The organism is Pseudomonas sp. TKO26 (assembly GCF_003225665.1).
GTDB lineage: Bacteria > Pseudomonadota > Gammaproteobacteria > Pseudomonadales > Pseudomonadaceae > Aquipseudomonas > Aquipseudomonas saponiphila.
On record NZ_QKLN01000004.1, the window covers coordinates 1 to 112,644 of the forward strand.

Here is a 112,644-nt window from a genome sequence, read left to right on the forward strand (position 1 = left end):
TTTTGCTCAACCAATCTGGCGTCGATTTTTTTAGTTTAAGACAGAAGAGGGCATCCAAGCTCTAGAGCGGTAAAGAGGGCTCGGGGATGTGTAAAAGAGACAGGCCTTGCTGCTGTACAGCCTGGCCCTGCGGCGCATGGCCCGCCCCAGCGCGTAGCCCGCTGCCGCAGCCGCCCCGGCGATTTGCCCGACGCGCGCCGTTCGCCCGCCTGGGTCAGCGGCGTCGGGCTTCGGGCCAGCAGGCCACCAGCACCAGCAGCAGCGCCGCCAGCAGGTAGGGCAGGCGCGGTTCCAGCCCGTAGATCAGGGTCCCGGCCAGGGGCCCGACCACCACCCCCAGGCCCTGGGCCGCGCCGACGGAACCGGCGGTGGCGCCTTGCTCGGCGGCGTCCACCGCGGTGCTGGCCAGGGCGGCGAACGAGGGGAAGATCCAGCCCATGCCCGCCGCCGCAACGAAGAACCCCAGCCACAGCACCCAGGCCTGGGCCGCGACAATGCTCGTGGCAAAGCCCAGGGCCGCCACCAGGGCACCGACGCGGATCATCCGCAGCGGCGGCCACTCCAGCTGGCGCACCAACAGTTGCGAGGCGATCAGCGCCACTCCGACCAGGGTCAGGGCGATGCCGGCGGTCTGCGCCGCGCGCGCCGGGTCCATGCCCAGGCGATCGAGGGCGAAGAAGCCGACGGTGATCTGTGCCATGGCCACGCACAGCATGGCGATGAACGCCACCAGCAGCGGTCGGCGCAGGCGCGGGTCGCTCAGGCGCACCGATTTCGGCGGCTGCTTGAGGTGCAGCTCCTGGCGCGGCAGCCGGGCCTTGAGCAAGGCGAAGCCCAGCAGCGGCAGCACGGCCAGAACATAGAACGGCAGGCTCAGGCTGTGGCGCGCCAGCAGCGCGGCAATCGCCGGGCCCAGCACCAGGCCGCAGGCGTTGGCCGCTCCCAGGGAGGCCATGGCCCGGGCCCGATGCTCGGGTTCGATGTTGTCGGCGATCAGCGCGTAGCCGCCCACCGGGATCGCTGCATAGAACACCCCGACCAGGCCCCGTCCCAGCAGCAGCCCGGCAAACGCCAGCAGTGCCGAGGGCAGGGCGTGCAGCGCCAGGTCGATAAACAGGCTCAGGGCAATAAAGGCCAGGGTGAAGCCGCCAGTGCCCAGCAGCAGGATGCGCCGCCGGCCGAGGCGGTCGCTGGCCCGGCCCCAGGGCCGGGCCAGGAGCATCCAGATCACCCCGGAAACGGTCACCGCCATGCCCGCCTGCCAGGTGGCCAGGCCGAGAACCCGTGCGATGGGACCGATCAGCGAGACAAAGGCCATCATCGCCATGGTGCAGGTCAGGTTGGCCAGCAGTAGCGGACGCAGGTCGAAGGCCGCTGCGGCCTGGGGCGTTTGCAGGGTGTCGATGGGCAGGTGTTGAGGGTTGGTCATGGTTTATCCCAGGGCTGAGTGAAAGGGCAGGCGGCCGTCGACCAGCACCAGCGGTCGACCGCGCACCTGTTCCAGGCGGCCGTCGACGCCATAGACGTCGCGCAGCAGCGCTTGGTTGATCACCTCCAGGGCCGGGCCGGCGGCGGCCACGGCGCCGTTGTGCAGGACCACCACCTGCTGGCTGAAACCCAGGGCCAGGTTGATGTCGTGCACCACCACCAGGGTGATCAACTGGCGCTCGCGGGTGGCGCGGGTGATGGCGTCCACCACCTGGCACTGGTGGTACAGGTCCAGGGCGCTGGTGGGTTCGTCCAGCAGCAGCACCCGAGGCTGGCGCACCAGGGCCTGGGCCAGTCCCACCAACTGGCGCTGGCCGCCGGACAGGGCGTCGATCGGGCGGTCGGCCAGGGCGCTCAGGTCCAGGTCGTGGAGCACCTGCTCCACCCCGTGCAGCACCGCGGCGCTGGGCCGGCCAGGGGCAAAACCACGGCCGCGCTGCCCGGCCATGGCGGCGCTGAGCACCGCTTCGAAGGCGCACAGGCGGGTGCGTTCCGGCAGGCTCTGGGGCAGGTAGACGATGTGCTGTGCCCGTTCCACCTGGGGCAGGCGGTTCAGGTCGACGCCATCGAGCAGCACCTGCCCGGTGGTGTTCTGCAACCCGGCGATGCCCCGCAGCAGGGTCGACTTGCCCGCCGCGTTGGGGCCGATCAGCGCGGTCACGCTGCCGCAGGCCAGGCTCGGCAGGGCGACGTCACACAGCACCTGGCGATTGCCGTAATGCATGTTCAGGCCGAGCGTGCACAGCCCGGACGCGGAAGCGGCGGTATGACTCACAGGACACCTCGGCGGTTGCGCATGACGATGGCCATGAAAAAGGGAATGCCCACCAGGGCCGTGACGATACCCACCGGCACCAGCACCCCGGGAATCAGCGTCTTGCTGGCGATCGAGGCCATGGACAGGATCAGCCCGCCGCTGAGCACGCTGGCCGGCAGGAACAGCCGGTGGTCCTCGCCCACCAGCAGCCGGGCGATGTGCGGGGCGATCAGGCCGATAAAGCCGATGGTGCCGACAAAGGACACCGCCAGCGCCGACAGCAGGCTGATGCGCAGCAGCGCCAGCAGGCGCAGGCGGCCGACGTCGATGCCGAAGCTGCGGGCCCGTTCCTCGCCCAGGGTCAGGGCGGTCAGGGCCCAGCTCTGGCGCAGGGAAAACGGCAGGCACAGCGCCAGGGCCAGGGCCAGCAGCGCGAGTTTTTCCCAGGAGGCCCGGGCCAGGCTGCCCAGGGTCCAGAACACCAGTTGCTGCAGGCTGTCCTGGGTGGCGACGAACTGCAGCAGGGCCACCAGGGCATTGAAGGCGAACACCAGGGCAATGCCGAACAGCACCAGGCTCTCGACGCCGAAGCCGCGCCAGCGCGCCAGCAGGTACAGCAAGGCCACCGAGGCCAGGGCGAAGAGAAAGGCGTTGGCCGAGATCAGGTACTGCGCCGGCACCCCGGGCAGGCCCAGGCCGAGGACAATCGCCAGGGCCGCACCGAAGGCTGCGGCGGCGGACACGCCGAGGGTGAAGGGGCTGGCCAGCGGGTTGTCGAGCACGGTCTGCATCTCGGCGCCGGCCAGGGCCAGGGCGGCGCCCACCAGCACCGCCATCAGCGCGTAGGGCAGGCGCACGTTCCACACGATCACCGCCTCGACCCGGGGCATCGAGCCCGGGTCCCAGAGCACCTGCAGCAGGCGCGAAAGGCTCAGGCCCGAAGGCCCGGTGGTGATGTCCAGGGCCAGGGACAGGAGCAAGGCCAGGGCCAGGGCGGACAATAGCAGCACCCGGCGACCATGGCGTTTGCGGTAATGCCCGCTGGCGATGCGCTCCTGCACCTCGGTGGCGGCCCGGGTCATGGTTGCAGGCTCGTGGCGAACACGCCGCTGGCGGGAATCGGCATGAAGCGTTGGTACAGCTCGCGGCGGGTCTGGTCTGGGTCCAGGTCCTTGAACAGCTGCGGGTGCAGCCACTTGGCCAGGGCCTGGACCGCGACCAGGTGCTCCGGCGAGTCATAGAAGATGTGCCACAGGCCATGCACGTTGCCCTGGCGCACCGCCCGCAGCTCGTTCAGCGGCGGGCGCTGGGCGGCCTGGCGCAGGCTGTCCCGCGCCTGTTGCAGGGTGGCGGAATAACCCAGGGTCACGCCACCCTGGCCGGCGGCGAAGACCCCGGTGGCGACGTACACATCCGGATCGCTGGAGAGGATGTATTCGACGTTGAGCACGCCAATGGGCCCGGGAATGCGCCCGTCGGCGATGTTGCGTCCGCCGGCCAGCTTGATCATCTCGGCGAAGTTGCCGGTGCCCGGCGAGCCGCAGCAATCCTGCAGCCCGGCGAGCATGTCGATGAAGATCTTCGGCTGCTGGACCTTGCCGGCCCTGGCCAGGGTGTCGCTGACCCGGGCCAGGGACTGCTGGTAGAAGGCGATGAAGGCCTCGGCCTGCTGCTCGCGGCCCAGGGCCTGGCCCAGCAGGCGCATGCTGGGCACGGTGTTGCTCAGGGGATGGTCGCTGAAGTCGACGAAAATCACCGCCACCCCGGCGGCTTCCAACTGCTTCACCGCTTCGCTGTCGGGACTGGGCCCATGGCCGCCGCTCAGGGCCATGATCGCCAGGTCCGGGTGCACCGCCAGGGCCTTTTCGACGCTGAAGGTCTCGGCGGACGTGCCGCCCACCAGCGGCACCTGGTCGGCCTGGGGGAAGACCTTGCGATAGGCCTCGTAGCCCTGCACGTCGAGGCCGCGAAAGTCCCCCTGCCAACCGGCGAGACGGGCGAAGGGGTTCTGGCCTTCGAGCAGCGACAGGGAATAGATCATCCGCCCTTCACCCAGGAGGATGTGCTCGACCTTCTCCGGCACCTGGACCTGGCGCCCGGCCAGATCGGTGAGGGTCGCGGCGCTGGCGGTGGCGGCCCACAGCAGGCCGAGCAGCAGCCCGTGGCGGGCGCGGCGCAAGAAATCACGGTGTGTCATGTCAGGTTTCCTTGAACGATTGGACGGCCCGGCGGGCGACGCGCTTGCGCCACCACAGCAGCAGGCCGGTGATGTACAGCAGGGGTAACGCAAGACCGCAGGCAAACCCCAGCCAGGTGCCGGGAGCCCCCAGCAGCAGGTGCCCGTGGGCGGCGGAGAACAGCGGCTTGAGCGCCATCGGCTGGGCACCGGGCCAGGTGAACAGCTCGGGACGCGCCAGCCAGGCACCGCTGCCGGCAATCAGCAGCAGCGGCAGGCACAGCCAGGCGGCGACCAGGTTGTGCCACTCGCGCAGGCGCCGGGTGCCCTGGCTGCCGGGGCGCAGGCTGGCGGCTTTCCACCAACTGCGCCGGCCCGGCCACCACAGGTACAGGCCGCTGCCCAGGGAGCCCAGCAGCACCAGGCCACACAGCAGCACCAGGGTCGAGCCCGACGCCTGGGGCAACAGCAGGCTGCGGTGCAGCGCCACCAGCCTGGCCAGCCACAGGTCTTCGAAGACGAAGAAGCCCCGGGGCTCGCCGGTGTAGGGATCGATCATGGCGATGCCGGTGCCGGGGCGTTCCTTGAGGGCACCGAAGACGATCACGTTGTCCGATTCGAGAAAGCCCTGGCGCGGCGGCGCCGCGCCGAAGACCTTCTGCAACTGCGGGTAGGCGCTGCTGGCGGCGCTGATCCAGGCACTCTGCTCAAGGAGGGCGCCGTGTGCGCCAGGGGCCAGTTGCAGCATCGACGCTCCGACTTCCCAGCGCAGGATCGGTCCCTTGAGCTCCAGCAGCGAGCCACTGAGCCCCAGCAGTGCCAGCAACAGGCCCAGGCTAAGGGCCAGCCAGCGATGCAGCCCGAGCCAGATGTCACGCAGGCGCGGCATGGCGGCTTACCAGCGATAGCGCAGGCTGGCGATGACGCTGCGGTCATAGCCGGCGCTGCAGCTGGTCAGCGAGCAGCCTTCGTAATAGCGCTTGTCGGTGAGGTTGGTGGCGTTCACCGCCAGGCGCAGGCCCTTGGCCGCCGGGATCAGCTGGTCGAAGTCGTAGTGCACCGCCGCATCCAGCAGGGTGTAGGAGGGCACGCTGACGGTGTTGGCGGCGTCGGCCTCGGTGGCGCCGATGTAGCGCACCCCGGCGCCGAAGCCCAGGCCGCGCAAAGGGCCTTCGGGCAGGGTGTAGTCGGCCCACAGCGAAGCCATTTTTTCCGGGGTGTCGGTGGGGCGTTTACCTTTTTCCAGCGGGTTGTTGCTCTTGCTCACCTCGGCGTCGTTGTAGGTCAGCGTTGCCAGCAGGTCCAGGCCCCGGGCCAGGCTGGCCTTGCCTTCCAGTTCGATGCCGCGCACGTTCACCTCGCCGGTCTGCAGGGTGTTCAGGCGGTTGGCGGGGTCGGTGGTCTTGACGTTTTCCTGGGTCAGGTCGAACAGCGACAGGGTGATGTAGCTGTCGATCCCCGGTGGCTGGTACTTGACCCCCACTTCCGACTGCTTGGCGCTGGTGGGCTTGTACGGCGTGCCGTAGAAGTTGGTGCCCAGCACCGGGTCGAACGAGGTGGAGTAGCTGATGTAGGGCGCCAGGCCGTTGTCCGCCAGGTACACCAGGCCGGTGCGGTAGGTGAACTTCTGGTCTTTCTGCTTGCTCCCGGTCTGTTCCAGGCGATTGTCGGTACGGGCGCTGGAGCGGTCCTGGCGGCCGCCGACGGTGAGCACCCAGTGCTCGTCGAAGGTGAATTGCTGCTGGGCGTAGACCCCGACCTGATCGGCGCGCTGCACGGTGTTGGTGAATGGCGTGCTGGGGTCGAACACGCCGCCATGCACCGGGTGGTAGATGTCGATGGGCGAGGCGCTGCCACCGCGCAGGTAGTAGTCCTCGCGGGTGCGCCGGTAGTCGATCCCCAAAAGCGACAGCATCTGCGTGCTGCCCAGGTTCCAGCGGGCCTGGGCGTTGTTGTCCAGGGAGTAGGTGTCGCCGACGATGCGAAAGCGATAGGCGTCGCGCTTCAGGGTGCGCAGGTCCGACTCCAGGGACCTGCCGCTGGCGGTATTGGTCAGCAGGTTGACGTGGCCGTAGCGAGCGCTGGAATTGAGGCTCCAGACGTCATTCAGGCGCTGCTCCAGCAGGTAGCCGAGGGAGTACTGGGTGCGGTCGTTGTCCAGCCCCGGCTCATCGAGGAAGACGTTGTGCTTGACCTTGCCATTGGGGTTGCCGAGCAGGGTGCCGCGGGCCGGCAGGAACACCCTGGGGGCGCCGAACGCATCCTGGGTGTAGTCGGCCAGCAGGGTCAGGCGGGGGTCGTCGTTGGGCTTCCAGGGGAAGGAGGGCGCGAAGTACTGCTTGTCGTCCTTGATGTGCTCGAACTGGGTGCCGCTGTCGCGCTCCAGCCCCACCAGGCGGTAGAGGAACTGCCCCTCGTCGTCCAACGGGCCGCTGAAGTCGAACTGACCCTGGGCCCGGTCGAAGCTGCCGCCCTGGATCTGCACTTCGTGGAAGGGCTGCTCCAGCGGGCGCTTGCTGATCTGGTTGACCACGCCGCCCGGCGAGTTCTGGCCGAACAGCACCGAGGCCGGGCCCTTGAGCACGTCGATGCGCTCCAGCCCATAGGCTTCGACCTTGGGCCAGGCCTGGGCGGTGTTGCCCTTGAGGCCATCACGGAGCATGCCGGTGGTGACGTCGAAACCGCGGATCGAAATCGTGTCGAAACGCTGGCTGGCGGCGGTGGTGTTGGCCTGGACCCCGGCGGTGTAGCGCAGCGCCTCGTTCACCGACTGCACCTGCTGGGCATCCATCTGATCGCGGGTGACCACGGAAATCGCCTGGGGAATTTCACTCAGCGCGGCGTCGGTCTTGGTCCCGCTGAGGCTGCGCCTGGCCACGTAGCCGCTTTGCTGGCCGGTGGGGGAGTCGATCTGGGTGGCGCTGATCACGCTGGTGTCCAGGGTCAGGCTGTGGTCCTGGTCGGCCTCGCCATCGGCGGCCAGCACCGCGCCGGCCTGGGTCAGCGACAGGCCCAGGGCCAGGCCATGGATCAGGCACGCCAGCGGGCTGCGGCGCAGCGCCGGACGCAAGACCGGACCTGCGGCCGGCCAACCTTGGGTGTTTTGGTGCGCAACGCGGCTACCCATGCTTCACTCCGTGATGGGGATTAAATGAGAATGCAAACGTATCTCATTTGTGCGCCTGGGTTACCGGCTAAAACTTTGGCTTGAGCGACCATTTCTTTCGTTTGCCGCACCGCGCGGGCAGGGCGTCCGGGCACCGGGCGCGCGGCTCGACAGCGCCAGGCTGGGGCGTTGTTCAAGGCTCCAGGCATTCCAGGCAACGGCAACTTCAGCGCAAGGACTTGGGCGACACCCCGAAGCGCTTGCGAAAGGCGGTGGAGAAGTGCGCCGGGCTGTAGCCGACCCGATAGGCCGCGCTGGAGACGTTGGTTTCGCCGCTGGCCAGCAGACGGTACGCCTCGCTCAGGCGCTGTTCCTGCAGGTAGGCATAGACGCTGGTGCCGAACACCTGGCGAAAACCGGCGGTGAGCTTGCGCGGATTCAAGCCCACCTGGCGCGACAGCTCGGACAGCGACGGCGAGGCCTGCAACGAACCCAGCAACAGGTCCCGGGCGGCATGGATGCGTTCGATGTCCGCCGCGCTGCCGGGGCTGTCCTGCAGCGGCCGCGACTCGGCATGGGCGAGGATCCCCTCGACTCCCAGGGCGGTGAGTTCCAGGGCCTTGCCTCCCAGGTAAAAGGAGCGGGTCGGGCCTTGCAGCGGGCAGGTGAGGATCTGCTGGGCCAGGGCCAGCAGCGGCTTGCTGGCCGGCTGGCAGAACAGCATCGGCCCGCCGCCGAGCGGGTCCAGCAGGCGCTCGGGCTCAAGGCCCGCCTGGCGGATCGCCGGGAAGTCCAGCTGCACCGTGGTGTAGCGCACCGGCACGCCGCGGGCGAACAGGTGGTCGCCGCAGTGTTCGCCCTGGTTGGCCACCGCGCACAGGGTCGGGCCGCGAATCTCCACTTCCGGCTGGCCTTCGACCCGGCAGTTGAGCTGGCCGCTGAGCACCAGGATGATTTTCAGGCCCTGCCAGAGCGGCTCCTGCATCCACATCTGGCTGTCCATCAGCACCGTGCCGGTGGACAGGGTGATTTCCGGCACCACGGCCGCCGTGCCGGGGTGCTGCGGATTGGGCAAGTGCAGGGTGAAATCCCTTTGGACAGGCTGCGGCGCAGCGTGGGGGCTGAGCATGGCGAACTCCCTGTAGACCGGAAAAGAGGCCATACGCTATCAGGAAAATCCTTTTATGTAATTAAGAATGATTATCCTTTAGCTTTTGTGCCCCGTACTGCCGGGACTTGGTACGCAATCAAAAGAAAAAGCCGCGCAAACGAATGTCCTGGCGATTGCCGGGCCCCGGAAATTACCGGTTAATAATCACTCTCATTTGCAAGCACGGCCCCTCACCATGGACGACCCCGCCATCCGCCGCCCCGCAGGAGCGCCGCCCGGCCCGCATTTTCCGCCGCGCTGACGGCTCATCTTCCCCTCATTCCAGGGGCCTGAGATTTCAGGTCCGGGGCGGCCTTTTGCCGAAAAAAACTCAGGAGACAGCATGTCCACGTTCGACGATTCGCAAGATTGCCCCGCTTGGCCCGAGGCCTTCGCCCAGGCTTACCGCGAGGCCGGTTACTGGCGCGATGAAACCTTTGGCGACCTGCTGCGAGGCGCGGCCCGGACCTTCAGCGAGCGCGAGGCGCTGACCGATGGCCCGCAGCGCCTGAGCTATCGACAACTGGACCTGCGAGTCGACCAACTGGCCGCCGGCCTGTACCGGCTGGGGCTGCGGGCCGGCGACAACGTGGTGCTGCAACTGCCCAACAGCACGGCCTTCGTCGAAGTCTGCTTTGCCCTGTATCGCCTGGGCGTGCGGCCGATCTTCGCGCTGCCGGCCCACCGGCATCTGGAAATCGGCCGTTTCTGCGAGTTCGCCCAGGCCCGCGCCTACTTCTGCGCCGACCGCGACGGCGGCTTCGACTTTCGCGCCATGGCCCGCGAGCTCAAGGCGGGCAACCCGCAACTGGAATGGGTGCTGGTGGCCGGCGAGGCCGAGGAATTCACCGCCCTGCACAGCCTGTATGACGCCAGCGCCGCGCGCGCTTTCCCGGCCCCCAGTGCCGACGCGGTGGCCTGCTTCCAGCTCTCCGGCGGTTCCACCGGGATTCCCAAACTGATCCCGCGCCGGCACCACGAATACCTCTACAACCTGCGGGCCAGCGCCGAGCGCTGCGGCTTGTCCGAGGCCAGCGTGTACCTGGTGGCGCTGCCCATGGCGCACAACTTTCCCATGTGCTGCCCGGGCTTCATCGGCACCTTGGCGGTGGGCGGGCGGGTGGTGCTCAGCCCCTCGCCGAGCCCGCAAGTCTGCTTCGAGCTGATCGAGCGCGAAGCCGTGACCCACACCGCGCTGGTGCCGCCCCTGGCCCTGGTCTGGCTGGAGGCAGCCCAGGCTCGCGGGCACGGGCTGGCGTCATTGCAACAGCTGCAAGTGGGCGGGGCCAAGCTCAGCTTCGAAGCGGCACGGCGCGTCGAGCCGGTGCTGGGTTGCCGCTTGCAGCAGGTGTTCGGCATGGCCGAAGGGCTGATCTGCTACACCGACCCTGAGGACCCGCCGCAGCGGGTGCTGCACACCCAGGGCCGGCCGCTGTCGCCGGCGGACGAAATCCGCGTGGTGGACGAGCACGAGCAGCCGGTGCCGGTGGGGCAGGTGGGGCAGTTGCTGACCCGTGGCCCCTACACCATTCGCGGTTATTACCGTTACCCCGAGCACAACGCCCAGGCCTTCACCGCCGACGGCTTCTACCGCACCGGCGACCGGGTGCAGCTCACCGCCGACGGCTACCTGATGGTGGAAGGGCGGGACAAGGACCTGATCAACCGCGGCGGTGAAAAGATCGCCGCCGAAGAAGTGGAGAACCTGCTGCTCAGCCACCCGGCGGTGGCCGACGTGGCCCTGGTGGCGATGCCCGATGCTTTCCTTGGCGAGCGCACCTGCGCCTTCGTCATCCCCCGTGGCGCCGCGCCCCGGGCCCCGCAACTGCTGCGCCATCTGCGGGCCCAGGGGCTGGCGGCGTTCAAACTGCCGGACCGCTTCGAATTCATCCCGGCGTTTCCCCAGACCGGGGTCGGCAAGGTCAGCCGCAAGCACCTGCGCGAGGCGATCCAGGCCCTGTACTTCGGCAACCGGGCCCAGGCCCTGGAGGCCACCGATGGCCGTGGTTGAACACCCAGGATTGACCGCACTGCTGCGCCCGGTGCGCGGGCGCCTGCTGGCGGCGATGCTGCTGCAGGTGCTGGCGGCGCTGGTGGGCCTGCTGCCGCTGATCGCCGTGGCCGAACTGGCGCCGCTGCTGCTGGCCGGCCAGATGGACCTTGAGCGCGCGGGCTTCTGGCTGCTGGCCGGGGCCGGGGCGCTGCTCCTGCGCCTGCTGGGGCTGGCGGCGGGGTTGCAGATCACCCATCTGGCCGACAGTGATCTGCAGCGCCATTTGCGCCAGCGCATTGCCGCCCATCTGGCGCGGGTGCCCCTGGCCTGGCTGGAGGGCCAGCGGCACACCGCCGAGCGGGTGCTGCTGGAGGACGTCGGCGCCCTGCATCAACTGGTGGCGCACCTGCCCAACAATCTGGTGGCGGCCCTGGTGGTGCCCCTGGCCAGCCTGATCTACCTGCTGACGGTGAGCCTGCCCATGACCCTGGTGGTGCTGGCGCCGCCGTTGATCGCGCTGTGGCGCCTGCGGGTGATGGGCACCCCGGCCTATCGCGCCGAGCGCCAGCGCCTGGGCGGCGCCATGGGCGCGCTGTCGACGGCGACCCTGAACTTCGTGCAGAGCATTGCCATGGTCAAGTCCTTTGGCCGGGTGCAGCGGGTCCAGGACGAGTTCTTCAAGGCGGTGGAGGATTTCGCCGCGTTCTTCTCCAGCTGGGTCGAGCGCTGGGCGGGCCTGGGCGCCAGTGTCGAGGTGCTGCTCTCGCCGCTGCTGGTGCTGGCCCTGGTACTGCTGGCTGGAGTGCCGCTGGTGGCCGTCGGGGTCTTGCAGCCGCTGCAGTTGCTGCCGTTTGCCTTGCTGGGGCCGGCCCTGGCGGCGCCGGTGGCGGCCCTGGGGCATGGCGCCGATTCCCTGGTCCAGGGCCGGGCGGCGGCGCAGCGCATCAGTGCGCTGTTGGGCACGCCGCTGCTGGCGCAGCCGGTCTGCTCGCGGGAGCCCGACGGGGCAGTGGTGAACTTCGAAAGCGTGGACTTCAGCTACCCCGACGGCAGCCAGGTGTTGCACGGCATCGATCTGTGCCTGCAGCCAGGCACCCTGACCGCCCTGGTGGGGGATTCCGGGGCCGGCAAATCGACCCTGGCCACCTTGCTCGCGCGCTTTGCCGATGTCAGCGCCGGGGCGATCCGCATCGGCGGTGTCGACCTGCGGGAGATGGACAGCGCGACCCTGTATCGCCAGGTGGCCTTTGTCTTCCAGGAGGTGCGCCTGCTGCGCGCCAGCGTCCTCGACAACCTGCGCCTGAGCCGGCCCGGAGCCAGTCTGGCGGAGGTCGAAGCCGCGGCCCGGGCGGCGCAGATCCACGATCGCATCTGCGCCTTGCCCCAGGGCTATCACAGCCAGTTGGAGGAGGGGCTGGCGCTCTCCGGCGGTGAAATCCAGCGCCTGGGCATCGCCCGGGCCATGCTCAGCCGCGCGCCGATCCTGGTGCTCGACGAGGCCACCGCCGCCAGCGATCCGCAATCTGAGGCGGCGATCCAGCAGGCCCTGTCGCGCCTGGCCCAGGGGCGCACGGTGCTGGTGGTCGCCCACCGCCTGAGCAGCATTCAGGACGCCGAGCAGATTGCCGTGCTGCAGGGCGGGCGCCTGGTGGAGTGCGGCCAGCATCAGGCCCTGCTGGAGCGGCAGGGGGTGTATGCCGGGCTCTGGGCCGCGGAGCAGTTGGACGCCGCCGCGCTGAACGGGAGTCGCCCATGATCGCCGCGCTGTTACGCAGCCTGCAGCCGCAAGAAGCCGCGCTGTTGCGTCGGGCCTTGCTGGCCATGGCCGCCAGTGCCCTGGCCCAGGGCCTGGCCCTGGGGTTATTGCCCATGGCGCTGGCCAGCGCCCTGGAGGCCGCCACGGCGCGGACGCCCTGGCTCTGGGCCGCAGCCTTTGGCGGATTCGCCGGGCTCTGCCTGTGGCTGCGCCGCCGGGCGCAACTGGCGGGCTACCGGGCCGGAGCCGCGGCGGCGCGTTCGTTGAACCTGCGCATCGGCCGGCATCTGGCGTGCCTGCCCCTGGAGTGGTTTGTCGAGCGCCGCGGCGCCGAGCTCAACCGCCTGGTGACCCATACCGTGGCGCAGATCATGAGCGCACCGGCGCACTTGCTGCAGCCCATGGCCAATGCCTTGCTGACGCCCCTGGCCCTGCTTGTGGCGCTGTTGTGCTACGACCTGTCCATGGCCCTGGCGGCCCTGGCCTGCCTGCCCTTGCTGGTGCTGTTCTATCACTGGGGCGTGCGCTGGGGCGGGCAGGCCGAGCAGCACAGCGAAGCGGCGGCCGGCGAAGCCGCGGCGCGGGTCCTGGAATACCTGCGCCAGCAGCCGCTGTTGCGGGCCAGCGGGCGCAACGGCGAAGGTTTCAGCCTGCTCGGCGCGGCGTTGCAGCAACAGCGCCAGGCCCAGCGCCGGGCGCACTGGCGAACCTTTCCGGCGGCCCTGGGGCTGGTGCTGGCGCTTCAGGCCGGCTACACCGGGGTGCTGTTGTGCGGGCTCTACGCGGTGCTCGGCGGCAGCCTCGGCGCCGTGCAATACCTGGCCCTGGCGGTGCTTGCCACCTGCCTGGTGGAGCCCATGGGCGCCCTGGTCAACCTGGGCACCAGCCTGCGCCAGACCCGCCATGGCCTGGACAGTCTGCGCCAGTTGCTGGACCTGGCGCCGCTGCCGGAACCGGCCTCGCCCCAGGTGCCGGCTGATCGGCGCCTGGAGGTTCGCCAGCTGGGCCTGGAGCGCCAGGGGCGGGCGATCCTGCAAGACATCAGCTTCACGCTGGAGCCGGGTTCGCTGAACCTGCTGGTGGGGCCATCCGGTTCCGGCAAGTCGAGCCTGCTGCGGTTGCTGGCGCGTTTTTGCGATGTCAGCCACGGCGCCATCCTGCTGGGCGCTGTCGATCTGCGTCAGCTGTCGGCCAGTCAGCGTGATCGGGACATCGCCCTGATGTTCCAGGACTGCCCGCCGCTGGCTGCCAGCCTGCTGGACAACCTGCGCCTGGGCCGCCCCGAGGCCAGCGAAGCGCAACTGCTGGAGGCGGCCCGCGCCACCGGCCTCGACCGGCTGGCCCAGCGCCTGCCCCAAGGCTGGCAGACCCGGGTCGGCGAGGGCGGGGTGAGCCTTTCCGGCGGCGAACGCCAGTGCCTGGCCCTGGCCCGGGTCATGCTCAAGGACGCCACGCTGATCCTGCTGGATGAGCCCACCGCCGCCCTGGACGCCATCAGCGAGGCCCGGGTCAACCAGAGCCTGCGGCAGCTGGCGCGCAAGCACACGGTGCTGCTGGCGACCCACAAACCGACCCTGGCTCCGTGCGCCGGGCAGATCCTGGTACTGGACCAGGGCCGTCTGGCCCAGCACGGCAGCCATAGCCAACTGATGGCGGCTCCGGGCCGTTATCGCCAGTTGTTTCACGAGCGCGAGGCGATCAATCGCTGGCGCTTGCGCACACCTTCTTCCGTACCCCAAAGGACCGTCCACCATGACTGATAACCCAGCACTGGCACGCGCCCATCCAGCGCCCGCCGGCCTGAGTCATTCACCCCAAGGACTCTGCGCAGGCATCGCCCGCTTGCTCGGCTACGAGCCCGGCGACCTTGAAGCGGATGCGTCGCTGATCGAGCAGGGCCTCGACTCGGTGAGCATCATGCGCCTGCCGGCACTGCTGGCCAGCGAAGGCGTGACCCTGAGCTTCGCCGAGCTGATCCAGCAGCCGACCCTGGCCGCCTGGTGGGCGCTGATCGAGGCCCGCCGCGGCCTCGCGGCACCGCGCCTGCAGGCCGTGGCCAGTGCTCCCGCCAGCGGCGATTTTGCCCTGACCCCGCTGCAACAGGCCTACTGGTTCGGCCGCGAGCCGGGCCTGCCCCTGGGCGGCGTCGGCTGCCACCTGTACCAGGAACTGGATGGCCACGGCCTGGAGCCACAGCGCCTGGAGCAAGCATTGCAGCGCCTGTGCCAGCGCCATCCGATGCTGCGCGCCTGTTTCATCAGCGACAGCTGCCAACGCATCCTGCCCCAGAGCCCCTGGCCCGGGCTGACCGTGCACGACCTGCGCCAGGCGTCCTGCGTCGGCGCCGCCGAGGCCCTGGAGCAGATCCGTGAAAGCCTCTCGCACCGACGCCTGGACGTCGCTCGCGGGCAGGTGTTCGACGTGCAACTGAGCCTGCTGCCCGAAGGCCGCAGCCGCCTGCACCTGAATATCGATCTGCTGGTGGCCGACGTGCTCAGCATCGGCATCCTGCTGCGCGATCTGGCGCTGATCCACGCCGGCCAGGAGCACAGCCTGCCGGCCCTGGAATGGAACTTCGCCGACTACCTGCGGGCCGAGCAGGCGCTGCGCGCGCCGCAGTTGGCGGCGGCCCGGGACTATTGGCTGGAGCGCCTGGAGGATCTGCCGGACGGCCCGCAGTTGCCCCTGGCCCAGGAGCCGCAGCAGCTCGGCACGCCGCGTTTTCGCCGGCTGGCGATGCGCCTCAACCATGAGCAGTTGCAGGCCCTGGAACGGCGTGCCCGGCAACATGGCCTGACCCTGGCCAGCGTGCTCGCCTGCGCCTATGCCCAGGTGCTGGGGCGCTGGAGCGCCAGCCAGCACTTCCTGCTCAACGTGCCGCTGTTCGACCGCCAGGAACTGCACCCCTGCGTGCCCCATCTGCTGGCGGATTTCTCCAACCTGGTGCTGCTGGAAGTCGACCTGCGCCAGTCCGCGCCCTTCAGCCAGCAGGCCCTGGCGTTGCAGGCCCAGTTGCACCGCGACATCGCCCACAGCGCCTGGCCCGGGGTCGAGGTGCTGCGCGAACGGGCGCGGCTGCGCCAGGGCGGCGGCCAGGGCGCGCCAGTGGTGTTCGCCTGCAACCTGGGCCCGGCCTTTGTCGACGCCACCTGCCGCGAGCAATTGGGTGAACCCGGCTGGGCCCTGTCACAGACGCCCCAGGTCTGGCTCGACCACCAGAGCTACCCGCTGGCCGATGGCTTGCTGCTGAACTGGGACGCGGTGCAGGGGCTGTTCCCCGAAGGCCTGCTGGAGCAGATGTTCGACGCCTACCGTGCCTTGCTGTTGTGGCTGTGCGCCAACGACTGGCAGCAGCCGGCGCCCTTGCCACTGCCGGCGGCGCAGCAGCAACGGCGCCAGCAGGTCAATGCCACTGCACACGCCACGCCCGCGCAGTGCCTGCACCAGGGGTTTTTCCGACAGGCGCGCCAGCACCCCGAGGCGCTGGCGCTGGTCGACGACCAGGGCCGCCTGGGCTACGCCGAGCTGGCGCGGCAGGCCCTGCAACTGGCCGGGGCGCTGGTGCAGTGGGGCGTGCAGCCCGGTGACGCGGTGGCGATCACCTTGCCCAAGGGCCGCGAACAGGTGATCGCGGTGCTGGGGATTCTCGCCGCCGGGGCGGTCTATGTGCCGGTGGGCATCGAGCAGCCGCCGGCACGCCGCGACATGATCTATCAGCGCGCCGGCGCGCTTGTGGTGATCACCGATCAGGCCCACCGCGAGGGCGGCATCTGGCTGGCCGAGCTGCGGGTGGTGACCCTGGCCCAGGCGCTTGTCGCACCAGCGCTGGAGCAGCCCCGGCAGGTAGCGGCGGATGCCCTGGCCTATGTGATCTTCACCTCGGGCACCACCGGCGAGCCCAAGGGCGTCGAGCTGTCTCATCAGGCGGCGATGAACACCGTCGCCGCGATCAACCGCCGTTACCAGGTCAGCGCCGAGGACCGGGTGCTGGGGCTCTCGGCCCTGGATTTCGACCTGTCGGTGTACGACCTGTTCGGCCCGTTGAGTGTTGGCGGCGCCCTGGTTCTGCCGGCGGACAACCTGCGCAAGGAGCCCCGGGAATGGCTGCGGCTGATCCGCGAACAGCAAGTGAGCCTGTGGAACTCGGTGCCGGCGCTGCTGGAGATGCTGACCCTGCAAGTGCGCGATGGCGGCGGGCTCGGGGCACTGCGCCTGGCCATGGTGTCCGGCGACTGGGTCGGCCTCGACCTGCCGCGGCGCCTGGAACAGGCGGCGGGGCGCCGCGTGCCGTTCGTGGCCCTGGGTGGCGCCACCGAGGCGGCGATCTGGTCCAACTATCAGGAGGTGGCGGCGGTGCCCGCCCATTGGCGCTCGATCCCCTACGGCCGGCCCCTGGACAACCAGTGCTTCCGGGTGGTGGACAGCCAGGGCCGGGACTGCCCGGACTGGGTGCCCGGCGAGCTGTGGATCGGCGGCGCCGGGGTGGCCGCCGGTTATCGCGGCCTGCCGACCCTCAGCGCCCAGCGCTTTGTCGAGCATGACGGCGGGCGCTGGTACCGCACCGGCGACCAGGGCCGCTACTGGGCCGACGGCAGCCTGGAGTTTCTCGGGCGCCTGGACCATCAGGTCAAGGTCCGCGGCTTTCGCATCGAGCTGGCGGAAATCGACCTGGCCCTGGAGCGCCATCCGGCCATCGACCGCGCGCTGAGCCTGGTACTGCCCGGCAGCGAACCGCAGCTGGCGGCGGTACTGCTGGCCCGGGAGCCGCTGCCCGAATCCCAGGCCCTGCGCCAGTGGCTGGGGCAATGGCTGCCCGAGCACATGCTTCCGGACACTTGGCTGAGCCTGTCGGCGCTGCCTCTGAGCGCCAACGGCAAGGTCGATCGCGCGGCGCTGTCGTGGCTGCTGCAGGAGCAGCGCCGGGGCATCCAGCCGCACCGCGCCGAAGCGCCCCAAGGGGCGTGGGAAGAGGCCGTGGCCGCGCTGTGGCAGGAGTTGCTGCACGTGCCCCAGGTCGGTCGCCACCAGGGCTTTTTTGCCCTGGGCGGCAACAGCCTGCTGGCGGCCCGCCTGATCGAACGCATCGCCCGGCAGTTCCAGCTGGAACTGTCGCTCAAGGATTTTTTCAACGCGGCCACCGTGGCCCTGCAGGGGCAGTTGCTCGCCTCGCGCCAGGCACAGCGGCCCGTCACTCAGAACGCAATGGTGGAGGGCGTGTTATGACGCTGCAGCAACTGCAACAGGATCTGCAACAACTGGGCGTGGAGCTCTGGGAAGAACAGGGCCGCCTGCGTTATCGGGCCCCGGCCGGGGTCATGGACGAGGCACGCCTGCAACGGCTGCGCGAGCATAAGGAAGGGTTGCTGCAACAGCTGCAGGCGGCGCAGTTGCCGACCCTGGAGGCCGATCATTCGGCCCGTGAAGAACCCTTTCCGCTGACCGACGTGCAGGCCGCCTACCTGCTGGGCCGCCCCGGTGCCTTCAGCTATGGCGGCGTGGCTTGCCACGGCTACCTGGAGTTCGCCCAGCACGACCTCGACCCGCGGCGCCTGGAGCAGGCCTGGAACCAGTTGATCGCCCGCCACGAGATGCTGCGGGCGGTAGTGCTGGAAGAGGGCTACCAGCGCATCCTGCCCCAGGTGCCGCATTACGCCATCGCCTGCCACGACCTGCGCGAGGACGACGGCAGCGCCTTGCAGGCCCTGCGCGAACGCATGGAACTGCGCCGCGCCACGCCGCAGCAATGGCCGCTGATCGAGCTGTGCGTGAGCCAGGGCCGCGACACCTCGCGCCTGCACCTGTCGGTGGACCTGCTGGTGTGCGACTACCAGAGCGTGCGCATGCTGCTGGCCGAACTGCAGCAGCTGTACCGTGGCGAGCCCTTGCCGGCACCGGCGCAGATCAGCTTTCGCGACTATGTGCTGGGGGAGCGGCGGCTGCGTGAGCAAGCGCGCTACCAGCGCGACCGCGACTACTGGTGGGCGCGGGTCGACAGCCTGCCGGGAGCGCCGGAACTGCCCACGCTGGGCGCGCCCAGCGGGCCGCGCTTTCTGCGCCGGGCCATGAGCCTGCAGGCCCGCGACTGCAACGCCCTGCGCCTGAACGCGGCGGCGGCCGGGGTCGGGGTGTCGGCGGCGATCCTTTCGGCCTACGCCGAAACCCTCGGGCGCTGGAGCCGGCGCGGGCATTTCTGCCTGAGCCTGACCCTGCTCAATCGCCTGTCGCTGCACCCCCAGGTGGACCGCCTGGTGGGCGACTTCAGCTCGGTGGAGCTGCTGGAAGTGCAGACCCTGCAAGGCGGCAGCTTCGGCCAGCGCAGCCAGCAGTTGCAGGAGCGTCTGTGGCAGGACATGGACCATCGCCTGTGTTCGGGCATCGAAGTGCTGCGCGAGCTGGCGCGGCGCAAGGGCCAGGAGGCGGCGCTGATGCCCTATGCCTTCACCAGCACCCTGGGCGCAGGTGGCGAGAGCGGCGGCGGGGCCTTCATGCCCGGTGCCGAGCTGGTGTTCGGCATCAGCCAGACGCCCCAGGTGCTGATCGATTGCCAGGTCAGCGAGCGGGACGACGGCCTGGCGATCAATTGGGACATCCGCGAAGGGGTGTTCAGCGACACCCTGCTGGATGCGCTGTTCGACACCTTCGAACGCTTGCTCAAGCGCCTGGCCCGGGAGCCCTCGGCCTGGACCCTGGACGACTGCCTGGAGCTGCCGGCGGCGCAGCGCCTGCAACGCGAGCTGGTGAACCAGAGCGCCGCGCCGTTGCCCGACGGGCTGCTGCACGAGCCGTTCTGGCGCCAGGCGGCCGCGGCGCCGCAGCGGGTGGCGCTGATCCAGGGCGCCGCGCAGATCAGCTACGGCGAACTGGCCGGGCGCGCCGAAGCCGTGGCCGAGGCCCTGCTCGATGCCGGCTGCCAGCCCGGGGAGCGGGTTGCGGTGTGCATGCACAAGGGCCTGGAACAGGTGATCGCGGTGCTTGGCATTTTGCGTGCCGGGGCCGCCTACCTGCCGCTGGACACCAACCAGCCCGAGGCCCGGCGCCAGCTGATTCTGGACAACGCCGAGGTCGGCCGGGTGCTCAGCCAGTCCTGGTTGAGCGATGAGCTGTGCTGGCCGGCGCGGGTGACCCAGGTGATCCAGGTCGACCAGGGCCCGCGGCTGCCGCAGCGGCCCGTGCCCACCGTGGCCATCGCCCCGCAGCAACTGGCCTACGTGATCTACACCTCCGGCTCCACCGGGGTGCCCAAGGGGGTGATGATCAGCCATCAGGCGGCGCTCAATACCGTGGTCGACATCAACCAGCGCTTTGCCATCGACGCCGAGGACCGGGTGCTGGCCCTGGCCAGCCTGGGCTTCGACCTGTCGGTGTACGACATCTTCGGCCTGCTGGCGGTGGGCGGCGCCCTGGTGCTGCCGGACCCGCAACGCCGCGCCGACCCTTCGCACTGGGCCGAGTGCGCCCGGGAGCACGGGGTGACCCTGTGGAACTCGGTGCCGGCGCAGTTGCAGATGCTCACCCATTACCTGCAGGCGCTGCCGTCCATGGCCCCGGCGACCCTGCGGCTGGCGTTGCTGTCGGGGGACTGGATCCCCCTGAACCTGCCGGCGGAAACCGCCCAGTTGCTGCCTCGGCTGCGCCTGATCAGCCTGGGGGGCGCCACCGAGGCGGCGATCTGGTCGATCCATTACCCGATCAACCAGGTCGACCCGCAGTGGCGCAGCATTCCCTACGGCCGGCCGCTGGCCAACCAGCGCTTCATGATCCTCGACGAGCAGGGCCGCGACCGCCCGCAAGGGGTGGCCGGCGAGCTGTACATCGCCGGCAGCGGCCTGGCCCTGGGCTACCTGGGGGATGCCGAAAAAACCGCCGAGCGCTTTGTCGAGCACCCGCGCAGCGGCGAGCGCCTGTACCGCACCGGCGACCTGGGGCGCTACCTGGAAGACGGCCTGATCGAGTTCCTCGGCCGCGAGGATTTCCAGGTCAAGGTGCGCGGCCATCGCATTGAACTGGCGGAAGTGGAAAGCGCCTTGCTCAGCCATCCTCACGTGGAATCGGCGGTGGTGGTGGCCGCGGGCGAGGGCGCCTTCGACCGGCGCCTGCAAGCCTGCCTGACGGCCAGCCTGCGGGACATGCCGCTGGCCTGGCCGGAGCCGTTGCTGGCGCGGACCCGGGCGGCGGCCCAGGCGGTGCGTGGCGACTTGAGCGATGCCCTGGTCACTGAAATGTCGGCCTGCGTCGAGCGCGCCGCGCTGCTGTCCATGGGCCTGGCCCTGCAGCGTCCGGGGCTGTTCGAGGCCCCGGGGCAGAGCCATGCCCTGGAAGAGATTGTCGCGGTCTGTGAGGTGGCGCCACGCAATCAGCGCCTGATCCGTCGCTGGCTGCAAGCCCTGGCCCGGGAGGGCCTGGTGCACCGGGACCTGCACACCGGGCGCTATTCGGACCTGCAGGTGGCGGCCGAAGAATACCGCCAGCAATGGCAGCGCATCGAGGCCCTGGAGCCGTCCGTGGGCTGGGGCGCCGAGGTCCTGCGCTACCTGCGCGAAAGCCAGGAGCAATTGCCGGCACTGATGAGCGACCGGCTCGACCCGCTGCACCTGCTGTTCCCCGAAGGCCGGACCGACACCGCCGAGGGCGCCTACCGCAAGAACCTGATCAGCCAGTACCTGAACCAGGCGGTGTGCGCCGCGGTGCAGGAGATCGTGCGCCAGCAGCCGGCGGGCCGGCGCCTGCGCCTGCTGGAGATCGGCGCCGGGGTCGGCGGCACCAGCGCCGACCTGATCCCGGCGCTGGACGGCCTGGCGGTGGACTACCAGTTCACCGACCTGTCGCAGTTCTTCCTGAATGAGGCGCGGGAGCATTTCGCCGCCTACCCCTGGGTCAGCTACGGCCTGTTCGACCTCAACCAGGACCACTGGGCCCAGGGCGTGGCCGCCAACTCCCTGGATGTGATCCTCTGCGCCAACGTGCTGCACAACTCGCGGCACGCCGGCCGGGTGCTGGCGCGGCTGCGGCAGATGCTGGCCCCGGGCGGCTGGCTGATCTTCATCGAGGCCACCCGTGACACCTACCAGATCATGGCGTCCATGGAGTTCAAGGAAGGCCTGAGCGCTTTCGAGGATTTTCGCGCCGAGCAGGACACCACCTTCATCCGTCGCGAGCAGTGGCAGCAGTTGCTGCTGGAGGCCGGGGGCGAGCGCCCGCTGTGCCTGCCCGAGGCCGACGACGCCATGTCGCAGATCGGCCAGCACCTGTTCATCACCCGCTTCAAGAGCCAGCGCCAGACCCTGGAGCCTGAGCAGTTGCGGGCCCACCTGGCCCAGCGCCTGCCGGACTACATGATCCCGGCGGACTGGCTGGTGCTTGACGAAATGCCCCTGAGCGCCAACGGCAAGGTCGATCGCCAGGCCCTGGCGCGGATCGGCGTGGCCGGCCCCGAGCAGCAGGTGAGCAGCGGGGCGGCGCCGCTGGACGCGCTGGAACGCAGCATCGCCGAGGTCTGGCAGAGCCTGTTGCGGGTGCCGGTGGTGGGCCGTGACCAGGGCTTCTTCGAGCTGGGCGGCGACTCGCTGCTGGTGGCGCAGGTGGTGGGGCGTTTGCGGGAGGTCTTGCCCCAGGCCCGGCCATTGCCCTGGAGCGACCTGCTGCGCCAGCTGATCAACCAGCCGACGGTGGCGGCCCTGGCCGACTACCTGCGCGGCCAGGGCGTGGCAGGCGATTCGCCGCTGGTGCGCATCAGCGACAAGGCCCAGGGCCCGACGCAGATCTTCGTCCACGACGGCAGTGGCACCCTGGCGCCGTACCGCGCCTTGTTCGCCGCCCTGGGAGAGGACGTGCCGGTGGAAGGGCTGGTGCTCAACGATGTAGCGGGCTATCTGGCCCTGGAACCGGCCACGGCGATTCGCCAGCTGGCCGAGCGCTATGCCGACACCCTGCAGGCCGAAGGCCGGCGTCAGGTGAACATCGTCGGCTATTGCCTGGGTGGACTGCTGGCCACGGAGCTGGCGGCGTGCCTGGCGGCGCGTTCGATCCAGGTGCTGCAACTGAGCGTGATCAGCAGCTACCGGGTGCCGTTCATGATCGAGGACGACCTGTTGGCCGAGTACGTGTTCGCCCGGGTGATGCAGGCCGACCCGCTGGCCCTGGGTTACCCCGAGGATGAACAGGCCATGGAGCGCAGCATCGCCCGGGTGCTGGCGCAGACCCCGGGGCGGGTGCCCCAGGGTTCGCTGCTGGCCCTGAGCGAGGATGCCCAGTGCGCCCCGGCCCTGGCCTGCCTGCGGCGCCTGGCACAGAAGACCCCGGAGCAGCGCCTGCAGGCGATTGCCGAGGCCATGCGCCACGCCGGCTCGCCGCTGAGCGACCTGCACTGGCTGGGCGAGCAGTTGCAGGTGCTGCGCCACAGTCTGGCGGCGGTGGCCCTGCACGAGGCCACGCCGTACCCGGGCGACCTGCTGTTCATTCGTCAGAGCGGCGAGGTGCAGGTGCTGCCCGGCATGCACCGCGACATGAGCGCCTATTGGCAGGCCCTGTGCCTGGGTGAACTGCGGGTGGTGGATGTGCCCGGGGATCATTTCAGCTGCATGCAGCAGCCCCAGGTGCAAGCCGTGGCCCAGGCTTTCGCGGCGGCTTCCGAGGTGGCGGCATGAAGGGGGCGGTGATTGGCCTGATCGGGGCCTATGGCAGCGTCGGCCGGCAAGTGGCGCAACTGCTGGCACCCAGGGTCGCCTTGCGCCTGGGTGGCCGCGACCGGCAACAGGCCGAGCTGTTGAACCGGCAGATGGGCGCGCGCGCCGAGGTGCGCGCCCTCGACCTGTGGGACGCGCAGAGCCTGGCGGATTTCTGCGCCGGTTGTGCGCTGGTGATCAACTGCGCCGGGCCCAGCTACCGGATCCTCGATCGGGTGGCCCGGGCCGCGTTGGCCGCGGGTGCCGATTACCTGGATGTGGGCGGCGACGATCCCGTGCATGAGCGGTTGTCGGGGCAGTTGCCGGCGGGGCGCCGGGTGCTGCTGTCGGCGGGCATGCTGCCGGGGCTGTCGGGGCTGTTTCCGCGGTTGCTGGCGCAGTCTTTCCAGCGGGTCGATGCCATGCGCTGCTATGCCGGTGGGCTGGGGCGCTTGTCGGCCACCGCCGCCGAGGACTTTCTGCTGAGCCTGGGCAATGGCTTCGGCCAGGCCCAGTGCGCCTTTAGCCAAGGGCAGCGGGTGCGCAGCAGTGCCAGTACCCCGCAGTACCTGGAGCGGCCCTGGCTGCCGGTGAGCGGAGTGCCGGCCCATGCCTACTTGAGCAGCGAGCAGCTGCGACTGTTCAGCGACCTGCAGGTAGGTCACGGGCAGGGGTTCAACCTGTTCGAGGGCGGGCAACTGGCGGCGGCCTTGCAGCGGATCCAGGGCCTGGCGCCAGAGGCGCGGGACGCGGCGCAGAACGTTGCCGCGCTGGTCCAGGCCAGCGCCCTGGATGTGGCCGGGCGCCAGCCCTATCAGCTGCTGGCGGTGGAGATCGACGGTGTGCGGGACGGGCGCGAGCAGCATGCCTGCGCCTGGCTGCGGGCGGCGGACGGTTCGCGCCTGACCGGCAGCGTCGCGGCGTTCTGCGCCCTGCACTGGGCGCAATTGCCCGAGGGGCTGCATTACGCCGCTCAGGTGCTGGATGCGGCCGCCTGCCTGCAACAGCTGCAGCGCTGGCTGCCGGAGACTCGGGTGCAGTTGCCCGACTTCACCGGCGTGGCCCTGGCCGAAGCAGAGGAGGGCGTGTTGTGAGAAAGGCTCCCAGTGCCTGGCTGCGGCGTTATCCGCAGCCACAACCGCCGCGTTGCCGGCTGGTGTGCCTGCCCCATGCCGGGGGCAGCGCGAGCTTCTTCAATGACTGGCGCAACCTGTTGCCGACGGATATCGAGCTGATCGCCGTGCAGTACCCGGGGCGCGAGGAGCGCCTGAGCGAAACCTGGCCCGGCAGCCTGGAGTGGATGGCCGGCAACATCACCCGGGCCCTGTCGGACCTGGTGGAGCGGCCGCTGGTGCTGTTCGGCCACAGCCTGGGCGCGGCCCTGGCCTACGAGGTGGCCGCGCGCCTGCAGCAGCAGGGTTCGGCGCCGCAGCGGCTGATCGTGTCCGCGCACCCGGCGCCCCATCGCCAGCGCCACGGCGAGCTGCACCTGGGCTCGGACGAGGCGTTGCTGGCGGATGTGCGGCGTCTGTCGGACGGTGCGCCGTCACTGCTGGACGACCCGACCCTGCGCGAGCTGTACCTGCCGGCCTTGCGCAACGACTACCGGCTGATCGAGTGCTATCGCGGCACTGTCGGTCGCGCCCTGGACCTGCCCCTGAGCGTGTGCCTGGGGAGTCAGGACAGCGAAGTCGACGCGGACGAAGCCTATGCCTGGGCCGAGGTCAGTGCCCAGGTCACGGACTTTCAGACGTTTCCCGGCGGGCACTTCTACCTGCGCCAGCAGCAGGCCGAAGTGCTGCGGCACCTGACCCGGCTGCTGGCTGGCCTCGGCGAGCAGCCGTGGCAGTGCTGGCCTTCGACCCCATGAATCTTTCTTTGGTAGACCTTTACATGAAGACCCCCGAGCAGTGCAGCGGCCTGGACGATGTCCGCTGCGGTATCGATGCCATGGACCGGCAGATCATCCAGGCCCTCGGCCAGCGCCTGGCCTACGTCAAGGCGGCGGCCCAGTTCAAGCCGACCGAGGACAGCATCGCCGCCCCGGAGCGGGTCGCGGCGATGCTCCCGCAACGCCGGCAATGGGCCGAACAGGCGGGCCTGGACCCGATGTTCGTGGTGCCGCTGTTTGCCCAGATCATTCACTGGAATATTGCCCAGCAAGTGCGCCACTGGCGCCTGCAGCACGGGCTTGAGCAGGGAGCCGGCGATGAATGAGTCGTGCCTGTCCGGGTTGACCCGGGCCCTGCAGCAAGGTCAAGCCCGGGCCCGGCGGGAGGGCCGGGCGGTGCTGGTGGTGTTCAGCCTGGCCGCTGAACGCCTGCAGCCGCTGCGACTGTTCGCCGCCAACCGCCAGGTGTTCGGCCAGAGCCTGTTCTGGTCCAGTGACCAGGGCGCCCTGGCCCTGGCGGGGTTCGGCTGCACCGAGGAAATCAGCCCGCCGTCGGCGGAGCGCTTTGGCGCCAGCACCCGGGCCTGGCGTCAATTGCTGGAGCGAGCCCATCAAGTGGGGCCGCGCCAGGCCTACCTGTGTGGCGGGTTCGCCTTTGACCCCCAGGTGCCACGCAGCGCCCAGTGGCAGTCGTTTGCCAGCACCTCCCTGGTGCTGCCGCGCCTTCTGCTGCTGTGCGAAGGCGAGCAGCAGCACTGGCTGTTCAGCCTGTGGGTCGAGCCCGGCGCCGATGTCGCCCAGTGCGCCGCGGCCCTGGAGGCGGAATGGAGCCTGCTGCTGGCGCGCTATCAGCACGCCCCGGCTGCGCAGCTGCCGACCGGGATCGAGGCCGAGGCCGATCCCCAGGCCGCCGAACGCTGGCAGGACTGCGTGGCCCAGGCGATTGGACGAATCCAGGGTGGCGAACTGAGCAAAGTGGTGCTGGCCCGGGAAGTCTGTCTGCAGGCGAGCCGCAGCATTCCCTGCGGCCCGTTGCTGGAAAACCTCGGCGCGGCCTATCCCCAGGCCTTCCTGTTCGCCTTCAGCCGTGGCGACAGCTGCTTTCTGGGTGCCAGCCCCGAGCGCCTGGTACGGGTGGCCCGGGGCACCTTGAGCACCGTGGCCCTGGCTGGCACTTGCGCCCGCGGCCTGCATGAACAGCAGGACGCCGAACTGGGCCAGGCCCTGCTGGACAGCGCCAAGGATCGCCACGAACACGCCCTGGTGGTGCAGACCCTGCGTGAATCCCTGCAACCCTACTGCGCCATGCTGGAGATTGCGCCGCAGCCGCAGCTGCATCGCCTGGCTCACGTCCAGCACCTGCTGACCCCGGTGCTGGGGCGCCTGCGGCCCCAGGTCGAGCTGTTGCAAGTGGTGGACGCCCTGCACCCGACCCCGGCGGTGGGCGGCCTGCCGCGAGGCGTGGCCCTGGGTTATATCCGCGAGCATGAGCAACTGGACCGTGGCTGGTACGCCGCGCCAGTGGGCTGGCTGAACGCCGAGGGCGATGGCGAGTTTGCCGTGGCCTTGCGCTCGGCGTTGATTCGCGGCAACCGCGCGCACCTGTTTGCTGGCTGCGGCATCGTTGGTGAGTCGGACCCGCAGAGCGAGTACCAGGAAACCTGCCTGAAGCTGCGCACCATTGGCGAGGCCCTGCGCCCAGCAGCGGCCAGCACCTACGAGAAGCGCGGCCTCTCCCTGTAGCCGGCTTTGCGGGCCGCTTCGCTGGCAAGCCAGCTCCTACGTGGAAGGTGGGGTGTTTTGTTGTAGGAGCCGGCTTGCCGGCGAAGGCGATTTTGTGGGCTGCTTCGCTGGCAAGCCAGCTCCTACGCGGGAGGTGGGTGTTTTGCTGTGGGGGCTGGCTTGTCGGCGGAGGTGGTGGTCGGGCCGGCGATGTGCTGGCCGGGCTTGGCCCGCAGCAGGGCGTGGATGGCCTGGCCGTAGTCCTTACCCGCCAGGCTCATGCTGTTGTTGTGGGTGCCGCCGGGCACCAGCAGCAGTTTTTTCGGCTCCAGCGCGGCCTTGAACAGTTCCTTGCTCAGGCGCGGTGGTACGTAGTCGTCTTTCAGGCCATGCACCACCAGCAGCGGCATGCCGATGTCGCGGATCTTGTCGACGGAGTCGAACTTCTGCGACAGCACCCAGCGCACCGGCAGCGAGGTCTTGGTCACCGCCTGGGCGGCATCGGCCAGGGTGGTGAAGGTGGATTCGACGATCAGTCCGCGGGCGGCAATCGGTGCGTTGTCGCGGGCGGCCGTGCGTCCCAGTTCGGCGGCCAGGTCGATGGCCACCGCACCGCCAAGGGAATGGCCGTAGATCAGGCGCTTGCCAGCGTCGGGCTGCAGCAGCTTGAGCCGCTCCCAGGCGATGCGCGCGTCTTCATACACGCTGCTTTCCGAGGGCAGGTCGCCGTGGCTCTGGCCGAACCCCCGGTAGTCGATGGCCAGCACCGAGTAGCCCAGGGCGTGCAGTTGCTCGATGCGAAACAGCTGGCCGGTGAGGTTCCAGCGCACTCCGTGCAGGTAGAGGATCGCCGGGGCGTCGGCGCGCGTGGCCGGCCACCACCAGGCGTGGATGTTCTGCCCGGCCTTGAAGCTTTGCGGCTTGAGTTCCAGTTCCTGCACCGTGCCGGGCAGGCCGCGATACCAGCCGGCGGTGCCGGGCTCGATGCGAAACACCAGCTGGCGTTCCTGGTGTTGGAGCACCGCGCAGCTCACCGGCAGGCCGACGATCAGCGCGGCCAGGCACAGCAGGGGAAACCAGCGACGGCGCAGGCGCTGGAACAGGCTTGGGGACATGGAGGGCTTCACCGCAGGACAAACGATAGGGCGTTTTAACAGATGTCCCGGCAAGGCTGTAGCCCTTTCGGCGCTGCGGCCGGCGCAATGGGTTAGCCAATATTTCGCCGGCCAGGGCGCAGGAAGTGATTGAAACAGGCGGTTGATCGGCTATATGGTTGCACGCTACAACTAAAACGATCCGTGCCGAGGTGCTGCGCCATGCCTGTCGAATCCTCCGAGCTCATCCAGCAACTGCGCCAGGCCTCGCGGCAGATGGTCCGCGAGCTGGGCTTCATGCAGGCCACCCTGGCCGCCACCGACTACCCGCCCTCGGCGGTGCACGCCCTGCTGGAGATTGGCCAGGGCCATGCCGTGACCGGCGGTGATCTGGTGACGCTGCTGGGGCTGGAGAAATCCAGCGTCAGCCGGCTGGTGCGCAAGCTGGTAGAGGCGGGCGAGATCAGCGGACAGGCCGACGCCCGGGATGCCCGCTCCAAGCGCCTGCAACTCAGCGCCCAGGGACGCCGGACCCTGGCCGGCATCGAGCGTTTCGCCCAGGCCCAGGTGGCTGCGGCCCTGGGGCACCTGAGCGCGGACCAGCAGCGTCGTGCCTCGACGGGCATCGCCGACTACGCCCGAGCATTACGTGCGGCGCGCCTGGGCGAGGTGCCCGAGGCGCCCGAGGGCTGGTCCATCGCTCGCGGCTACCGGCCCGGGGTGATTGGCCGCATTGCCGAAATGCATGCCCGTTACTACGCGGACCTGGCAGGTTTCGGCCAGCCGTTCGAGAGCCTGGTGGCGCGGGACATGGCCGAGTTGATGGGACGTTTGCACAACCCGCGCAACGAGGTCTGGGTGGCGTTGCGGGGCGAGCGGGTCGTCGGGTCCATCGCCATTGATGGGGAAGGCGAGGGCGACGAGGCGATCCTGCGTTGCTTCATCCTCGACGCTGCCGCGCGCGGCCAAGGGCTGGGCCGGCGGTTGCTGGTGGAGGCCCTGGCGTTCTGCGACCAGTGGGGCTTTGCCGCCACCCGCTTGTGGACCTTCAAGGGCCTGGACGCGGCGCGGGCATTGTATGAGGAGCAGGGGTTTGTGCTGGTGCAGGAGCAGGTGGGCGAGCAGTGGGGCGCGGCGGTGACCGAGCAGTGTTTTGTGCGAGCCAGGCGGGCGGAACGCGACACAATCCGCTGAGCGCTGTAGCCGCTGCTGAGCCCGCGAAACTGCGCAAAGGTCCGCAGGGCCTTGCTTGGCGGTTTCGAGTCGAGCCTGTGGCGCCACTGAAAGCCTGCGCAGCCGTTTGCAGTCGTTCGCAGCCTTCGGCAGCGGCTACAGATCGCCGGCATTGGTGGTAGGGTTAGCCCCCCGAAGATTACCGATCTGTGGAGACACCCCCCATGCAAGCCATCAAGCTCAGCCTGCCGGCATCCCTGGACAACTTGAAAACCGTGGAACTGGCCGATCCCGGGCAACCCGGTGCCGGGCAGATCCGCGTGCGCCTGCATGCCTGTTCGCTGAACTTCCACGATTACGCCGTGGTCACCGGCGCGTTGCCCACCGCCGATGGGCGGATTCCCATGGCCGACGGCGCCGGGGTGGTGGAAGCAGTGGGCGAGGGCGTCAGCGAGTTCAAGGTCGGCGACGCGGTGGTGTCCTGTTTCTTCCCCCATTGGCACGACGGCGGTCCGGCGATTGCCGATTTCAGCACCACCCCGGGCGATGGCGTCGACGGTTACGCCCGTGAAGTGGTGATCCAGCCCAGCCACTGGTTCACCCATGCGCCCAAGGGCTACAGCCATGCCGAAGCCGCGACTCTGACCACCGCCGGCCTGACCGCCTGGCGCGCGCTGGTGGTGGATGGCGCGCTCAAGGCCGGGGAAACCGTGCTGGTGCTGGGCACCGGCGGGGTGTCGATCTTCGCCCTGCAACTGGCCAAGGCCATGGGCGCGACGGTGATTGCCACCTCGTCCTCGGACGCCAAGCTGGCCAGGGTGCGCGAACTGGGGGCCGACCACACCATCAACTACCGCACCCAGCCTGAATGGGGCAACGAGGTGCTCAAGCTCACCGGCGGTCGCGGCGTCGATCACGTGGTGGAAGTCGGCGGCCCGGGCACCTTGCCGCAGTCCATCACCGCTTGCCGTATCGGCGGGCATATCGCCCTGATCGGCGTGCTCACCGGTTGGGCCGGGCCGGTGCCGACGGCGGCGCTGATGGCCAAGCAACAGCGCCTGCAGGGCTTGATCGTCGGCAGTCGCCAGCAGCAGATCGACATGGTCCGCGGCCTGGAAGCCACCGGCATCAAGCCGGTGATCGACAGCACCTTCCCCCTGGCGGATATCGCCAAGGCCTTCGCCCACGAAGCCTCGGGCGCGCACCTGGGGAAAATCTGCCTGACGTTCTGAGGCGCCGTTCGCGGCAACGCCCGGGTGGCTGCGGACGTTGCCGCAGCCACCGATAGCGCTTGTTACCCGGGGCAACCGCTGTGCCCCGTTTTGACTCACGGCCTGCGCGTTTTCGTAGCAGCCTGGCGGTTACCCCGGTCCCGGCATTTCCCTGCTGATCGCGCACTCTTTCAGCAAATCAATCACTTGAGTTCGCTTGCGCCAAGCTGGCACGCATTCTGCTTTTTTGTATCTATGGATAATTGGATACAAAAATACAAAAGGTGCCTTTATGCAGTTCGCTCCCGCTTACGTTGAACGCCAACCGCTGACCGCCGAGGAGGAGGCCTACAACTTTCTCCTGGAGGCGATCTGCGGCGGCCGCTACCGCAAGGGCGAGCGCCTGATCGCCGAGGACATCGCCAGCGAGATCGGCATGAGCCGCATGCCGGTGCGCGAAGCTTTCCGCCGCCTTGATGCCCAGGGCCTGGTGACATTGCGGCCCAACCGCGGGGCGGTGGTCAGCGGCCTGGACATCGAAGAGCTGCATGAAGTGTTCGAGATGCGCAGCGCCCTCGAAGGCCTGGCGGTACGGGTCGCCGTGGGGCGTATCGGCGAGCGCCAGCTGGCCGCCCTGGAACGGCTGCTGGACGAGATGGACGACTACCGTGACGAGAGCGCCGAGTGGGTCGGCCGCCATCGGGCCTTCCATGAATACCTGTGCAGCCTCAGCGGCCGGCCCCGGCTGATGAAGCAGATTTCGGCTCTCTATTCACTGGTGGAAGCGCCCATGCGCCTGTGGCTGCAACACGGCGAAAACCCCCTCAGTGCCCGCCAGGAGCACGCGGTGATTCTCGACGCGATTCGCGCCGGCGATGCCGGGCGTGCCGAAGCGGTGGTGCGCGAGCACATCGAGGGCACGGTGCCGGCGCTGATCCGGTTTCTGCAAACCGAACAATAGAAGCGGGCCCGAGCCCGCCTTTGTGTTGACTTTGAATCCTGCCCCCGTTGTTCAACGAAGTGGAGTGTCTGGTCATGCATAAACACCGCGCCTTGCTGGTGGCCGTATCCCTGGGACTCTGTGCACAGTGGGCCGCCGCCGCGCCCCAGGTGCCGGAGCGTCTGCAACAGGTCGACAAGCTGACCTATTGCTCGGGGATGGATTCACCGCCCCTGGTGTCGTTCGACGAAACCCAGAAGCCCCGTGGATTGACCGTCGACCTGGGCCTGGAAATCGCCCGCCGCCTGGGCAACAAAGAGGTGCAGTGGCGGGGGGTTCCGGTTTCCGGGGTGCTGCCGGCGCTGCTGGGCAAGCAGTGCGACATGATCGTCGGCCAGCTGTTCGACAAGCCCGAACGGCGCGAAGTGATCGACATCGTCAACTACATGCATTCCAGCCAGTCGGTGGTGGTGCCCAAGGGCAACCCCATGGGGATCAAGAGTCTGGATGACTTGTCCGGGCACAAGGTCGCGGTGCTCAACGGCTCGACCATCAGGACCCTGCTCGACGCCCACAACGCCAGCCTCGCCCAGGCCGGCAAGGCGCCGATGAAGCTGGTGGTCTACAACAGCGACACCGATGCCTTCCAGGCCTTGCGCATCCATCAGGTGGACGCCTATGGCACCACCGTGGAAACCGCCGGCTACTACGCCGCCATGGCCCCGGACCTGTTTCAGGAAGGGGTGCCGGCCTTCAGCCGGATCCTCACCGGCCTGGGCATTCGCAAGGACGATGCGCCGTTGAGCGCCGCGGTGCAGCAGATCATCAGCGACATGCGCGGCGACGGCAGCTATGCCCGGTTGTTGAGCAAGTGGCATGTCAGCAGCGACACCCTGGACTGAGGCAGCGCCGCGATGAATTTCAATTGGGATGTGTTCTGGCAGTACCTGCTGCAACCCAGCGGGGTGTACCTCACCGGGCTCTGGCTGACCTGCGTGATCAGTGTCCTGGCCATGGCCATGGGCTGTGCCCTGGGGCTGGCGGCGGCGTTGCTGCGCCTGTCGCGCAACCCCTTGCTGCAGCTGCCGGTGCGTTTCTACGTGTGGCTGATGCGCGGCACGCCGTTGCTGGTGCAGATCGTCTTTCTCTACACCGCCCTGGCGGCCGGCGGGATCTTCCGCTTCGAGGATGTGCAACTGTTCGGCCTGGTGGTGCCTGGCAATATCCAGGCGGCGATCATCGCCCTGGGCCTCAATGAGGGCGCCTACATGGCGGAGATCATCCGCGCCGGGATCGGCGCCGTGGACAAGGGCCAGTACGAGGCCGGGCGCTGCCTGGGCATGACCTTCGCCAAACTGATGCGGCGCATCGTCCTGCCCCAGGCGTTCCGGGTGATCGTTCCGCCCCTGGGCAACGAGTTCAACGTGATGCTCAAGAACACCACCCTGGTCAGCGTGATCGGTGTGCAGGAACTGCTGCTGAGCACGCAGATGGTGACCTCGGCGACCTTCCGGGTGTTCGAGCTGTACCTGGTGGTGGCCCTGTATTTCCTGCTGCTGACCACCCTGTGGGGCTTGTTCCAGCGCTGTCTGGAAAAGCGCTTCGGCCAGAGTGACCGACCCGCGCCGCCAGCCGCCGGCAGCCGGATGTTCGGGCGCCACACCTTCAAATTGCTGCGGGGACGTTGAACATGGCGCACCAGAGTGAAGAACTGATCATCGAGGCCCGGGACCTGCACAAGTCGTTCGGCGCCCTGCAGATCCTCAAGGGCATTTCCCTGTCGGTACGACGCGGCGAAGTGGTGGTGCTGATCGGCGCCTCGGGCTCGGGCAAGACCACCTTGATCCGCTGCATCAACCTGCTGGAGGAGATCCAGTCCGGGCAAATCCGGGTCAATGGCCGGGCCATGGGGTATCGCCAGCGCGCCGACGGCAGCCTGGTGCGCGACTCCGAGCGCAACATCGCCCGCCAGCGCCGGGACATCGGCATGGTGTTCCAGCGTTTCAACCTGTTTCCTCACATGACCGCCCTGGACAACATCATCGAAGCGCCGATCCAGGTCCTCGGCGTGCCCCGGGCCGAGGCGGTGGAACAGGCCCGGGCCTTGCTCGCCCGGGTGGGACTGGCGGACAAGGCCGGCCACTACCCGTCGATGCTGTCTGGCGGCCAGCAGCAGCGGGTGGCCATCGCCCGGGCCCTGGCGATGAAACCCCAGGCCATGCTGTTCGACGAGCCCACCAGCGCCCTGGATCCGGAAACCGTGGGCGAGGTGCTGCAGGTCATGAAGCAGTTGGCCGAGGAGGGCATGACCATGGTGGTGGTCACCCACGAGATGGGCTTTGCCCGCGAGGTGGCCGATCGGGTGGTGGTGCTCGATCAGGGCGAGCTGATCGAGCAGGGACCGCCGGAGCAGATCTTCAGCCGCCCCAGCCATCCACGGACCCAGGCCTTTCTCAGCCGCGTGCTGTGATTCTTTTGCCGACTCAACCTTTGCACGAGCCTTTGCCATGCTGAATTTTTCTGCTCACCAATACCCCTATGCCTCACAACGCCAGAGCGTGTTTGCCCGTCGCGGCATGGTCGCCGCGTCCCAGCCCCTGGCCGCCGAGGCCGGGATCGAGATCATGCGCCACGGTGGCAATGCCATCGACGCCGCCATCGCCAGCGCCGCGCTGTTGACCGTGGTCGAGCCCACCGGCTGCGGCCTGGGGGGCGATGCCTTTGCCCTGGTCTGGACCGGGGGCCAGCTGCATGGCCTGAGCGCCAACGGCCAGGCCCCGGCGGCCTTGAGCATCGAGGCGGTGCGGGCCGCCGGGCACCCGCAGATGCCGCTCTATGGCTGGACCCCGGTCACCGTGCCGGGCTGCCCGTCGGCCTGGGCCGAGCTGTCCCGGCGCTTCGGCAAGCTGCCCTTTGCCCAGTTGCTGCAACCGGCCATCGAACTGGCCCGGGACGGTTTTCCCCTGTCGCCGGTGGTCGCCCGGCAATGGCAGATCGCCCTGGAGGAGTTCTCTCCCCACCGCGACCCGGTATTGCAGCCCTGGTTCGACACCTTCCTGATCGACGGCCGCGCACCCCGCGCCGGGGAAATCTTTCGCAACCCGGCTCAGGCGCGCACCCTGCAGGAGCTGGCGGCCAGTGGTTGCGAAAGCTTCTATCGCGGTGAACTGGCCCAGCGCCTGGACGCCCATTCCCGGGCCACCGGCGGCTACCTGCGGGCCAGCGACCTTGCGGATTATCGGGCGCAGTGGGTGCAGCCGATCAAGGTCGATTACCGCGGCTATCAGGTCTGGGAAATTCCCCCCAGTGGCCAGGGACTGGTGGCGCTGATGGCGCTGAAGATCCTCGAAGGCTTCAACTTCGATCACCGCGACAGCCAACTGACCTGGCACCGCCAACTGGAGGCGATGAAGCTGGCCTACAGCGACGGCCTGCACTACATCACCGACCCGGCGCACATGCGCGTGGCGGTGGCGGACCTGCTCAGCGACGGCTACAGCTGCCGCCGCCGTGGCCAGATCGGCGAACAGGCGCAGCCGCCCAAGCCCGGCGACCCCCATGCCAGCGGCACCGTGTACCTGGCCACGGCGGATGCCGAGGGCAACATGGTGTCGTTCATCCAGAGCAACTATCACGGCTTCGGCTCCGGGGTAGTACTGCCGGACAGCGGCATCGCCCTGCAGAACCGTGGTCAGGAGTTCAGCCTCGACCCGGCCCACGCCAACTGCCTGGCGCCGGGCAAGAAGACCTTCCACACCATCATTCCGGGCTTTCTCAGCCAGGGCGCTGTGCCCCTCGGGCCGTTCGGCGTGATGGGCGGCTACATGCAGCCCCAGGGCCATGTGCAGATGGTCATGAACCTGGTGGACTTCGGTCTCAACCCGCAAGCCGCGCTGGATGCGCCGCGCTGGCAATGGCTGGGGGACATGCGCGTGGGCATCGAGCAGGGCGCTTCCGGCGATCTGGCCAACGCCCTGTCCCGGCGCGGGCATCAGGTGCAGATCGCCCACGACTCACTCAATTACGGACGTGGCCAGATCATCCTGCGCGACCCGGTCAGCGGGGTGCTCTGTGGCGGCACCGAACCGCGGGCGGATTCGCATATTGCGCTGTGGTAGCCGGCTGTGGCGTTCGTGCTGTCAGCAGGCCGCGCGGCGTTCCCCTGAGCAGGACAAGTGCGCCGCTGGGGCATGAGCGGGGCCGGGCACGCTACGGCAAAGGCAACAAAAGAGGGTGTGCCGGTGCGTGATATTAAATAGAATGAGTCTCATTTGATTTAACGTTCCGCACCGGGTGCCCTTGCCATGAATGATGCCGTACTGCCAACGGAGCACACCCTCGACAACCTGTACCGCGACCACCGCAGCTGGCTCGAAAGCTGGCTGCGGCGGCGCCTGGGCAACGCCTGGGATGCCGCCGACCTGAGCCAGGATACGTTCTTGCGCGTGCTCGGCAGCGCCCAGCCCCTGGCCCAGTTGCAGGAGCCGAGGGCCTACCTGCTGACCGTGGGCAAACGCCTGCTGATCAACTTCCATCAGCGCCGCAGCCTGGAACAGGCCTACCTCAACGCCCTGGCGACCCTGCCCGAGGCTTGTGTGCCTTCACCCGAACAGCGCTGGATAGTGCTGGAAACCCTGCAAGCGCTGGACGAGCTGCTCGACGGCCTGCCGCACCCGGTGCGCCGGGCGTTTCTCTGGAGCCAGCTGGAGGGCCTGGGTTACCGCGAGATTGCCGAGCGCCTGCGGGTGAGCGAGCGCACGGTCAAGCGCTACATGGCCCAAGCCTACGAACATTGCCTGCTGGTGGAGCTGTGAGCCCGGTCACCGGCAGCGATCCGCGTCAGGTCGCCCGCGCCGCCGCCCAGTGGCTGGCGTTGCTGGAATCGGGCGGCGCCAGCGAGGGGGATCATGTGCGCCTGCAACAGTGGCGCGAGCGCTGTGCCAGTCACGAACAGGCCTGGCAGAAAGCCCAGATGCTGCGTCAACGTTTCGCCGAGTTGCCCCCGGCCCTGGCCCTGGCCAGCCTCGATCGTCCGCCATTGGCACGCCGGGCGTTACTCAAGCGTGGCCTGGGCGTGGCGCTGCTGGTGCCGAGCGCCTGGTGGCTGAGCCGGCAACTGCCCCTGGAGGTGTGGCGCGCCGACTTGCACACCGCCACCGGCGAGCGCAAACAGCTGCCCCTGGCCGACGGCAGCTCCTTGCAACTCAATACCGCCAGCGCGGTGGATGTAGACTTGGCCGCACGCCGCTTGACCCTGGTGCAGGGCGAGATCGCGCTCAAGGTTCCCGGCAGCGAGGCGCTGACCCTGTACACCCATTTCGGCCAGGTGCGGGTCAGCCAGAGCGAAATCTGCGTGCGCCAGGAGCGCGTTGCTTGCCAGGTGTCGGTGCTCAGCGGCGCGGTGCAGGTGCTGCCCTTGCAGGGGCCGGCCCTGACCTTGCACGCCGGGCAGCAGGTCAGCCTGCAGGCCTCCGGGGCCGGGCCGGCGCAGGCCTTCGACAGCTCGATTGCGGGCTGGCGCGAAGGGGTGTTGACCGCCGAGGACCAGCCGCTGGGGGACTTCTTGCGAGAGTTGAGCCGCTATCGCAACGGCGTACTGCGCTGGGAGCCGGCGTTGGAAGGGTTGCGGGTCACCGGCAGTTTTCGTCTCGAGGACACTGACCGGGTCCTGGCCCTGCTGGCCGCCAGCCTGCCGCTGGAGGTCCAGGCGCGAACGCGTTTCTGGGTCACGCTGCGCCCGCGTAAAAAATCGGCGTGAGGGCTGTCCCCTTTTTTCGAGGTGCCTGTCATTGCAGGTAAGTGAACAAAAAAGAGAGCCCTTGCAATGCCCCTCGTCAGCCCCCGATCTGTGTCCCCGTTGTTGCGTTTGAGTCTGTTGCTGAGTCTGAGCGCCAGCCCGTTGCTGGTCCCCGCGAGCTGGGCCGAGGAGGTCGGTCGCCGCAGCTACCAGGTGCCGGCCGGCAGCCTGGGCGCGGTACTGACCCGCTTTGCCGGGTTGTCCGGGGTCAGCCTGTCGGTGGACCCGGGCCTGGTCAGTGGGCGCACCAGCGCCGGGCTTTCCGGTGAATTCGCGGTGCAGGAGGGCTTTGCCCGGCTGCTGCAAGGGACGGGTTTGCAGTTGCAGGCGGTGGGCGAGCAGGCCTATACCCTGGCGCCGGTCCCCGAGGCCGGTCGCCTGGAACTGCCCAGCACCTCGATTTTCGGCAGCAGCCTGGCCAGCAGCGGCGAGCCTTATGCCGGTGGCCAGGTGGATCGCAAGGGCGGTCAGGGCCTGCTGGGCGACCGCGACTTCATGGACACCCCGTTCAACCTCACGTCCTACACCGCCCAGGCCCTGAAAAACCAGCAGGCGCGGACCCTCGGCGATGCCGTGGCCAGCGACCCCTCGGTGCGGACCACCAACCCGGCCAGCGGGCGTTTCGAGCAGTTCTCGGTGCGTGGCTTCAGCCTGTTCAACAGTGATGTGTCCTATGGCGGCCTGTACGGAATCCTGCCGACCTACGCCATCGACATGGAAATGGTCGGGCGCCTGGACGTGCTCAAGGGGCCGGGCATGCTGCTGGGCGGCATTCCACCCCGGGGCAGCGTGGGCGGCGGCATCAACGTCGAGCCCAAGCGCGCCGAGGACACTCCCCTGACCGAGTTCACCGCCAACTACGCGTCCGCCGGGCAGACCGGGGGCGCGGTGGACATTGGCCGGCGCTTTGGCGAGGGCAATCGGTTCGGCCTGCGTTTCAATGGCGTGCGCCAGTCGGGCGATACCGAGTGGGATCAGCAGCAGCTCAAGCGCGAGACCGGAGTGATCGGCCTCGACCTGCGCGAGGAGAGGCTGCGCCTGTCCCTGGACCTGGGGCACCAGGAGCGCCAGGCCGACGCGCCGATCGAACGGGTCGAGGTGGCGGCCACGGCGAAAATCCCCAAGGCCGAGGACATCCGGCACAACATCGCCCAGTCCTGGACCTACGCCCATTCCAAGGACAGCTTCGGCGCGCTGCGCGGCGAATACGACCTCAGCGACTCGCTGATGCTGTACACCGCCCTGGGGGCACGCAAAGGCAATTACGACTTTTTGCGCCATGCCGTGCAGGTGACCAACAGCCAGGGTGACTTCACCGTGACCCCGCGCACCTTTCGCCGTGATGAAGACGTCAAGACCGCAGTTATCGGCCTGCGCAGCGGCTTCCACACCGGGCCGGTCGGGCACACCGTGAACCTCAGCTTGAACCGCTTCAACATGGATTTCGACAACGCCGGCGAGCGCTACGCGCGCGGTGTCAGCAACCTCTACCGTCCCGTGGCGCTGCCGTTGCCGGGGCGCCCCAACCGCATCGACACCAGCACCCACACGGAAAACCGTTTCACCAGCCTGGCCCTGGCCGACACCCTGAGCTTTGCCGAAGACCAGGTGCAGCTGACCCTGGGCGCCCGCTTGCAGCGGGTCCAGGTCAGCACCTGGAGCGATGGCGTGCGCGAAGAGCCGGTGAATGACGAGAAGGCCTTGTCCCCGGCCCTGGGCCTGGTGGTCAAGGTCACCGATCAGCTGTCGCTGTACAGCAACTACATGGAAGGCCTGAGCCAGGGCGGAACCGCACCCAGCACCGCCACCAATGCCAACCAGGTGTTCGCGCCGTATCGCAGCAAACAGCTGGAAGTCGGCGCCAAGTACGACCTGGGCAGTGTGGGCCTGAGCGCCAGCCTGTTTCGCATCCAGCAGCCGTCTTATGTCTACGACGAGAACAACAACTACAAGCCCGATGGCCAGTTGCGCAATCAGGGCTTGGAGTTGAACGTGTTCGGCGAGCCTCACAACGGCGTGCGTCTGTTGGGCGGGCTGATGCTGCTCGACAGCGTGCAGACCGAAACCGGCAAGGGCCTGTACGACGGCAATCGCGGCACCGGCGCGCCGGTGGTCAACGCCAACCTGGGCGCCGAGTGGGACATCGACAGCCTGCGCGGCCTGACCCTGACCGCTCGGGCGATCCACACCAGCTCGCAGTACCTGGACCCGGCCAACCAGCAGAAGATCCCCGGTTGGGAGCGCTACGACCTGGGCGCGCGCTATGCCTTTGCCGTGGCCGACAAGCCGATCACCCTGCGCGCCAGTGTCGAGAACGTGCTCAACACCGCCTATTGGGCCTCGGCCGCCACCTCGTCCGACAGTGCGGCGGGCCTGACCTTGTCGACCCCGCGCACCTGGCTGGTGTCGGCCACCGTGGGGTTCTAGGGCGGTCCTCGAACAAGGCCGGGCCGCTGTGGAATCTGCTCGCTGCGGCTACCGGCAATCTGCCCGATAACCGCCGGGTACCAGGTTCAATGCGCCGGCTTGAGCTCGGCCGTGGCGTTGGCGCGGGCGATGACGGTGAGAATCGACAGGGCCGCGATGACCAGCCCCGGGGAGGTGGCCAGCAGGACCCCGGCGGTGCCGGCGCCGGCAGCGAGGATCTGCCCGGCGGCCAGGGGCCCGGCCACCGAGCCCAGGCGGCCGATGGCCACGGCAGCACCGACGCCGGTGGCGCGCACCGCGGTCGGGTAGGAGGGCGGAGCCAGCGCATAGAGCACCAGTTGCGCGGCCATTACGAACAGCCCGGCGGCAAACCCGGCCATGGCCATGGGTGCAATGCCCACCGACAGCCCGACCCCGGCCAGCGCCGCCAGCAACCCGGCGTAGACGAACAGCACCACCTTGAGGCCGTTGCAGCGGTCCAGCAGCAGGCCGCCGAGCAGCGAGCCAAGAGCGCCGCCAATGTTGAACAGCATCTGCACCAGGCCCGCCTGGGGTTTGCTGAAGCCCTGTTCGAGCAGCAGCGACGGCAGCCAGTTGAGCAGCATGTACATCACGGTCAGGGTGAAGAAGTAGCTCAGCCACAAGGCCAGGGTGGTGCGCGCGCGCCCCTCGCCGAACAGCGCCTGGGCGGTGGAGGCGCGGCTGCCGACGCTTGCGGTGTGTTGACGAAAGGCGCTGGATTCCGGCAGCAGCCAGGCCATCAGCGGCACCACCAGCAGCGGCGCCAGGCCGCCGATGATGAAGGTGGTCTGCCAGTGTTCGCTGGAGAACATCGCCACCACCGCCGCCAGCGCGCCACCCAGGGGCACGCCGCAATACATGACGCTGATCGCCGTGCCCCGGCGCTGTTCGCTCACCGCTTCAGCGCACAGGGCGATCAGGTTGGGCAGCGCCGCGCCCAGGCCCAGGCCGGTCATGAAGCGCACCAGCAGCAGGCTCGAATAACTTTCGACGTAGGCCGTGCACAGCGAGAACAGGCCGAACAGCAGCACCGCGCCGACCAGGATCTTCTTGCGTCCGATACGGTCGGCGACCCAGCCGCCGAAGAACGCCCCGGGCAGCAGGCCGATGATCCCGGCGCTGAACACCCAGCCCATCATCTTCGGGTCCAGGGCAAAACTCTGGCGCAACCCGGCGGCGGCGGTGCCGGCCGCCTGCAGGTCGAAGCCCTCGATCAACGCGACGATAAAGCACAAAGCAATGGTCAGCGTCGAACGACGCGATGGACTGTCCATGGGCAAACCTCATTGTTGTTTTTGTTGTGGTGGCCAGCCGCACGCTGGCGCTGAATGCGCCGGCGCTGCTGGCTGGTGATTAAGATAACAAAGCTAACTAAAAAATGAATAGAGCCTTGATTTTTGCCGATAAATGCAAATAAGTTCATTTAAAACAGATAGTTAAACCATCAATCAGGATTCTACGTAAAAATAGATAATATTATTAATGTTCGATTATCGGTCATTTGCGGTTGACGTAAGGCTTGGGCTGTTTCCATTCTCTGCTCGCGACGTTGGCTGCCAGGCCCGCGTTCGACACCTAAAACAACAACAAAAAATGGACATCGGACATGCCAAACCTCCCCACCAACGCCGTTGCGTCGGCGTCAGCTTCCTGTGTGCCCAGTCTGCATCGGAGGCTGCTCCTGGCCTCGCTGGGCCTGAGCCTGTTGCCTGCTCCACTCTGGGCGGCGGGTTTTATCGACGACAGTCACGGCACCCTGACCCTGCGCAATTACTACCTGGATCGCGACTACAAGGACGATGGGGCGAAGACCGCCGCGCGGGAATGGGCCCAGGGTTTCATCATGAACGTGGAGTCGGGGTTCACCGAGGGCACTGTCGGCTTTGGCCTGGATGTGCGCGGGCTGCTGGGGGTCAAGCTCGATTCCTCGCCGGACCGCAGCGGCACCGAACTGCTGCCGGTTTCTGCCCGCGACAAGCGCGCCGCCGATGAATACTCGCGGCTGGCGCCCACCGCCAAACTGCGCTTTGCCCAGACCACGGTGAAGACCGGCGATGTCTCGATCTTCCTGCCGTTCGCCTTTGCCAGCCCGTCGCGCCTGTTGCCGCAGACCTTTCGCGGCACCACCCTGAGTTCCAAGGACATCGACGGCCTGACCCTCAACACCGGCTATATCGATCGCATCAACAAGCGCGACTCCACCGACTACCAGGCCATGACCATTGCCTCGCCCAACCGGCGTTTCAATGCCACGGCCAGCACCTCGCACCTGGCCTACCTGGGGGGCGATTACCAGGTCAACAAGGACTTGAGCCTGCGCGCCTATCACGCCGAAGTGGCTGATCTTTACCAGCAAGACACCTTGGCCCTGCTGCATAACCTGCCCCTGGGCGATGGCGTGCTGAGCAGCGACCTGCGCAGTTTTTTCAGTCGTGAAGACGGCAGTGCCAAGGCCGGCCGGGTCGACAACCGCAACCTCTCGGCGCTGCTGGGCTACAAGTTCGGCGGGCACCGGCTGAGCCTTGGCTACATGCATTCCAGCGGCGCCACGGCCACGCCCTACATCTCCGGCACCGAGTTGATGGGCATGAGCGAGCTGACCATGAGTTCGGACTTTCTCAATGCCAAGGAGCGCACCTGGCAAGCCATCTACGACTATGACTTTGCCGCCTCCGGCCTGCCCGGGCTCAAGGGGCGGCTGCGTTACGTGCGCGGCGACAACATCGAGCTGGCGGCCTTCAATGCCCAGGACCGCAAGGAGCGCGAGTTTCAGATGGAGTTGGGCTACGTGCTGCAGAGTGGCCCGCTGAAGAACCTCGGGCTGGTGGCGCGCAAGTCGATCTACCGCAATGACTTCCCGGCGGGCGCGGCGTTTCGCGATGAAAACCAGACCCGCTTCCTGGTGCTCTACACCTTGCCGATCTGGTAAGCCTGGCTGCCTCAGCGTGCCGGCCCGGTGCCGGCACCTTGGCTTCAGTCCTGATACACCTTCTTCAGCAGGCGCAGCAGCTCTTCGCGCTCCTCGGCGCTCAAGGCCGAGGTGGCGTCGACGTCGCTTTGCGCGGCGATCTGCTTGAGCTCCTTGAGCAGGGTTTCGCCGGTCTTGCTCAGGAAGATCCCGTAAGAGCGCTTGTCCGGCTTGCAGCGCACCCGCACCGCCAGCGCGCGGCTTTCCAGTTTATTGAGCAGGGGCACCACTTGCGGCGGCTCGATGGCCAGGGCGCGAGCCAGGTCGGCCTGCATCAGCCCCGGGTTGCTGTCGATGATCGCCAGGGCCGAGAACTGCGCGGGGCGCAGGTCGTGGGTCGAGAGCCGGCCGATCAGGTTCTGGAACAGCTTGAGCTGGGCGCGACGCATGGCGTAGCCAATCAGTTCGTCGAGTGCCGAATCCAGCGGCGCCTGGACCTCGGCGTTGGCGGGTGGGGCCTCGCGCGGGTCGGCGAGGGGAGCGGGCTTGGCCATGACGAAAACATCCTGGGTCGGTTAACAAGGCTATCCAGTTTGCCGAGATCGGCCGCTGATGGCTACGTTTGCCTGTGTTGGCAGGCGTTGTTGAAGGAATTTTCCAGGGCTGAGGAAATGGTTAATAAAATTAATAGTTAATTGACATAACTAATTTTGCGGTTTAATTTCGATCCATCTTCAAGCCAGAACAAGAGAGCATCGCCATGAGCAACTACGAAGGTCGCTGGACCACGGTCAAGGTCGAAATCGAAGAGGGCATTGCCTGGGTCACCCTCAATCGCCCGGAAAAACGCAACGCCATGAGCCCGACCCTGAACCGGGAAATGATCGACGTGCTGGAAACCCTGGAGCAGGACCCGGCCGCCGGCGTGCTGGTGCTGACCGGCGCCGGTGAAGCCTGGACCGCCGGCATGGACCTCAAGGAGTACTTTCGCGAGGTGGACGCCGGCCCGGAGATCCTTCAGGAAAAGATCCGCCGCGAGGCCTCCCAGTGGCAATGGAAGCTGCTGCGCATGTACGCCAAGCCGACCATTGCCATGGTCAACGGCTGGTGCTTCGGCGGCGGCTTCAGCCCGCTGGTGGCGTGCGATCTGGCTATCTGCGCCGACGAAGCGACCTTCGGCCTTTCGGAAATCAACTGGGGCATCCCGCCGGGCAACCTGGTGAGCAAGGCCATGGCCGACACCGTGGGCCATCGCCAGTCGCTGTACTACATCATGACCGGCAAGACCTTTGGCGGGCAGAAAGCCGTCGAGATGGGCCTGGTCAATGAAAGCGTGCCCCTGGCTCAATTGCGTGAAGTCACTATCGAGCTGGCGCGCAACCTGCTGGAGAAAAACCCGGTGGTGCTGCGCGCCGCCAAGCATGGCTTCAAGCGCTGCCGCGAACTGACCTGGGAGCAGAACGAAGACTACTTGTACGCCAAGCTCGATCAGTCGCGCCTGCTGGACACCGAAGGCGGCCGCGAGCAGGGCATGAAGCAGTTCCTCGACGACAAGAGCATCAAGCCCGGCCTGCAGGCGTATAAACGCTGAGCCCGGTGGGCGAACGGCGGGCCCATCCCGCTGTTCGCCAAGCCCTGGCATTACCGTTACACCGCTGTGCTGCATTCCCGACAAAGACAACAAGAGGAATCACCATGCTGGACGTGCCCCTGCTGATCGGTGGCCAGTCGCGCCCCGCCGGCGACGGTCGAACCTTTGATCGCTGCAACCCGGTGACTGGCGCGGTGGTATCGCGCGTGGCCGCCGCGACCCTGGACGATGCCGACGCCGCCGTGGCCGCGGCCCAGGCCGCATTCCCCGCCTGGGCGGCCCTGGCCCCCAACGAACGTCGCAGCCGCCTGCTCAAGGCCGCCGAGCAATTGCAGGCACGCAGCGACGAATTCATCGCCGCCGCCGGCGAGACCGGGGCCATGGCCAACTGGTACGGCTTCAACGTGCGCCTGGCGGCCAACATGCTGCGCGAAGCGGCGTCGATGACCACCCAGATCAACGGCGAAGTGATTCCCTCGGATGTGCCCGGCAGTTTCGCCATGGCCTTGCGCCAACCCTGCGGCGTGGTGCTGGGCATCGCCCCGTGGAACGCCCCGGTGATTCTCGCCACCCGGGCCATCGCCATGCCTTTGGCCTGCGGCAACACCGTGGTACTCAAGGCCTCCGAGCTGAGCCCGGCGGTGCACCGGCTGATCGGCCAGGTGCTGCAGGACGCCGGCCTGGGCGATGGCGTGGTCAACGTCATCAGCAATGCCCCGGCCGATGCCGCGGCGATTGTCGAGCGGCTGATCGCCAACCCGGCGGTGCGCCGGGTCAACTTCACCGGTTCGACCCATGTCGGGCGGATTGTCGGCCAGTTGGCGGCGCGCCACCTCAAGCCGGCCCTGCTGGAGCTGGGCGGCAAGGCGCCGCTGCTGGTACTGGACGACGCCGACCTGGATGCGGCGGTCGAGGCCGCGGCGTTTGGCGCCTACTTCAACCAGGGGCAGATCTGCATGTCCACCGAGCGCCTGATCGTCGATGCCAAGGTCGCCGATGCCTTTGTCGCCAAGCTGGCGGCCAAGGTGGCGAGCCTGCGGGCCGGCGATCCGGCGGCTGCGGATTCGGTGCTCGGCTCGCTGGTGGATGCCAGCGCCGGCACGCGGATCCGGGCGCTGATCGACGATGCCCTGGAGCAGGGCGCGCGACTGGTGGTCGGCGGGCAACTGGACGGCAGCATCCTGCAGCCGACCCTGCTCGACGGCGTCACCGAGTCGATGCGCCTGTACCGCGAGGAGTCCTTCGGTCCGGTGGCGGTGCTGCTGCGTGGCCGCGGCGATGAAGAGCTGTTGCGCTTGGCCAACGATTCCGAGTTCGGCCTGTCGGCGGCGATTTTCAGCCGCGACACCGGGCGCGCCCTGGCCCTGGCGCAACGGGTCGAGTCGGGTATTTGCCATATCAACGGGCCCACCGTGCACGACGAGGCGCAGATGCCGTTTGGCGGCGTCAAGTCCAGCGGCTACGGCAGTTTTGGCGGCAAGGCCTCGATCGAGCACTTCACCCAATTGCGCTGGGTCACCTTGCAGCACGGCCCGCGGCACTACCCGATCTGATCCGTCGCCACGGGCCAGGCACAACAATAACAAGGCCGCAGCCACCGGCTGTCACGCTTGCCCGCTGTCGTCCTGGGGGGCGCGGCGCTGGCGTGCCTTGATGGAGGACATGTACGTGAGTTCCGAATTCAGAGCGCCACTTTCATCCGTGGCCGAGCCGCCGCGTTATCGCCAGGTGTCGATTGGCCGGCCAGCGGTGGCCGTCAGCGAGGAGCAGGGCGTGTTGCACATGCGTTCCCTGGAACCCCTGGCGCCCTTGCCCGATCGCTTGCTCGATCGTCTGGTGCACTGGGCCCGGGTGCGCCCCGAGCAAACCTTCATTGCCGCCCGCGAGGCGGGCGGCGACTGGCGCCGGGTCAGCTATGGGCAAATGCTCGACAGCGTGCGCGGCATTGCCCAGAGCCTCTTGAGCTACGGCCTGTCGGCGGACAAACCGCTGGCGCTGCTCTCGGGCAATGACATCGAACACCTGCAACTGGCCCTGGGCGCGATGTACGCCGGGATTCCCTACTGCCCGGTGTCGCCGGCCTATTCGTTGTTGTCCCAGGACTTTGCCAAGCTGCGTCACGTCTGCGACCTGTTGCAGCCGGGGTTGGTGTTTGTCAGCGACGCCAGCGCCTACCAGCGGGCCATCGACGCGGTGCTGCCGCCCGAGACGCCGCTGATCACCGTGCGTGGCCAGGTGCCGGGGCGGCGCCAGGCGAGTTTTGCCAGCCTGCTGGCCGAGCCCGCTGGCGCCGAGGCCGATGCGGCCTTTGCCGCCACCGGCCCGGACAGCATTGCCAAGTTTCTCTTCACCTCGGGCTCGACCAAGCTGCCCAAGGCGGTGATCACCACCCAGCGCATGCTCTGCGCCAACCAGCAGATGCTGTTGCAGACCTTTCCGGTGTTCGGTGAACAGCCGCCAGTGCTGGTGGACTGGCTGCCGTGGAACCACACCTTCGGCGGCAGCCATAACGTTGGCATCGTGCTTTACAACGGCGGCAGTTTTTACCTCGACGAGGGCAAGCCCACGGCCCAGGGCTTCGCCGAAACCTTGCGCAACCTCAAGGAGATCTCGCCCACCGCCTACCTGACCGTGCCCAAGGGCTGGGAGGAATTGGTCAACGCCCTGGAGCAGGATGCCGAGTTGCGCGAGTGCTTCTTCAAGCGCATGAGCCTGTTCTTCTTCGCCGCTGCCGGGCTCTCGCAAAGCGTCTGGGATCGCCTGGACCGGGTGGCCGAGCAGCACTGCGGCGAACGCATCCGCATGATGGCCGGGCTGGGCATGACCGAGGCCGCGCCGTCCTGCACCTTCACCACCGGGCCGCTGTCGATGGCCGGTTACATCGGCCTGCCGGCGCCGGGTTGCGAAGTGCGCCTGGTGCCGGTGGCCGGCAAGCTCGAAGGGCGTTTTCGCGGGCCGCACATCATGCCCGGCTACTGGCGCGCGGCGCAGCAGACCGCCGAGGTGTTCGACGCCCAGGGCTACTACTGCTCGGGGGATGCGCTCAAGCTCGCCGACCCCCAGGACCCGCAACTGGGGCTGATGTTCGACGGGCGCATCGCCGAGGATTTCAAGTTATCGTCCGGGGTGTTTGTCAGCGTCGGCCCGCTGCGCAATCGCGCGGTGCTGGAAGGTTCGCCCTATGTCCAGGACCTGGTGGTGGCCGCACCCGACCGCGAGTGTCTCGGAGCCCTGGTGTTCCCGCGCCTGTATGAATGCCGGCGACTGTCGGGGCTGGGCGCCGAGGCCAGCGATGCCCAGGTGCTGGCCAGCGCGCCGGTGCGCCAGTGGTTCGGCGACTGGTTGCAGCGCCTGAACCGCGAGGCCAGCGGCAATGCCAGCCGCCTGGAGTGGATCGCCCTGCAAGTGGAGCCGGCGTCCATCGACCGCGGGGAAATCACCGACAAGGGCTCGATCAACCAGCGCGCAGTGTTGCAGTGGCGCGCCGAACAGGTCGAGAACCTGTATCGCGGCCGCGAGCCGTTGATCCTGCGCTCCGGGCCCAAGCCATGAGTGGCGGCGGGCAGTACAGCGAGTTTGCCGATGTGGCGATCCTGGAGGCGTTGCGCACGCCCTGGGTCGACCTTGGCGGGGATCTGGCCGAGATCTCGCCGATCGATCTGGGGATCAAGGTCGGGCGCGAGGTTCTGCTGCGCGCCGGCATCGATGCCCGGGCGGTGGACAGCGTATTGGCCGGGTCCATGGCCCAGGCCAGTTTCGACGCCTACCTGCTGCCCCGGCACATCGGCCTGTACAGCGGCGTCAGGCAGGCGGTGCCGGCCCTGGGGGTGCAGCGCATCTGCGCCACCGGTTTCGAGCTGCTGCGTCAGGCGGCTGAGCAACTGCGCGGCGAGGTGCAGCTGGCGCTATGCGTGGCCAGTGAATCGATGTCGCGCAACCCGATTGCCGCCTACACCCATCGCGGCGGCTTTCGCCTGGGGGCGGCGGTGCAGTTCAAGGACTTTTTATGGGAGGCGCTGTACGACCCGGCGCCGGGGCTGGACATGATCGCCACCGCCGACCATCTGGCGCGGCGTTATGGCCTGACCCGCGAAGCCGTGGATGAATACGCCTGTGCCAGCCACCAGCGGGCCCTGGCCACCCAGGAGGCAGGTTGGTTCGCGGCGGAAATCGTCGCCGTGAGCCAGCAGACCTTCGAGCTCGACGGCTATCAAGCGCGCGGCATCCGCCTGCCGCGGGGTGTCGAGACGGTCAGCCAGGACAGCCATCCGCGCCCCAGCGAGCGGTCTGCCCTGGCGCGACTGCGGCCGATCCACGAGGGCGGGGTGCAGACCGCTGGCAACAGCTGCGCGGTGGTTGATGGTGCGGCGGCGGCCCTGGTCGGGCGGGCCTCAACTTGCCGCGCCAGGCCCCTGGCGCTGTTGCGGGCCAGTGCCGTGGTCGGGGTGGCGCCGGAGTGCATGGGCATCGGCCCGGCTCCGGCGATCCGCTTGCTGCTACAGCGCAGCGGCCTGAGCCTGGAGCAGATCGGCCGCATTGAAATCAACGAAGCTCAGGCGGCCCAGGTGCTGGCCGTGGCCCGCGAGCTGGAACTGGACAGTGATCGGCTGAATGCCCGGGGCGGCTCCCTGGCCCTGGGCCACCCGTTGGCCGCCAGCGGCCTGCGCCTGGTGCTGACCCTGGCCCGGCAACTGCGCGAGCACAACCTGCGCTACGGCATCGCCGCTGCCTGCGTGGGAGGCGGCCAGGGCATGGCGCTGCTGATCGAAAACCCGGCCTGGCGCGCCTGAGGTTCACCGCCCGCCGCTCCCCGGCGGGCCTTTTTTTCCATCCGATGAGGTGTCCCCATGTGGAGCTACCAGGCGCCGCTGCGCGATATGCAATTTGTCCTTGAACACTGGCTGGAGGCGCCCGAAGCGTGGCGCCGGAACCCGGCGTTCGCGGCGCTGGACCTGCCCCTGGCGCTGCAGGTGCTGGAGGAGGCTGCGCGTTTCAGCCAGGGCGTGCTGGCCCCGCTGAACGCCAGTGGCGACCGCCAGGGCTGCCAGTGGGTGGACGGGCAGGTCAGCACCCCGCAGGGTTTTGCCCAGGCTTATCGGGCCTATGTCGAGGGCGGCTGGCCGGCCCTGGCCTGCGCCGAAGCCCTGGGTGGCCAGGGCCTGCCGCAGCTGCTGGACGCGGCGCTGCAAGAGATGCTCTACGCCAGCAACCATGCCTGGGCCATGTACACCGGCATCGCCCACGGCGCCTACCTGTGCCTCAAGACCCATGGCGCGCCCTGGCTCCAGGAGCGCTACTTGCCCGGGATCATCAGCGGCGCAAGCCTGCCCACCATGTGCCTGACCGAGCCCCAGGCCGGCAGTGATGTCGGCCTGCTGCGCTGTCGGGCCGAGCCGCAAGCCGATGGCAGCTATCGCCTGAGCGGCAGCAAGTTGTTCATCTCCGGTGGCGAGCACGACCTCACTGACAACATCCTGCACCTGGTGCTGGCCCGGTTGCCGGACGCGCCCGAGGGCAGCCGGGGGATCTCGCTGTTCCTGGTGCCCAAGCGCCTGGAGCAGGGCCAGGACAACGGCGTGCGCTGCGACGGCATCGAGCACAAGATGGGCATCAAGGGCAGCGCCACCTGTGCCCTGGTGTTCGAGGCGGCCCAGGGCTGGTTGGTGGGCGAGGCCCACCGCGGCCTGGCGGCGATGTTCGTGATGATGAATTCGGCGCGCCTGCACGTTGGCCTGCAAGGCCTGGGGCATGTCGAAGCGGCCTGGCAGAACGCCCGGGACTACGCCGGCGAGCGCCAGCAGATGCGGGCGCCATTGCGGCCCGCCGGTGTCGCCGCCCAGGTCGCCGACCCGATTCGCTACCACCCGGCCATGCGCCGTGTGCTGCTGGAGTTGCGCGCCACCAGCGAAGGCCTGCGGGCCATCGGCTACTGGGCCGCGCACCTGCTGGATCAAGCCGAGCACCACCCCGAACCCCAGGGTCGGCGCCAGGCCGATCAGCTGGCACAACTGCTGACGCCGATCATCAAGGCGTTCTTTACCGAGCAGGGCTTTCGTCAGGCCAGCAACGCCTTGCAGGTCTTCGGCGGCTACGGCTACGTCGCCGAGTTCGCCATCGAGCAGACCCTGCGCGACAGTCGCATCGCCATGATCTACGAAGGCAGCAACGAGATTCAGGCCAACGACCTGCTGTTGCGCAAGGTGCTGGGGGATGGCGGGCAGGGCTTCGCGCTGCTGCTTGAGCAACTGCGCGATGAGGCCGGGCAGGGCGCCGCCGTAGCCGAATGCGCGGGCTTTGCCCGGCCGTTGGCGGATCTGGCCGAGGCGTTGCAGGCATTGCTGGCCGAGGTGCAACAGTGGGCGCTGGAGGATGCCGAGTACCCGTATCGCGCGGCGGGGGATTTTCTCGCCTTGTGTGGCCTGAGCCTGTTGGCGCTGGCCTGGGCCCGGGCGGCCCGGGTGTCGCGCAGGCTGGCCGAGAGCGACCCGCTGCGGGGGGCCAAGCTTGCGACGGCGGGGTTCTTTTTCAGCTACCTGTTGCCCCAGGTCGAACAGCGAATGACGGCGGTACGCAGCGCCCGGGAGGAGTTGGCCTTTATCTGAGGTGATGCAGGATATTGGATCCAATATTGTGGCGAGGGAGCTTGCTCCCGCTGGGGTGCGCAGCGCCCCCCATCTGCGGCCTCCGAGCGTTTTCAGGCCCGGCGCGCCAGCAGTCTTTGCGCTGGCTGCGCCATCGAACGGGAGCAAGCTCCCTCGCCACAGGCATGCTTGGCAGTGAGCCTGGTGGTGGGGCTCAGCGCGTGCCTGAACGGTGCTGGTCGATAATCGCCCGCTAATCCTGGTGCCTTTTCGGGCACCTAAGCATTTGATCCCTATGGAAATTAACCCCGAGCATGGTGGGCCTGGGGCCCTTTGCTCAGCCATTTCAACCCGTTCGTCTCTTGTTATTGGATCCATTAGGCGTTTTATTGGCGGCCTGGCGATGGCAGGAGCCCTCCTGACCGTCCGTAATAAAAACAACAAAAAGGGTTTCGTCATGAATGTCTTATCGACGGCGTGCAGCCGCCTGGCTGGCGCGCGCTGGCTGTCTGTGTGCACAGGTTCGCTGGCTGTTGCGCTTCGGCTCGTGGCCGAATGGCAGGTGCGTCCATGAACCACGATCTCAAGCAACGGCTCGAACAGGGGCCGATGGGCGCCTTCCAGTGCCTGGCGATCGGCATCTGCATCGTCCTCAACATGATCGACGGCTTCGATGTGCTGGTGATGGCCTTCACCGCCGCCTCGGTGTCCGCCGAGTGGCAACTCAACGGTGCGCAGATCGGCCTGCTGCTCAGTGCCGGGTTGTTCGGCATGGCCGGCGGTTCGCTGTTTATCGCGCCCTGGGCCGACCGCTTCGGCCGCCGGCCACTGATTCTGGGCTGCCTGTTGCTGTCCGGTGTCGGCATGCTGCTTTCGGCCATCAGCCACAGCCCGTTGCAACTGGCGCTGTTGCGCGGCCTCACCGGGCTGGGCATCGGTGGCATCCTGGCCAGCAGCAATGTGATCGCCGCCGAATACGCCAGCCGCCGCTGGCGCGGGCTGGCGGTGAGCCTGCAATCCACCGGCTATGCCCTGGGGGCGACCCTGGGCGGTTTGCTGGCGGTGTGGCTGCTGAGCCATTGGGGCTGGCGCTCGGTGTTTGTGTTTGGTGGCATCGTCACCTTGCTGGTGATCCCCCTGGTGCTGCTCTGGCTCCCTGAATCCCTGGACTTTCTCCTGGCCCGGCGCCCGGCCGATGCGCTGTTGCGGGTCAATCGCCTGGCCCGGCGCATGGGGCACCCGCCGCTGGCGCGGCTGCCCGCCGCGGAGCTGCGCGAGGAGGGCGCCGGCAGCGGCTTCGGCCAGCTGTTTGCCGGGCCGATGCGGCGCACCACGCTGCTGATCTGGCTGCTGTTTTTCCTGGTGATGTTCGGCTTCTACTTCGTCATGAGCTGGACCCCAAAACTGCTGGTGGCCGCCGGGCTTTCGGCGCAGCAGGGGATCACCGGCGGGGTGCTGCTGAGTGTCGGCGGGATCTTCGGCGCGGCGCTGATCGGCGGCTTGTCTTCGCGCTGGCCGCTGACCCGGGTGCTGTCGCTGTTCATGCTGCTCACCGCCGGGCTCCTGGTGCTGTTTGTCGGCAGTGCCTCGTCGATTGCCGCGGCCCTGGGCCTGGGGCTGCTGATCGGGCTGTTCGCCAACGGCTGCGTGGCCGGGCTCTATGCCTTGTCGCCGGCGGTCTACGACGCTTCGGTGCGGGCGACCGGGGTCGGTTGGGGGATCGGCATCGGGCGCATTGGCGCGATTGTCTCGCCCACGGTGGCCGGGGTGCTGCTGGATGCTGGCTGGCAGCCGCTGCACCTGTACGGGGTGTTTGCCGTGGTGTTCGTGCTGGCGGCGGCTTGCCTGTTGTTGCTGCGACCGGCGCCGCAGAGGCAGGCGGCCCTGGCCTAGGGCCGCGGAGCTGGAGGCGCCTGCGGGCGCCGCTTCAAGACTGGCCGTCGATGATTGCCGCGGCCACGGTCTGGCGGAACCAGGTCAGGGCGGCGGAGCTGTCGCTGTTGGGGTGCCAGTGCAGGGACACCTCGAACTCCCCCACGGGGAACGGCAGTTCCAGCTGCCGCAGGCCGCCTTCGAGGGTGAACAGGCGGGCGATCTGCGCCGGCAGCACCGCCAGCAGGTCGGTGCCGGGCAGGACTTTGGGCAGCACCGAGAAGTGCGGCACCTGCAGGCTGATGCGGCGCTTGGCGTTCATCTGCTTGAGCACGTCCTCGACGTTGCCGTGGCCGCTGGTGCGGGTCACGGCGATGTGCCGCTCGGCGAGAAACTGTTCCAGGCTCAGGTGCTGGCCGATGCGCGGGTGGCGGTCGCTGAGCAGGCACACGTAGCGCTCGCGGATCAGTACCTGGCTGCGGGTGCCGGTCAGGGGCTTGCGGCAGATCAGCGCGTCGACCTTGGCGCTGCCGAGCCATTCTCCGGCCTGATCCACCTGCAGCGGCAGGACTTCGACTTCGGCCTCCGGTGCCTGCTGGTTCAGGCGCGCCAGGATCAGCGGCAGAAAGCCCATTTCGCCGAGATCCGAGAGGGCGATGCGAAAGCGCCGCTCGGTGGTCGCCGGGTCGAAGCGCCGGGTGCTGTGTACGGTGTTTTCGATCCGCGTCAGGGATTCGCGCAGCGGCGGGTACAGCTCATCGGCCAGTTGGCTGGGCTGGATGCCGTCGCGGCTGCGGCTGAACAGGCCGTCGTCGAACAGCTCCCGCAGCCGCGCCAGGGCGTAGCTGACCGAGGGCTGGGTGACGAACAGGCGCTCGGCGGCCAGGGTCACGCTGCGGGCTTCGTAGAGGGTGACGAAGGTGCGGATCAGGTTCAGATCGATGTGGCTCATGCTGCCTCATGGATATAGATGGATCTTATTTTAGATAGAAATAGTATCGATTTGATCAATTTAGGCGCGGCTGCAAGAGTAACCCAAATTCTAAAAAGCAGCGGCCAAGGTCCTTATGAAAACCGTCCATAGCGCTTCCTATGACATCCTCCGGCAACACGGCCTGACCACGGTGTTTGGCAACCCGGGTTCCAACGAACTGCCCTTTCTCAAGGGCTTTCCCGAAGACTTCCGCTACATTCTCGGCCTGCATGAAGGCGCGGTGGTCGGCATGGCCGACGGCTTCGCCCTGGCCAGCGGCCAGCCGGCCTTCGTCAACCTGCATGCGGCGGCCGGCACCGGCAACGGCATGGGCGCTTTGACCAATGCCTGGTACTCCCACAGCCCGCTGGTGATCACCGCCGGCCAGCAGGTGCGCTCGATGATCGGCGTCGAGGCCATGCTGGCCAACGTCGATGCGCCGCAGTTGCCCAAGCCGCTGGTCAAGTGGAGCCATGAACCGGCTTGCGCCGAGGATGTGCCCCGAGCCTTGAGCCAGGCCATCCACATGGCCAGTCAGGCACCCAAGGGCCCGGTGTACCTGTCGATTCCCTATGACGATTGGGCCCGTCCGGCGCCGGCCGGGGTCGAGCACCTGGCCCGGCGCCGGGTGGCCAGCGCCGGGTTGCCCACGGCGGCGCAATTGCGCCATCTGGCGCAGCGTCTGGTGGCGGCGCGCAACCCGGTGCTGGTGCTGGGGCCGGATGTGGATGGCAGCCAGAGCAATCACCTGGCGGTGCAACTGGCGGAAAGACTCGGCATGCCTGCCTGGGTCGCGCCGTCCGCCTCCCGTTGCCCGTTCCCGACCCGCCATCCGAGCTTTCGCGGGGTGCTGCCGGCGGCCATCGCCGGCATCAGCCGCTGCCTGGCGGAGCATGATCTGATCCTGGTGGTGGGTGCCCCGGTGTTCCGTTATCACCAGTTCGCCCCGGGGGACTACCTGCCCGAGGGTACCGAGCTGCTGCACATCACTTGCGACCCTGGCGAAGCGGCGCGCGCGCCGATGGGCGATGCGCTGGTGGGGGGCATCGCCGAAACCTTGCAGGCCCTGGTCGGGGCGCTGCCGGAGTGCGACCGGCCACAGCCGGCGGCCTTGCCGGCACCGGCGCCGGTGGAGGAAAGCGGCGGCCTGCTGCGCCCGGAAACCGTGTTCGATGTGATCAACGAGCTGGCGCCCAAGGACGCGATCTATGTCAAGGAATCCACCTCCACCGTCGGCGCCTTCTGGCAGCGGGTGGAGATGCGCGAGCCCGGCAGCTACTACTTCCCGGCGGCTGGCGGCCTGGGCTTCGGCCTGCCGGCGGCGGTGGGGGTGCAACTGGCCCGGCCCGAGCGGCGGGTGATCGGGATTATCGGCGACGGCTCGGCCAACTACGGCATCACCGCGTTGTGGACCGCCGCCCAGTACCAGATCCCGGTGGTATTCATCATTCTCAAGAACGGCACTTACGGCGCCTTGCGCTGGTTCGCCGAGGTCCTGCAGGTCGATGACGCGCCGGGACTGGACGTGCCCGGCCTGGACTTCTGTGCCATCGGCCGCGGCTATGGCGTGCACTCGGTGCAGGCCAACACCCGCGAGGAGTTCGCCGAGACCCTGGGCATGGCCCTGGCGGGCCAGCGCCCGGTACTGATCGAGGTGCCGACCCTGACCATCGAACCCTGAAGACGGCCTTGTCGCCGGGCCTGGCGACAAGGCCTTGCCAACCGCAACCTGCGGACTCACCAGAAGAATAAAAAGAGGTGGCTATGAACACGACTTCGGTTACAGCAGCGATCGATCATGCGCCCCAAACGGCGCGTTCGACTTCCAACCACGCCGACATCGGCACCTTGCTCGACCATGGCCCCTTCACCGGCATGCAGAAGCTGGTGGTGCTCCTGGCCGCGCTGTCCATCGTCATGGACGGCTTCGACGGCCAGCTGATCGGTTTTGCCATTCCGCTGATGATCAAGGAGTGGGGCATCACCCGCGAGGCGTTCGCCCCGGCGGTGGCGGCCGGGCTGATCGGCATGGGCATCGGCAGCGCCTGTGCCGGGCTGTTCGCCGACCGTTTCGGCCGGCGCATGGCGGTCATCGCCAGCGTGTTTGTGTTCGGCGCGGCCACCTGCGCCATTGGCCTGGCGCCCAATGCGCTGGCGGTGGCGGTGCTGCGCTTCATCGCCGGGCTGGGCATCGGTGGCGCGCTGCCCAGCGCGACCACGGTGACCGCCGAATTCACCCCGGCGCGGCGGCGCACCCTGGCGGTGACCGCGACCATTGTCTGCGTGCCCCTGGGCGGGATGCTGGCGGGGTTGTTCGCGTCCCAGGTGTTGCCGCTGTATGGCTGGCGCACCCTGTTCTTCATCGGTGGCAGCCTGCCCATGGTGCTGGGGCTGGTGTTGTTGGCGACCCTGCCGGAGTCGCCGCGCTTTCTGGCGCGCCGGCCGCAGCGCTGGGGGGAGTTGAACGCTCTGCTGGGGCGCATGGGCCGGCCCATGGCTGAGGGGGTGAGCTACAGCGATGCCCTGGAGCAGCAGAGCGAGAAGCAGGGCGGTTTCCGCGCCTTGTTCGCCCGGGGCTACGGCCGCGACACCCTGGCCCTCTGGGTGGCCTTCTTCATGTGCCTGACCGCGGTCTACAGCGCCTTCAGCTGGCTGCCGACCATGCTCCTGGCCGAGGGCCTGGAGCTGGCGGTGGCCGGGTCCGGGTTGACCGCCTACAACCTCGGCGGGGTCATCGGCGCGCTGGTCTGTGCGCTGGCCATCACCCGCTGGGGCTCGTTCTGGCCGTTGCTGATCTGCTGCGCCGGCGGCGCGGCCAGTGCCTTTGTATTGCAGGGGGTGGATATCCATCAGCACACCGGTTTGCTGATCTTCGGCTTCGGCGTGCACGGCCTGTTCGTCAATGCGGTGCAGTCCACCATGTACGCGCTGTGCGCCTTCATCTACCCCACTGGCGTGCGCGCCACCGGCACCGCTTCGGCCCTGGCCTTCGGGCGCCTGGGGGCGATCCTCAGTGCCTTCGCCGGCGCCCTGGTGATCACCCGCGGCGGCGCCGTGGGCTACCTGACGCTACTGGGCTCGGTGATGCTCATGGCCTTGCTCGCGCTGCTGATCGTGCGCCGGCACATCCCCCGGCGCCTGCCGGGCCAGGCAGAAACGCAGTCCTTGAAACAGCCAGTCAATCAGGAGGTTCGATGAACATCACCATTCTCGGCGCGGGCGCCATGGGTTCGCTGTTTGGCGGCCTGCTGGCGGAAAGCGGGCAGCAGGTGACGCTGCTGGACATCAATGACGCGCATCTGGCGGCCATCCAGCGCGACGGCCTGTTGCTGGCCACCGATCAGGGTGAGCGGCGCATCAGGGGGCTGAACGCCTGTCGCCCGGAACAGGCCCGCGGGCACCCGGAGCTGTTGCTGGTGTTCACCAAAACCCTGCACACCGACAGTGCCTTGCGCAGTGTTGCCGGGCATATCGCCGGGCACACCCGGGTGCTGACCCTGCAGAACGGCCTGGGCAACGCCGAGGCCCTGTCGCGGCATGTGGCCCCGCAGCAGGTGTTGATCGGCATGACCAACTGGCCGGCCGACCTGCTCGGCCCGGGGCAGGTGCAATCCCATGGCCAGGGCATGGTCCGGGTGCTGGCCCTCGACGAGGCCGAGCGCCAGGCCAGCGCTGAAGTGGCGGCGGTACTGGACGCGGCCGGGCTCAACTGCGCGGTGGACCCCGAGGTCTGGACCTCGATCTGGGAGAAGGTCGCCTTCAATGCCGCCTTGAACAGCCTGTGCGCGGCCACCGGCTGCACCGTGGGCCAGTTGGGCGCGGCGCCGGAAGGTGTGGCGCTGGCCCGGGCCATCGTCATGGAGGTGGTGGCTGTGGCTGGCTCCCAGGGAATAGTGCTGGATGCCCAGCGCTGCCTGGACAGCGTGGCCTTTGCCATGGACAACCATCGCGGCCACAAGCCCTCGATGCTGCAGGACGTGCTGGCCGGACGGCCCACGGAGATCGGCGCGATCAATGGCCAGGTCGTGGCCCGGGCGCGGGAAGCAGGGGTGGCGGTGCCCCATACCGAAACCCTGCTTGGCCTGCTGCGGCTGATCGAGCAACGCGCTGCCGTGTAGGAGCCAGCTCGTGCACGAGCCGGCGCCGGCGGTTTTGCGGGCGATGTATCGGTTTATGAATGCTGTTCCATGAGGAGATTGTTCATGAGTGAAACCAACGCGGTCTATCGCGACCTGCATCTGCAACCCATCGCCGGGCAGTGGCGCGCCGGAGCCGCCGGCAAGACCCTGGCGGTGACCAATCCGTTCGATGGCGCGCTGTTGCTGGAAGTGGCCCAGGCCAACCGCAGCGACCTGGATGCGGCCTATGCCAAGGCCGCCCAGGTGCAGCCGCAATGGGCGGCCCTGGGGCCGTCGCAGCGGGCGGCGGTGCTGCACCGGGCGGTGGCGATTTTCGATCGGCGCCAGGAGGAAATCGTCGACTGGATCATCCGCGAATCCGGCAGCACGCGGATCAAGGCCCTGGCCGAGTGGGGCGCGGCGCGGGCCATTACCCTGGAGTCGGCGTCGTTCCCGGCGCGGGTCCACGGGCGGATTGTCGAGTCCGATGTGCCGGGCAAGGAAAGCCGGGTCTACCGCAGTGCCCTGGGGGTGGTGGGGGTGATCAGCCCGTGGAACTTTCCGCTGCACCTGACCCAGCGTTCCATCGCCCCGGCCCTGGCCCTGGGCAACGCGGTGGTGGTCAAGCCGGCCAGCGATACCCCGGTGTGCGGCGGCCTGCTGCTGGCCAGGATCTTCGAGGAAGCGGGGCTGCCTGCGGGGCTGTTCAGCGTGGTGGTGGGGGCCGGCAGCGAGATCGGCGATGCCTTTGTCGAGCACCCGGTGCCGGCGTTGATCACCTTCACCGGCTCGACCCCGGTGGGGCGCGGTATCGGCCGTATCGCCAGTGGTGGCGAGCATCTCAAGCACGTGGCCCTGGAGCTGGGGGGCAACAGCCCGTTCGTGGTACTCGACGATGCCGACCTGGAGCAGGCGGTGAATGCCGCGGTGTTTGGCAAGTTCCTGCACCAGGGGCAGATCTGCATGGCGATCAACCGGATCATCGTTGATCAGTCGCGGTATGACGCCTTTGCCGAACGCTTCGTGGCCCGGGTCAAGCAGCTCAAGGTGGGCGATCCGCAAGCGTTGGACACGGTGATCGGCCCGGTGATCAACGCCCGTCAGTTGCAGGGCCTGCAGGACAAGATCGCCCTGGCCCGCGAGCAGGGCGCCGAGCCGCTGTACGAGGGCGGGGTGAACGGCAATCTGCTGGCGCCCCATGTCTACGGCGAGGTGCGGGCCGACATGGACCTGGCACGCCATGAAATCTTCGGCCCGCTGGTGGGGCTGCTGCGCGCACGGGACGAAGCCCACGCCCTGGAACTGGCCAATGCCAGCGAGTTCGGCCTGTCCAGCGCGGTGTTCACTGGCAGCCTGGAGCGCGGAGTGAACTTCGCCCGCCAGGTGCGCGCGGGCATGACCCACATCAACGATGTGCCGGTGAACGATGAGGCCAACGCGCCTTTCGGCGGCGAGAAGAACTCCGGGCTGGGGCGCTTCAACGGCGACTGGGCGATCGACGAGTTCACGCGCGACCACTGGATCAGCGTGCAACACCGGCCGCGTCAGTATCCCTTCTGACGGGCTGACCTGAGCAACCCCCCGGCCGCCCTGGCCGGGTTTTTGCGCAGCCGTGAATGGACGGGCCGTCTCCGGCCTGTCGGGGCACGGCTGCGTCCATGAAAAACGGAGAACAATAATAATGAACAGCCGTCATCCGATGCTCTGCCGCTCCCTGGTTGGGGCCTGTGTTTCCGTGGGCCTGTGTGCCCCTTCCTGGGCTGGCGACGATAGCGGTTTCTTCGAGGGCAGCAGGACCGACCTGCTGCTGCGCAACTATTACTTCAACCGGGATTTTCGCGACCACGACGGGCCCAAGGGGCAGGTCGAGGAGTGGGCCCAGGGCTTCATCCTCAAGTTCAGTTCCGGCTACACCCCGGGCACCGTGGGTGTTGGCCTGGATGCCATCGGCTTGTTCGGCCTCAAGCTCGACAGCAGCCGCCAGGTCAGCGGTTCGGAGTTGCTGCCGGTGCATGACGACGGTCGCGCGGCGGATAATTTCGGCCGGGCCGGGGTGGCGTTGAAGGCGCGGATTTCCGCCACCGAATTCAAGCTCGGCGAACTGCTGCCGGATGTGCCGCTGCTGCGTTATGACGATGGCCGCCTGCTGCCGCAGACCTTTCGCGGGGCCATGCTGGTGTCCCGCGAGATCGACGGCCTGGGCCTGCAGGCCGGGCAGTACCGGGCCGTGAGCCTGCGCAACTCGTCGGACATGCAGGACCTTGCGGCCTGGGCCGCGCCGGGGGTGAAGTCCGATGGCTTCAACTACGTGGGCGCCGACTACCGCTTCAACCAGCAACGCACTCTGCTCGGGCTCTGGCATGCGCAACTGCAGGACATCTACCGCCAGAGCTATTTCAACCTGCAGCACAAGCAGCCGCTGGGTGACTGGGTGCTGGGAGGCAACCTGGGCTACTTCATCGACCGCGACGATGGCAGCGCGCGCATCGGCCGGGTCGACAGCCACACCGCCTATGCTCTGTTTTCCGCCGCGCGGGCCGGGCACACGCTGTACCTGGGGTTGCAGAAGGTCAGCGGCGACAGCCCCTGGATGTCGGTCTACGGCAGCAGCGGCCGGACCCTGGGCAACGATATGTTCAACGGTAACTTCAGCAATGCCGGCGAGCGTTCCTGGCAGCTGCGCTACGACTATGATTTTGCCGCCGCCGGGGTTCCCGGGCTGCTGGCCATGGTGCGTTACGGGCGTGGCGACAACGCCACCACCAAGGCCGGCAAGGACGGCCATGAGTGGGAGCGCGATAGCGAGATCGGCTACACCCTGCAGAGCGGCAGACTGAAGAACCTCAGCCTGCGGCTAAACAACGCCACCACCCGGCGCAGCTTCAACCGCGACTTCGACCAGACCCGGCTGATCGTCAGCTACCCGCTGTCGCTGTGAACAGCCTGTAGTCGCTGGCGCAGGCGGCGAACGGCTTGGGCGGCATTCCGACGCGGCAGGCGCGGCGATTCCAAGGGCGCGGGAGGTTCGGCGGGAGATCGTCAGGCAAGGTCCTGCCGACCTTGGCGCAGCTTCGCGGGTTCGGCAGCGGCTGCAAGTGTTGTCGGGGGGCGTGTTGTGGTGGGCCTTGCGTTACTATGGCCGCCCACCTTTTTTCAGGAAGCTGCCCGGATGAGCAAACCCGGTCAAACGGTGCTGATCGCGCTGCGCAAGATGATCGCCTCGGGCGAGCTGGCGGCAGGCGAGCGCTTGATGGAAGTGCCGACCGCCGAACGCTTCGGGGTGTCGCGCATGCCGGTGCGCATGGCCTTTCGCACCCTGGAGCAGGAAGGCCTGTTGGTGCGTTTCGGCGGTCGCGGTTTTCAGGTGCGTTCGGTCAGCGCCCAGGACATTGCCGGGGCGGTGGAGGTGCGCGGGGTGTTGGAAGGCCTGGCGGCGCGCCAGACCGCCGAACGCGGGCTGTCGGCCGAGGGCCGGGCGATGCTCGAACGTTGCCTGGTCGAGGGCGATGCGCTGTTCGACAAGGGCTATGTCAACGAGGAAGACCTTGCGGTCTATCACGACCTCAACATGCGTTTTCACCAGGTGATCGTGGCAGGCAGCGGCAACCCGGCGATCGCCGATGCCCTGGCGCGCAACGACCATCTGCCGTTCGCCTCGGTCACCGCCCTGGCGGTGGACCGCCAGGACATGGCCCGGGAATACCGGCGCTTCAACTACGCCCACATGCAGCATCATTCGGTGTTCGACGCCCTGGTCAACGGCCAGGGCGCGCGGGCCGAAGCGCTGATGCGCGAGCATGCCAACGCCACCTTGCGCTACGCCGAGATCTTCGGCTCGGCAGTGGCCGATGAGCGCATGAAGCTGATCCTGCCCGCGCCGTGAGTGGCGCTAGAGGTCGAGCACCAGCAACGGGGTCTTGGCCCGGGAGCAGCAGGGCGTGAACTGATCGTTGCACGCCTGTTCTTCCTCGGTGAGGAACAGGTCGCGGTGCTCCGGCACCCCTTCCAGCACCCGGGTCAGGCAGGTGCCGCAGATCCCTTGTTCGCAGGAAATCGCGACCTCGATGCCCTGGTCCTGCAGCACCTGGATCACGCTGCGATCGGCCGGCACCTGGAATACCTGGCCGCTGCTGGCCAGTTTGACCGCGAAGCTGCCATCGCTGCCGTGGTCCACGGGCGCGGCGCTGAAGTACTCGCGGTGCAGGCATTGTTCCTTCCAGCCCAGGGCTCGGGCGCTGTCCAGCACGTGCTGCATGAAGCCGCCGGGGCCGCAGACATACAGGTGCAGATCATCCGCCGGCGCGGCCAGGGCGTGTGCAATATCCAGGGCCGTTTCGGGCTGTTGGTCGAAATGCAGGCTGACCCGCTCGGCGAAAGGCGATTGCTGCAGGCGCGGGACAAAGGCTGCGCGCTCGGCCGAACGGGCGCAGTAGTGCAACTGGAAATCCGCGCCGTTGTGGGCCAGCTGCTCGGCCATGCTGAGGATCGGGGTGATGCCGATGCCGCCGGCGAACAGCAGGCTGCGCCGCGCGCCGGGGGCCAGGGCGAACAGGTTGCGCGGCTCGCTGATGCGCAGGCGCGCGCCCACTTCCAGCTCTTGGTGCAGGCTGCTTGAGCCGCCTCGCGAGGCGGGATCCTTGAGCACGCCGATCAGGTAGCGGTGGCGTTCCTCGGGGTGATTGCACAGTGAATATTGGCGCACCAGGCCGTTGGCCAGGTGCACGTCGATATGGGCGCCGGCACTGAAGGCGGGCAGTGGGCTTGCGTCGGCCGCGGCCAGTTCGAAGCTGCAGATGTCCAGGGCTTCGCTGTGGCGCGCGACCACCAGTACGTCGATCATCATCGGTCCTCGCCAGCGGCCGCGTTCGGGCCGGCTGGCTGTCGGGTTCGGGGGAGGGGTTAACGGCTTGCGGCGATCAACGCTTTCCGGGGCTCGCGCTCCTGGGCGATCAGGCGTTCCAGCACGCGCCGCGACTGCACGCCGCCGGCGTCGATATTCAACTTGAGCAGGCTGCGCTGGGGTTGGGCGAGCAGGTTCTGCTGCTGGCGTTCGAGCATCTCCAGGTCTTCGCTGAAGATCTTGCCCTGGCCTTCGCGGATGCTGGCGGTGAGGGCCTGGTCCTGGGGGTTGAAGTTGCGCGCCATGCCCCAGAAGTACCAGATCGAGGTGTCGCTTTCGGGGGTGATGAAATCCACCACGATGCTCGATGCCTTGAAGGCCGCGGGGGCGTCGTAGCCACCGTGGCCGGCGTGGGCCACGCCGACTTCGATCAGCACATGGCTGGGCGGGGTGAAGCGGCAGATCTGCCAGCGGTCCACCGGCACGTCGTCGGCCAGCTGGTTGCCGCGCAGGGCCATGCGCCAGAACGGCGGCGGCATGACGTTGTGCATGTGCCGGGCGGTGACCACTTGATCGCCGTCCACCGTGGTCTGCGGTGGTGCCTCGTCGATTTCCTTCTGGCCGATGCTGGAGGCGTGGACGTAGGTTTCGTGGGTCAGGTCCATCAGGTTGTCGATCATCAGCCGGTAGTCGCACTGGATGTGGAACAGCCCGCCGCCGTAGGCCCACTCTTGGTTGTCGGCCCATTCCAGATGATGGATCAGCGCCGGGTCGGCCAGGGCCTGATCGCCGGGCCAGACCCAGATGAAACCGTAGCGCTCGACCGCGGCGAAGGTCTTGTTGCAGGGAAAGCCGCGTACCCGCTGGCCGGGCATTTCCACGGTCTTGCCGTCGCAACCCATCACCAGGCCGTGGTAGCCGCACACCAGGTTGCCGTTCTCGACATAACCCAGCGACAGCGGGGCGCCGCGATGGGGGCAGAAGTCCTCGACGGCGGCTACCCGGCCTTCGTGGGCGCGATAGAACACCATTCGTTCGCCGCAAATCTGCCGGCCCAGGGGCTTGCCCTGTAGTTCATCGGGGGTGCAGGCAACGTACCAGGCATTCTTGGGGTACATGACGTCTCTCCAGGCGTTTGTTGTTTTTATTTAATGGATCCATTAAATGGCTCGCGCTCTGGCGGTGTCAAACAAAAGCGCTGATTTAATGTTCGATAATCGGCCGTTTTGGAGGCTTAAGAGAGTTATGGATCCATTGGGGCGGTTTTATGGATCCATTGAGCGCGAGTCAGCGCACTATCCGCGTCAGGGCGGGGGCGTGGCTGCGAGGCCGGGCCAGGAGGGCGCAGCGCCAGGGTCGGGAACCTGGCGGCTGCGGTGGCGGGGTGGATGGGGGCGGCGATCAGCGCCGTTGCAGGCTGTCTTGCAGGCGCTGGATGCCTTCTTCGAGCAATGCCCGCGGGCAGCCGAAGTTCAGGCGCACGAACTGCCCGCAGTCGTCGCCGAACTCCAGCCCGGCGCTGAGGCCGACCTTGGCTTCCTTGAGGAAGAAGGCGTAGGGGTCGGCAAGGCCCAGGGCGCTGCAATCGAGCCAGGCTAGAAAAGTACCCTGGGGTGCGTGCATGCGGATGCCCGGCAGGCGGGTCTGCACCGCGTGCAGCAGGTAGTCGCGGTTGCCTTGCAGGTAGCCGAGCAGCGCCTGCAGCCAGGGGCCACCGTGGGTCAGGGCGGCCCGGGTCGCTTCCAGGCCCAGGGGGCTGACGCTGTCCACCATGCCGGCGCGGGCGCTGTTGAAGGCCAGGCGGGTGGCCGGGTCCTGGACGATGGCGAAGCAGGTCTTCATCCCGGCGATGTTGTAGGCCTTGCTGGCCGACATCAGGGTGATGGTGCGGCGGGCGATTTCCGGGCTCAGGGACGCGGTGGGAATGTGCCGGCGGCCGTCGAAGCACAGTTCGGCATGGATCTCGTCGGAAATGATCAGCGCCCCTTGCTCCAGGCAGGCGTTGGCCACCGCCTGCAGCTCTTCCCGGGGGAAGACCTTGCCCAGGGGGTTGTGCGGGTTGCTCAGGAGCATCGCGCCGGCGCCTTGCAGGGCCTGGCGCAGCGCATTCATCGGGGTGTCGTAGGTGCCCTCGGCGTTGAGCTGGAACGGCACTTCGATCTTGTCCAGCCCCCAGTTGCCAGGGGCCAGGCGCAGCGGGCGATAGTTGGGGGTTTGCACCACCACCGATTGCCCGGGTTTGACGAAGGCGTGCAGGGCCATGTTGAAGCCGGGCTCGACCCCGGGAAGGAATATCAGCTCGTCGGGCTGCACGCGCCAGGCGTACTTGTCCCAGAGGTCGGCGACCACCGCATCGCGCAACTCGTCGCTGGCCACGCTGTAGCCCAGCAGCGGGTGTTCCAGGCGCTGGCGCAAGGCCTGGAGGATGCCGTCGGCCACGGCGAAATCCATGTCGGCCACCCACATCGGCAGGACATCCTCGGGGTAGCGGCTCCATTTGGTGCTGCCGGTGCCATGGCGGGGGTGCAGGGTATCGAAATCGAAGCTCATGAACGGCTCTCGTCGCCGGGGAAAGGTAGCGCGGATTCTAGCGCTTCCTGAGGTATTCGACAGGGAATGCCGAGGCCGGCGTGCCTGTCGCTCACGGGGGCGCGCAACCGTTCGTGGGGAGCGAGGTGCGGCGCTAGCAAGTCCGGGCGGCTGTTTATTCAAACAGGGGTACTTGTCGGGCAAATGTTTCGGTTTTGAGCGGTTTTTGGCGAATCTTGCCTGTGGTGTTTTTTAAGGTATTTCTTAGGTCGTGTGTTTACTCGCTGTTATATGGTGTGGCGGTTGTCATGGGTCTTGTGTGCCAGGCAACACGGTGTGGCTGCGTAAAAAACCAATAAAAAGGAGCAGGACGATGAAACTCGAAAATGGAATTCGCTACCGTGATTTTTCCGTCCCCTATCTGGTGGATGAAACACTTCGCGAGGGTATTGAACGCACCGCTTTTCCCATTACGGTGGACGCCAAGTTATCCATCCTCAAGTCCATGGTCGAGGCCGGCCTGCGGGATTTCGTGGTGGGCTGCGGACCGGAGGAGCCGCTGGTCTGGGACCGGTTGCATCGGGCACGGCAAGCCGGCGAATTGCCGGCCGATACCCAGGCCACGTTCATCGTCCTGTTGAACTGCTGGGAAACCGCCTTGGCTTATTTCAAGGCCCGGGCTCATCGACGGGAATGGATTGCCGACACCGTCTTCAGCTTCGGCATGATCACCTACAAGCAGAATGATCGTGAGTTCGAGCGTGCAATCCAGGCGTTTCGCGACATCGGCGCCTTCAAGTTCAAGGCCAGTGTGCTCAACAACTTCCGCAACGGGGTGTGCGAGCAGCGTTACGCCGAGATCTGCCGGCAGATCGACTGGGCCGTCAACCTGGGTGTGGAGATCATCCGCATCAACGACTCCGTGGGCTCGCTACAGCCCCATGTGACCCGCTGGTTGTGCTCGAAGCTGGTGGCGGATTACCCGCGCCTGGTGTTCTGCCTGCACGCCCATAACGATAACGGGCTGGCCCTGGCCAATACCATGCAGGCGATCCAGTGCGGCTTTCAGATGGTCGAAGGGGCCTTGGCCGGATTTGGCAACCGCTCCGGAATTGCCCCGCTGGAACAAGTCGTGAAGTTGTGTCGGGACAACAATATAAAGTTGGGCGCGCACCCGCTGGAATTGGACAAGTTGATCGAAGCCGCTCGTTATTGTGAGGAAAAGTTCCTGCAGTTGCCTGGTATTTATCGTCCGGTCAGTGGCAAGTTTGAAACTCTGTCCAATTATGGCGTGTTGAATATTCCGGACTTTCTGGAAACTCAGGATGAAAAGGCTTACTTCGTCAATTATGTGGGCTTGCATCCGCAGACCCTCCGGCAGGCCCTGGCCGATTATTCATCGCTGACCACCCATGTTGCCGAGATTGCGGATGAGGAGCTGTGGCCTATCGTCGAAAGCCTGAAAGAGGAAATGCGCGCCTCGATGCCGGACATCGAAGTCCGTTATCAGCACGCGCTGGACGGGGTGATGGAGTTCTATCGTTCCTGTACCTACAGCCCGATGCATCTGGCCCGCTATGCCGAGCGCCAGCTCCGTCAGGAGCAATCGGCCCATGGATAAGGTCTTTACGGTGGTGATGCCGCTGTTTGCGATGATTTTCGCCGGCTACTGGATAGTGCGGCTGGAAGTGATCGGCACGGAAACAGTCAAGGGCCTGGTGGGGGTGGTGTTCTGGTTGTTCCTGCCGTGTTTCATCTTCATCAAGACCCTCGGCACCCGGGAGCATGGCGAGCTGGATTGGGCCTTGCTCGGTGCCTATTACCTGGCCTGTCTGGTGACCTTCATGATCGCCGCCGTGGGTGGGCGGCTGATCTGGGGCGGCAACGCGCGGGTGGCCGGCCTGCGCGGGCTGACGTCCATCTCCGGGGTGGTGGGGTACATGGGGTTGCCCTTGATGGTCATGGCGTTTGGCGATGAAGCGGCGCTGCCCACGCTGATGATCACCATGGCCGACAACCTGGTGATCCTGGCGGGGGGCGCGTTGATCATGGAGCTCACCGAACCGCGCGAGGCGCAGGACAAGCCGGATCTGGTCCGTGTGCTGCTGACCACCGGCAAGTCGATCATCAGCAACCCGCTGATTCTGGCGGTGGCGCTGGCGGCGCTGTGCATCGCCTTGCAGTGGCAGTTGCCCAGCCCGCTGCAGATCTTCGCCACGCAGATGACCAACGCCACCGGCCCCCTGGCGCTGGTGGCCCTGGGCGCGGCCTTTGCCGTGCATCGCAGGCAGAACCTGATCAAGGGCGACTCTCTGGCCCTGGCGCTGTTGAAGGTGGTGCTGTTGCCGGTGCTGGTGTTCGTCTCCGCCCGCTATGGTTTTGGCCTCAGTGATTTTCTGGTCAAGATCGCGGTGATCATGGCGGCGCTGCCAGTGGCGGTGAAAGTCTTTTTCCTGGCCTCGCGCTACAAGACCTACGAGACCGAGGTGTCCAGCAGCATGCTGCTCTCGGCAGTGATGGGCATCGGGGTGATCTCGGGGTTGCTGGTGGTGCTGGATTGAGCAGCGCCTTCCTTTGTCCATGAGTGGTCAAGACGCCCCGCCCGGGTGATGCCCTGGCGGGGTTTTTGTTGTTGCTCCGACGGACTTGCTTGTCCGTCCAGGCGCGCCATTCAGTGCGCGTACTCCCTTCGTCGATCTCGGGCCGAGTCTGCCGTCTAGGCAGCTTTTCCCTTGCCTGTGCCTCAGAAAAACCTCGTTTCGCAATGCGCCGGGTTAGGCAAACAATGAACCCCTGCATACGCCTGCCCGACTGCCCGGTGCGTTGTGGCGATGCACTGCCGATCGATTTGTTCTTCCTACAAAAACAACAGGGAGCAAGCGATGAACCGCCATTCGAGCAAGACCGCGTCCGGCGACCCCGGACCGGTCGCAAACACATCAAGCGAACGGGGCCACAGAGCCCGCAACGGTAGCCATCCGGCTGCGCAACCCAGGCTGCGCCAGTCCGTGTACCGCTGACCAAGACTCGTCGTGCCCGGTGCTGTACCGCCCGTGAATACGGTCGCTTCCAGGCTTCTGCTGTGCAGGTTCGTGCGGGCGAGCCGGCTTTCTTGAGGAAGGGTTTCATGTCCAACACCTTGCGTTTCGGCGTTGCATTGTCGTGGCTTGTGCTGTGCGCCGGGGCTTCGGCCCAGGTGCAGAACCTCACGGTCATTTCCTTTGGCGGAGCCACCAAACAGGCCCAGGAGAAGGCCTATTTCCAGCCATTCAACCAGAGCGGAGCAGGCCGAGTGGTGGCCGGTGAGTACAACGGTGAATTGTCGAAGATCAAGGCCATGGTCGATGTCGGCAAGACCAGCTGGGACGTGGTCGAAGTGGAAAGCCCGGAACTGTTGCGCGGTTGTGACGAGGGCCTGTTCGAGCCTTTGGACCTGTCGCGTTTCGGCGATCCGGCGCAGTTCGTCCCCGGCACCTTGAGCGAGTGCGGTGTGGCGACCTATGTCTGGTCGATGGTCATGGCTTTCGCTCCGCAGAAGCTGGCCAAGGCCCCGGGCTCCTGGGCGGATTTCTGGAACCTCAAGGATTTCCCCGGCAAGCGCGGCTTGCGCAAGAGCGCCAAGTACACCCTGGAGATCGCTCTACTGGCGGACGGAGTCGCCCCCGAGCAGCTCTACCAGGTGCTCGGTACTGCGCAGGGGGTGACCCGGGCCTTTGCCAAGCTGGATCAGATCAAGCCCTTTATCCAGTGGTGGGAAGCCGGGGCCCAGCCGCCCCAATGGCTGGTGGCCGGCGATGTGGTGATGAGCGCCGCCTATAACGGACGCATTGCCATGGCCCAGAAGGAGGGCATGCAGTTGAGCATTCTCTGGCCGCAGAGCCTGTACGACCCGGAGTACTGGGCGGTGGTCAAGGGGTCGCCGAACAAGGCCCTGGCCGAGGATTTCATCCTGTTTGCCAGCCAGCCCCAGGCGCAGAAGGTGTTCTCGCAGAACATTCCCTACGGACCGGTGCACCGCCAGGCCTTGCCGCTGTTGCCTGAAACGGTGCAGCAGCAATTGCCGACCTATGAGGCCAACCTGAAAGGCGCGCGCGCGGTGGATGCGGCCTTCTGGGTTGACCATGGCGAGGAGTTGGAACAGCGCTTCAACGCCTGGGCCGCGCGCTGACGGCATCCCCCCTGGCGGTAGGCGCGAGCTTGCCCGCGCTGCCATGAAAAACGCCGTGTTCACCCAGTGGACACGGCGTTCTCGTTGTGGGGCATCGCCCGCGCATTCGCTCCTGCGGCTTCTCAGCCCGTGGCGGGGGGCCGGGTCAGCCAGTCGATAAACAGCGAAAACAGCTCGGCCTGGGAGTTGATGGCCAGTTTGGTGTAGAGATTCTTGCGGTGCATGCGCACGGTTTCCGGAGAAATCTGCAGCACCTTGGCGGTGGATTTCACCGAATGGCCACGCAGGATCAGGTGGGCGATCTCCTGTTCGCGGACTGTCAGCAGCGGATTGCCGAAACTCATGAAGGCGGCTTCGATCTGCTGGTTGAGGTTGGTCGGTGCCTGGGTTGGCAGCCAATCGGCCGGGGCCTGGCGCAGCAGTTGCTGCAGGCCGCCGGCGGTGCCGAAACGGCGCAACAGTTCGCGTACCAGCGGTTCCACGGCCCTGAGCAAGGCCAGGGGCGCGCTGGCAAATCTTGCGCCACTCAGGCCTTGGAACATGCACAGGGAGATCTTGCTCTGGGGGTCGAGGTCGACGATGTAGTAGCTGTCCTCGGCGCCCCCGGTCTTGAGGTAGTAGGTCTTGTAGTACTGGCTGCTGAAGAAGTCGTCCGGGGCGATTTCCGAGAGGTGGTAGAAGCCTTCGGCCAGGCCGTTTTCCACGGCCAGGCAAAAGGGATCCAGCAGGTAGCCCCGGGAAAAGTAGCGGTTGATGATCTCATCGCGGTATTCGCCGACTATCCCTTGTTCGTGCAGCAACTGCGGCGGCAGGCCTTTGCGCTCCAGGCTGATCATTATGGATTCGATCGGGGTCAGGGCGTTCAGCGCTGCTGCCAGGCGGGGCAGGAATGCATCATCGTCCACGGCCTGGAACGCTTCGGCCAGGCCGGCATGCCAGGTCTGCAGGGCCTGGAGGGACAAAAGGGCAGTGGAGGTATCGGCAGGTGCGCTCATGCCCGGCAGTTTAACTGCCGGGCGCAGACCGGGTAAGAGTCCGCGACAGGGCGCCGCTGGCACCGGTTGCAGGCGCATCATCCCTGGTACTGAGCGTCGCGGCGCAGCTCGGCGGCGGCCTCCAGAATGCACTCGTGCAGGGTGTCGACGATCTGGTCGATCTGCTGGCGGTTGATGATCAGCGGCGGCGACATGACGTTGAGGTGGCCGATCGGGCGCACCAGCAAGCCCTTGGCCTGGGCCCGCAGGTGGATGCGCTCGGCAATGTTCAGGGCTTCCGGCAGCAGTGCCTTGCTCTGTTTGTCCGCGACGAATTCGACACAGGCCATCAGCCGCATGCAACGCACGTTGCCCACCAGGGGCAATTCGGCCAGGGCCTGCAGGCGCTGCTCCATATAGCGCCCGACATCCTCGACATGGGCCAGCAGGTTCTCCCGCTCGATGATCTCGATGTTCTTCAGCGCTGCGACGCAGCTCACCGGGTGCCCGCTGTAGGTGAAACCGTGGGTAAAGCAGCGCCCTTTGCCTGGCTCGCCGATCACCTGCCAGATGCGCTCGGAAAAGATGCAGGCCCCCAGGGGCAGGTAGCCCGACGTCAGGCCCTTGGCGGTGGTGATGATGTCCGGCTGCATGTCGAACACCTCCTGCGAGGCAAAGAAGGTGCCCAGGCGTCCGAATGAGGTCACCACCTCGTCGGCCACATACAGCAGGTCGTAGCGCTGACAGATCTCCCACATGCGCCGGTGATAGCCCTCGGGCGGAATGATCACCCCGCCGGAGCCCATGATGGGTTCGGCGAAAAACGCCGCCACCTTGTCCGGGCCGATGGTGAGGATCTTGTCTTCGAATTCCGCCACCAGGAATTCGAGGAAATCGGCTTCGCTCATGCCGGCCGGCGCCCGGTAGTAGTTGGGGCAAGAGATGTGGTGAAACAGGTCGCTCATGAAGTCGAATTCTGGCGCGCGGTCCGCGGCCTTGTTGCCGATAGACATGGTGAGGAAGGTCGAGCCGTGGTAGGCATTGTGCCGCGAGATCACGTGCTTCTTCTCATGCTTACCGCGACTGTTCTGATAGAACTGCACCAGGCGATAGGCGGTGTCCACTGCGGTGGAGCCGCCAGTGGTGAGGAACACGTGATTCAGGTCGCCGGGAGCCAGGCTGGCGAGTTTTTCGCATAGTTCGATGGCGCTGACGTTGGCCATGTCGCAGAACGGGTTGGAGTAGGCCAGCTGCCGCACCTGATCGGCGATGGCCTCGGCCATTTCCTCCCGCCCCAGGCCGATGTTGGTGCACCACATGCCGCCGACTGCATCCAGGTAACGGTTGCCGGCGGTGTCATAGATGTAGGCGCCGTCGCCGGCGGCGATGTTCAACGAACCCTGTTCGCGGTGTTCGTCGAACATGTGGAAACCGTGCATGTAATGCGCCTTGTCGGCGGCCACCAGCTTGGGTTCGTCGAACTGCTGGAAGAAGGTTGCGGATTGGATAGCCATGGGCTTTACCTCGGGTCAAAGCATTGCGTGGACAGCGTGTGGAATCCGAGCGGCTGGATCACTTGCCGATCTTCACCATGTTCCAGGTGCGGGTGATCAGGCGGGTACTGGCGGGTGACTGGATCGTCTGGGTGAACAGTCGCTCGCGGGTTTGGGCATCGGGGTAGATCGCCGGGTTGTCGCGCACTTCGGTTCTGAGCAGCGGTGTGGCCTTGAGATTGGCATTGGCATAGCGGATGTAGTCGCTGACCTCGGCCATGACCTGGGGCTGCAGCAGGTACTCGATAAAAGCGTGGGCATTGGCCGCATTCGGGGCGTCGGCAGGAATGTAGAAGTTGTCGAACCAGATCAGCGAACCTTCCCGGGGAATGAAGTAGTCGAGCTTGACCGGTGCCCCGGCCTCGTTGGCGCGGGCCTGGGCCGTGGCGTAGTCGCCGGACCAGGTGGCGCTCAGGCACAGCTCGCCATTGGCCAGGCCGTTGAGATAGCTGGTGGAGTCGAACTTGCGAATGTAGGGGCGCACGGCCATCAAGGCCTCCTGCGCGGCCTTGAGATCGGCGGGCTCGGCGCTGTTGGGATTGCGCCCCAGCCAGGCCAGGACCAGCGGCAGGATATCGGTGGGCGAGTCCTGCAGCGTCACCCCGCAATCGGCGAAGCGCGACACCACCTTGGGATCGAACAGCATCGCCAGGGAACCGATGGGCGCATCCGGCATCCGCTCGCGGATCTTGTCGACGTTGTAGGTCACGCCATTGCTGCCCCAGGTGTAGGGCGCCGAATACTCCACGCCCGCGTCGTAGTTCTCCAGGCTCTTGAGCACCTGGGGGTCGAGATTCTGCCAGCTGGGCAGCCACTGCTTGTTCAACGGCTGGAACACCCGGGCCTTGATCAAGGGCGGCACCAGCGCGGCATTGAGCACCACCAGGTCATAGCCGGAGCGCCCCGGAAGCAGCTTGCCTTGCACGGTTTCGTAGGAGTCGAAGGTGTCGTAGATCACCTTGATCCCGCTGGCCTTCTCGAAGCCGGCGAGGGTGTGCTCACCGATGTAGTCCGACCAGTTGTACAGACGCAAGGTCTTGCCCGCGGACTCCTGGGCCTGCCCCCCGACTGCCGCCACCGCCAGAACCACGCCAAATACCGCAGTGAATGCTATGCGCATGCTGGAATTCCGCCTTGAACCTGATGGAAGGAGCCCGGGTCGAGCCGTTGGCGCTACTGTCCGCGAGCGACCGGACACGCGCCATAACCCGATCGGGTAGGTGGCAGGGCGAAGAGAGAGTAGAGAGCAATCCGCCGTCATGTGTGCCATCATCCAGCGCCGTTGCCCACTCCGACACGGATTTGCAACTGCCCGGACACCTGCAGAAACAGCCCGGCAGAAAAAATATCGAATAGGAGTTGCCAGGAATGGAAAACATGTCCATAATTGCGACCATTCCTCAGCGAGGAAACGGAAAAACTCTTTAAAAATCAAAGAGTTGCGAGATGAGGTTGATCTCGAAAGCCGTTCCAGTTTGTACGTGTTCAGTGTTGCTTTACGGTACTGGACACTTGGGGCCGAGTAGCAAAATGGTTATGCAGCGGATTGCAAATCCGCCTACGCCGGTTCGATTCCGACCTCGGCCTCCACCCTTGAAAACCCCGTAGATTAACGTCTACGGGGTTTTTTATTGCCTGCGATTTGGGCAATCACTTCCGCAAATTTTTGGATCGCTTCCGCAATCAGCCTGCTTTTAGTGCCGAGTTGCAGGGGGCTTTCGCTCCACGTTTCTGGCTGCAACAACAGCAGGCGACGACAAATGAATGATCAACCAGCACTTGCCAAATCAATTCAGTGTCGAATTTGTCTTGTTCGAGCAGCATGCATACCTGACTGTGAACATCGTCAACGTTTGACGTACTAGTCTTTCCGACACTCCAATCTGGATTCTGAAATAGAGGGGTTGGAGGGGTGGTAGGGGAGGGTTTCAACCGCACGTCATTATCATGCTCAACGTCATATTTTTGTGATCTGATGCTGTGTAGAGATGTAGTCCAATTCGTTTGTCGTGAAAATGGGGCGATGCGCTGCACCTCCCCATTTGAAAAAAATTACAATAATTTCCCTTGTGAATTAGTGTCTAGCCAACTTTCTATTGGAGAGGGATCTGTTTTTTCTTTATCGGTACTCTCTTTTTTTGAGTCGATAGATGATGCTGTGCGAGATATCGGTAAAATACTTCTTTTTACTCGTACAAAATCTGCGAAGACCCCAAGTATTGATCTTGCCTCAACAGATAGCTCTACTTCACTACAGTTTTTTGCAAATGCTTTTTCGTCCATCTCTTTAGCAGCGCCGAACAGAGCTTGGGCATTATGTTCGCGAGCAAAGTATTCAGCGATTAAATCTGCTCTGATCTTTGAGAGTTCTTGGCCTATATTTTCTCTAGCTTGACTGGCAAGAGTCTTTCCATTTACAACGTTTTCTGAAATGGCTCTGAAAGCGAGTTCCAGACTCTGTCTAAACTTGCCATCTCCATCGCCATAGGTGATACCATCTCTAACTCCTTCGAATCTAAAAATAGCATCCTGGAAAGTGAGTTTCTCCAATGCGCTGTCTAGTGCAATGCATGCTAGAGAAGCAACAGAGAGCAGGCATCTTTGAAGTTGATCGCTATATTGAGATCTAACTTCCATTCTGTCTGCAAAAAAATGGAAAGCCATCATGGCTTTGTTAAATGCAGGGAAACTACCAAGGCTTGCAATTGCTGACTTTGTTTCTGCTAATACCTTTATCCAGTCTCCATCATGTTTATGATTAGAGTTTTGATGTATTAGAAGATTAAACTCTTCCAAGGATAAGCGTGTGTCAGCACTGATTTTTTTGTCTAGCCTGTCCAAAAAACCTTTTGAAAGTACTGATATGTTATTTTCGTAAGCAAATTTCGCTAAGCCCTTGTTTTCATCGGTGGTTGCGATAATGGCTCTATCGCACTTGAGCACTGATTGTAGTCCTTTTACCCATAATATTCTTTCGTAAGCTTTAGGTGATTTTTTGTTTTTTACATCTACTATCGCTTTGATTCGCACGCTTGCAGTTTGTCGACTATATAGCCATACATCTATGTCAGTTACATCGCTCCCCTCAAATGTGAAAGGAACAGATCTAATTGCGTAAAAACCTTGCTTTGAGAAGTAAGTTCTAACAAGTTCTTCGAGCAAAGGTCCTTTTGAAATACTCATTAGCCACCGCTCCTCATTTGGTCTAGCGCACTTGCAATGAACTGGCTGTCATCAAGTGTATGTTTTGCTCGAATGTCGATACGGGTTTCTGCCGGTCCCTTGAAGCTTTTCGCTGCTCCACCGTCCATCAATAGTGCATCTTGTGCTGGTGCATTTCCCTTTATTATAGTTCTTGCAAGTTCGCCGACATCTTTTTTTAGTAGGGTCATTGTGTAGCGTTTTCCAGCTTTTTTGGTTACTTTCACAACTTGACGCTTTTCAAGCTCTTTATAGTCCTCGCCTATTGCTTCAACTCCATAGTAGCCGCCTACGGGCTCTCCTGAAATCAGCTTTCTAAGAAGAGCATCTGGCATTGTTATCGCGCCTCTATTTTTCTCGCTTCGAGTCATGCCATACGTTAGAGAGGCTAGCAATGCTTTAGCATCGTCAATAGGGTCGTCTTCAAATGGTCGACCAAACTTTTGAAAAGAATTTGGTGAGGTTAAATATCCGACTGCCTCAATGCTATTGCTAACCTCCAGGCGGTCCAAAAGACCAATGCCAATCAAACGTTTATATAAATTCGATCCGAGTATTTTTTCAGCATCCTTATCAGCTATTGCACCTTTTTGATTTAGGCGCTCCTGCAGTTCTCGGTAGTTTTGACTGTCTGTGCTGTTTAAGGACTGAAGAAGTAGATATGCTTTTTGTGCGTAATCTCCGCTTCTGAAGTTGTTGTTGTTAAATAAAAGAGTTAGCCCTTTATTTTCCGCTTGGTCCAGAATGGCGGTCGACTTACAGATGTCGACTACACCTGAAGCTTTAGTTTCAATAAGCTTAAAGGTATCAGATATGTACTCCGTTGCTTCTGATCTAGTGATGGGTTTTTGGGCTACAAGTTCTGAAAGATGAATTGCTGCTTGCTCTTCGTTAGTTGGAGAGCAATCGTCAAATACTTGATTCGTAAACTCTAAGACAGAGCGTGAGGTGGCGCCCAGTATTGCTATAGATTTGCTGCTGCTTATATCTATTCGGCCTTCGCGCTCTAATAATTGCAGTCCGGACTCTCGTGAGGCGCGATCAATATTGTTTAGTTGGCATATTGTCGTAATCTCTTCGGCGTTAAGTGTAGGAGTTGAAGAGTCAATTGTGTTGCGTCGTAGAAGGTTATAAAGTCGTCCAGTTTTACCCGCGTATTGTATGTTCTCCAATCGGCCTGCACCTGTAATGCCGTCTAGGCATTTTGACTGTGCTAGAAGCCATGCGCCCTTCGTGTGCTCATCCATAAGAACATCCTTCGCTTAAATTTTCAGAAAACCGTATTCAATCCGGGTTGGTGGCAAGCGCCTACCTTGGTTGATCGTTCAAGACGCGGAGTGGATTGTCAATAGATCAAGAGATCTTATTTTGATTTCTTGACTGCTGTGAAAAGTTACGAATTTGGAAAAACTACTCGATACAGGCGAGCTTGGTTGCTGCTACACGGTTGGCTTTACTTGGATAAGGTGCTAGCTCTTGACCTGTATAGGGCTTACTAAAAACGTCAGCTTGTGGTCGTATGCATACCAGCCATAGTCTTAGCGGTATATGGTTATTTTGTAGGCCTAACAATCTCACCAACTCGCCTATAGACCTTCTTTGTCATCTCTTCAGTTGAATGTCCGAGCAACCGGCTTGCGTGTGTTAACTCAATCTCGCTGGCCGCCTTCGGCCGAATGTCCTTGAACTGAAACTGCCGAATGCTGACCGCCAGTGCCGGATCGCCATCGACCGCAGCCTTGATGGCAGCCTTCTCCCGCGCATCGTCCCAGCGGTTGCGCAGCATTTGCTGACTCATTCGTAGCCCTGACGCGTTGGTGATCAGCGTCGACGTCCTGATGCCGTTGATGGCTCTGCGTTCCTGTAGATCCTCAATAAAGGCGCTCAACCCGGATTGGACGCCTTCCTCCTCCAGGCGCAGGCGTAGGCGCTTTTCGGTTTTGCCCTGGCCTATCAGTAAGAATCCGTTGTTCAGGTCGGTGGCGGCGATCTTGAGCACGTCTGCGGGGCGTTGCCCGGTCAGGTAGGCCAGGTCCATGGCGTCCTTCAGTTCCTGCACCGCCTCGGCGTAGACCGCATTCCATACGGTCTCGCCGGCGTAGTAGTCCCTGGGCTTTTCCTTGTTGCGGCGAACGCCGAAGCACGGGTTGGCTTTGTCGGTCAGGCCCCACTCTCGGGCAATGGTGAATGCGTGAGAGAGCAGGGCGATTTCTCGATTGGCCCTAACCTTGGCGGTTCTGGCATCGCGGTATTGGGCGATCACCTGGGGGGTGATCGATTCGATAGGTGCGTTTTCAAAGGCCTTCCTGAGCTGCTTGAGTTCCTTGTGGTTGTCCGATTGGGTGCGGATCGATTTGCCTGGGATGATCTCTTTTTCGTACCGGTCGAAGACGTAGCTCATCAGGTGGTTGGGCTTGGGTGGTGCTCTGCGTTCCAGCCTGGCCCATTCCACCTTGGCCTGATCGAGGTCGGTGCCCAGTGGGATTTCCTTGCGTTTGCCGGCGGCGTCCCTGCCGTCGTAGTAGTACGCTGTCCAGATCTGGCCGTTCTTGCCCTTTCTGATACGGCGCACCATGCGCGGCGGCAGGTCGCGGTTGGCTGTGGTTCTCTTGCGCACGGGTCAGCTCACATTCGCAAGGTTGAGCGACCAGACTTCAGTCACGGCACTAGCTGCAGAGGGTTTAACGCCGGCTAACTTCATCCTGGCGTAAACCCGGCCAACGATGGGTCGCCGTGCACCGGTCAGAACAAACTCCCAATGGTTGTTGGTCAGCCATTGGATCTGTTTGGATGGGAGCTGATACCCGGTAATGGTGTGCAGTTCGTCCTGGTCAAGTGTTTCACTCTGCAGTGCGTTAACTGTATTTAGGGCGTTGTTAGTGGTCATGCGGCCACCTCACTTGGAAAGTGCATAAAATGCTGTTGCTGCCACTCGCGGAACTTGGCCATTTCCAATGGCGCGATGTCTGTCCATTGCAATGGCCAGCCCATCAACCACTCGCTGAACTCGGGGTTGTGCCTCCCTCCAGGCAGCAAGCCCAGAAGGGTTAAGTGTTCGGGCAGGCGTACACCTCGCGAGGACTTTTCGGCTCGCTTCCTGGCGGTCTCTGGTAGCACGCTGCCTTTCCCGTCCGAAGCCGTTGGCGTCGGCCACAATCCAGATACGGTCCCTTCTGTGATCCAGGCCGGCGTCGTATGCGCTGAACACTCCCCATCGTGCATCGAACCCCAGTTCGGCCAGGTCCCCGAGAATGCGTCCAAGCCCCCTAGAAGTGAGCATTGGCGAGTTCTCCATGTACGCGAGGCGGGGTCGTACTTCATCGATGATTCGGCGCTGTTCCACCCACAATCCGCTTGCTTCACCGTCCAGGCCGGAGGCGTCCCCGCAGATGGATATGTTGGTGCAGGGAAATCCCCCCGAAACCACATCAACAAGGCCTCTCCATGGTCTTCCGTCAAAACTGCACACGTCAGACCAAATAGGGAAAGTTGGGAGGGCTCCATCGTTTTGTCGTTGCGCCAGAACCTGTGCGGCGTAGGCATCACGCTCAACGGCGTAGATGGTGCGCCATCCAAGGAGGTGGCCGCCGAGTATTCCGCCACCAGCGCCTGCGAAAAGAGCCAGCTCATTCACGCGGCCTCCTTCATAGACGGGAGGCTTTGGAATGGGCATGCTCTTTTCTTTTGGATGGCTGGGAGCCATAACGCATGAAAAGTTTCAGCATGCCTCCTGAGATGAGGCTCGCTAGCATTTGGGTTGTTTGGGGTTATATGGCTATAGGTGTTTTGGGATGGGCACTGTTTGTCTTGCTTGATGCGTTTGATGCCAAGAAGGACGCAGCGGCCTGGGTGCAGGCTGTTGGTTCTATCGCTGCAATTATCGGGGCTTTTATGGTTGCTCAGCGGACGCACCAATTGGAGCGTCAGTTGAAGGCCGAGGAGGCATTGCAAGCAGAGGTCGATGCTCTTTATTTCGCGGAGCATGCTGCATATGAGGCCTATTCTGCGGTTCATCACGTCGCTGAACATGCCACTAGCGCTCCTTATATGATCGGTTTGGCTCGATTGGAGGAGGCGCGACACACGCTTAGAAACTTGCTGAAAAAGCCTCTTCCAGTAGAGGTCTGTAGCTCTATTTTTGTGGCTCAGGAGCAAGTCTCTGAAGCGCTGAGCGTTGCGAGTCGTGTGAAAGAAAGTTATCGGAATAATGGATACGAGGTATACAAAGACGCGGGCGAACTTGAATATCGCCGTAATATTCTTTGGGGGGCACGGCAGACTATTGCTGGGCTCTACTGGCATAAAGCGGAATGTGCGGGAATTGATAGCTATCGCCGATCTGAGGATGATCAGCAAGTTGAAGTAGATCTGCATGAGGACCTTTAGCATGTACTTTGACTTCGCAGTAGGCTGCATAAGCGATACCTTCTGAGCGTTCAGCATTGCTCCAGTTGTGGTTGCCCCGCGCAGCTTTGCGTGGGGTATACGTACCTCGGTGGTGCTGCGTGCAAGAGCAGTAATGCCTGCTGCTGCGCAGCAGAGGCTCTTTGTTTCTTGCGCGTCGACGCTGGCGGCGTTGCGGAGCAAAGCGGTCACGGCATGGGCGATTGGCTGAGCGTGCGGCATGCCGCTTTCCTCCGGTTTCTGATAGCGGGTTGGTCCATCCATCTGCTGGCTCATGCCGCTTCCTCCTTTGCTGCTGGCTCCATTAGGGCGGCCATGGCCATGGCTTGATCGCGCAGCAAGCGCGAATCTCTTTCGAGTTTTTTCCGGTTTTGAAGGCGCTGAATGTCTCGGCGGCAATGCGTAGCAGATCCGCGATGGCCAGCAAGGTCTGCCGGTGTGCTGGCTTGAGGGCTTGGCTGTCCTGCAGGCGCTTGTGCAGTTGAACTAGCCTTTGGTTATCTGCTCGCACGAACTTGAGGGCGGTTGTCAGCTCGCGCAGGGTTCTCGCGTTGTCCGTTTGAGCAATGGCTTTGCCTTCCTCGATCCCGGCTGCTCGGCCATTGCTTCGGCCTATCAGGTAGCCGGCCCAGTAGAGCAGGGCGACGGTGAGTATCAGGCCGATCAGGGCAATGATCTGTATATGGGTCATGTGGTGTGCTCCGGTGGGTTTGGCTGGTGGTGGCAGCCGTTGGGTTATTTGTCGTGATCGTTGGCGTCGGCCAGTTGCTTGGCGTGTTCTTCATCCGCCCGGTAGGCGCGGATGTCGATCAGTGCTGCAACGTGGCGGATGTGTGCGTACTTCGGCGCCTTGCGGCTGCTGTCCAGGGTGGTGATGGGCAGTTGAATGCGGCCGCTGCTGATCTCGGCGGCGAACGACTGTTCGTTGAGGTTGCGGAAGTACTGCGCGCGGATCTTTTCCAGCGGGATCAGTACGTCGCCGAAGGTGCGATACAGCAGTTCGACGGTGGCGGTTTCCGGTGTTGGCATCAGGCGCAGCGGGGTCTGGTTGGCGTTACTCATTGGCTTGCTGGCTCTCCATGCGCTGGCGGCGTTTCGGGTGGTTCCAGGTGATCAGGCAGTGGGCTTTGGTCAGCTCGCGCAGATGCTCGGGTACCTCAAGGAGCGCAGCGTTGCGCTCCTCTTTGGTCCGTAAGGCGATGATCTGGCGGGCGTACTCCCTAGGCCACGTCACGGCGATCTGCCGGGATAGCGGGCAGGGCGAGGCCCAGTTGCTCGGCGAGCCAGGGAATGCCGGCCTGTCGAACCCGCGTTGACTGGCTGTATTGCAGGCCCAGCTCCGGGTGGAACCATTTGCCTTCCTTGGTTCCCAGGTACTCACGGTCGCGCGTTGGATAGGCCGGCAGTCGCTCGGCGTTGAGCAAGCCTTTCTCTTGCATTAGGCCGATCAGGTGCGGTCGTGTGATGCCGAAGTACCGGGCGGTTTCCTTGAGGTTGCGATCCATGGTGGCCTCCTAAGCAGCGTGCGCGGCGGGAGTCGCCAGCGCTGCCAAGTGAAGGATGGATTCGCAGACATCCTGGTACATCTGCACGTCGCTGCCCGAGACGGTGAAGCACTTGGTCCGTGGGCTTTTGATGCCGATGCTCAGGATAACGGTGACGCCCTTGCGCGTTCGGGTGCGGTGCACGGCCAGACGAATCGGCAGTTCAAACCCGAGATCCAGATCGAGGAAGCCACCCAGGCACACCACACCAAACACCTGCTCGCGCTGTTGGGCGCTGAAGGCTCCGAACACGCGCTCGGCGTGCCGTGGTGGAGCCAGCTCGGCGTTAGGATCGATTGGGCCGTTGGCGATTTCTTCGATGAAGTCAGCCAGCTTCAGGTGGGCTTTCTTGTCGTTGGCCAGGGTCAGCGTGTGGCGTTCGCTGCCGACCTCGACAACAAAGGTTGTGTCTGCCGGGTTGCGATCAACCTTCAGCCGAAGCTTCAACGCCGTGCGCTGTGGTGAATCGCGCAGGGTGTGGTGGAAGGTTTCGCTCAGGTTGACCTGGGCCTTGAGCAACTGCAGTGTGCGGTTGTCTACTCTGAATTTGCTCATGCTGCGTCGCCTCCGCCGTTCGGATCGAAGGGGGAGGGCCCGCGTTTTTTTGCCACGAGCTTAAGTTTTCTGTCGTGAAGAACAACCAGGCAGCCGGTACTGGATTGCAACTGCTCGATCAGTTTTGGGTTTCTGGCACATGCCGGATGGACGTGCAGTGTGGCGGTGGTGTGCATGGTATTGCCTCGCTCTGTGGTGAAGAGTGAGGCAAATTAAAGAACTCTTAAATCTTTATGTCAATATCTCTTAATTTTTCTTTAAGAGGTCTTACCAGTTAGGCGGGTTGCGGTAGTGGTCTGGAGCGACACTCATCCGAATATGGCTCTTTGCCAGTGCTCCTCACTGATGATCGAAATCGGCGTACCTGCTTCGCGGAGCTCAACGGCTTTTTTGATTTTTAGCCCGTAGCTTGTGTGCATCCATTGTTCATTGCCAATGCTGCCGATAATCAGAAAATTAACCTTCTTGCTAACGGAGCCTCCAATACGGCCACCTCGCTCTGTGATCAAGGCTTCGCAATGTTTTCGAGGACCATATGCCATTGTCCCGGTAAGCATAAATACTTGGTCTTCCCAGGAGAGGGTGGGGGGAGGGTTGTTCAGGGGTAGGGATGTTGGGGCTGAGAAGAGTTTTGCGGGCCCCTCCTGAATCCCTGTGAACTGCTTAAGGAGGCTCAGTAGCTCTGCTGCTTCATCAGAATCAAGGATCCCGTCGCGTAGCATATCGTCCAGGCGCCGGTAGAGGATGTTTACAACAGGATCATCAAGATGAATTAGGTTACTTTTGATCCAGTTTTTCAGAAAAATTGCTTCTTTTTCGTTGATGTTTCCATCGGCCGTTATGCCTGCTGCAATACCGATCAGTGCGTCTACAGATCGCCTGTCTATGCGAGCCTCATGAAAAAAACGGCTATTTTGAAATTCCTGATGCAAATCAACCATTTCGCGTCTCTCCTTAATCGCTATCGTTTTCCGTGCTTTGATTGACGTATTTCGCCTTATCTGATGTGAACGTAACGGCCATCCCAGTGTTTGTGCAGGTAAGCGTGTGCTCCTTCGAGCAATCAATGTTGAGATCTTCGCCCCTTAGTCCCTGCCATTGCGCTAGGTACTTAAGTGAACCGAATTTTTCGCGTTTTTTTAGTGCCCGGGATACTCCCCCTTTCCAGCCCAAGATGGGAAGCTGGCCGGACAGGCACTGCTGGGCAAGCTCTGGATATGTCATGGCACGAGCGCGCCCGACCTCCCACGACATAATTAGTCCTTGGTCTGGCCCGTCCCAGATCTCTTCGTGGGTTAGCCCTGCTCTCTGTGGGGCGTTTTTGCTGCGGATGACATTCGTTGTCATAAGGGCTCCCTGATCTTGATTTTTTAAAGCGCTCCGCCATGCCAGACGATTCTGCCTGCTATATGAAGGTGGCGTATTTCTTGTTCTGAGGCGATCTCGTCGGGATACTGACGCTTGTCTTCATTGTCACTACGAATGATCCATCCGTTGGTCATTGTGAGCACAAGTCGTTTGATAGTGAGTTCACCGTCTGGACGGCTAATGGCAAAGATCCGCCGATTCGAGGGCTCAGTCTGGCTTTCATCAAGGAGTAGCATATCGCCATCTGCCAAGGTCGGCACCATGCTGCCACCTTGGTTATATATAACCTTGAGATTGCGTTCCTCAAGATTCATCTGGTTGAGCCACTCACGCTTGAATACCAGTCCGCAAGGGGCTCCTGCGTTGTCGTTCAATTGTCCGTTGCCAGACGTTCTAGTGCTGTATGGGGGAATGATGGTGAAGTCTTGGGCTGGCGTACTATCCCCATCTTCTGGCTTTCCAGCACCTTCTGCTAGCCATCGTGCCGAGCAGTTTGTCGCGCGAGCAAAGGCGAATAGATTTTCTGCCTTTATGCCTCCGGACCCAGCCTTCAATTGACTTATGCGAGCAACACTAATCCCGATCTCTCTAGCGAGGTCTCTTGGTTGCTTGCCAGATGTGCTCAGGGCGTAGGCAATTCGTTCGGACATATTCATTAAGCTAGCTTAAATCCTTTGGGATTAAGTTTTGTTTAGCTGCTGCAAAAATAATTTAAATGTTCTTAAATTTTGGCTGTGTAACTGAAGGAGTGCCCTGATGCTCACCGAAGATGCAGTCACATTTTTCAAGAGCAAATCGAAGCTGGCTGCTGCATTGGGTATTTCCCCTGCGGCGGTATCCCAATGGGGTGTGCGTGTACCTCAATTGAGGCAGTACCAATTGCAGACCCTATCTGGGGGGGAGCTAAAGGTTAGCTCTACGAAACAAGATGCTGCGTTAGCAGCCTAAGAAAAAAGGCGACCCAAGGGCCGCCCAGTTCCTCCCGGCACACACCACCACAGTGTCGCCGGGTCGCGGTTTAGGTAGGCGCGCACACCACATGCAAAAACGTCTACTTCAACCGCGCTTTCAAGGCTCGGAAGCCTTGGGTTGCTGCCTTCTCCACCACAGATTGGGCAGCTGTTGCGCCAGAGGTGAACAACGGATTGTTTGCCTCGGCACGGTGCCGGTGTCGGTCTTGCGGACCTAGCCGGCGTTTGGGCCCTTACAAGCCACGCGGCAAATGTATCACCACTGCATACCGCGCGGCACTGGCAACTTTTAGGATTAATGCCATGAGCCGTATTGCTCTGAACTCTGTTGAGCGGGCCAAGCGGGAAGTCTTGCCGCTCGATCTCGCGCTTTACCATGCTGCCCGGGACTATCCCGGCGGCGCTGCTGCCATCGCCGCCACCACCGGCCGCAACCCGACCACACTGCAGCACAAGCTGTCTCCCACCCATCCCAGCCACAGCATCAACATTCAAGAATTCGGCGAGATTCTGGAGCTGACCAAGGACCGGCGCATTCTCGATGCGGTGCATGCCCTGGTAGGGGACACGATCTGGCAGGAGTTGGCCGAGGCTTACACCAACGACATGCCGGAGACGCTGACCACGGGCATCGCTGTGTATTTCCGTCAGGTTGCCGACCTGGCCGACACCTGGGCCAAAAGCATCGGCGATGGCGTGGTGAGTGATGCCGAGTTGGCCGAAATCCGCCTGCAGGTGTTTCGCGGCATACAGGGGCTGCTGGGCATGTTTAACCGCGCCAGTTACGTCAACCAGACCACTCGGGGGGCGGACCATGGCTGACCTTGCGGATTTTGCCAACGATCTGGTGCAAGAGCGCCTTGATCAAGCGCTCGCGGCGCGTCAGTTGCTGAGACCTGAGCTGGCGGTGCATTCCTTCCTCATCTGCGAAGACTGTGACGGTCCTATTCCCGAAGCGCGCCGCTTGGCGCAGCCCGGATGCACCTTGTGCGTGACCTGTCAGGAGATCGATGAAGTGCGGAGGGCCCGCCATGCTTGATGAGGTCTTGGGGCAGTTCGCCGATTACGGCCTGGAGCCCGCGCAGCCACTGGTGTTCGGCAAGCTCACCCGCTGCAAGACGGCGCAGGATAAGGGCAAGGAGAAAAACGGCTGGTACGTGGTGCATGAGCACTACACCGAGAAGGGCGAGACCCTGATCTTCGGCAGCTTTGGCGACTGGCGTTCGGGTGTGACGCAGAAGATCAAGGTCAAACCCGGGCGGATGAGTGCCGAGGAGCGTGAGGTAATGCGCGCCCGGCAGGAAGAGGCGAAACGCCGGGCGGCGGAGGTGGCGGCCAATGCGGCGCGTCGTGCGGCAAAGCGTGCCGCCGGGTTGTTCAAGCGTATGCCGGAGAAGGGCAAGAGCACCTACCTGGACCGCAAGCAAGTGGTGGGCTTCGGGGTGCGCTATGCGCCGCGCTCGGGTGCGTTCCTGGTGCCCATGAGCAACGTACGCGACCAGATTGTCGGCTTGCAGGTGATCTATCCCGAAAAGCAGGAAGACACCGGGCGTGACAAGTCCTATTGGCCCTATGGCTTGTCGAAAGAGGGCGCTTTCCACCTGATCGGTCCGCACCCTGAGCCCGGTGAGCCGGTGCTGGTGTGTGAGGGCTACGCCACCGGCGCCAGCCTGTATATGGCAACCTCGCTGACCGTGGCCATCGCTTTTGATGCCGGCAACCTCATGCCGGTGTGCAAGGCGATGCGTGAGCGTTTTGCCGGTTGCCCGATCATCGTTTGTCGGGATGATGACTGGAAGACCAAGCGGGCCAACGGTGAGCCCTGGAACCCCGGCAGAGAGCGTGCTGAAAATGCGGCAACGGTGGTCGGCGGCCAGGTGGTGGCGCCGATCTTTTCCGGCGAGCGGGAGATCAAGTGGACCGACTTCAACGACCTGCACTGCGCCGAAGGTTTGGACGCGGTGCGTCGACAGGTGCTGGCGGTGGTCAGGCCACCCGCCGCGGGCGGCTGGCGGGATCAGTTGGCCCGCAGCGACAGCGGCATGCTGATCGCGCACATGCAGAACGTTGAACTGATCCTGAGCAATGATGAGCGCTGGGCCGGGGTGATTGGCTTCTGTTCGTTCAGCGCCAAGATCGTCAAGCTTCGGGTACCGCCCTATGGCGGCGACACCGGCGACTGGGCCGACATCGATGACATGCTGGTGATGAAGTGGCTCGCGCAGCAGTACAACCTGCGGGTCAAGGTCGGCAACGTGATCGAGGCAGTGAGCGTGGTAGCGCACTACCGGGCGTTCCACCCGGTACGCAATTACCTGCGCGGCCTGGAGTGGGACCGCGTACCCCGGCTCGATTCCTGGCTCACCGAGATCATGGGCGTGGAACCGACCGACTACAGCTCAAAGGTCGGCAAGCGCTGGATGGTTTCGGCGGTGGGCCGGGTGATGGCCCCGGGGTGCAAGGCGGACTCGGTGATGATTCTGGAGGGTGCTCAGGGGGCCGGTAAGTCTACGGCGATGAGCATTCTCGGCGGTTCGTGGTTTATGGACACGCCGTTTACCCTGGGCGACAAGGATGCGTTCCAGGCGATTCGGGGCAAGTGGATTATCGAGCTGGGGGAGCTGGACAGCTTCAACAAGGCCGAGTCGACCAAGGCCAAGCAGTTCTTCTCGGCCTCGGTGGACACCTACCGTGAGAGCTACGGCCGCAGAACGATGGACGTGCCACGCCAGTGTGTTTTCGTGGGCACCACCAACCAGGATGAATACCTCAAGGACGCCACCGGCAACCGGCGTTATTGGCCTGTGGCCTGCACCAAGGTCGACCTGGAGCAACTGCGACAGATCCGCGACCAGCTCTGGGCTGAGGCGATGTTCTGCTATCAGGCGGGTGATATCTGGTGGGTGATTCGTGATGAAGCGCCGTTGTTCGCCGAGGCGCAGGAAGAGCGCTTTGTGGTGGATGAATGGGAGGTGCCGATTCTGAAGTGGCTGGAAGAGTCGCACTTGGGGGAGACCACCACTGGCAGCCAGATTCTGTCCGAGGTTCTGAAGATTGATCCCAGTCACTGGGGGAAGCCTGAGCAGATGCGCGTGGGTGCGATCATGCATCGGCTGGGGTGGCGCAAGAGGCGTATGCCGGCATTGGCGAAGAGTGGTATACGCCCATGGGCCTATCAGAAGCCGGCCAACTGGGGGCGCGGTTCTGCATTGCAGGTGGTGCCGATGGAGGAGGAGCCTTGCTTTGATTAAGCGAATCGACGAGATGCTCAAACTCTGGGCTCAGGATCTGCACATGCCCACGACCTTGGCCATCGGTAGTGCGGGTGGCGGCAACATGATCGCCATGCTGATGGAGTGCAAAGGCGAGCTGATACGTGGCACCCGGGGCAGCCGGGTGTTGCTGGATGAATCGGCCGATATCGAGCTGATCGTCAACAAGCACCTGCCGCCCGAGCTGGCCCTGGTGGTGATGGAGCATTACTGCAATCACGACAGCTTCTTGGCCCAGAAGTACGCGCACTGTGGTTGCAGTCGTGAGACTTACTACCAGCGTCTGCATCAGGCGCATGTGTTCATCGAGGGCATGCTGATGGGGAAGGTGGCTTGACGCTTACCCTTGGTGCGCTTGTCTCTGTCCTACTGGCTCGCCTTGTCCGACTGCGTTTTAACGCAGCAGGACAAGCGCGGGCCTTGTCATTCCTGGGCTGTCCTACTGTCCAACCTCTCAGCGCGTCATGCGCACACATGAGCGCAGCGGGCACACATTACGCGCCGTGGGCGCGCACGCGTGTCTTTCAATTTCTTCTTACAGGCGAGAAAGGAAAGATAGAGGTAGGACAGTAGGGCAGAGCCTTGTATTTCGTGGGCTGTAGCTGTCCTGCCTGACTCACTATCAGTGGGACAGGCAGGACAGCACCAAAGGCGCTGATAGCCGAAATAAAGATATTCGCCGACATTGCCTAGGCGTTCACCCGACATTCACCGGGTGGCGTTAAAACAGGGTTGCTGCCACCGGAATCCACCTGTAAAAAGTAGCCATCTTCGATAGGTGCGACCGCAGAGAGCGGCAGGCACCCACACACCAAACCCGGCCCTTGCGCCGGGTTTTTGCGTTTAAGGGGCGGGCGATGACGAACGAGCAACAAGCGCTTATTGATATGCCGGTTTGGATGGTGATCCTGCTGTCCTTAGTCGGCGGGATTTCCGGAGAGGCATGGCGGGCTGACAAAGCGGGGGTAAGAGGTTGGTCCTTGGTTCGCCGCTTGCTGCTTCGGTCTGGGGCCTGCGTGGTCTGTGGGCTTTCCACTATGATGTTGCTGCATGCTTCTGGCATGTCGGTCTTGGCAGCGGGAAGCATTGGGTGCCTCACCGCGATGGCTGGTGCAGATGTCGCTATAGGGTTGTACGAAAGCTGGGCAGTAAAACGGTTAGGCCTCCGGGAAGCGGAATAAGAACAAGCCCAGTTTTCGATTGCTTTTTTATGAAGGATCCGGACAGCTAAATGAAATAGTTGCTGTCATGTAGTTAGTGGTTTGTATTAACGATATAGTGCATGGCTCATCGTTAACTATTATCGGGAATGAGTTGGCAAGTGATAGGCTTATACGGTCGTTATTAACATTTCCAGCGATATACCCTGAGCCGATACTAGACATCCCAAATCTGACTCGATTTTTAACAAGCTCGGCCGTTTGACCTTCCTTTAGGGTGAACTGGATCGAGCTGCTTAGCCCTTTGCGTAATTCTTGTTTGAGCATATCAACCGTCTTTGAAAGCTTTTCTGATTTTTCAATGGCTTCCGCAGCAGCAATCGTTGCTTTTGCTTGCTCAAGCTCAGACGTAGTTATTTGTATTTTGAGTTTTTTTATTTCTTCATTTGCAGAAAGCTGCGACTGAAGCTTTTCGCTAACAGAGTTCAGTTTTTTTAGGGTGTCAGGAAGCTTCCATGATTCGGCTTGGTTATATGCAGAGATTTGGCTTTTTAGGTCTTCGATATAATCTTTCCGGATTTCCCAGGTTGTATAAATTATAGCTGCTCCTACGGTTCCGATTATGCCAAGAATAGATGCAAGTACTTTCCATGTTATAGAGATGTTTATGGGCATCTAAAGTTCACCTGTTAGTGTTTATGTATATGTTCAACGCAGTTGTAGATGTCAATCTGAGGTCGCAATGCTATTGCATTGGGTGTCTAGGTGCCATCATTCAGTGGCTACCGCAGGGACCCTGAGACTATTTGAGCAGCACGGGGTCGGGAACCCGCGGACCTTTGTTAGCGGAAGGATTCCCGGCGTTGGTTGACATTGGTTGACAGGTTTACAGTCCAAGTTGACAGAGGTTTACATGACATTTCTCACTCGAACCGAGTACGCAAAAAGTAAGAGTTGGTCGCGACAATACGTCGGTAAATTGGTCCAACAGGGACGCCTGATCCTTACCGAAGATGGTCTGGTGGATGTTGACGCCAGCGAGCAATTCCTGGCGATGACCAGCGAACCGGGCAGGCGTAGCACGAATGGGCAAACGGTCCCTGTTGCTCCAACCGCACAACCTTCGCTATCCCCTGGAATTGCCCACCCGGTGGTTCACTCAGGGTATCAGCAGGCTAAAGCCCGGCTAGCGCTGGCACAGGCGGAACTGACTGAAACCAACTTGCGAAAGGCCAACGGCGCGCTGGTGGAAGTGGACATTGTCGACCAAGCAGCATTTGCTGCTGGCAGGATGATTCGCGACCAAGTGCTAGCGTTGCCCGCGCAGTTAGCCCCTGAAATTTCGGCTATTTCCGATACGTGGCAAATCGAGCGGATCATCGCGAGCGCATTGCGTCGAGTATTGGATGACGCCGCATCCATGTCCGCTGCCGAGTTTGAGCAGGCCATTCACTTACAGAGCTGAACCTATGCAGTTTCCATACGCAGATGGGGCAGCGGTGCACCATGCTGCGTATACGCGAGGCCTTAAACCTGACCCTGAGCTTTGGGTAGACGAATGGTCCGACGAGTACATGCGAATCCCGCGTGATACCGGCGCCGCAGAGCCTGGCAAGTACCGCACGGACCGGACGCCTTACGCACGAGAACCCATGCGCTGCTTATCACCTGCACACCCCTGCAAGCGGGTGGTGACCATGGTGGCCTCGCAGTTGATGAAAACCCAAATTGCTTTGAACTGGATCGGTGCCTTGATCCACATGGCGCCGTCCAACATCCTGACGTTGCTGCCCAGCCTGGGCCTGGCCAAGCGGGTGTCTTCACGGATCGGCAAGACGATCAAGGCCACGCCGGTGCTGCGCGAGCGAGTGGCGTCCAGTCGCTCGCGGGATTCACGCAACACCATGGACACCAAGGAGTTTGAAGGCGGGTCGCTGTACGTGACAACGGCGGGGTCTGCCGCCAACTTGGCTGAGCTGTCGGCGCGCTATGTGTACGGCGATGAGGTGGACCGTTGGGAAGTGGACGTCGGCGAGGAGGGCGACCCTATCGAGCTGGCTGAAACCCGGGGCAGTACCTTCGGCCGCAATGCCAAGTTCTATTTCTCCAGCTCGCCCACGATCAAGGGGGCCTCGCGGATCAGCGATCTGTTCGAGTCCAGCGACCAACGTTACTACTACGTGCCCTGTCCGCATTGCGGGCACCGGCAGGTGTTGGAGTGGGAGCGCTTGCTGTACTCGGCGGACTTCACCATGGCGCATTACCAGTGTGCCGGGCCTGAGTGTGACGTGCTGATCGAGGAGCATCACAAGGGGTGGATGCTGGCCCAAGGTGAGTGGCGTTCGCATGCCCAGGGCGATGGTGAAACGGTAGGTTTCCACCTCAACGCCTTGTACTCGCCACCTGGCTGGATGGACTGGCGCACGCTGGCGCGGCAGTTCGAGAAGGCCAAGAAAGCCCAGGCCAAGGGCGATCTGGAGCCGATGCAGGTGTTCTACAACACCCGGCTTGCCAAGGTTTGGGATAGCGCTCAAGAGCAGACCAAGGCCCATGTGCTGCGGGACCGGGCACGCCTTGAGAACTACTGCCTCGGGTCGATGCCAGCCGGTGTGCTGATGCTGACCGCCGCTGTTGACGTCCAGGCCAACCGCCTGGAGCTGATGGTGATGGGCTTCGGTGTCGGCATGGAGCGCTGGGTGATCGACCATCAGGTGATCTGGGGCGATCCGGCGAACGAACAGACCTGGGCGGTGCTGGATGAAAAACTCAAGGCGCGTTACCGGCACCCTTGCGGCGTCGGTCTGGCGATCCTTGCCGCTGGTGTCGACTCGGGCGGCCATCACACGGATGAGGTTTATCAGTTCTGCCGGCTCCGCCGTTGGCGCAACGTCTTCGCCATCAAGGGCGCGAGCAAGCCAGGCAGGCCAGTGATCGCTCAGCGGCCGTCGATGGTGGACGTGACCTGGAAGGGCCAGACCGAACGCAACGGTGCTGAGCTGTGGTTTGTCGGTACCGACACGGCAAAGGACTGGATCTACAACCGCTATCCCTTCGAGAACGGGCCGGGTGCTTTGCACTTTGCCAATGACTTGCCCGATGAGTTCTTCGACCAGTGTGTGGCCGAGAGCAAGGTGGCGCGCTACGTCAAAGGCCACAAGCGCATCGAGTGGGTCAAGGGCAAGGCCGACCGCAACGAGGCGCTCGACCTGATGGTGTATTGCCTGGCGATGGCGCATTACCTGGGCATCAATCGCTACCTCGAATCTGATTGGGACCGCGTGCGGCAGGCCATGGCCCAGTCCGGGCTGTTCGATGAAGTGGCAACCGCTGCACCTGCGCAGGTGGAGTCTGTTTCTGATGAGCCAAAACCAGCTCCAGTCGTTGAACCGGTAGTTCAACCGACCGCCCCGGCGGTCAGGCCCCAGCCAGCCGCTCCACCCCCTCAACGCCGTATGTCTACTAGCGGCTATCTTAAGAGACGCTGATATGTCCTTTACCCAGAAACACCTCGACGCTATCGAGGGCGCTATCGCTCGCGGTGAGAAAACCGTGCGCTACGGCGACCGCACCGTGGAGTACCGCACGGTGGATGAACTGCTCAGGGCCCGCGAGGAGATCCGGGGCAGCCTGAGTGCAGCCGCCGGACCACGCGCTCGCGTGATCCGGCTTTTCCATGGAGGCAAGGGACTGTAATGGCTCGCCACTTTCCGACGCTGACCCGTAACGGTTTCTTGCTGCCGTCCAATATCAAGGCCAGTTACGAGGGCGCCGGAGAGGGGCGCCGTTCCTCAGGTTGGGATGCCCCCGACAACGGCATCAACACCATCAACACCCCGGCCTTGCGCAACCTGCGCTCGCGCTCCCGGGCGGCGGTACGCAACGACCCGTATGCGTTCAACGTGATCGACAAGCGGGTCAGCAACCTGATCGGAACCGGGATCAACCCCAGGCCACGGACGGCTGACCACGACCTGCGCGAGCTGCTGCAGAATTTGTGGGAGGACTGGGTGGATGAGTCGGACGCCGATGAGTTGACCGACTTCTATGGCCTGCAGGCCCTGGCGGCTCGAACGGTCGAGACGTCGGGCGAGTGCTTTGTACGCCTGCGTCCTCGCAGTCTGAATGAAGGCTTGGCGGTGCCGCTGCAATTGCAACTGCTGGCGCCGGAGTTCGTGCCCCATGACAAGTTTGAAAGCACCCGCGACGGTAATGTCATTCGAGCGGGGATCGAGTTCAACGCCATGGGCAAGCGGGTGGCGTACTGGATGTATCGCTCGCACCCGGGGGACTCCTCGTCGTTGAACGGCGGTTACAACCAGCTGGTACGGGTGCCAGCGTCCCAGGTGCTGCACATCTTCGAACCGATAGAGCCGGGCCAGCTGCGCGGTGTTCCGCGTTTGTCGCCGGTGCTCAAGCGCCTGCGCAGCCTCGACAACTACGACGATGCGGTGTTGTTCCGGCAGGAGGTGGCGAACCTGTTCGCCGGTTTCATCTCGCGGCCGACGCCGGAGACCGGTCCGCCACCGCGAGATCCAGTCACTGGCCACCCTCTGACGACTGACCGCGATGGCTTCACGCCGATGGTGGCGCTGGAGCCGGGCACGATGCAGGAGCTGGGGCCAGGTGAGGAGGTCGAGTTTTCCAAGCCGCCGGACGCGGGTAACAACTACCCCGACTTCATGCGGCAGCAACTGATGGCCGCCGCAGCAGGTACCGGCACGCCCTACGAGATCCTCACGGGCGACATGCGCGAGATTAACGACCGGGCGCTACGGGTTGTGCTCAACGAGTTTCGGCGCCGTCTGGAGCAACTGCAGTTCAGCGTTTATGTGCACCAGTTGTGCCGCCCTGTTCGGGCGGCCTGGATGGACATGGCCGTGCTCTCGGGCGCGTTGCAGCTGGAGGACTACACGCAACGGCGCCGTGAGTACCTTCGCACTCGTTGGGTGCCTCAAGGCTGGGCCTACATCCAGCCAGTGCAGGACGTTCAAGCCCGGCGCATGGAAGTGCAGGCCGGCTTCGCCTCGCGCAGCGAGATGGTGCTGCGCACCGGCTATGACGCCGAAACGGTCGACGCTGAAAACGCCGCGGATCTGCAACGTGCGCAGGGCCTTGGCCTCAATTACACCACTCTCGAAAGCGTCGAGTTGCTCGACGACAAGGAGCAACCATGAGCAAGAAAGCGCAGGTGCGCGTTTACGACAAAGCCGGCAAGCTGGTGCCGGTCAAGGACCAATCCTGGTACACCCTGCGGGCCAGCGGCGAAGCCGAACAGCGCAGCATTGAAGTCTTCGTGTATGGCGAGATTGGCACCTGGGGCGTGACGGCCAATCAGTTTGTGCAGGATCTGCGAGCCCTGGACGACGGGGCGTCTCCGGTGATCGCCGCGTTTAACAGCGTCGGCGGTGACCTGTTCGACGGCCTAGCCATTCACAACGCGCTGTCGCGGTTGGGGGAGCGCTGCACCGGCCGTATCGACGCCCTGGCCGCCAGTGCTGCCAGCGTGGCAGTGTGCGGCGCTCACCGGGTGGTGATCGCGGCCAATGCCATGCTGATGATTCACAACCCCTGGACCTACGCCTCGGGCGATGCCGAGGACTTTCGCAAGGTGGCCCAGGTGCTCGACCAGACCATGGAAGCCATTATTGCCGCCTACAAGGCCAAGGCGCCGGACATCGATGAGGAGGAGCTACGGCGCCTCGTTGATGCCGAGACGTGGCTGACGGCGAATGAAGCCGTCGCCCTGGGCCTGGCGGACGAGGTGGGCGACGGTGTCACGGTCAAAGCTTGCTTGGGCCAGGGCGCGGCGCTGCAACGCTTTCACAATGCGCCGGCTGAGCTGCTGGCCCAATTGGATGAAGCGCCGCAGCCAGATCCGCAGGTGCCAGCCGATCCGCCAGAGCCGGCTCCGGTGTTGGATGTCGCACAGCTTGCGCTGCTGGTCACCCAGCGCTGCACGGCTGCCGGTATCAGCAACCTGATCGAGCCACTGTTGAAATCCACCCAGCTGGAAAGCGAGGCCGTTGTCCAGGCGGGTTTGACCCGGGCCAAAGCCATCAACGACCTGTGCGTAGCCGCCCGTTTGCCTGAGTTCAGTGCCGAGTATGTAGCGGCCGGTCTGGATGCTGCCGCTGTGAGGGCGCGGCTGTTCGACAAGCTGGTGGGCAGCGGCAAGGGTTTCGAGATCGACAACAGCCTGCCGCTTGAAGCAGATCCACCACCCAAAGTGCAGGCCAAACAGATTGACCAGCCCTCCATCTGGGCCGCTCGCCAGGCCGCACGAGACCCATCCGCAAAAGGAGCTAGACCATGACCATTCAACGTGAACCGATGTATGCGGGTGAATTCCTGCTGTCCGAAGGGGCCGGCACCATTTCCCGCGAAGCCATCAACGTGGCGGCGGGCCCAGCTCTGGAGCCGGGGCAGATCCTCGGCCTGGTGGTGGCTACTGGTGAGTTTGCCCCCTACAAACCGACCGCCGAGGACGGTAGCGAAAACGCCCAAGCCATCCTCTATGGCCCCTTGGGCGAGTCGGATGTGGTTCGCCGTGGCCGCGCTGTAGTGCGTTTGGCCGAGGTCAGCGAAGCGCACCTGACCGGCCTGGACCCTGCCGCCGAGAAGGCCCTGGCGACTCATTTCGTGATCGTCCGCTAAGACGATTCACCCTCGTTTACCGAGCCCGCCTTTGCGGGTTTTTTGCTTTCTGGAGATTGCTTCATGGCTGACATTGAGATTTTCAACGACGACGCGTTTTCTGTTTCTTCGCTGACGGCGGCGATCAACGATCAGGAGTATCTCCCGGGTCGTATCAGCAGCCTGGGCCTGTTCCAGGAGCAGGGTATTACCACCCTGACGGTGCAGATCGAGAAGGACGGCGACACCCTCGCGCTGGTCCCTGCGGGCGAGCGTGGTACCTCGGGCCTGGTAGTCGGTGGTAGCAAGCGCAACCTGATCCCGTTTAACACCGTGCACCTGCCGGAACGCTTTGCCATCAAGGCCGACGAGATCCAGGGCATCCGCGCTTTCGGTACCCGCAGTGAGCTGCAGTCGGTGCAGGACGTGGTTAACAAACGCCTGGCCAAGTGCCGTCGCCAGTTGGACGCCACCCACGAATTCCAGCGCATGGGTGCCTTGAATGGCCAGATCCTCGATGCGGACGGCAAGACGGTGCTGTTGGACATCTACAAGACCTTTGGGGTGACTCGCAAAAAGATGCCGATGGGGCTCAACGATCCTGCCACTGAAATTCGCGTCAAATGCGGCGAGGCCCTGGACCTGCAAGAAGATGCCTTGGGCAGTATCACCAGCACCGGAGCACGGGCGTTTTGTGGCAAGAACTTCTGGAACAGGCTGATCGTCCACGAGAAGGTCAAGCAAACCTTCCTCAACACCCAGCAGGCTGCAGCACTGCGGGGGGATGCCCGCGAGAGCTTCGAGTTCGGCGGCATCGTTTGGGAGCGCTATCGCGGCAAGGTTGCTGGGGTTTCCTTTGTTCATGACGACAAGGCGCTGCTGATTCCCGAGGGCGTGCCGGATCTGTACATCTCGGTGTTTGCCCCGGCCGACTACATGGAGACGGTCAACACCGAGGGCCTGCCGTACTACAGCAAGATCGAGCCGATGCCGTTCGGCAAGGGTATGGCCGGCGAAGCGCAGTCGAATCCATTGCACCTGTGCACGCGACCATTGGCGCAGATCCTGCTGGAGATGTAGCCGTGGGTATTCGCGAGCTGGTCGCCGATGTGGACGAAGCGGTGTTCGAGGCGCTGGGGGACACGGCCTCCATCGAAGGGCGCGAGGTGCTGGGGATGTTCTCGGCGCCTTGGCTGCAACCCAAGCTCGGCAAGATGAATACGGGCCTGCGCGAGCCACATCTGGTGATCCGGGTATCGGATGCCGAGGGGGTAGAGGTACGTCAGCAGGTGCGCATCGATTTGCCCGCGCACGATGGAGGTGGCCTGTATACCTTGATTCTGATTGAGCCAGGAGGCGATGGCCTGGTCAGTCTCATTCTGAGGATCAATCCATGAGCATCGGCAGCTACGCACGGCAATCGGCCAGCGAAGGCATGATCACGCTGCAGCCCTCGGCCGTCGATATGCAGGCGTTCAAGGACTTTGCGGCCGTAGTGCCCAAGGCAGCGGCAGCGGCCCAGCGCCGGGCGATCAACAAGACCTTGCGTTGGTTGCGGACCTACATCGCCAGGGCAGTCAGCAGCAAGGAGCGCATTGCGGTCGGGGCGGTTCGTCAGCGTTTGCGGGCTTACCCCATCAACAGCAACGGACAGGGCAAGCTCTGGTTCGGTATCAACCCGATTGAGTCGAGCCGGATCGGTCGAGCCCGCCAGAATCGCTCGGGTGTGTCGGTCGCGGGGCGGCGCTATCAGGGGGCCTTCTTCAAGAAGGTCTATGGCAGCCAGGCCGACATCTGGATTCGGACTGGCAGCAAGCACTACGACCCGAGCGACTACCCCGAAACAAGGGAGGGAAAGCGGCGCTCAGGCTTCATCAACGAGAACGACAACCGCTTCCCCCTGGCCAAGGCCAAGGTGCCGCTGGATGACGTACGGCCGATCTTTGATGAATGGGTCAAGCGTGCTGATGAAAGGCTGCTGGAGATCCTCGAACAGGAACTGAACTTTGAGCTGCAGAAGTATCTGCGAGGTGGCAAACGTGTCTGATGAACCTTTCAGCCTGGATCAGTTGTACATCGCGATAGAGCGACACATTCGTGATGCCATCCCTGGCTTGGCCTATGTCGCGGTCATGCCCGATCTGTTGGATCGTGTGGCGATCCCGGCGGTGGTGATTGAGTTGGTGGAGCTGGAGCCAGGTAGCGATCAAATGACTGGCGAAACGGCGCTGGAGGCTCGCTTTGAGGCGCGAGTAATCGTGGGGTCTGAACTGCTCCAGTGTCAGCAGCAAGCGGCTTTTGTCGCTTCGCAGATTGCGGTGCTGTTGCGCATGCAGACCTGGGGCGTCGAAGTGGCCGCCGCCGAGTTTGTGCGGTCGGCCCAGGACTGGACGCGGCCTGAGCTGGATGGGTACGCGGTCTGGGTCGTGGAGTGGACCCAGAGCATATACCTCGGCAAAGAGGAATGGCCGTGGCCGGATCAGTCGGCGGGTGTCCTTGAACTCAACCTGGGAGAGGATGCCACAGGTGTTCGTGTCGAGGTCCAGCCATGAGCGGCTACGTTGCTGCTGCACATGACCGCATGATCGCGGGCCTGATCATCCCCTGCAGCGTGGTTGGCGTGGATCTCGAAGGCGGGGTGGTGCGGGTTTCCGATGGTGCCGGATGGACCAGTGCCTGGGTCCGCTGGCATAGCCAGGCCGCCGGCAAGGCGCGGCACTGGCGAGCACCGAGCCTGGGTGAGCAGGGGGCTTTGATCAGTCCCAGCGGTGAACCAGCACAAGGTACGTTTGTGCCTGGCCTGTACGGCAACGCTGGTGCACAGCCGGATAATCGCGACCACGTCGAGGTCTGGCGCTTCGACGATGGTGGCTCGCTGGTCTACGACTGGCAGGCCAAGAGCTACAGCATCAATCTGCCCAGCGGCACGGTGACCATTCAGGTCGGCGGCAGCTCGGCGGTGGTGACTGACGACTCGATTGCTGGCAAGGCCTCAACCATCCTGCTAGCAGGAGAAATCACCCTTGAAGGAAATGTCCAAATCGTTGGAGCATTGAGTGTTGCTGGTGATATCAACGGCGGCGGAAAAATTATTGATACCACTGGCAATACAGCGAACCATAAGCATTAAAAGGATACGCCGGAGTGCGGAGCACTTCCGGCGGTTGTTTATTTTGTTTTTTGACTTGCCAATTCTCGTTAATGGACTAAGGAAACAATGGCTGTTTTTTAAATCTACGTTTAGACGAATGCCCTACTTGTGCTTGAGGAATTCCTGTATTTCTACGGGGCTTTTTCCTTGCTTAACAAGGGTTTGTACTGTCTCGGATTTAACTAGGCTTTCCTGTGCTTTTATCAAATCTGCCTTGGCTATGTCAGCTGCCGTTTTCACAGTGTCTTCATAAGCTTTAAGTATTTCGGCGGGCGTAAAGTCCTGTCCCAAGGACTGTTCGCAGAGTCGATAAAGAGACTCGCGTAGGAGCATTGTCATTTGAGTTCGCTCCACCAGTTTTACGACTGTTGTATTGAACTCGGTTTTTCCTGATGCCTCCCCAATACCGTCTTTTTTTACATCGGCTTCGAGCTTCGAAACCAAGCTGAGTGCAACATCTGGTGGGGGCTCCGCGCAGATTTTGATTTTCGTGCCATCTGGTACAAGAAACGCCCCGCGTCGAGATGCGTCGTAATCAAACCAGTAACTTGACGATGCCTGGAGCTTTGAGCTTCGGGCGGGAGAAGTGAAGTTAATACAGCCTGTCATCAGTAAGGACAAGCTGATGCATATGGCGTTTTTTATAATCATAGCCGTTCCTTTTGCGAGTTTAAGACGCCTTTTTAAACTGAGTCTAAATCGTAAGGAAGTAGACTCTTTGATCCTATATAGATCACCTACGGCTCACGTGCTGAGCATTAACAAAATTTAGTCAAATAGTTTGAGTGGTGCTGACATCTCCTGGTGCCGTTTCTATGTGCCGGCGCGTTAGTTTGATCTACTCAAAGCTATGCAGCTTTAGCTGGAAGCCTGTTGTACGCGGGATTTTTATACACGGAGAAATCATGACTACCTCAAAAAAACTCACCGACGCATCAGCCAGCGCTGGCCCTGCAGTGTTCCGCGACAACCTCTATACCTCCCGGGTGCTGATCCTGCCGGACGGCCGCCAGTTGGCCGTGGCCCAGGGGCAGGTATCCGCTGACGCTGGCGACAGCGCCGCGCTGGAGTACCTGAGCAAGCACCCGGATCTGCAGCAGCAGGGGTAACGCGATGATCGGAATGGATCGCCGCACCGGCCAGCCGCTGTCGGGCATCGAGCATGTGCGGCAGTCCATCGAGGACATCCTGACCACGCCGCTGGGCAGCCGGCGGATGCGGCCGGAGTACGGCAGCAACCTGCGCCGCTACGTCGACTTGCCCGTCACCGGTGGCTGGAAAAGCGCGGTGCAGGCTGAGGTGGCCCGGGCGCTGTTGCGCTGGGAGCCGCGCTTGAAGCTGGAGCGGGTGCGGGTGGTAGCGGTGGTGGGTGGCCAGATCAGCTTCGAGCTGGTCGGTCAGTACTTGGGCAATAACGCGGTTTTGGAGGTAACGGCATGAGCATGCTGGACTTGTCGGTACTGCCGGCGCCGCAGGTGCTGGAAGCCCTCGACTTTGAGGAGTTGTACCAAGCCAAGCTGGCAACCTTTCGCCAGCACATGGGCGAGAACTGGACCGCTGACCTGGAGAGCGACCCGGTCACCAAGCAGTTGGAACTATCGGCCTACGGGGATATGCAACTGAGGGCCCGGGTTAACGACGCGGCCAAGGCGTTGCTGCTGGCTCACGCCAAAGGCTCGGACTTGGATCACCTGGCGGCCAACGTCAACTTGCAGCGTCTGGTGATCCAGCCCGGTGACCCGCAGGCGGTGCCGCCGGTAGTAGAGGTCAAGGAAGCTGACGACGCTTTGCGAGAGCGTGTCCAGTTGGCCTATGAGGGGCTGACCACCGCCGGGCCGCGTAACAGCTACATCCTGCATGCCCGCAATGCCTCGGCGCTGGTGGCGGATGCCGAGGCCGAGAGCCCGTCACCGGCTTGTGTGACGGTCACGGTGCTGAGCCTAGAAGGCGACGGCGCGGCCGCTCCCGAGCTGCTGGCGACAGTCGCTGCCGCCCTCAATGATGAGGACGTACGGCCGCTGGGGGATCGGGTCACGGTCCAGAGTGCCCAGGTGCTGCCTTATCGCATTGACGCGGTGCTGCACATGAAGGGGCCGGGGCCGGAGAGTGACGCCGCGCTGGCAGAGGCAGAGCGCAAGCTGGCCGCCTGGGTCAACCCGCGCCGGCGTCTGGGCATCGAGGTGGCCCGTTCGGCCATTGATGCGCAGTTGCATGTGGCCGGTGTGGCCCGGGTCGAGTTGCCGGGGTGGCAGGACATTGCCCCGGCCCGGGCGCAGGCGGCGTATTGCGTCGGCTACAGCGTCACGCTGGGAGGCTGACATGACCAGCCTATTGCCGATCAACAGTACGCCGCTGGAAAGGGCCCTTGAGGCTGCGAACGCCGGCGACACCTCGATTGTGCTACGCACCTTGTACAACCCCGCGACCTGTCCGGTGTATTTGCTACCCCAGTTGGCCTGGGCCTGGTCGGTGGATCGCTGGGACCCGCGCTGGTCCGAGACGGTCAAGCGCAACGCAATTCGCGCCTCCTACTTCATCCACGCCCGCAAGGGCACCATCGGCGCGTTGCGCCGGGTGGTGGAGCCGCTGGGCTACCTGATCGAGGTGGTCGAGTGGTGGCAGACGGTGCCCGCCGGTGAACCGGCCACCTTTGCCCTGAAAGTCGGCGTGCTGGATACCGGCATCACCGAGGAGATGTATCAGGAACTGACCCGGCTGATCGACGACGCGAAGCCCGTCAGCCGGCACATGACCGGCCTGGCCATCAGCTTGGAAACCACGGGCCGGATCTACATCGGTGCTCTTTGTACCGACGGCGACGAACTGACGATTGACCCACCGCAACAACGTGACATTGAGGTCACGGCTGTCATAGCGCGGAACGGTCGAGAAACCACAACTGATACGGTAGATATCTATTCATGACTGACCAGAACAGCCAGTTCTTCGCCATCCTCACGGCGCTGGGGGAGGCCAAGCAGGCCAACGCGGACGCGCTCGGCATTCCGTGGACCTTCTCGCAAATGGGGGTAGGCGATGCGAACAACACCGACCCGAAACCGGATCGAGCGCAGACAAAGCTGATCAACGAGTGGCGGCGTGCGCCCTTGAACCAGTTGTCCATCGATCCTGCGAACCCGAGCATCATCGTGGCCGAGCAGGTCATTCCCGCCGAGGTGGGTGGCAAGTGGATTCGCGAAGTGGGGCTGTACGACGCGGCAGGCGATCTTGTCGCGGTTGCCAACTGCCCGCCGAGTTACAAGCCTCTTCTGTCGCAAGGGTCTGGCCGGACACAGACCGTGCGGATGAACCTGATTGTCGGTGGCACTGCAAATATCGAGTTGAAGATTGACCCCTCAGTAGTCCTCGCTACTCGCGCTTATGTCGATCAACGGGTGACTCCCCTGGCGACCCAGGTGCAGGCGGAAGCCGGTGAAGATAACACGGTTGCGATGACGCCTCTGCGAGTGTTTCAAGCCATCGCTAAGAAGCTTGTGCAGGCAACTGAGCTGTTGCTGGGCGTCGCAAAAATCGCGACTCAGGAAGCTGTCAGCGCCGGTGAAGACGATACGACAATTGTCACGCCGAAGAAGCTGGCGGTTCCGTTGAAAGCTAAAGCCCCACTGGATTCGCCAGTTTTTACCGGCAGTCCCCGAGCGCCGAAGGCTGCTCAATTTGCTGCCGGTAACCAGATCATCACTGCTGAGGCGCTCATGACGGCGGGCGTGCAGTACAAAGACATACCTACTCGGGATGTCTCCGGTGTGAATGTTCAACTTTCCGTTGCAGATGTTGGGCGAGTGGTTCTATTGACGGGTAGTGGAGGCGGGACTGTGACGCTACCGAAAGCCAGTGATGTTCCGTCTGGGAAGTTGATAGCGATTCGTGGTGCGAATGCAAAGGGCACGACGAACAGAATTAAAGTGGTCGCGGGTGATGATCTAAATGGGCACTTCAATGAGGGTGCATACGCGGGTTTGCTTCGTTATGGCGAGTCAGTTGTGTTTGTCTCGGGGGGCGGAACGACTTGGGTTGCAATGTCTGATTCGACTTACAACTTCATTGCTCAGGCAGTCGCTCAACAGTTCGTGTACGGCCAGTCCTTTGGGCCGATTGGATATCAGCAGTTCCCTGGCGGTTACATCAAGCAATGGGGTTTTATTGCGTACACCGCTGCAGGTTCTCAAACATTAACCGCGCCTTTGCCGATTGCCTTTCCGAATGCTCTGCTGTCTGGAAATGTGACTGCACCTTCGCGCTTAAACAACACTGCTATCGCGGCCGATATCGGGTCTTCTACGAAGACGGGGTTGTCTATTGTGTCGATCACAAATAGCGGGTCGGGCGCATCAACGATTTACTATGAAGCCTGGGGGCATTGATTAAATGGCCAATTTTTCTAGTCGTACTGAAAAGACCTTTTTCGACGACTTTATCAATACAACGTTGCCGCCCGATGCAGTTGAATTGAGTTCTGAAGAGTATCTCGGGTTGCTGTTGGGCATTGCAGCAGGGAAGAAAGTTGACTGGAGTGGCGAGCGTCCGGCGCTTGTTGATCCGTCGCCTCCTTCTGCTGAGCAGTTGCAGCAATCGGCGTATTCGCAGAGAGATTATTTGCTGGGTATTGCGGCGTTGCGGATCGCACCGCTTCAAGACGCGGTAGACGGGGAGGTCGCGACGGATGACGAAGTCTCGCTGTTGGAGCTTTGGAAGAGTTATCGCGTGGCATTGAACCGGATTCAAACGCAGTCGGGCTTTCCGTCTGATATCGCATGGCCTGATCAGCCGGGTTAACGCTGCATCGATCTGACACCCACCTTTGTATCACTACCCACAAGGCCCCGTTCTCGGGGCTTTTTCATGTCTGGAGCTTATCCATGAGTGGTTTCTTTCACGGCGTTACCGTCACCAATGTGGACACTGGCACGCGCACTATCTCGCTGCCGTCGTCCTCGATCATCGGCCTGGTGGATACCTTCACCGAAGGGCCAGACTTCAGCGCCAAGGCCAACGACTTGCTGCTGATCACCAACGAGCGCGAGGCCATCGCGGCTTGGGGCCCGGATGCGGCCATCACCAAGGCGTGCAAGGCCATCTATCAGCGCGCCAAGGCGGTGATCGTTGCGTGCGGTGTGGCCAAGGTTCAGGACGCCGCACAGCAGACCTCGGCGATCATCGGCGGGGTGCTGGCCAGCGGCAAGCGTACCGGCCTGCAAGCCTTGCTCGACGGCAAGAGCCGTTTCAACGCCCAGCCGCGTTTGCTGGTCACTCCCAAGCACAGCGCCGGCCTGCCGGTCGGCACAGCCCTGGTGGCCTTGGCCGACAAGCTGCGCGGCCTGGCTATCCTCGACGGCCCCAACACCACCGACGAGGCGGCAATGGAGTACGTCAAGAACTTCGGTGCCAAGCGGGCCTACCTGGTCGATCCGGGCATTCAGTACTGGGACACGGGGGAGAGTGCTACCGTCGATGCGCCGGCCTCGGCTTGGGCAGCGGGTTTGTTCGCCTGGACCGACAACGAGTACGGCTTCTGGGCCTCGCCATCGAACAAGGAGTTTGTCGGCCTCACCGGCACCACCCGACCCATTGAGTTTCTGGATGGTGACGAGACTTGCCGGGCCAACCTACTGAACAACGCCAATATCACCACGATCATTCGAGACGCGGGCTTCCGCCTGTGGGGTAACCGCACGCTGTCGAGCGATCCTAAGTGGGCGTTTGTCACCCGGGTGCGAACCATGGACATCGTCATGGACGCGATCCTCTACGGGCACAAGTGGGCGGTTGACCGCTCGATCACCGCCACCTATGTCAAGGATGTGACCGAGGGCCTGCAGGCATTTATGCGCGACCTGAAGAACCAGGGCGCGATTATCAATTTCGAGGTCTACGCGGACACCGAACTCAACACCGCCAGCCAGCTGGAGCAGGGCAAGGTGTATTGGAACATCCGCTTTACCGACGTGCCGCCCGCCGAAAACCCCAACTTCCGCGTCGAGGTCACCAACCAGTGGTTGACCGAAGTCCTCGATTCCGCCGCTTAAGGAGCCGCAGCAATGGCAATGATTCCCGAAACCCTGGCGAACATGAACCTGTTCGCCGATGGCATCAGCTTCCAGGGGGATGTCCCGAGCCTGACTCTGCCCAAGCTGACGCTCAAGACCGAGGAGCACCGGGCTGGCGGTATGGACGTGCCGGTGGAGCTGGACATGGGCATGGAAAAACAAGAGGCCGGCTTTACCACCACTAGCGTGCGCCGCGAGTCGTTGAAGTTCTTCGGCTTGGCCGACGGCACCGCCTTCAACGGCGTGTTCCGGGGCGCCTTCAAGGGCCTCAAGGGCAAGGTCACCCCGGTGATTGTCACCCTGCGCGGCATGCTCAAGGAGGTCGACATGGGCGACTGGAAGTCCGGCGACAAGGCCGAGATCAAGTACAACGTGGCGTTGACCTACTACAAGCTGGAAGTGGACGGCCGCCTCATCTACGAGATCGATGCGCTGGGTATGAAGCGCGTGATCAACGGCGTCGACCAGCTCGCCGCCCAACGTTCGGCCCTGGGCCTGTAAGGAAAACAGCAATGACTCAAGCATCGAAAAAGACACCGGCCTGGATGACCCTGAGCGCCGAGAGCGTGGTCGTGACTCTCACCAAGGCGGTGGAGATGAATGGCGTGGTCTGCGACAAGGTCACCCTGCGCGCACCCACCGTGCGCGATGTGCGCGCCGCTAATACTGCCGCCGGCAGTGACGACGAACAGCGCGAACTCATGCTGTTCTCCAGTCTGGCCGAGGTCGGCGCCAAGGATCTGGAGGGCATGACCCTCAAGGATTACCAGCGCCTGCAGGCCGGTTATTTTCGCCTGGTGCAAGACGACGAACTTTGACCCGGCGGTGATGAAGATGGCGGCGAAGCGGCTCGCGAGCGAGCTGCATTTCTCCGCCGAGGAAATCATGACCATGAGGTTTTCCGACATGGTCTGGTGGCTCACGGACTGAGCCCATCAACTCGGGCATAGGTGAATCAGATGGCAAGCAAACTGGCATTGGGGCTGGTGATCGGCGGCACCGTCAGTTCGACGGTGGGGGCAGCCTTCAAAACGGTTGAGGGCCGGATCAAGAAACTGGAGGAACAAGGCAACAAGGCCAAGGTGCTGAAGAACACCATCGGCGAAACCATGCGCCTGCGGGATGAATGGAAGAAGGCCCACGACACCGGCGTGGCCTCGGCGGACGGATTGCTGCGCAAGCTAGAGGGCAATCTGAGCGCCCTGCAGAAGCAAGGTATCCAGGTGCACAAGTTGCGCCAGGAGTATCAGGCTCTGGGAAAGGTCGCCCGTGGTGCTGAACTGAAGGCTTTGGGGTACACCCAGATCCAGCAGGGCAAGGAGGGTCTTAAATCCGGTATCGGTCAGGCAGTGGCCGGGGTCGGCATGGTGGCCATCCCCACCAAGATATCGGGTGACTATCAGGCGCAGATCCGGCAGATGGCCTTGTGGGCCCACACCGCCGGCACGGACGCCGAAAAACAGATGGCGGACAAGATCTCTGAGGTCGCTGCGAAGAAAGGGATGGGCCAACAAGCTTTGGCCAAGGCCGTGGGTGGGCTGATCGAAAAGGGAATCGAGTGGGAAGAGTCGGTTGACTACTCGCCGCTGATCGCGGACTTGGTCGATGGTCAGGGTATGGAGGCCGAAACCATTGCCACGCTGTTTAGCGCGTTCAAGGAGGCTGGCGTTAAAAAGGAAGAGATGGGCGCGATGCTGGGGCAGGTCGCAGCCGCTGGCGACATTGGTGCGTTTGGTCCGAAGGACATGGCCAAGTACATGCCGAGCTTGCTGGGTACCATCAAAACGTTGGGCATGGAGGGGCCCGAAGCGGTGCGCTTTTTGGGTGCCAGTTTGCAGTCGCAATACAAGCAGACCCAGGACGCGGCTGCTGCTGCGACCAACATGGACAACCTTCTGAGCGCAATCATCAGTAGCACCAGTCAAGATCGATTCGCCAAGGAGGGAATCGATCTGGTGGGTTCTCTTGCTGAGAACACCAGAAACGGTAAGGCCGACAACCCGGTCGATGCCTTTATCAAGCTGAGCGATGTGTTACTCAGGAAGCAGGACCCATCCAGAGCCAAGGAAGTAGAGGCCCTCAAAAAACGCATTCGCGAAAGCTCGGACGGTAGTGCCGAGGAAGCCCAGGCCATGGCGTCGTTGCTGGAGTCGGCTGGCTTGGTCGGTATCGTCAGCGACAAGAGTTCTAGCGCCGGTCTGTTGGCGCAGATCAAGTATGGCCGCACGATCAAGGAGGACATGACCACCATCAAGGAGACCGATGGTCAGGCCAAGATCGAGCAGGACGCGAACAAGGCGCGGGAGACTTCCAACGCCAAGTGGTCGATGGTCAAGAGCAGTATGGAAGCCTCGATGACCCGCATCGGTGATGCGCTGCGTCCGCTGACAGATGGTGTCGCGGACGGCCTGGCAAAAGTGGGTTATGCCTTGGCTGGTCTCGCCGATAAATATTCCCCCGTTATTGCAGGTTTTACCGCTGTTGCCGCAGGGCTGAGTGCGCTGGGGCTTGCGGTCAACGCCTTCAAGATCGGCAAGGGCATGCTCAATGTGGCCCGAGGCTCGTTGATGGGTAACCCGAACGTGATCCAACGAGTGTTTGTCACCAACGCCGGCGGGTTGGGTGGCGGCGGTAGCGATTATGACCTCGACGGTGGCAAGGACAAGAAAGGCGGTAAAGGAGGCCGTGCAGGCAGTACGGGGCGGTTCGGCCGTGTCGGTCAGGCGCTCAGGAATGTCTTTAGCCGTCGCGGTGTGGGGCGTGTTGCAAAGGGCGCGGCGAGCATAGGGTCTACGGCGCTGAAAGGGATAGGTTCGCTGTTCAAAGGACTGGCGCCAGCGATTAAGGGGGTGGGGTTGCTGTCGGTGTTGGGCTCCGGTCTTAAGGTTGCAGACACCTACCAGAATGCCAAGACCCGTGATGAAAAGGCCGAAGGTTATGGCGGTGCGGCGGGGGGCTTAGCAGGCTCGTTGGGGGGGGCAAAAATGGGATTGGCCGCTGGTGCTGCACTCGGTTCCGTCGTTCCAGGTCTCGGTACGGCCATTGGCGGGGCCATCGGTGCCGCCATCGGGGGCACTGTCGGTTACCTGGGAGGGGATGCCCTGGGCTCCTATGCCGGCAAAGCGATGTTTGGTTCCGACGATTCGCTCAAGCGGATGCCGGCAGCAGGGCCGCTGATGATGGTCAACGCCGGAAAGGACATTCCTCCGGTCCTGGGTGACATCGCGAAATCGTTCAAGACCGGACAGACACCCCCGATGATGGGGCAGGTGGTGCGCTCCATGGGGACCGCCTCACCGCCGGCAGCTGTGCCGGCATTGCTCAAGGCGCCCGAGCCTGCGAAGCAGGTGCCCAAGGTCGACCAGCAATTTGCTTTCTCGCCAAGCCTGCAGGTCACGGTGCAGGGGGACGTTAAAGACCCGGCTCAGGTGGCCCGGGAGGTTGAGCCTTATATGCGCCGGATGTTCGACGAGTACAGCCGCCAGGCTGCGGCTCGTCAGCTGTCGGATGAACCACACGTTTAAGGAGGTGCCATGGCGTACATGGAGCAACTGCAGTCGGGGTTTCAGTCCCTGGTTGAAGCGGGGGAGGCGGGCCGCAGCAGTGCGGATGGCATGCTGAGCCCGCTGAACGGAGCCATCAGCGAGATTACCGGCGCCGCCTCGGAGCTGGAGAATATCCCGTTTGTGGGGCCTGAGATGGGCGCAAAGCTGCAGCGGACCTTGCGCGGCATCACCGCCGGGCAGTCCGTGGTCGGTGAGGTGGCGGCCAAGTACAGCCAGGCCGTGTCGGCGGCGGGGCAGATCCAGCAGCGGCTCGGCACGCTGCAGGAACAGACCGCCAAGGCCAGTGCTGCGATCAACCGGATCGGTGGGCAGGTCAGTCCTTCCCTGGGCAACATCCTCCCGACCGGTTCATTCGGCAACCTGGGTACCCCGGCGGCCGAGGCGGTGAAGCCGTTCCCGCACCTGCTGATCATCCATCCGCTGAAGACTGGTGGACAGCCGTATTACTTCAACCTCGATACGGCCGCCTTTGAAGAGCTGCGCCGTCAGACCGGGTTCCGCTGGGCTGGCCAGGAACGCCTGACCCGCAGCATCGCGCAGCAGGCGGTGGGGCAGGGCGACGACAAAATCACTCTCAAGGGTGCGGTGTTTCCTGGGTTCAAGGGTGGACTGGGTCAGTTGCGAAAACTGCGCAGCATCGGGCGACGCCTGCAGCCGCTGAGTCTGACCACGGGCTACGGCGAAGTGCTGGGCACCTGGTGCCTGACCAGTCTTGAGGAGGAACAGAGCCATCTGCTGGCCGGGGGCATCCCGCGTAAGCAGGGCTTTTCAATGGAGTTTGTGAGCTATGGCGACGACATGCAGAACGTCTGACGGGGATCTGCTCGACACCTTGTGCCACCAGTACTACGGGCACCTGAATGGCAGTGTCGAAGCGGTGCTGGATGCCAACCAGGGGCTGGCCGATGAGCCCCAGCCGTTCCGGGATGGGGTACTGATCGTGCTGCCGGAGCTGCTGAGCCAGACCGATGCCACCGTACTGCTCTGGGATTGATTGTCAGAGTCACCTACAGACCCCGCCATGTGCGGGGTTTTCCATTTCTGGAGCATGAGCAATGAGACCAGAGTTCCGAATTGTTGCGGACGGTAAGAACATCACCGCACTGATCAATGACCGGCTGTTGACCCTACGCACCTCGGACAAGCCCGGCATGGAGTCGGACGAGTTTGAGCTGCGCATCGACGACCGCGACGGCGCTGTGGCCTTGCCCGGCCGTGGCGCCAGCATCGAGGTGTTCATGGGCTACGCCGGCCAGTCACTGACCCGCCTGGGTCGCTACATGGTGGACGAGGTCGTGGTGACAGGGCCGCCTGACTCTATCGAGATCCGTGGCAAGGCCAGTGACATGCGCGGCAGTGGCAAGACCACCCGCAGCGGGAGCTGGGAAAACGTCCCACTGCAGCAGATCGTGCGCGATGTGGCGACTCGCAACGGCTGGCAGCCGGTGTGCCCGGTGACTACCAAGGTGCCCCGTGTCGATCAGCTCAATGAATCCGACTTCAACTTTATCACCCGCCTGGCCAAGCAGTACGACTGCACGGCCAAGGTGGCCGACGGCAAACTGCTGGTACTGCCCCGACAGGCCGGGCAGAGCGCGAGCGGCAAGGCCCTTGGCACCGTCACCATCACCCGTCGCGACGTGAGCCGCTATCAGTTCCGCCTGGGGGACAAAAGCACCCACAAGGCGGTGCAGACCAAGCACCAGGACAAGAAGAGCGGAAAGCTGCGGGTCGTCGACCTGGGCAACGAGGACTCCCCGGACGGCCTGCCGCCGGTGCACACCGACCGACATATCTATCCGAACAAGTCCGCAGCCGAGCAGGCCGCCAAAGCCCGTCTGGCGGCATTCAACCGCAGCACCGCCGGTGTACGCCTGGAGATGCCTGGCCGAACCGATCTGTTCGCTGAACGCATGATCAATGCCCAGGGCTTTAAGGTCGGCCTCGATGGCGATTACCTGGTGGACTCGGTCGAGCAGGTGTTCACCCAGTCTGGGTGGAGCACCACCGTCGAGTGCAACGGCGGCAAGAAGGGCAAGGCGAAAGCCAAAGGCAAGAAAAAGAAAGCAACAAAGCCGCTCAGGGTCGAGCAGCTTTAAACCCCATCATCACTGGAGAAACCAGGCATGACCATCACCGAGCAGCAGCTGCTGCAGATCTTCCCTCAAGCCCGCCAAGTCGCGGGCTTTTTTGTGCCTGCGCTGAATGCTGCGATGGCGCGCTTCAAGATCGATTCGCCGGTGCGTATGGCCGCGTTCATCGCCCATATCGGGCATGAGTCGGGGCAGTTGACGCGCATGGTTGAGAATTTGAACTACAGCGCCGAACGGCTTCAGGCCGTCTGGCCGAACCGCTTTGATGCTGTCCTGGCTGCCCAGGTCGCGCGCAAGCCCGAGCTGATTGCAGACATCGTGTACGCCGGCCGGATGGGCAACACGCTGCCGGGTGATGGTTGGAAGTACCGGGGGCGTGGCCTGATCCAGCTGACCGGAGCGAACAACTACCGCGCCGCCGGAGCCGCCCTGGGGTTGGATCTGGTCAATCATCCTGAGCTGGTCGAGCAGCCGGAAACCGCCGCCCTGGTTGCTGGCTGGTTCTGGCAGTCGAACGGGCTCAACGAGTTGGCAGACGCCATGCGCTTCCAGGACATCGGTAGCATCATCAACACCGGGCGAGCCGGTCGGGTTCCGCATGGTGCATCTGAACGAAAAGCGCTGTACGACCTTATCGTGAGGGTGCTGGTATGAACGCCGCCATGCTTAAGATCGGCGGCGCAGCTCTGGCCTGCCTGCTTCTGGTCGCGCTGGCAGGATGGTCCCTGATGCGCGTATACGACCTCGGGATGTCGGTCAAGGATGCCGAGTGGCAAGCACGCTGGAATGCCCGTGATGCTGGCGACAAGCAGGCCTGGGCCCTGGCCGACAAGGCCGAGCGCGAGAAAGAACAGATCCGGCAGAACTCAATCAACAAGGCGGTGCAAGATGGGCAACGGAAAATCGATCAAGCTGCAACTGATGCTGTTATCGCTCGCGCTGCTGCTGGGAGCCTGCAGCGTACAGTCGACGACCTCGCCAGTCGTCTCGCTGCCCAGGGCCGCAGTAATTCCTGCACTGCCGCCGCAAGCCAGGCAGCTACCCGCACAGCCTTGGTGCTTGCCGACCTGTTCAAGCGCGCTGACCAGCGAGCGGGAGACTTGGCAGCAGATGTTGATCAAAGCCGGAACAGAGGAATGATGTGTGAGCAGGTATATAGCACTCTAGAAAAGTGAGGTGGCGAAAGCTGGCGGCGAAATATGAGTACTGCTGTGAAAGAGGGGGACTAGCGTTTTTGAGGGGTCGCATTTTATGCTACGGCCATCATGACATGGAGAAGTTTATGGCCAGTAAAAAACGCAAACATCAGCGTGCCAATCCAGTACCCAAAACAGGTGTATGTGCTCTGTTGGGAGTTGAAGGTAAATTCGCAAAGTCTCATCTTATACCACTCGCGTTGACTTCTCCTGATAAGAAAGGAGATAGGTTTATAGAGTCAGGGCGAGGGCAAAGGCCAATTAGAAGATTCACGAGCTGGTTTGATCACCAAATGGTTATTGATGATGGTGAGTCAATTCTTTCGAGAATCGACACTCGTGGAATCGATGAGTTGAGAAAGCATAAGTTGGTATGGAGTGGATGGAATGGTCTTCCGAGTCTTGAAGCTTCAGACTATGATATTCCACCTCCGCCCGGATCTGGCTTTGGTTTTCGAGGGCTTGAAGGTGTTGACTCTAAGGCGCTAAGGCTCTTTTTCTTGAGCATACTGTGGAGGTGCTTGAGAAGTAAAATTAAAGAGTTTGCATTTTTGCCCCGCGAAGGAGTGGATTTGGATCGGATCGGTCAGATGATATTAAATGGAGATTCGGGTAGTTTTGATTATCATCCGATGATACTTGATCAAATGAGTGACTTTGGGGTGACTCACAATTATTCTCCAACCTATGACGAGGATGAGGTTCCACTGGCAGGAGGAAAAATAAAAATTGCATATTATCGTCTTTATATGCAGGGGTTGGTTGTGAAGATCTATCCGGAATCCTGCCCAGAATTTGTGGCGCAAACCGGGCCGCTTATCCTTGGCGCTAAAGACAAGTTAGTTTTGTTTGCTCGTGCCTTTGAAGAGTCCAAGCAGTTCTCAAAAGCCAGAGATGAAATTCTTACTATATCGAAAGCTTGGCCGGGAGCCATTGTATAATTGAAACACTGTTTCGAAATTACTGCTTTCTATGTGTCTAAGCGACTAAGGCACTACCCTGTAGATGCAGCATATTAATTAGGGTGTATTTTATAGAAAAACCGTATCCGCTTTGGATGTTAACCTGTCACTCATTGCCGCGCGGGCTCTATCAGTTCTGCTGTCTGATTCCTGACATTCCCGACGGCGCCGTTAACCCTGAACCACTCAAAGGCATCGGCGGGCTTTCCCTGGTGCAGTGCTATTTGCTCGACGCGCTCCTTCGGCGTAGCCGGGGCGAGCCATTCCCTGACCAGATCCGGCGCCAGGACCACTGGCCGGCGGTCGTGAGATCGACCATGCCGCCGACGCTGTCGGCGGTGATGATCAAAAAGCCAAATCAAATAAATAATTAAGGTTTTATTTGTCGCGCTCCCTGTCAATTACTGGTAGCTTTTGATGTCAAAAAGCCACGATTAGTATCTGCAGAAAATTACAGGGAGTGCTATGAGCGAAGTCTGGACAAAAATCAGTCAATTAAAAGAACCCATGAACGATGCATATAACTATAAAGGCAGACATCATAAGGAGTTTTTTTCAAAGATATTTCTTCAGACTGAAGAATTGCAGAAGTGCCTAAGCCCAGATATCTATTTTTTGATAGGAGAGAAAGGCTCTGGAAAAACAGCATATGCTGTTTACTTGGAAAATAATCCTGACAGGCATCATGTTTCCAAGCTTACATCAATGACTGAAACTCAGTATAAAAGATTTGTCAGCCTTAAGAAGGAGAGCAAGCTTAACTACAGTGATTATGCCAATATATGGAGATCGATGCTCCTTTTCATCATTAGTCAGATGATAATTGAAAAATCAAAGAAAGCCCTTCATCGGTTTACTGGAAAATTTAGAGCTCTCGAAGATCAGATTTCTAAGTGGACAAAAAATGCTCTAAATCCAGAAGTCGAAACAGCGTTCGATGCTTTGAATGAATTGGTTTTTTCGGCGACCGCAAAAGTACCAAATCTAGATCTAAGTGCGATATCCAAACAAGGTGAGTCCGAGAAGGGTCAAA

103 protein-coding genes, 1 tRNA gene and 1 pseudogene (1 of these 105 only partly in view) are annotated in these 112,644 nt (G+C 63.7%); 71 read left to right on the forward strand and 34 right to left on the reverse strand.

Going from position 1 to position 112,644, the window contains the following annotated elements:
- Positions 1-214: 214 nt before the first annotated feature.
- From DNK59_RS07100 to DNK59_RS07130, 7 genes are all read right to left on the reverse strand, one after another.
- A complete protein-coding gene (locus DNK59_RS07100; protein ID WP_110722719.1) occupies positions 215-1,429 on the reverse strand; it encodes an MFS transporter in 1,215 nt (404 codons plus the stop codon).
- 3 nt (positions 1,430-1,432) lie between these two features.
- Positions 1,433-2,263, reverse strand: coding sequence for an ABC transporter ATP-binding protein (locus tag DNK59_RS07105; RefSeq protein ID WP_256596305.1), 831 nt, complete (start codon positions 2,261-2,263; stop codon positions 1,433-1,435).
- Positions 2,260-3,327 carry an iron ABC transporter permease gene (locus tag DNK59_RS07110; protein ID WP_110722721.1) on the reverse strand — a complete coding sequence of 356 codons (1,068 nt, stop codon included), beginning with the start codon at positions 3,325-3,327 and terminating at the stop codon, positions 2,260-2,262. The genes DNK59_RS07105 and DNK59_RS07110 overlap by 4 nt, the downstream gene beginning before the upstream one ends.
- Entirely contained in the window at positions 3,324-4,442 is a 1,119-nt protein-coding gene (locus DNK59_RS07115; protein WP_110722722.1) for an ABC transporter substrate-binding protein, read from the reverse strand. The genes DNK59_RS07110 and DNK59_RS07115 overlap by 4 nt, the downstream gene beginning before the upstream one ends.
- 1 nt (position 4,443) lies before the next feature.
- Positions 4,444-5,310, reverse strand: a complete 867-nt coding sequence (locus tag DNK59_RS07120; protein WP_110722723.1) for a PepSY-associated TM helix domain-containing protein — start codon at positions 5,308-5,310, stop codon at positions 4,444-4,446.
- A gap of 6 nt (positions 5,311-5,316) precedes the next feature.
- Positions 5,317-7,548: a TonB-dependent siderophore receptor gene (locus DNK59_RS07125; protein ID WP_110722724.1), complete on the reverse strand. Its 2,232-nt coding sequence runs from the start codon at positions 7,546-7,548 to the stop codon at positions 5,317-5,319.
- A gap of 205 nt (positions 7,549-7,753) precedes the next feature.
- Complete coding sequence (locus DNK59_RS07130) at positions 7,754-8,656, reverse strand: AraC family transcriptional regulator (protein ID WP_110722975.1); 903 nt, start codon at positions 8,654-8,656, stop codon at positions 7,754-7,756.
- A 364-nt stretch (positions 8,657-9,020) separates the two neighbouring features.
- Between DNK59_RS07130 and DNK59_RS07135 the strand changes: the two genes are divergently transcribed.
- From DNK59_RS07135 to DNK59_RS07175, 9 genes are read left to right on the forward strand one after another with little or no spacing between them, the layout of a single operon-like run.
- The gene (locus DNK59_RS07135; RefSeq protein ID WP_110722725.1) at positions 9,021-10,688 is read left to right on the forward strand and encodes a (2,3-dihydroxybenzoyl)adenylate synthase; all 1,668 of its coding nucleotides are present in this window, start codon (positions 9,021-9,023) and stop codon (positions 10,686-10,688) included.
- Entirely contained in the window at positions 10,675-12,426 is a 1,752-nt protein-coding gene (locus DNK59_RS07140) for an ABC transporter ATP-binding protein (RefSeq protein ID WP_110722726.1), read from the forward strand. Before DNK59_RS07135 ends, DNK59_RS07140 begins: the two co-directional genes overlap by 14 nt.
- Positions 12,423-14,186: an ABC transporter ATP-binding protein gene (locus DNK59_RS07145; RefSeq protein WP_110722727.1), complete on the forward strand. Its 1,764-nt coding sequence runs from the start codon at positions 12,423-12,425 to the stop codon at positions 14,184-14,186. The genes DNK59_RS07140 and DNK59_RS07145 overlap by 4 nt, the downstream gene beginning before the upstream one ends.
- The gene (locus DNK59_RS07150) at positions 14,179-17,649 is read left to right on the forward strand and encodes a non-ribosomal peptide synthetase (RefSeq protein WP_110722728.1); all 3,471 of its coding nucleotides are present in this window, start codon (positions 14,179-14,181) and stop codon (positions 17,647-17,649) included. Before DNK59_RS07145 ends, DNK59_RS07150 begins: the two co-directional genes overlap by 8 nt.
- Complete coding sequence (locus DNK59_RS07155) at positions 17,646-23,069, forward strand: non-ribosomal peptide synthetase (RefSeq protein ID WP_110722729.1); 5,424 nt, start codon at positions 17,646-17,648, stop codon at positions 23,067-23,069. The genes DNK59_RS07150 and DNK59_RS07155 overlap by 4 nt, the downstream gene beginning before the upstream one ends.
- A complete protein-coding gene (locus DNK59_RS07160; RefSeq protein WP_256596306.1) occupies positions 23,066-24,181 on the forward strand; it encodes a saccharopine dehydrogenase NADP-binding domain-containing protein in 1,116 nt (371 codons plus the stop codon). The genes DNK59_RS07155 and DNK59_RS07160 overlap by 4 nt, the downstream gene beginning before the upstream one ends.
- The gene (locus DNK59_RS07165) at positions 24,178-24,957 is read left to right on the forward strand and encodes a thioesterase II family protein (protein ID WP_110722730.1); all 780 of its coding nucleotides are present in this window, start codon (positions 24,178-24,180) and stop codon (positions 24,955-24,957) included. The genes DNK59_RS07160 and DNK59_RS07165 overlap by 4 nt, the downstream gene beginning before the upstream one ends.
- A gap of 23 nt (positions 24,958-24,980) precedes the next feature.
- On the forward strand, positions 24,981-25,304 hold the full coding sequence (locus tag DNK59_RS07170) for an isochorismate lyase (RefSeq protein WP_167365656.1): 324 nt from the start codon (positions 24,981-24,983) through the stop codon (positions 25,302-25,304).
- A complete protein-coding gene (locus tag DNK59_RS07175) occupies positions 25,297-26,721 on the forward strand; it encodes an isochorismate synthase (RefSeq protein ID WP_110722732.1) in 1,425 nt (474 codons plus the stop codon). The genes DNK59_RS07170 and DNK59_RS07175 overlap by 8 nt, the downstream gene beginning before the upstream one ends.
- A gap of 122 nt (positions 26,722-26,843) precedes the next feature.
- On the opposite strand, the gene DNK59_RS07180 is transcribed toward DNK59_RS07175, so the two are convergent.
- A complete protein-coding gene (locus tag DNK59_RS07180; RefSeq protein ID WP_110722733.1) occupies positions 26,844-27,815 on the reverse strand; it encodes an alpha/beta hydrolase in 972 nt (323 codons plus the stop codon).
- Between the two features lie 201 nt (positions 27,816-28,016).
- On the opposite strand from DNK59_RS07180, the gene DNK59_RS07185 reads away from it, so the two are divergent.
- The 10 genes from DNK59_RS07185 (at position 28,017) to DNK59_RS07230 (ending at position 39,342) form a co-directional block, all read left to right on the forward strand.
- Complete coding sequence (locus tag DNK59_RS07185) at positions 28,017-28,988, forward strand: helix-turn-helix domain-containing GNAT family N-acetyltransferase (RefSeq protein ID WP_110722734.1); 972 nt, start codon at positions 28,017-28,019, stop codon at positions 28,986-28,988.
- A 203-nt stretch (positions 28,989-29,191) separates the two neighbouring features.
- Positions 29,192-30,199 (forward strand): NAD(P)-dependent alcohol dehydrogenase, encoded by a 1,008-nt coding sequence (locus DNK59_RS07190; protein ID WP_110722735.1) that lies wholly within the window; start codon positions 29,192-29,194, stop codon positions 30,197-30,199.
- 271 nt (positions 30,200-30,470) lie between these two features.
- Positions 30,471-31,139, forward strand: coding sequence for a GntR family transcriptional regulator (locus DNK59_RS07195; protein WP_110722736.1), 669 nt, complete (start codon positions 30,471-30,473; stop codon positions 31,137-31,139).
- Between the two features lie 74 nt (positions 31,140-31,213).
- Positions 31,214-32,020 (forward strand): ABC transporter substrate-binding protein, encoded by an 807-nt coding sequence (locus DNK59_RS07200; RefSeq protein ID WP_110722737.1) that lies wholly within the window; start codon positions 31,214-31,216, stop codon positions 32,018-32,020.
- A gap of 12 nt (positions 32,021-32,032) precedes the next feature.
- On the forward strand, positions 32,033-32,806 hold the full coding sequence (locus tag DNK59_RS07205; RefSeq protein WP_110722738.1) for an amino acid ABC transporter permease: 774 nt from the start codon (positions 32,033-32,035) through the stop codon (positions 32,804-32,806).
- Positions 32,807-32,808: 2 nt separating this feature from the next.
- Complete coding sequence (locus DNK59_RS07210) at positions 32,809-33,588, forward strand: amino acid ABC transporter ATP-binding protein (RefSeq protein WP_110722739.1); 780 nt, start codon at positions 32,809-32,811, stop codon at positions 33,586-33,588.
- A gap of 37 nt (positions 33,589-33,625) precedes the next feature.
- A complete protein-coding gene (locus DNK59_RS07215; protein WP_110722740.1) occupies positions 33,626-35,236 on the forward strand; it encodes a gamma-glutamyltransferase family protein in 1,611 nt (536 codons plus the stop codon).
- 186 nt (positions 35,237-35,422) lie between these two features.
- Positions 35,423-35,932, forward strand: coding sequence for a sigma-70 family RNA polymerase sigma factor (locus tag DNK59_RS07220; RefSeq protein WP_110722741.1), 510 nt, complete (start codon positions 35,423-35,425; stop codon positions 35,930-35,932).
- The gene (locus DNK59_RS07225) at positions 35,929-36,876 is read left to right on the forward strand and encodes a FecR domain-containing protein (RefSeq protein WP_110722742.1); all 948 of its coding nucleotides are present in this window, start codon (positions 35,929-35,931) and stop codon (positions 36,874-36,876) included. Before DNK59_RS07220 ends, DNK59_RS07225 begins: the two co-directional genes overlap by 4 nt.
- Positions 36,877-36,942: 66 nt before the next feature.
- Complete coding sequence (locus DNK59_RS07230; protein ID WP_110722743.1) at positions 36,943-39,342, forward strand: TonB-dependent receptor; 2,400 nt, start codon at positions 36,943-36,945, stop codon at positions 39,340-39,342.
- A gap of 86 nt (positions 39,343-39,428) precedes the next feature.
- Here DNK59_RS07230 and mhpT read toward each other — a convergent pair whose 3' ends face one another.
- Positions 39,429-40,637, reverse strand: a complete 1,209-nt coding sequence (gene mhpT / locus DNK59_RS07235) for a 3-(3-hydroxy-phenyl)propionate transporter MhpT (protein ID WP_110722744.1) — start codon at positions 40,635-40,637, stop codon at positions 39,429-39,431.
- Positions 40,638-40,969: 332 nt separating this feature from the next.
- On the opposite strand from mhpT, the gene DNK59_RS07240 reads away from it, so the two are divergent.
- Positions 40,970-42,292, forward strand: a complete 1,323-nt coding sequence (locus tag DNK59_RS07240) for an OprD family porin (RefSeq protein ID WP_092314033.1) — start codon at positions 40,970-40,972, stop codon at positions 42,290-42,292.
- Between the two features lie 44 nt (positions 42,293-42,336).
- Here DNK59_RS07240 and DNK59_RS07245 read toward each other — a convergent pair whose 3' ends face one another.
- Positions 42,337-42,825 (reverse strand): MarR family winged helix-turn-helix transcriptional regulator, encoded by a 489-nt coding sequence (locus DNK59_RS07245; RefSeq protein ID WP_110722745.1) that lies wholly within the window; start codon positions 42,823-42,825, stop codon positions 42,337-42,339.
- Positions 42,826-43,031: 206 nt separating this feature from the next.
- Here DNK59_RS07245 and DNK59_RS07250 point away from each other — a divergent pair, with 206 nt between their 5' ends.
- The 6 genes from DNK59_RS07250 (at position 43,032) to DNK59_RS07275 (ending at position 52,336) form a co-directional block, all read left to right on the forward strand.
- A complete protein-coding gene (locus tag DNK59_RS07250) occupies positions 43,032-43,862 on the forward strand; it encodes a p-hydroxycinnamoyl CoA hydratase/lyase (protein WP_110722746.1) in 831 nt (276 codons plus the stop codon).
- Positions 43,863-43,966: 104 nt separating this feature from the next.
- Positions 43,967-45,415: an aldehyde dehydrogenase gene (locus DNK59_RS07255; protein ID WP_110722747.1), complete on the forward strand. Its 1,449-nt coding sequence runs from the start codon at positions 43,967-43,969 to the stop codon at positions 45,413-45,415.
- 115 nt (positions 45,416-45,530) lie between these two features.
- Positions 45,531-47,414: a feruloyl-CoA synthase gene (locus tag DNK59_RS07260; protein ID WP_110722977.1), complete on the forward strand. Its 1,884-nt coding sequence runs from the start codon at positions 45,531-45,533 to the stop codon at positions 47,412-47,414.
- A complete protein-coding gene (locus DNK59_RS07265; RefSeq protein WP_110722748.1) occupies positions 47,411-48,652 on the forward strand; it encodes a thiolase family protein in 1,242 nt (413 codons plus the stop codon). The genes DNK59_RS07260 and DNK59_RS07265 overlap by 4 nt, the downstream gene beginning before the upstream one ends.
- 57 nt (positions 48,653-48,709) lie before the next feature.
- Positions 48,710-50,464: an acyl-CoA dehydrogenase family protein gene (locus tag DNK59_RS07270; RefSeq protein ID WP_110722749.1), complete on the forward strand. Its 1,755-nt coding sequence runs from the start codon at positions 48,710-48,712 to the stop codon at positions 50,462-50,464.
- A 549-nt stretch (positions 50,465-51,013) separates the two neighbouring features.
- Positions 51,014-52,336 (forward strand): MFS transporter, encoded by a 1,323-nt coding sequence (locus DNK59_RS07275; protein WP_110722750.1) that lies wholly within the window; start codon positions 51,014-51,016, stop codon positions 52,334-52,336.
- A 34-nt stretch (positions 52,337-52,370) separates the two neighbouring features.
- On the opposite strand, the gene DNK59_RS07280 is transcribed toward DNK59_RS07275, so the two are convergent.
- Entirely contained in the window at positions 52,371-53,267 is an 897-nt protein-coding gene (locus tag DNK59_RS07280; protein ID WP_092314047.1) for a LysR family transcriptional regulator, read from the reverse strand.
- A 115-nt stretch (positions 53,268-53,382) separates the two neighbouring features.
- Between DNK59_RS07280 and mdlC the strand changes: the two genes are divergently transcribed.
- From mdlC to DNK59_RS07310, 6 genes are all read left to right on the forward strand, one after another.
- Entirely contained in the window at positions 53,383-54,969 is a 1,587-nt protein-coding gene (gene mdlC / locus DNK59_RS07285) for a benzoylformate decarboxylase (protein WP_110722751.1), read from the forward strand.
- 83 nt (positions 54,970-55,052) lie between these two features.
- Positions 55,053-56,486, forward strand: coding sequence for an MFS transporter (locus DNK59_RS07290; RefSeq protein ID WP_110722752.1), 1,434 nt, complete (start codon positions 55,053-55,055; stop codon positions 56,484-56,486).
- Positions 56,483-57,406 carry a ketopantoate reductase family protein gene (locus tag DNK59_RS07295; RefSeq protein WP_110722753.1) on the forward strand — a complete coding sequence of 308 codons (924 nt, stop codon included), beginning with the start codon at positions 56,483-56,485 and terminating at the stop codon, positions 57,404-57,406. Before DNK59_RS07290 ends, DNK59_RS07295 begins: the two co-directional genes overlap by 4 nt.
- An 84-nt stretch (positions 57,407-57,490) precedes the next feature.
- Positions 57,491-58,966: an aldehyde dehydrogenase family protein gene (locus DNK59_RS07300; protein ID WP_110722754.1), complete on the forward strand. Its 1,476-nt coding sequence runs from the start codon at positions 57,491-57,493 to the stop codon at positions 58,964-58,966.
- Positions 58,967-59,087: 121 nt separating this feature from the next.
- The gene (locus DNK59_RS07305; RefSeq protein WP_110722755.1) at positions 59,088-60,344 is read left to right on the forward strand and encodes an OprD family porin; all 1,257 of its coding nucleotides are present in this window, start codon (positions 59,088-59,090) and stop codon (positions 60,342-60,344) included.
- A 231-nt stretch (positions 60,345-60,575) separates the two neighbouring features.
- The gene (locus DNK59_RS07310; protein WP_110722756.1) at positions 60,576-61,289 is read left to right on the forward strand and encodes a GntR family transcriptional regulator; all 714 of its coding nucleotides are present in this window, start codon (positions 60,576-60,578) and stop codon (positions 61,287-61,289) included.
- A 6-nt stretch (positions 61,290-61,295) separates the two neighbouring features.
- Here DNK59_RS07310 and DNK59_RS07315 read toward each other — a convergent pair whose 3' ends face one another.
- The 3 genes from DNK59_RS07315 to DNK59_RS07325 form a co-directional block, all read right to left on the reverse strand.
- Positions 61,296-62,246, reverse strand: a complete 951-nt coding sequence (locus DNK59_RS07315; protein WP_092317216.1) for a PDR/VanB family oxidoreductase — start codon at positions 62,244-62,246, stop codon at positions 61,296-61,298.
- 59 nt (positions 62,247-62,305) lie between these two features.
- Positions 62,306-63,364, reverse strand: coding sequence for an aromatic ring-hydroxylating dioxygenase subunit alpha (locus tag DNK59_RS07320; RefSeq protein WP_110722757.1), 1,059 nt, complete (start codon positions 63,362-63,364; stop codon positions 62,306-62,308).
- A gap of 283 nt (positions 63,365-63,647) precedes the next feature.
- The gene (locus DNK59_RS07325) at positions 63,648-64,796 is read right to left on the reverse strand and encodes a MalY/PatB family protein (protein WP_110722758.1); all 1,149 of its coding nucleotides are present in this window, start codon (positions 64,794-64,796) and stop codon (positions 63,648-63,650) included.
- Positions 64,797-65,109: 313 nt separating this feature from the next.
- Here DNK59_RS07325 and DNK59_RS07330 point away from each other — a divergent pair, with 313 nt between their 5' ends.
- The 3 genes from DNK59_RS07330 to DNK59_RS07340 all read left to right on the forward strand — a co-directional run bounded on the left by DNK59_RS07330 (position 65,110) and on the right by DNK59_RS07340 (position 68,943).
- A complete protein-coding gene (locus tag DNK59_RS07330; RefSeq protein ID WP_256596307.1) occupies positions 65,110-66,396 on the forward strand; it encodes a pyruvate carboxyltransferase in 1,287 nt (428 codons plus the stop codon).
- On the forward strand, positions 66,389-67,336 hold the full coding sequence (locus DNK59_RS07335; protein ID WP_110722760.1) for an AEC family transporter: 948 nt from the start codon (positions 66,389-66,391) through the stop codon (positions 67,334-67,336). The genes DNK59_RS07330 and DNK59_RS07335 overlap by 8 nt, the downstream gene beginning before the upstream one ends.
- 566 nt (positions 67,337-67,902) lie before the next feature.
- The gene (locus DNK59_RS07340; RefSeq protein WP_110722761.1) at positions 67,903-68,943 is read left to right on the forward strand and encodes an ABC transporter substrate-binding protein; all 1,041 of its coding nucleotides are present in this window, start codon (positions 67,903-67,905) and stop codon (positions 68,941-68,943) included.
- Positions 68,944-69,065: 122 nt separating this feature from the next.
- Here the strand turns inward: DNK59_RS07340 and DNK59_RS07345 are convergent, their stop codons facing one another.
- The 3 genes from DNK59_RS07345 to DNK59_RS07355 form a co-directional block, all read right to left on the reverse strand.
- Positions 69,066-69,938 (reverse strand): helix-turn-helix transcriptional regulator, encoded by an 873-nt coding sequence (locus DNK59_RS07345; protein ID WP_110722762.1) that lies wholly within the window; start codon positions 69,936-69,938, stop codon positions 69,066-69,068.
- A 77-nt stretch (positions 69,939-70,015) separates the two neighbouring features.
- On the reverse strand, positions 70,016-71,431 hold the full coding sequence (locus DNK59_RS07350) for an aminotransferase (protein ID WP_110722763.1): 1,416 nt from the start codon (positions 71,429-71,431) through the stop codon (positions 70,016-70,018).
- A 58-nt stretch (positions 71,432-71,489) separates the two neighbouring features.
- Positions 71,490-72,590, reverse strand: coding sequence for an extracellular solute-binding protein (locus DNK59_RS07355; protein ID WP_110722764.1), 1,101 nt, complete (start codon positions 72,588-72,590; stop codon positions 71,490-71,492).
- 396 nt (positions 72,591-72,986) lie between these two features.
- On the opposite strand from DNK59_RS07355, the gene DNK59_RS07360 reads away from it, so the two are divergent.
- A tRNA-Cys gene (locus tag DNK59_RS07360) sits at positions 72,987-73,060 on the forward strand.
- A 462-nt stretch (positions 73,061-73,522) separates the two neighbouring features.
- On the opposite strand, the gene DNK59_RS31565 is transcribed toward DNK59_RS07360, so the two are convergent.
- From DNK59_RS31565 to DNK59_RS07375, 5 genes are all read right to left on the reverse strand, one after another.
- Positions 73,523-74,653, reverse strand: a complete 1,131-nt coding sequence (locus tag DNK59_RS31565; protein ID WP_146249885.1) for a hypothetical protein — start codon at positions 74,651-74,653, stop codon at positions 73,523-73,525.
- Positions 74,653-75,918 (reverse strand): hypothetical protein, encoded by a 1,266-nt coding sequence (locus DNK59_RS31570; RefSeq protein ID WP_146249886.1) that lies wholly within the window; start codon positions 75,916-75,918, stop codon positions 74,653-74,655. The genes DNK59_RS31565 and DNK59_RS31570 overlap by 1 nt, the downstream gene beginning before the upstream one ends.
- A 305-nt stretch (positions 75,919-76,223) precedes the next feature.
- Positions 76,224-77,288: a tyrosine-type recombinase/integrase gene (locus DNK59_RS07365; protein WP_110722765.1), complete on the reverse strand. Its 1,065-nt coding sequence runs from the start codon at positions 77,286-77,288 to the stop codon at positions 76,224-76,226.
- Positions 77,289-77,291: 3 nt separating this feature from the next.
- Positions 77,292-77,558 carry a DUF4224 domain-containing protein gene (locus DNK59_RS07370; protein ID WP_110722766.1) on the reverse strand — a complete coding sequence of 89 codons (267 nt, stop codon included), beginning with the start codon at positions 77,556-77,558 and terminating at the stop codon, positions 77,292-77,294.
- Positions 77,559-77,567: 9 nt separating this feature from the next.
- Positions 77,568-78,374: a DNA cytosine methyltransferase gene (locus DNK59_RS07375; RefSeq protein WP_371920261.1), complete on the reverse strand. Its 807-nt coding sequence runs from the start codon at positions 78,372-78,374 to the stop codon at positions 77,568-77,570.
- 5 nt (positions 78,375-78,379) lie between these two features.
- Between DNK59_RS07375 and DNK59_RS31575 the strand changes: the two genes are divergently transcribed.
- Complete coding sequence (locus tag DNK59_RS31575) at positions 78,380-79,057, forward strand: hypothetical protein (RefSeq protein WP_146249887.1); 678 nt, start codon at positions 78,380-78,382, stop codon at positions 79,055-79,057.
- A gap of 322 nt (positions 79,058-79,379) precedes the next feature.
- Here DNK59_RS31575 and DNK59_RS07385 read toward each other — a convergent pair whose 3' ends face one another.
- From DNK59_RS07385 to DNK59_RS07425, 9 genes are all read right to left on the reverse strand, one after another.
- Positions 79,380-79,766 (reverse strand): hypothetical protein, encoded by a 387-nt coding sequence (locus tag DNK59_RS07385; RefSeq protein ID WP_371920262.1) that lies wholly within the window; start codon positions 79,764-79,766, stop codon positions 79,380-79,382.
- Positions 79,767-79,810: 44 nt separating this feature from the next.
- Entirely contained in the window at positions 79,811-80,137 is a 327-nt protein-coding gene (locus tag DNK59_RS07390; RefSeq protein ID WP_110722769.1) for a pyocin activator PrtN family protein, read from the reverse strand.
- Positions 80,130-80,309, reverse strand: coding sequence for a hypothetical protein (locus tag DNK59_RS07395; RefSeq protein ID WP_016966897.1), 180 nt, complete (start codon positions 80,307-80,309; stop codon positions 80,130-80,132). The genes DNK59_RS07390 and DNK59_RS07395 overlap by 8 nt, the downstream gene beginning before the upstream one ends.
- On the reverse strand, positions 80,296-80,580 hold the full coding sequence (locus DNK59_RS07400; RefSeq protein ID WP_103739781.1) for a DNA-binding protein: 285 nt from the start codon (positions 80,578-80,580) through the stop codon (positions 80,296-80,298). The genes DNK59_RS07395 and DNK59_RS07400 overlap by 14 nt, the downstream gene beginning before the upstream one ends.
- A 9-nt stretch (positions 80,581-80,589) precedes the next feature.
- A complete protein-coding gene (locus DNK59_RS07405; protein WP_093403721.1) occupies positions 80,590-81,174 on the reverse strand; it encodes a hypothetical protein in 585 nt (194 codons plus the stop codon).
- Positions 81,171-81,350: a hypothetical protein gene (locus DNK59_RS07410; RefSeq protein ID WP_110722770.1), complete on the reverse strand. Its 180-nt coding sequence runs from the start codon at positions 81,348-81,350 to the stop codon at positions 81,171-81,173. The genes DNK59_RS07405 and DNK59_RS07410 overlap by 4 nt, the downstream gene beginning before the upstream one ends.
- A gap of 132 nt (positions 81,351-81,482) precedes the next feature.
- Positions 81,483-82,115, reverse strand: a complete 633-nt coding sequence (locus DNK59_RS07415) for a BRCT domain-containing protein (RefSeq protein ID WP_060839758.1) — start codon at positions 82,113-82,115, stop codon at positions 81,483-81,485.
- 13 nt (positions 82,116-82,128) lie between these two features.
- Positions 82,129-82,521, reverse strand: a complete 393-nt coding sequence (locus DNK59_RS32065; protein WP_060839757.1) for a hypothetical protein — start codon at positions 82,519-82,521, stop codon at positions 82,129-82,131.
- Between the two features lie 23 nt (positions 82,522-82,544).
- The gene (locus DNK59_RS07425; protein ID WP_110722771.1) at positions 82,545-83,198 is read right to left on the reverse strand and encodes a S24 family peptidase; all 654 of its coding nucleotides are present in this window, start codon (positions 83,196-83,198) and stop codon (positions 82,545-82,547) included.
- Positions 83,199-83,298: 100 nt separating this feature from the next.
- On the opposite strand from DNK59_RS07425, the gene DNK59_RS07430 reads away from it, so the two are divergent.
- From DNK59_RS07430 to DNK59_RS07455, 6 genes are all read left to right on the forward strand, one after another.
- Entirely contained in the window at positions 83,299-83,490 is a 192-nt protein-coding gene (locus tag DNK59_RS07430) for a Cro/CI family transcriptional regulator (RefSeq protein ID WP_110722772.1), read from the forward strand.
- A gap of 326 nt (positions 83,491-83,816) precedes the next feature.
- Positions 83,817-84,335: a phage regulatory CII family protein gene (locus DNK59_RS07435; RefSeq protein WP_047287319.1), complete on the forward strand. Its 519-nt coding sequence runs from the start codon at positions 83,817-83,819 to the stop codon at positions 84,333-84,335.
- Positions 84,328-84,552 (forward strand): TraR/DksA family transcriptional regulator, encoded by a 225-nt coding sequence (locus DNK59_RS07440; RefSeq protein ID WP_110722773.1) that lies wholly within the window; start codon positions 84,328-84,330, stop codon positions 84,550-84,552. Before DNK59_RS07435 ends, DNK59_RS07440 begins: the two co-directional genes overlap by 8 nt.
- A complete protein-coding gene (locus DNK59_RS07445) occupies positions 84,545-86,764 on the forward strand; it encodes a VapE domain-containing protein (protein ID WP_110722774.1) in 2,220 nt (739 codons plus the stop codon). The genes DNK59_RS07440 and DNK59_RS07445 overlap by 8 nt, the downstream gene beginning before the upstream one ends.
- A complete protein-coding gene (locus DNK59_RS07450; RefSeq protein ID WP_110722775.1) occupies positions 86,757-87,122 on the forward strand; it encodes a hypothetical protein in 366 nt (121 codons plus the stop codon). Before DNK59_RS07445 ends, DNK59_RS07450 begins: the two co-directional genes overlap by 8 nt.
- Before the next feature lie 520 nt (positions 87,123-87,642).
- Positions 87,643-87,966 (forward strand): phage holin family protein, encoded by a 324-nt coding sequence (locus DNK59_RS07455; RefSeq protein WP_110722776.1) that lies wholly within the window; start codon positions 87,643-87,645, stop codon positions 87,964-87,966.
- Positions 87,967-87,993: 27 nt separating this feature from the next.
- Here the strand turns inward: DNK59_RS07455 and DNK59_RS31580 are convergent, their stop codons facing one another.
- Complete coding sequence (locus tag DNK59_RS31580) at positions 87,994-88,620, reverse strand: hypothetical protein (protein WP_146249888.1); 627 nt, start codon at positions 88,618-88,620, stop codon at positions 87,994-87,996.
- Between the two features lie 238 nt (positions 88,621-88,858).
- Between DNK59_RS31580 and DNK59_RS07460 the strand changes: the two genes are divergently transcribed.
- The 11 genes from DNK59_RS07460 (at position 88,859) to DNK59_RS07510 (ending at position 97,708) form a co-directional block, all read left to right on the forward strand.
- Positions 88,859-89,410: a hypothetical protein gene (locus DNK59_RS07460; protein WP_110722777.1), complete on the forward strand. Its 552-nt coding sequence runs from the start codon at positions 88,859-88,861 to the stop codon at positions 89,408-89,410.
- A gap of 4 nt (positions 89,411-89,414) precedes the next feature.
- On the forward strand, positions 89,415-91,430 hold the full coding sequence (locus tag DNK59_RS07465) for a phage terminase large subunit family protein (protein WP_110722778.1): 2,016 nt from the start codon (positions 89,415-89,417) through the stop codon (positions 91,428-91,430).
- 1 nt (position 91,431) lies between these two features.
- Positions 91,432-91,638 carry a phage head-tail joining protein gene (locus tag DNK59_RS07470; RefSeq protein ID WP_047287306.1) on the forward strand — a complete coding sequence of 69 codons (207 nt, stop codon included), beginning with the start codon at positions 91,432-91,434 and terminating at the stop codon, positions 91,636-91,638.
- Positions 91,638-93,119, forward strand: coding sequence for a phage portal protein (locus DNK59_RS07475; RefSeq protein WP_110722779.1), 1,482 nt, complete (start codon positions 91,638-91,640; stop codon positions 93,117-93,119). Before DNK59_RS07470 ends, DNK59_RS07475 begins: the two co-directional genes overlap by 1 nt.
- Positions 93,116-94,258: a head maturation protease, ClpP-related gene (locus DNK59_RS07480; RefSeq protein ID WP_110722780.1), complete on the forward strand. Its 1,143-nt coding sequence runs from the start codon at positions 93,116-93,118 to the stop codon at positions 94,256-94,258. The genes DNK59_RS07475 and DNK59_RS07480 overlap by 4 nt, the downstream gene beginning before the upstream one ends.
- On the forward strand, positions 94,255-94,599 hold the full coding sequence (locus tag DNK59_RS07485) for a head decoration protein (protein WP_110722781.1): 345 nt from the start codon (positions 94,255-94,257) through the stop codon (positions 94,597-94,599). The genes DNK59_RS07480 and DNK59_RS07485 overlap by 4 nt, the downstream gene beginning before the upstream one ends.
- A 63-nt stretch (positions 94,600-94,662) precedes the next feature.
- The gene (locus tag DNK59_RS07490) at positions 94,663-95,658 is read left to right on the forward strand and encodes a major capsid protein (protein ID WP_110722782.1); all 996 of its coding nucleotides are present in this window, start codon (positions 94,663-94,665) and stop codon (positions 95,656-95,658) included.
- Between the two features lie 2 nt (positions 95,659-95,660).
- Positions 95,661-95,975 carry a hypothetical protein gene (locus DNK59_RS07495; RefSeq protein WP_110722783.1) on the forward strand — a complete coding sequence of 105 codons (315 nt, stop codon included), beginning with the start codon at positions 95,661-95,663 and terminating at the stop codon, positions 95,973-95,975.
- The gene (locus DNK59_RS07500) at positions 95,972-96,625 is read left to right on the forward strand and encodes a hypothetical protein (RefSeq protein WP_110722784.1); all 654 of its coding nucleotides are present in this window, start codon (positions 95,972-95,974) and stop codon (positions 96,623-96,625) included. The genes DNK59_RS07495 and DNK59_RS07500 overlap by 4 nt, the downstream gene beginning before the upstream one ends.
- Positions 96,618-97,130: a hypothetical protein gene (locus DNK59_RS07505; protein ID WP_256596309.1), complete on the forward strand. Its 513-nt coding sequence runs from the start codon at positions 96,618-96,620 to the stop codon at positions 97,128-97,130. Before DNK59_RS07500 ends, DNK59_RS07505 begins: the two co-directional genes overlap by 8 nt.
- The gene (locus tag DNK59_RS07510; RefSeq protein WP_110722785.1) at positions 97,127-97,708 is read left to right on the forward strand and encodes a phage baseplate assembly protein V; all 582 of its coding nucleotides are present in this window, start codon (positions 97,127-97,129) and stop codon (positions 97,706-97,708) included. The genes DNK59_RS07505 and DNK59_RS07510 overlap by 4 nt, the downstream gene beginning before the upstream one ends.
- Positions 97,709-97,831: 123 nt before the next feature.
- Here DNK59_RS07510 and DNK59_RS07515 read toward each other — a convergent pair whose 3' ends face one another.
- Positions 97,832-98,380 (reverse strand): hypothetical protein, encoded by a 549-nt coding sequence (locus tag DNK59_RS07515; protein ID WP_110722786.1) that lies wholly within the window; start codon positions 98,378-98,380, stop codon positions 97,832-97,834.
- Between the two features lie 254 nt (positions 98,381-98,634).
- Here DNK59_RS07515 and DNK59_RS07520 point away from each other — a divergent pair, with 254 nt between their 5' ends.
- From DNK59_RS07520 to DNK59_RS31585, 16 genes are all read left to right on the forward strand, one after another.
- Complete coding sequence (locus tag DNK59_RS07520; protein WP_110722787.1) at positions 98,635-98,838, forward strand: hypothetical protein; 204 nt, start codon at positions 98,635-98,637, stop codon at positions 98,836-98,838.
- Positions 98,839-98,842: 4 nt separating this feature from the next.
- On the forward strand, positions 98,843-99,169 hold the full coding sequence (locus tag DNK59_RS07525) for a GPW/gp25 family protein (protein ID WP_072444073.1): 327 nt from the start codon (positions 98,843-98,845) through the stop codon (positions 99,167-99,169).
- Positions 99,166-100,047 carry a baseplate J/gp47 family protein gene (locus tag DNK59_RS07530; RefSeq protein ID WP_110722788.1) on the forward strand — a complete coding sequence of 294 codons (882 nt, stop codon included), beginning with the start codon at positions 99,166-99,168 and terminating at the stop codon, positions 100,045-100,047. Before DNK59_RS07525 ends, DNK59_RS07530 begins: the two co-directional genes overlap by 4 nt.
- A 1-nt stretch (position 100,048) precedes the next feature.
- Positions 100,049-100,654, forward strand: coding sequence for a phage tail protein I (locus DNK59_RS07535; RefSeq protein WP_110722789.1), 606 nt, complete (start codon positions 100,049-100,051; stop codon positions 100,652-100,654).
- The gene (locus DNK59_RS07540) at positions 100,651-102,111 is read left to right on the forward strand and encodes a phage tail protein (RefSeq protein WP_110722790.1); all 1,461 of its coding nucleotides are present in this window, start codon (positions 100,651-100,653) and stop codon (positions 102,109-102,111) included. The genes DNK59_RS07535 and DNK59_RS07540 overlap by 4 nt, the downstream gene beginning before the upstream one ends.
- Positions 102,112-102,115: 4 nt before the next feature.
- Positions 102,116-102,523, forward strand: a complete 408-nt coding sequence (locus DNK59_RS07545; protein WP_110722791.1) for a tail fiber assembly protein — start codon at positions 102,116-102,118, stop codon at positions 102,521-102,523.
- 83 nt (positions 102,524-102,606) lie between these two features.
- Positions 102,607-103,773, forward strand: coding sequence for a phage tail sheath family protein (locus DNK59_RS07550; RefSeq protein WP_110722792.1), 1,167 nt, complete (start codon positions 102,607-102,609; stop codon positions 103,771-103,773).
- A gap of 12 nt (positions 103,774-103,785) precedes the next feature.
- Positions 103,786-104,295, forward strand: a complete 510-nt coding sequence (locus tag DNK59_RS07555; protein ID WP_110722793.1) for a phage major tail tube protein — start codon at positions 103,786-103,788, stop codon at positions 104,293-104,295.
- Positions 104,296-104,306: 11 nt separating this feature from the next.
- Positions 104,307-104,612, forward strand: a complete 306-nt coding sequence (locus tag DNK59_RS07560) for a phage tail assembly protein (RefSeq protein WP_047303049.1) — start codon at positions 104,307-104,309, stop codon at positions 104,610-104,612.
- Between the two features lie 141 nt (positions 104,613-104,753).
- Entirely contained in the window at positions 104,754-107,318 is a 2,565-nt protein-coding gene (locus DNK59_RS07565; RefSeq protein ID WP_110722794.1) for a phage tail tape measure protein, read from the forward strand.
- 9 nt (positions 107,319-107,327) lie between these two features.
- Positions 107,328-108,173, forward strand: coding sequence for a phage tail protein (locus DNK59_RS07570; RefSeq protein WP_177431212.1), 846 nt, complete (start codon positions 107,328-107,330; stop codon positions 108,171-108,173).
- Positions 108,148-108,354, forward strand: a complete 207-nt coding sequence (locus DNK59_RS07575) for a tail protein X (protein WP_110722795.1) — start codon at positions 108,148-108,150, stop codon at positions 108,352-108,354. The genes DNK59_RS07570 and DNK59_RS07575 overlap by 26 nt, the downstream gene beginning before the upstream one ends.
- Positions 108,355-108,415: 61 nt before the next feature.
- Positions 108,416-109,459: a phage late control D family protein gene (locus DNK59_RS07580; protein WP_110722796.1), complete on the forward strand. Its 1,044-nt coding sequence runs from the start codon at positions 108,416-108,418 to the stop codon at positions 109,457-109,459.
- A gap of 27 nt (positions 109,460-109,486) precedes the next feature.
- A complete protein-coding gene (locus tag DNK59_RS07585) occupies positions 109,487-110,107 on the forward strand; it encodes a glycoside hydrolase family 19 protein (protein WP_177431213.1) in 621 nt (206 codons plus the stop codon).
- Positions 110,104-110,628 (forward strand): DUF2514 family protein, encoded by a 525-nt coding sequence (locus DNK59_RS07590; RefSeq protein ID WP_110722797.1) that lies wholly within the window; start codon positions 110,104-110,106, stop codon positions 110,626-110,628. Before DNK59_RS07585 ends, DNK59_RS07590 begins: the two co-directional genes overlap by 4 nt.
- 107 nt (positions 110,629-110,735) lie before the next feature.
- On the forward strand, positions 110,736-111,590 hold the full coding sequence (locus tag DNK59_RS31585) for a hypothetical protein (protein ID WP_146249889.1): 855 nt from the start codon (positions 110,736-110,738) through the stop codon (positions 111,588-111,590).
- Positions 111,591-111,721: 131 nt separating this feature from the next.
- Here the strand turns inward: DNK59_RS31585 and DNK59_RS07600 are convergent.
- Positions 111,722-111,966, reverse strand: a pseudogene (locus tag DNK59_RS07600) (SOS response-associated peptidase family protein); the annotation flags it as partial.
- A 110-nt stretch (positions 111,967-112,076) separates the two neighbouring features.
- Here DNK59_RS07600 and DNK59_RS31890 point away from each other — a divergent pair.
- Positions 112,077-112,644 carry the 5' end (the start) of a P-loop ATPase, Sll1717 family gene (locus DNK59_RS31890; protein WP_177431214.1) on the forward strand. Its footprint extends 1,088 nt past the window's final position, so 568 of the gene's 1,656 nt are visible here — the first part of the coding sequence; it begins with the start codon at positions 112,077-112,079; its stop codon lies off the right edge, out of view.

Bases quoted from the DNA above. Each gene is read 5' to 3' on its own strand.
- DNK59_RS07585 (WP_177431213.1), top strand. From the start codon at position 109,487: ATGACCATCACCGAGCAGCAGCTGCTGCAGATCTTCCCTCAAGCCCGC.
- DNK59_RS07510 (WP_110722785.1), top strand. From the start codon at position 97,127: ATGAGCGGCTACGTTGCTGCTGCACATGACCGCATGATCGCGGGCCTG.
- DNK59_RS07445 (WP_110722774.1), top strand. From the start codon at position 84,545: ATGCTTGATGAGGTCTTGGGGCAGTTCGCCGATTACGGCCTGGAGCCC.
- DNK59_RS07240 (WP_092314033.1), top strand. From the start codon at position 40,970: ATGCCAAACCTCCCCACCAACGCCGTTGCGTCGGCGTCAGCTTCCTGT.
- DNK59_RS07320 (WP_110722757.1), bottom strand. From the start codon at position 63,364: ATGTACCCCAAGAATGCCTGGTACGTTGCCTGCACCCCCGATGAACTA.
- DNK59_RS07580 (WP_110722796.1), top strand. From the start codon at position 108,416: ATGAGACCAGAGTTCCGAATTGTTGCGGACGGTAAGAACATCACCGCA.
- DNK59_RS07535 (WP_110722789.1), top strand. From the start codon at position 100,049: ATGACCAGCCTATTGCCGATCAACAGTACGCCGCTGGAAAGGGCCCTT.
- DNK59_RS07530 (WP_110722788.1), top strand. From the start codon at position 99,166: ATGAGCATGCTGGACTTGTCGGTACTGCCGGCGCCGCAGGTGCTGGAA.
- DNK59_RS07325 (WP_110722758.1), bottom strand. From the start codon at position 64,796: ATGAGCTTCGATTTCGATACCCTGCACCCCCGCCATGGCACCGGCAGC.
- DNK59_RS07100 (WP_110722719.1), bottom strand. From the start codon at position 1,429: ATGACCAACCCTCAACACCTGCCCATCGACACCCTGCAAACGCCCCAG.
- DNK59_RS07440 (WP_110722773.1), top strand. From the start codon at position 84,328: ATGGCTGACCTTGCGGATTTTGCCAACGATCTGGTGCAAGAGCGCCTT.
- DNK59_RS07145 (WP_110722727.1), top strand. From the start codon at position 12,423: ATGATCGCCGCGCTGTTACGCAGCCTGCAGCCGCAAGAAGCCGCGCTG.
- DNK59_RS07310 (WP_110722756.1), top strand. From the start codon at position 60,576: ATGAGCAAACCCGGTCAAACGGTGCTGATCGCGCTGCGCAAGATGATC.
- DNK59_RS31565 (WP_146249885.1), bottom strand. From the start codon at position 74,653: ATGAGTATTTCAAAAGGACCTTTGCTCGAAGAACTTGTTAGAACTTAC.
- DNK59_RS07180 (WP_110722733.1), bottom strand. From the start codon at position 27,815: ATGTCCCCAAGCCTGTTCCAGCGCCTGCGCCGTCGCTGGTTTCCCCTG.
- DNK59_RS07155 (WP_110722729.1), top strand. From the start codon at position 17,646: ATGACGCTGCAGCAACTGCAACAGGATCTGCAACAACTGGGCGTGGAG.
- DNK59_RS07480 (WP_110722780.1), top strand. From the start codon at position 93,116: ATGAGCAAGAAAGCGCAGGTGCGCGTTTACGACAAAGCCGGCAAGCTG.
- DNK59_RS07385 (WP_371920262.1), bottom strand. From the start codon at position 79,766: ATGACCCATATACAGATCATTGCCCTGATCGGCCTGATACTCACCGTC.
- DNK59_RS07200 (WP_110722737.1), top strand. From the start codon at position 31,214: ATGCATAAACACCGCGCCTTGCTGGTGGCCGTATCCCTGGGACTCTGT.
- DNK59_RS07490 (WP_110722782.1), top strand. From the start codon at position 94,663: ATGGCTGACATTGAGATTTTCAACGACGACGCGTTTTCTGTTTCTTCG.
- DNK59_RS07515 (WP_110722786.1), bottom strand. From the start codon at position 98,380: ATGATTATAAAAAACGCCATATGCATCAGCTTGTCCTTACTGATGACA.
- DNK59_RS07280 (WP_092314047.1), bottom strand. From the start codon at position 53,267: ATGAGCCACATCGATCTGAACCTGATCCGCACCTTCGTCACCCTCTAC.
- DNK59_RS07460 (WP_110722777.1), top strand. From the start codon at position 88,859: ATGACATTTCTCACTCGAACCGAGTACGCAAAAAGTAAGAGTTGGTCG.
- DNK59_RS31570 (WP_146249886.1), bottom strand. From the start codon at position 75,918: ATGGATGAGCACACGAAGGGCGCATGGCTTCTAGCACAGTCAAAATGC.
- DNK59_RS07115 (WP_110722722.1), bottom strand. From the start codon at position 4,442: ATGACACACCGTGATTTCTTGCGCCGCGCCCGCCACGGGCTGCTGCTC.
- DNK59_RS07500 (WP_110722784.1), top strand. From the start codon at position 95,972: ATGAGCATCGGCAGCTACGCACGGCAATCGGCCAGCGAAGGCATGATC.
- DNK59_RS07560 (WP_047303049.1), top strand. From the start codon at position 104,307: ATGACTCAAGCATCGAAAAAGACACCGGCCTGGATGACCCTGAGCGCC.
- DNK59_RS07425 (WP_110722771.1), bottom strand. From the start codon at position 83,198: ATGAATATGTCCGAACGAATTGCCTACGCCCTGAGCACATCTGGCAAG.
- DNK59_RS07345 (WP_110722762.1), bottom strand. From the start codon at position 69,938: ATGAGCGCACCTGCCGATACCTCCACTGCCCTTTTGTCCCTCCAGGCC.
- DNK59_RS07110 (WP_110722721.1), bottom strand. From the start codon at position 3,327: ATGACCCGGGCCGCCACCGAGGTGCAGGAGCGCATCGCCAGCGGGCAT.
- DNK59_RS07175 (WP_110722732.1), top strand. From the start codon at position 25,297: ATGAATGAGTCGTGCCTGTCCGGGTTGACCCGGGCCCTGCAGCAAGGT.
- DNK59_RS07540 (WP_110722790.1), top strand. From the start codon at position 100,651: ATGACTGACCAGAACAGCCAGTTCTTCGCCATCCTCACGGCGCTGGGG.
- DNK59_RS32065 (WP_060839757.1), bottom strand. From the start codon at position 82,521: ATGACAACGAATGTCATCCGCAGCAAAAACGCCCCACAGAGAGCAGGG.
- DNK59_RS07190 (WP_110722735.1), top strand. From the start codon at position 29,192: ATGCAAGCCATCAAGCTCAGCCTGCCGGCATCCCTGGACAACTTGAAA.
- DNK59_RS07140 (WP_110722726.1), top strand. From the start codon at position 10,675: ATGGCCGTGGTTGAACACCCAGGATTGACCGCACTGCTGCGCCCGGTG.
- DNK59_RS31585 (WP_146249889.1), top strand. From the start codon at position 110,736: ATGGCCAGTAAAAAACGCAAACATCAGCGTGCCAATCCAGTACCCAAA.
- DNK59_RS07270 (WP_110722749.1), top strand. From the start codon at position 48,710: ATGTGGAGCTACCAGGCGCCGCTGCGCGATATGCAATTTGTCCTTGAA.
- DNK59_RS07575 (WP_110722795.1), top strand. From the start codon at position 108,148: ATGGCGACGACATGCAGAACGTCTGACGGGGATCTGCTCGACACCTTG.
- DNK59_RS07150 (WP_110722728.1), top strand. From the start codon at position 14,179: ATGACTGATAACCCAGCACTGGCACGCGCCCATCCAGCGCCCGCCGGC.
- DNK59_RS07335 (WP_110722760.1), top strand. From the start codon at position 66,389: ATGGATAAGGTCTTTACGGTGGTGATGCCGCTGTTTGCGATGATTTTC.
- DNK59_RS07465 (WP_110722778.1), top strand. From the start codon at position 89,415: ATGCAGTTTCCATACGCAGATGGGGCAGCGGTGCACCATGCTGCGTAT.
- DNK59_RS07230 (WP_110722743.1), top strand. From the start codon at position 36,943: ATGCCCCTCGTCAGCCCCCGATCTGTGTCCCCGTTGTTGCGTTTGAGT.
- DNK59_RS07125 (WP_110722724.1), bottom strand. From the start codon at position 7,548: ATGGGTAGCCGCGTTGCGCACCAAAACACCCAAGGTTGGCCGGCCGCA.
- DNK59_RS07170 (WP_167365656.1), top strand. From the start codon at position 24,981: ATGAAGACCCCCGAGCAGTGCAGCGGCCTGGACGATGTCCGCTGCGGT.
- DNK59_RS07590 (WP_110722797.1), top strand. From the start codon at position 110,104: ATGAACGCCGCCATGCTTAAGATCGGCGGCGCAGCTCTGGCCTGCCTG.
- DNK59_RS07370 (WP_110722766.1), bottom strand. From the start codon at position 77,558: ATGACCACTAACAACGCCCTAAATACAGTTAACGCACTGCAGAGTGAA.
- DNK59_RS07120 (WP_110722723.1), bottom strand. From the start codon at position 5,310: ATGCCGCGCCTGCGTGACATCTGGCTCGGGCTGCATCGCTGGCTGGCC.
- DNK59_RS07185 (WP_110722734.1), top strand. From the start codon at position 28,017: ATGCCTGTCGAATCCTCCGAGCTCATCCAGCAACTGCGCCAGGCCTCG.
- DNK59_RS07210 (WP_110722739.1), top strand. From the start codon at position 32,809: ATGGCGCACCAGAGTGAAGAACTGATCATCGAGGCCCGGGACCTGCAC.
- DNK59_RS07130 (WP_110722975.1), bottom strand. From the start codon at position 8,656: ATGCTCAGCCCCCACGCTGCGCCGCAGCCTGTCCAAAGGGATTTCACC.
- DNK59_RS07300 (WP_110722754.1), top strand. From the start codon at position 57,491: ATGAGTGAAACCAACGCGGTCTATCGCGACCTGCATCTGCAACCCATC.
- DNK59_RS07295 (WP_110722753.1), top strand. From the start codon at position 56,483: ATGAACATCACCATTCTCGGCGCGGGCGCCATGGGTTCGCTGTTTGGC.
- DNK59_RS07415 (WP_060839758.1), bottom strand. From the start codon at position 82,115: ATGGTTGATTTGCATCAGGAATTTCAAAATAGCCGTTTTTTTCATGAG.
- DNK59_RS07475 (WP_110722779.1), top strand. From the start codon at position 91,638: ATGGCTCGCCACTTTCCGACGCTGACCCGTAACGGTTTCTTGCTGCCG.
- DNK59_RS07160 (WP_256596306.1), top strand. From the start codon at position 23,066: ATGAAGGGGGCGGTGATTGGCCTGATCGGGGCCTATGGCAGCGTCGGC.
- DNK59_RS07390 (WP_110722769.1), bottom strand. From the start codon at position 80,137: ATGAGTAACGCCAACCAGACCCCGCTGCGCCTGATGCCAACACCGGAA.
- DNK59_RS07350 (WP_110722763.1), bottom strand. From the start codon at position 71,431: ATGGCTATCCAATCCGCAACCTTCTTCCAGCAGTTCGACGAACCCAAG.
- DNK59_RS07355 (WP_110722764.1), bottom strand. From the start codon at position 72,590: ATGCGCATAGCATTCACTGCGGTATTTGGCGTGGTTCTGGCGGTGGCG.
- DNK59_RS07340 (WP_110722761.1), top strand. From the start codon at position 67,903: ATGTCCAACACCTTGCGTTTCGGCGTTGCATTGTCGTGGCTTGTGCTG.
- DNK59_RS07570 (WP_177431212.1), top strand. From the start codon at position 107,328: ATGGCGTACATGGAGCAACTGCAGTCGGGGTTTCAGTCCCTGGTTGAA.
- DNK59_RS07315 (WP_092317216.1), bottom strand. From the start codon at position 62,246: ATGATCGACGTACTGGTGGTCGCGCGCCACAGCGAAGCCCTGGACATC.
- DNK59_RS07215 (WP_110722740.1), top strand. From the start codon at position 33,626: ATGCTGAATTTTTCTGCTCACCAATACCCCTATGCCTCACAACGCCAG.
- DNK59_RS07485 (WP_110722781.1), top strand. From the start codon at position 94,255: ATGACCATTCAACGTGAACCGATGTATGCGGGTGAATTCCTGCTGTCC.
- DNK59_RS07290 (WP_110722752.1), top strand. From the start codon at position 55,053: ATGAACACGACTTCGGTTACAGCAGCGATCGATCATGCGCCCCAAACG.
- DNK59_RS07435 (WP_047287319.1), top strand. From the start codon at position 83,817: ATGAGCCGTATTGCTCTGAACTCTGTTGAGCGGGCCAAGCGGGAAGTC.
- DNK59_RS07195 (WP_110722736.1), top strand. From the start codon at position 30,471: ATGCAGTTCGCTCCCGCTTACGTTGAACGCCAACCGCTGACCGCCGAG.
- mhpT (WP_110722744.1), bottom strand. From the start codon at position 40,637: ATGGACAGTCCATCGCGTCGTTCGACGCTGACCATTGCTTTGTGCTTT.
- DNK59_RS07205 (WP_110722738.1), top strand. From the start codon at position 32,033: ATGAATTTCAATTGGGATGTGTTCTGGCAGTACCTGCTGCAACCCAGC.
- DNK59_RS07545 (WP_110722791.1), top strand. From the start codon at position 102,116: ATGGCCAATTTTTCTAGTCGTACTGAAAAGACCTTTTTCGACGACTTT.
- DNK59_RS07275 (WP_110722750.1), top strand. From the start codon at position 51,014: ATGAACCACGATCTCAAGCAACGGCTCGAACAGGGGCCGATGGGCGCC.
- DNK59_RS07410 (WP_110722770.1), bottom strand. From the start codon at position 81,350: ATGCACACCACCGCCACACTGCACGTCCATCCGGCATGTGCCAGAAAC.
- DNK59_RS07250 (WP_110722746.1), top strand. From the start codon at position 43,032: ATGAGCAACTACGAAGGTCGCTGGACCACGGTCAAGGTCGAAATCGAA.
- DNK59_RS07565 (WP_110722794.1), top strand. From the start codon at position 104,754: ATGGCAAGCAAACTGGCATTGGGGCTGGTGATCGGCGGCACCGTCAGT.
- DNK59_RS07135 (WP_110722725.1), top strand. From the start codon at position 9,021: ATGTCCACGTTCGACGATTCGCAAGATTGCCCCGCTTGGCCCGAGGCC.
- mdlC (WP_110722751.1), top strand. From the start codon at position 53,383: ATGAAAACCGTCCATAGCGCTTCCTATGACATCCTCCGGCAACACGGC.
- DNK59_RS31575 (WP_146249887.1), top strand. From the start codon at position 78,380: ATGAAAAGTTTCAGCATGCCTCCTGAGATGAGGCTCGCTAGCATTTGG.
- DNK59_RS07525 (WP_072444073.1), top strand. From the start codon at position 98,843: ATGATCGGAATGGATCGCCGCACCGGCCAGCCGCTGTCGGGCATCGAG.
- DNK59_RS07405 (WP_093403721.1), bottom strand. From the start codon at position 81,174: ATGAGCAAATTCAGAGTAGACAACCGCACACTGCAGTTGCTCAAGGCC.
- DNK59_RS07305 (WP_110722755.1), top strand. From the start codon at position 59,088: ATGAACAGCCGTCATCCGATGCTCTGCCGCTCCCTGGTTGGGGCCTGT.
- DNK59_RS07520 (WP_110722787.1), top strand. From the start codon at position 98,635: ATGACTACCTCAAAAAAACTCACCGACGCATCAGCCAGCGCTGGCCCT.
- DNK59_RS07430 (WP_110722772.1), top strand. From the start codon at position 83,299: ATGCTCACCGAAGATGCAGTCACATTTTTCAAGAGCAAATCGAAGCTG.
- DNK59_RS07375 (WP_371920261.1), bottom strand. From the start codon at position 78,374: ATGGCTCCCAGCCATCCAAAAGAAAAGAGCATGCCCATTCCAAAGCCT.
- DNK59_RS07470 (WP_047287306.1), top strand. From the start codon at position 91,432: ATGTCCTTTACCCAGAAACACCTCGACGCTATCGAGGGCGCTATCGCT.
- DNK59_RS07455 (WP_110722776.1), top strand. From the start codon at position 87,643: ATGACGAACGAGCAACAAGCGCTTATTGATATGCCGGTTTGGATGGTG.
- DNK59_RS07400 (WP_103739781.1), bottom strand. From the start codon at position 80,580: ATGGATCGCAACCTCAAGGAAACCGCCCGGTACTTCGGCATCACACGA.
- DNK59_RS07220 (WP_110722741.1), top strand. From the start codon at position 35,423: ATGAATGATGCCGTACTGCCAACGGAGCACACCCTCGACAACCTGTAC.
- DNK59_RS07555 (WP_110722793.1), top strand. From the start codon at position 103,786: ATGGCAATGATTCCCGAAACCCTGGCGAACATGAACCTGTTCGCCGAT.
- DNK59_RS07245 (WP_110722745.1), bottom strand. From the start codon at position 42,825: ATGGCCAAGCCCGCTCCCCTCGCCGACCCGCGCGAGGCCCCACCCGCC.
- DNK59_RS07265 (WP_110722748.1), top strand. From the start codon at position 47,411: ATGAGTGGCGGCGGGCAGTACAGCGAGTTTGCCGATGTGGCGATCCTG.
- DNK59_RS07255 (WP_110722747.1), top strand. From the start codon at position 43,967: ATGCTGGACGTGCCCCTGCTGATCGGTGGCCAGTCGCGCCCCGCCGGC.
- DNK59_RS07550 (WP_110722792.1), top strand. From the start codon at position 102,607: ATGAGTGGTTTCTTTCACGGCGTTACCGTCACCAATGTGGACACTGGC.
- DNK59_RS31580 (WP_146249888.1), bottom strand. From the start codon at position 88,620: ATGCCCATAAACATCTCTATAACATGGAAAGTACTTGCATCTATTCTT.